Consider the following 110,785-nt stretch of genomic DNA (forward strand, 5'->3'; position numbering starts at 1 on the left):
CACCCACGCAGCGCCCTCGTGACCCACCCGATCACGGCAACGGGCGGGCGGCGGGGAAAAACCCCCACCCCAGCCGCAACCGCGGGGAACGGGCGAACCGGCCGCAGAACGCCCAGCGCAGCGTCACCGCAACGGGCGGGCGGCGGGGAAAACACCTGACGCAAGCCGAGACACGGGACGCACGGGGTACTCAGTACGCCCCGTTGCCCGTCGGGGACCAGACGCTGATCACGCCGTCCACCTCCGCGAGCCGCGTCACGAGATGGTGGATGGATCCCGTGCCCTCGATGGAGAGCTGGACCTCCGTGGTGCCCGTACCCCGTTCCGCCTCCTCGGCGCCCTCGCGCCATGGGGCGTGCTCGACGCGGACGTCCATCACCCGGAAGCCGGCACCCGTGCAGTGCTCAAGGATGCGTGTGAGCACGCCGCGGCCCGCGCGGTACGTGAGCTGCAGATCGGCCTGTTCGGGCGCGGTCACCGCCGGGAAGTGGCGGGTGATCAGCGGATATCCGCGGATGATGAGGAAGTGGCCGGCGGTGACGGCGACGGCGAGCAGGGCCAGGCCGCCGCCGCAGGCCATGCCGATGGCGGCCGTCAGCCAGATGGTCGCGGCGGTGGTGAGCCCCTTCACCGCGTCGCGGCGCACGAAGATCAGGCCGCCGCCGATGAAGCCGATGCCGGTGACGATCTGGGCGGCGACCCGGGAGGGGTCGAGGGCGACATGCTGCATGCCCAGGACGTTGTTGAAGCCGTGCTGCGAGACCTCCATGAACAGCGCCGCACCTACGCCCACCAGCGTGTGGGTGCGCAGGCCCGCGCTCTTCTGCTGGACCGCGCGCTCCAGGCCGATCAGCGTGGAGAGCACCAGGGCAAGACCGAGCTCGGCCAGTTGCCGCAACCCCTGGCCGCCGCTCGGGTTCCACACAGCCGAAGCGATCATATGCACACGGCAACGGTAACGTGAGCGCCGCGCGCAGCGCCGACGGTCACCCGTGACTCGTACGCGTTTCGTACGCCGCGATCGTCACGTTCTCGTCGTCGAGGCATCGGCCCGTCTGCAGGTCGAAACGTTGCTTCAGTAGCGGCGAGGCGACGAAGGGGCGCCCCGAGGCCGAGCCGAGCAGGCCGCGGGAGAGCACGTAGGCGCCGGTGAACGGGTCGCGGTTGGCGATGGCGTGGAGCCCGCCGTTGCGGTCGCGGAAGACGGCGACCTGGCGGCCGTCGGGCAGCAGCGCGGCGACGCCGCGGCCCGGGGTGAGCAGGGACAGGTCGCAGACGCCGACCCACGCACCGTCCACGCGCAGCTCCACGGTGGCGGTCTGTGCGGCGGTCTCTACGGCCTCTACGGTCTCTACGGAGAGCGTGGTCATGCGGACGGTGTCCCTTCGAGCGTGCGGACGGGAAGAGTGGGCCCGGCGAGGATCTCCAGATCCGGTTTGATCTGGTCCCGCTCGGGGACGAAGCGGACGGACGGGTCGGGCGCGTCGGGGGCGTTGACGAAGGAGACGAAGCGGCGCAGCCGGTCCGGGTCGTTCAGCGTCTCCGCCCATTCGTCCCGGTAGTTCGCCACGTGATCGGCCATCAGTGCCTCCAGCTCGTCGCAGATGCCGAGCGAGTCGTGGACAACCACGTCGCGTACGTGGTCCAGTCCGCCGTCGATCCGCTCCAGCCAGGCGCTGGTGCGTTCCAGGCGGTCGGCTGTGCGGATGTAGAACATCAGGAACCGGTCGATGAGGCGGATCAGCTCTGCGTCGCTGAGGTCCTGCGCCAGCAGGTCGGCGTGGCGGGGGTCGGCGCCGCCGTTGCCGCCCACGTACAGGTTCCAGCCATTGGACGTGGCGATGACGCCGAAGTCCTTGCCGCGCGCCTCGGCGCACTCGCGGGCGCAGCCGGAGACGGCCGACTTCAGCTTGTGCGGGGAGCGTAGACCCCGGTAGCGCAGTTCCAGGTCGATGGCCATCCGCACGCTGTCCTGCACGCCGTAGCGGCACCATGTCCGGCCGACGCAGGACTTCACCGTGCGCAGCGCCTTGCCGTAGGCGTGGCCGGATTCGAACCCGGCGTCCACGAGGCGGGCCCAGATCAGCGGGAGTTGGTCGACCCGGGCGCCGAACATATCGATCCGCTGGCCGCCGGTGATCTTCGTGTAAAGGCCGAAGTCGCGGGCGACCTCGCCGATGACGATGAGTTTCTCGGGGGTGATCTCACCGCCGGGGACGCGCGGGACGATCGAGTAGGAGCCGTTCTTCTGCAGGTTGGCGAGGAAGTGGTCGTTGGTGTCCTGCAGCGCGGCCTGTTCGCCGTCGAGGACGTATCCGCCGGCGCCGATCGTCGGCGCGAGCGAGGCGATGATCGAGGCGACGGCGGGCTTGCAGGTCTCGCAGCCCTCACCGCCGCGCGCCTCCTCCCGCCCGTGCTGGTCGAGGAGTTCGGCGTACGAGGCGATGCGCAGCGCGCGCACGATCTCGTACAACTCGGCGCGGGTGTGGACGAAGCAGCCGCACAGCCCCTTGTCGACGGTGATGCCACCGGCTTCGAGCTCCTCGTTGACGAGCGTGGTGAGCATCTTCACGCAGCTGCCGCAGCCGGTGCCGGCCTTGGTGCACTTCTTCACCTCGGGGACGGTGGTGCATTCGTGCTCGGTGACGGCGGCCCGGATGGCGCCCTTGGTGACGCCCAGGCAGTTGCAGATCACCGCGTCGTCGGGGAGCGCGGACGGGCCCAGCGCCGCAGGGGCCCCGGCGCCGGACGGCAGCACCAGCTGTTCGGGCGCCAGCGGCGGTACGGAGCCGGTCAGCGGCCGAAGCATCCCGTATGCGTCGGCGTCCCCGACCAGCACGCCGCCGAGGAGGGTGCCGTCCTCGCCGACGACCAGTTTCTTGTAAATGCCGGCGCGGGAGTCGGAGTAGTGGACGTCGAGGCAGCCAGGGGTGGTGCCGTGCGCGTCGCCGAAGCTGGCGACGTCGACGCCGAGCAGCTTCAGCTTGGTCGAGGTGTCGGCGCCGGTGAACGATCCGCCGGTCTCGCCCGCTATCGCCTTGGCGGCCGTCTCGGCCATGTCGTAGCCGGGGGCGACGAGTCCGTAGACCCGGCCGTCCGCCGCGAGCGCGCACTCGCCGATGGCGTAGACGTGTTCGTCCTCGGGCGTGCGGCACTGTGCGTCGACGACGATGCCGCCGCGCTCGCCCACCGGCAGACCGCACTCGCGGGCCAGCTGGTCGCGCGGGCGCACGCCTGCGGAGAAGACGACGAGATCGGTGTCGAGCACCGAGCCGTCGGAGAGGTTCATCGCGACGACCGAGCCGTTCTCGCCAGTGACGATCTCCTGCGTGCCGACGCCCGTGTGGACCTCGACGCCCATCCCCTCGATGGTGCGGCGCAGCGCCTCGCCGCCGCCCTCGTCGACCTGCACCGGCATCAGCCGGGGTGCGAACTCCACCACGTGGGTGGTCAGTCCCAGTCCTTTGAGCGCACCCGCGGCCTCCAGGCCCAGCAGCCCGCCGCCGACCACGGCGCCGGTCCGCGAGCCCGCCGCGTATTCCTCGATGGCGAGCAGGTCCTCGATGGTGCGGTAGACGAAGCACCCTTCGGCGTCCTTGCCGGGCACGGGCGGGACGAAGGGGTAGGAGCCGGTGGCGAGGACGAGTGTGTCGTAGGTGACGGTGAGGCCGGAGCGCGCGGTGACGGTGCGCGCTGCCCGGTCGATGGCGACGGCCGGGTCGCCGGTGTGCAGTTCGATCCCGTGCCGGGTCATGAACTCCGCCTCTACCAGGGAGAGTTCGTCGGGGGTGCGGCCGGAGAAGTAGGAGGTCAGCTGTACGCGGTCGTACGCGGGACGCGGCTCCTCGCACAGCACCACCACGCGCGCACGGTCGGGGACGCGCCGGTCGGCGAGGGCCTCGAGGAAGCGGTGCCCGACCATCCCGTGGCCGATCTGCACGATCGTGGGCGGGTTCGCGGCAGCGGTCATGACGATGAGCCTCCGTCGTGGGTGAGCAGGTGGAGCGGTGAGGAGTCCGATGCGATCGGCTCGTCGTCCTCCCAGGTGCGGGCGAGTGCGCCGACGGTGGTGAGGTCGCCCAGCAGGATTCCGCCGATGAGCCGGTCGTCGCGGAGCACGACCTTGCGGTAGACGCCGCGGGTGGCGTCGGAGAGCCGCAGTACGTCGTCGCCTGCGACCGGCACGGGGGTGCCGAAGGTGGCGATGTCCAGCGGGGAGTGTGCGGACGGGCCGGGGAGCGTGAGCCGGGTGAGGGCACGCGTTCCGGCGTAGCCGAGCTGCGGTGCGCTCTCCTGGCCGCCGGTGAGCAGCCGCGCCAGCAGGTCCGCCTGGTCGATAGCGGGTCCGGCGAGGCCGTAGACGACGCCCTCGTGCTCGGCGCAGTCGCCGATGGCCCGGATGCGCGGGTCGGAGCTGCGGAGCCGGTCGTCGACGAGGACGCCGCGCTCCACGTCCAGTCCCGCGGCGTGGGCGAGCCCGACGCGCGGCCGCACTCCGCAGGCGAGGACGACGACGTCGGTGTCGAGCCGGTATCCGTCGGCGAGTTCGACGGCGCGCGCCCTGGCCGTGCCGGTCAGGCCGCGCACGCGGCATTCGAGGTGGACCTCGACGCCGAGTGCCTCCAGGTGACTGCGGACCAGTGCTGCGGCCATCGCGTCGAGGTGGTGTTCCATCAGGTGCTCGCCCTGCTGGGCCAGCACCACCTGGGCACCGCGCGCGGCGAGCGCACGCGCCGCCGACACCCCGAGCAGGCCGCCGCCGACCACCACGGCCCGTACCCCCGGGCGGGTGGCGGCGGCGAGCGCCAGGCAGTCGTCCATGGTCCTGAAGGCGTGCACACCGTCGGGCAGCCCGCTCTCACCAGACGCCAACAGGCCGCGCAGCGGCGGCAGCACCGGGTTGGAGCCGGTGGCGAGGACGAGCGTGTCGTAGGGGACGAGCGAGCCGTCGTCGCACACGACGCGGCGCTCGTCCCGGTCGATGCGGACCGCCCGCACCCCGCGCCGCATACCGGGCGCCTCCGGCAGCGACACGACCTCCGGTGCGTACCGTCCGGCGAGCACGTCGGCGAGCAGCACCCGGTTGTAGGGGGCGTGCGCCTCCTCCCCGATCACTGTGACCTCGCAGCCGTCACCGGCGGCCCGCAGCTGGTAGGCCAGCCGGGCGCCGGCGACCCCGCCACCGATGACGGTGACGCGATGGCGCGTGGAGGCGGAGGTTTTCGTCAGCACATGTGAAGACTGCGATAGGGCTGTTACCTGCCCGCATCCCGCCCGTTTCCCCCGCGCAACGGTGACCTCAGCGCGACTCCCGGGCCGTGGTGAGATCGGCCTCCCCCGTTCGTGTGATCGCATGAACGACCGAGTGTCAGGCGGGTGACAAGGCGTGTCACCAGCCGGCGGGCCCGGAAGACTCCAATGTGGGTCTCACGTCCAAGATCTTCTTCATAGCACTGGCGGTCATCGCGACGGCGATGATCGCCGGGACGCTGTGGCTGTGGCCCCGCGCCGCGGGCCAGGGCCCCGCTGCCTGGCTCGGACGGCTGGGAATGCTCGCGGCCACCCAGGTCTCGATCATGGCCCTGCTGCTGGTCGCCGCCAACGACACCTACGGCTTCTACTCCTCCTGGAACGACCTGCTCGGCCAGGCCGAGGGCAAACAGACCCTGGACGAACCCGGTGCCCCGGCCGGCCGGCCGGCCGCCCTCACCGTCACCGGCACCTTCCGGGACGCCCGCCTCAAGGGCGGCAGGGAGCGGGCCGGCCTGGTCGAGGCGGTGACCTTCCACGGCGCCGCCTCCGGGCTGACAACCGACGGCTACGTCTATCTGCCCCCGCAGTACTTCCAGAAGGGACATGAGTACGACCACTTCCCGGTCGTCGTCGCTCTCACCGGCTACCCGGGCGTCGCCAAGAATCTGATCACCGAACTCGACATTCCGCGCACCGTCTCCGACGACATCAGGACGAAGAAGATCCAGCCGGTGATCTACGTGTTGGCGCGCCCGGCCGTCGTGCCCGGCCGCGACACCAACTGCACCGACATCCCCGGCGGCTCGCAGGCGCTGACCTTCTTCAACCAGGACCTTCCCATGGCCGTCGCAGGCCACTACCGCACCACGGGAGCTCCCGGTACCTGGGGCGCCGTCGGCGACTCGACGGGCGGCTACTGCGCGCTGAAGTTCGCCATGACCAACCCGGTCCGCTACGGCGCGGCCGCAGGCCTGTCCGCGGACTACTTCGCCCGCCGCGACGGCCAGACGGGTGATCTCTACGGCGGCAACGCCCAGGTCAGGAGGGAGAACGACCTGACGTGGCGTCTCGAACACATGCCCCCGCCGCCGGTCTCGCTGCTCGTGTCGAGCAGCAGGAAGGGCGAGGAGAACTATGGCCCGACTCTGACGTTCGCCGCGAAGGCGAGGCCACCGACCCGGGTCACCACGCTGATCCGGGACGAGGGCGGCCACAACTTCCAGACGTGGCTGTCGGAGTACCCCGAGGTCGTCCTCTGGATGGACCGCCAGCTCACGCTCGCCGTGCACGACCGGTCCCAGACCGGCTGATGCCGGTGTTCGCACGAAGCCCGTCGCATTGGAGCAGAAATGAAGCCGATCGATATGCCGAGTGACAACCGGACACCTGCGGAGGGGACGCTGCCCGACGGGATGACGCGGCGGGGCTTCGTACGGGCCGCCGCGCTCTCGGGGGCGGGAACGGCGCTCGGCCCGCGGTCCGCGCCCCGGACCCGTCCCCCCTCCGGCAGCCGCACGGTCACCTTCACCGAGGGAACCAACGCCTCGGTGGCCGTCTCGCCGGCCGGGGACCGGTTGATCCTGGAGATCCAGGGAGTCCTGTGGGCGCTGCCGCCCGAAGGCGGCGAGGCGACCGCACTCACCGCCCCCGACCTGGAGCCGACCCGCCCGGTCTGGTCGCCGGACGGTTCCACGGTGGCGTTCTGCGCCTACAAGGGCGGAGGCTTCCACCTGTGGACGATGGCGCCCGACGGCACCGGGCTGCGACAGCTCACCAGCGGGCCGTGGGACGACCGCGGCGTGTCGTGGTCGCCCGACGGCAGGCGGCTCGCCTTCGCCTCGGAGCGCGGCGGCGACGACGTGACGGGCAGCTCGTACAGCATCTGGACCGTCGACGTACGCAGCGGTGAGCTGCACCGCCTCACCGACGGTCCGTTCGAGGACTACGACCCGGCGTGGCACCCGGACGGCCGCACGGTCTGCTTCGTCCGAGCCGAGGTCACGGACGACGTCGAACGCAAGGGCGGGCGGACCATCGCGGCGGTGCCGGCGGCGGGCGGCGCGGTCACGGTGCAGCGCACCGAACAGGACGGCGCGGTCTTCTGCCCGTCCGTCAGCAGCGACGGCCGGATCGCTTACGTCCGCCTCGGTCCCGGCCGTCTGCCCGAGGGCGCGAGCGGCTCGCAGCTGTGCGTGGACGGGACGGCTGTCACCGCGGGGGAGGACGTCTCCCCGACGCCGCCGAGCTGGGGCCCGGCGGGGGAGTTGTATTACGTCGCCGACGGGCGGCTGCGGGTGAGGCACACTCGGCCCTCCCCCGGGCGAGCGGCCGCCGCCGCCGAGGAGATCCCCTTCACGGCCCGGCTCGACGTGCCCCGCCTGCGCTACCGCCGCAAGCGTCAGTCCTTCGACGCCACGGGCCCGATGACCTCGGAGCCGGTGCGCGGCATCCAGCACCCGGCGCTGTCGCCGGACGGTACGACGGTCGCCTTCGTCGCCCTCGACGCGCTGTGGGTGATGAGGATCGGCGGGCGCCCCCGCAAGCTCGTCCAGGCCCCCGCCTCCCGCTACCTGCAGATGCCATCGTGGGCGCCGGACGGCCGTTCCGTTCTCTACGCCTGCGACGACGACCCCCGGGGGCTGTTCGCCGTCCACCGGGTGCGTCTCGACGACGGCGCCGACACGGTCCTGGCCACCGGCGGCAGGCTCAACCCCGCGCTCTCCCGCGACGGCACCGTGCTCGCATGCCAGAACGTCAACGGGACTGTGTTGATCCGTCACCTCGGGGGCGGGGCGGAGCGCGAGCTCGTCTCCCCGCTCGGCGGCGGCGGCCTTCCCGGCCGGCCCAGCTGGTCGCGCGACGGGCAGCACGTGGCCATCTGCGACCGCAACCGCCTCAACCACCGCTTCCGGGAGGGCTACAACCTCATCCGCGTCGTCGACACCCACACCGGAAAGGCCACGGCGTACTTGCCGCTTCCTCACGCCGGGATCTCCGACCGCGGTGACTGCGGGCCCGTGTGGTCCCCGGACGGCGCCTCCATGGCGATCATCATGGAGTCCGCCCTGTGGGTGCTCCCGGTCCACCCCGACGGCACACCGGCCGGTGAGCCGCGCCGACTCACCGACGAACCGGCCGACCACCCCTCCTGGTCCGGAGACTCCCGCAGCCTGCTCTACCTCTCGGGCGGGGAGTTGTGCCTGATCGGCAGGGACGGCCGCGAGCGGCGCACCGTCGCCGTACCGCTGCGCTGGCAGCGCCGGCTGCCGCCGCGCACCCAGATCACCAGGGTGCACGCCGGACGTCTGTGGGACGGCACCGGCGAGACCGTCCAGGAGGACGTGGACATCGTCATCAGCGGCAACCGCATCACGGCCGTGGAGCAGCACCGGCCCGGCGCCCGCCGCGCCGGCGAACGGCAGATCGACGCATCGAAGGCCACCGTGATCCCCGGGCTGTGGGATTCCCACACCCACCCGTGGCAGTACTGCTACGGCGGCCGCCAGAACAGCCTGATGCTCGCCTACGGCATCACCGCCAACGTCTCGATGGGTGGCTTCGCCTACGAGGAGGTGCGGCTGCGCGAGTCCTTGGCGGCGCAGGCCATGACCGGTCCGCGGCTGTTCGCCACGGGAGAGTTGATCGACGGCAGCCGTACCGCGTACAGCCACTGCCGCATTCACTGCACCGAGGACGGTGTGCGGCGCACCCTCGACCGCGCCGTCGCCCTCGACTACGACTTCGTCAAGACGTATGTGCGGGCGCCCAGCTGGATCATGGCGGAGGCGGCGCGCACCGCTCACGAGCGCCTGGGGGTGCTCGCGGGCGGGCACCTGTGCGCGCCCGGCCTCGGGGTCGGCCAGGACCTGACCACCCATCTGCAGGCCACCCAGCGCCTTGAGTTCGGCCACGCGAGCTCTGCCACACGCCGTTCGTACCGGGACATCCTGGAGCTGTACCACGACGGCGAGTTCCAGCTCCTCGTCACCCCGTTCACCGCCTCACCATTGGTCGGCGCCGCCCCGGCCCTCGCCGACGACCCGCGGGTCACGGTCCTGATGCCGCCGTGGGACGCCGCCAAGATCAAGAAGGACGCCGGCCGTGCCCCGACCGGGACCGAGCTGACCGCGCTGCAGCGGGAGATGGGGGTCTACCGGAGGATCATGGACGACGGCGGCATGCTCGTCCTCGGCACGGACACCGCGCTCGTCCCCGTCGGACTGCACCTGCACCTCGCGCTGCGCGCCCTGCACCAGTACGCGGGGCTGACACCCGCACAGGCGCTGCGCACCGCCACGGCGGCCCCGGCCCGGCTCTTCGGCGTCAGCGACGATCTCGGCACCGTCGAGCCGGGCAAGGTCGCCGACCTGACCGTGATCGACGGCAACCCTTTCCACGACTTCTCCGACCTGGTGCGCACCTCCATGGTGTTGCGCGACGGCGTCGTCCACCGTCAGCAGGATCTGGTGAGCGCCTTCGCCACAGGCACAGGCCCGGGTGCCGGCCAGGGTGCGGGCGCGGGGCCGCAGCAGGCGGACGACGCCTTGTGGCTCGCGGTCGGCGACCGGTTGCGCACCGACGCCTGCTGCGGTCCGTAGGCTTGCTGTATGGCGGACGACGATGACGATGATGACGATGAGGAGCAGCTCGTCACCATCGCGCCCTACGAGCCGCCACCGCCGGATCCGCTCTACCGCCCGTGGGTCGGACCCGCGTTCATCATCGGGCTGCCGTCCGGGCTGGCCTTCGTCGTCTTCGTCCTTTTCTTCCTCAAGTAGCCGCCTCGACCCGCACCGCGCAGACCTTGAACTCCGGCATCCGGGAGGTGGGGTCAAGCGCAGGATTGGTCAGCGTGTTGGCGCGGCCCTCGCCGGGCCAGTGGAACGGCATGAAGACCGTGTCGTCACGTATGCCCCGGCTGATCCGGGCCGGGGCGACGGCCCGCCCTCTGCGGCTGGTGACGGCGACCGGGTCCCCGTCGCCGACGCCCAGCTGTGCGGCGAGCCGCGGGTGCAGTTCCACGAACGGGCCGGGCGCGGCCTTGTTGAGCGTCTCCACACGACGCGTCTGGGCGCCCGACTGGTACTGGGCGAGGACCCGGCCCGTGGTCAGGTAGAGCGGATAGTCGGCGTCCGGCTCCTCAGCCGACGGGCGGTGCGAGACCTCCGCGAACCGCGCCCGCCCGTCGGGTGTGGCGAAACCGTCGAGGAAGAGCCGGCGGGTGCCCTCGGACCCCTCGGCGCACGGCCAGAAGACGCCGTCCTCCTCGGCGATACGGCGGTAGGAGATGCCCGAGTAGTCCGCGGGGCCGCCCGCCGAGGCGCGCCGCAGCTCGTCGAAGACCTCCTGCGGGTCGGCCGGGAAACCCTTCTCCCACCCCAGGCGCGTGGCGAGCGCGCCCAGCACCTCCAGATCGGTGCGCACACCCGGCGGCGGTTCGACGGCCTTGCGGCGCAGCAGCACCCGCCCTTCGAGATTGGTCGTCGTCCCCGACTCCTCCGCCCACTGCGCCACCGGAAGCACGACGTCCGCGAGCGCCGCCGTCTCGGAGAGCACGACGTCGGCGACGGCGAGGAAGTCCAGCGCCCGCAGCCGCCGTTCGACGTGGGCCGCGCGCGGGGCGGAGACCACCGGGTTGGAGCCGGAGACCAGCAGCGCCTTGATGTCGCCGCCGAGCGCGTCGAGCAGCTCGTACGCGCTGCGCCCGGGCGCGGGAAGAACGTCCGGATCCACCCCCCACACCTCCGCGACGTGCGCCCGCGCCGCCGGGTCGTCGAGCTTGCGGTAGCCGGGCAACTGGTCGGCCTTCTGGCCGTGTTCGCGTCCGCCCTGCCCGTTGCCCTGGCCGGTCAGGCAGCCGTAACCGGACAGCGGGCGGCCCGCGCGGCCGGTGGCCAGGCACAGATTGATCCACGCGCCGACGGTGTCCGTCCCCTTCGACTGCTGCTCGGGGCCGCGGGCGGTGAGCACCATGGAGGTGGGGGCGTCGCAGAACATGGCGGCCGCGGCCCGCAGCTGGGGCACCGGTACGCCAGTGATCCGCTCCACCAGCTCAGGCCAGTGCGCCATCGCCGCCGCCCGCGCCTGCGGCCAGCCCGTGGTGCGCTCGGCTATGAACGCCTCGTCGGTCCTGCCGTCCGCCACCACCAGGTGCAGGATGCCCAGGGCGAGCGCCAGATCGGTGCCGGGGCGGGGCTGCAGATGCAGATCGGCCTGCTCGGCGGTCCTGGTGCGGCGCGGGTCGATGACGATCAACGTGCCCCCGCGCCTGCGCAGTTCGGTGATGTACCGCAGCGCGGGAGGCATCGTCTCGGCGAGGTTGGAACCGACGAGAACCAGACATCCGGTGGCCGCGACGTCCTCGAGCGGGAACGGCAGGCCGCGGTCGAGGCCGAAGGCGCGCTGGTGGGCGGCGGCCGCGGACGACATGCAGAACCGGCCGTTGTAGTCGATCTGCGAGGTGCCGAGCACGAGCCGGGCGAACTTCCCCAGCGAGTACGCCTTCTCGTTGGTCAGACCGCCGCCGCCGAAGACGGCGACCGCGTCCCGGCCGTGCGCCTGCGCGGCACGCGTGAGGCCTTCGGCGACCGCGTCCAGCGCCTCGTCCCAGCTCGCCGGCTCCAGCCGGCCGCTGTCGCGGTTGCGCACCAGCGGCTCGGTCAGCCGCACCCGCGCGGAGAGCAAGGCCGGCGCGGTGCGGCCCTTCCCGCACAGGGCGCCCTTGTTGACGGGGAAGTCGGGGCGCTCGGTGACGTCGAGCCCGGGGCCGGCGGCCGAGGGGCGCAACGTCATGCCGCACTGCAGCGCGCAGTACGGGCAGTGGGTCGCGGTCCCGGTCGCGGTCCCGCTCGCGAGCGCGTCGGTCATGGGCATGGCCTCCAGCCTGGGCCGGCGGTGTTTCGCGGCCGGACCGGGAATGTTACGCGGGGGCAAAGGGGGGCTCACGGGTGAGTGATGCGCCGTCGTGCGCCGCCCGGTCGGCGATGATGGCGGTATGCGTCCGGCCTGCCTGCCCTTCTTCGTCTACGGCACGTTGCGTCCCGGTGAGCGCAATCACGACCGGGTGCTGAGGGGGCGCGTCGCGTCCGTGGAGGCCGCCGTGCTGCCGGGGACGCTGCTGTTCGACGGGCCCGGCTACCCCTACGCGGTCGACGATCCACGCGGCGCCGGGCGGGTGCACGGCGAGCTGGTCGAGCCGCTGCCGGAGGCCTACGACGAGGTCCTCGCCGACCTCGACCGGCTCGAGGAGTACGTGCCCGGCGCGCCCGGCAACCTCTACGAGCGCGTCGTGCGCGAGGTGCGGTGCGGGGACGGTGCGCGGCGGGCCTGGGTGTACCTCGCCGCAGGTCCGATCCGGCAGGAGCTGCTCGCCTCAGGCCGCCGCGCCGGCGGCGACTGGCGCTCCCGGCGCGGGAAATGCCCGCGGTGATGACTTCGAAACGGGTCGACACCTGAGTGCAACGCGCTCGCAACCACCCGCCGCAACACTTTGTGCATGACGGATTCGATCTCCGCGGTTCCGCCCTCCACGGTCCCCTTCGACAGCACCGGCCGTCTCATGAGCCTGATCACCGCGCAGCTGAACACCCAGCTCACCCGCGTCTCCCCGCCCCGCCGCCGGCCCGCGACGCTGGTGGCCGTGGGCCATGGCAGCCGCGACCCCGAGGCGTCCCGTACCGTGCGGGCGCTGCTGGAGCGGGTACGGGCACTGCGGCCCGGCATCCCCCTGCGCCTCGGTCACATCGAGCTGTCCGAGCCGCTGCTCAGCGACACCCTGGCGTCGCTGCGCGGCGAAGTGGTCCTCGTACCGCTGCTGCTCGGCCGTGGCTATCACGTCAAGCACGACCTGCCTGAGGCGCTGGCCCGCGCCCCGCACCTGACCGGGCGGATCGCGGCCCCGCTCGGCCCGCACCCACTGCTCGCCGAGGCACTGCACTCGCGGCTGGTGGAGGCCGGTTTCCGCAGGAGCCGGCGGGCCGCCGTGGTGCTCGCCGCGGCGGGGTCACGCGATCCGGACTCGGCCGCCGACGCCGCCCGTACCGCCGCGCTGCTCAGCGCGCGCCTCGACGGGCTGCCGGTGGTGCCGGCCGTCGCCTCCGCCGGCGGGCCCACCGTCGCCGATGCGGTCCGCACGCTGGTGGTGAACGGCAGTCACCGGGTGGCCATCGCCTCGTACTTCACGGCTCCCGGACGCTTCGCCGCCCACTGCACCTCCGCCGCGCCGTGGATCGCCGCGGCCCCGCTCGGCGCTCACGACTCGATGGCCCGGCTGGTGCTGCACCGCTACGACGAGGCACTCGCCCGGCGGACGGCGTCCGTGGCAGTGGCTTAGGCCCTGTCCCTGTCCCAGTCCCTGTCCGGGTTGCCCCGGCCTGGCGCACTACGAGCGCGGCTGTCGGCGACTGCGGTTACCGTCGCTGTATGAACGGGAACCACCCGGTGAGCGACGCACGCGAGCAAGCGGAGGGGGTCCCCCCGCATGGCAGGGGAAGACCGGCCGAGGCTCCGGTCGAGGGGCGCACCTCCGGCACGACAGGCCGTCCGCGGAGCGCGGGAGGGGGTCCCCCCGCGGTGCAGGGGGAGGGTCCCCCCGCGGTGCAGGGGGAGGGTCCCCCCGCGGTGCAGGGGGAGAACCAAGACGCTGCCGCAATGGCGATGCCCGCTGCTCCGCACGACGGACCGCATGACGGACGCTACGACGAAGCGGCCATTCAGCGTTGGGTACCCGAGCCCGACAAGCGGCCCGGGCGCACCGCGTTCCAGCGCGACCGCGCCCGCGTGCTGCACTCCGCCGCGCTGCGCCGCCTCGCCGGCAAGACCCAGGTGGTCGACCCGGCCGCCGCCGCGCCCGAGATCAACACCAGCCCGCGCACCCGCCTGACGCACTCGCTCGAATGCGCCCAAGTCGGGAGGGAGTTGGGAGCCGCGCTCGGCTGCGATCCCGACCTCGTCGAGACGGCGTGCCTCGCACACGATCTGGGGCATCCTCCGTTCGGCCACAACGGTGAGAAGGCGCTCGCCGAAGTGGCGTGCAGCTGCGGCGGTTTCGAGGGGAACGCGCAGTCGCTGCGCCTGCTGACGCGGATCGAGCCCAAGCGTTTCGCCGCCGACGAGAACGGCCGCATCGCGAGCGTCGGCCTCAACCTCACCCGCGCGGCACTGGATGCCGCCACCAAGTACCCGTGGCCGCGCGGCGGTCACCCCGTCGACCCGTCCTCCCGCAAGTTCGGGGTGTACGAGGACGACAAACCCGTCTTCGCGTGGCTGCGCAACGGTGCGCCGGACGGCCGCGCCTGCTTCGAGGCCCAGGTGATGGACTGGTCCGACGACGTCGCCTACTCCGTCCACGACGTAGAGGACGGCCTGCACGCCGGCCACCTCGACCCGAATCTGCTGCTCGCCGAGGCCGAGCGCCGCGAGATCTACACCGTCGCCATCGAACGCTACGCGCCCGACGCGGAACCGGCCGAGCTGGCCGACGCCCTCGACCGGCTGCTCGACCAGGAGTGGTGGCCGCACGGCTACGATGGCTCCGCGCTGGCCCAGGCCCGGCTGAAGGACGCCACCTCCCAGCTCATCGGCCGCTTCTGCCTCGCCGCCGAGCGCGCGACACGCGAAGCGTACGGGCCGGGCCGGCTCACCCGGTACGTGGCGCAGCTCGTCGTACCCCGCCCGGTACGCCTGGAATGCGCCGTTCTCAAGGCGGTCGCGGACCGCTACGTCATGCAGCGCGCGGACCAGGAGCGGCGCCGCGCCGAACAGCGCGTCATCATCGCCGAGTTGGCCGAGGCGCTGCTCGCCCGGGTGCCCGACGGGCTCGATCCGCAGTTCCGCGGGTTGTACGACGCGGCGCCGGACGACCGCGCCCGGCTGCGTGTGGTCGTCGACCAGATCGCGTCTCTCACCGACGCGGCGGCGCTCACCCTCCATCAGCGCCTCACGGCGAGACGCACCGCATGACCCGGCGAAATCCATGCGATTGGTCGGTGAACCGCGGGATGTAAGTCCTGCATAAGGCGTGCACGGGGTGCGGTCCGGAGTGACCCGGCCCGTCAGGCGATGCACCATGGAGATCCAACTGGCCTGGGTCCGTCGGTACGGCGCTCTTCACGTGAGCGGCGCCGTGCGGGAGGCTCCTGGGAACGTGAGCGTCGCGCGCGAGCAGGTGAAGAGGGTCCCCCGCGGAGCAGGGGGAGGCCGGCCGAGGGAACGAGGCCGTCGGCGGAGCCTGCGAGCGGGCGGAGGAGCGAACGAACAAATGATCCGCCGGGGGATGCCGCGCGAGGAGGCGCACAGTGGTCGACGCACATGAGACGTTCGTCATCGTGGGAGCCGGGCTGGCCGGAGCCAAGGCCGCCGAGACTCTGCGAGCCGAGGGGTTCACCGGACGAGTGATCCTGATCGGGGACGAACGCGACCACCCGTACGAACGCCCGCCGCTCTCCAAGGGCTATCTCCTCGGCAAGGAGGAGCGCGACTCCGTCTTCGTCCACCAACCCGCCTGGTACGCCGAGCACGACATCGAACTCCACCTCGGCCAGCCCGTCGTCGGCCTCGCCCGCGAAGCGCACACGGTCACCCTCGGCGACGGCACCGTCCTGCGCTACGACAAACTGCTCCTCGCCACCGGCGCGGAACCACGGCGACTGGACATCCCCGGCACCGACCTGGCCGGCGTCCACCACCTGCGCCGCCTCGCCCACGCCGACCGGCTGCGCGGCGTCCTCGCCTCGCTCGGCCGCGACAACGGCCACCTGGTGATCGCGGGAGCCGGGTGGATCGGCCTCGAAGTCGCCGCGGCCGCCCGTACCTACGGGGCCGAGGTCACCATCGTCGAACCCGAGCCCACACCGCTCCACCACGTCCTCGGCCCCGAGATCGGCGGGCTCTTCACCGAGCTGCACAGCGAGCACGGGGTACGGTTCCGCTTCGGCGCCTCGCTCACCGAGATCACCGGCCAGGACGGCATGGTGCTCGCCGTGAGCACCGACGACGGCGACGAGCACCCGGCCCACGACGTGCTCGCCGCCATCGGCGCCGCACCGCGCACCGCGCTCGCCGAGGCCGCCGGTCTGGAGCTCGCGGACCGCAGCGCGGGCGGCGGCATCGCCGTCGACGCCTCGCTGCGCACGTCCGACCCCGACATCTTCGCGGCCGGCGACTGCGCCGGCGCCGAGCACCCGCTGCTGGGGATGCGGCTGCGTGTCGAGCACTGGGCCAACGCGCTCAATGGTGGGCCGGCGGCCGCGCGCGCCATGCTCGGGCAGGACGTCTCGTACGACAGGGTGCCGTACTTCTTCTCGGACCAGTACGACCTCGGCATGGAGTTCTCCGGGTACGCCGCGCCCGGCAGCTATGAGCAGGTGGTCTGCCGTGGCGATGTCGGCAAGCGGGAGTTCATCGCCTTCTGGCTGGGGCAGGGACGCGTACTCGCCGCCATGAACGTCAACATCTGGGACGTGACCGACCAACTGCAGCAGCTCATCCGCTCCCGCCGGCCCGTCGATCCGGAGCGCCTGTCGGACCCGACCGTCCCTCTGGCGTCCTTCACGGAGTGACGGGCGACGCGGGGAGGTGTCGGCGGCGCACCGTAGAATTCCCGCGTGGCGGGAAAAATCAGGGACGAGGATGTGAAGGCGGTTCGGGACGCGGTCCCGATCGACGCCGTCGTCTCGGAGTACCTGCAGCTGCGGCCGGCCGGCGGCGGCAACCTCAAGGGGCTGTGTCCCTTCCATGACGAGAAGACGCCGTCCTTCCAGGTCAGTCCGAGCAAGGGGCTCTTCTACTGCTTCGGCTGCCAGGAGGGCGGCGACACCCTCGACTTCGTGATGAAGGTCGACCACCTCTCCTTCGCCGAGACGGTCGAACGGCTCGCCGCCCAGGCCGGCATCACCCTGCGCTACGACGAGGGCGGTTACGCTCCCGGCCGCCAGCAGGGCGAACGCACCCGGCTCGTCGAGGCGCACAAGATCGCCGCCGAGTTCTACACCGCCCAACTCGACGGCGCCGAGGCGGAGATCGGCCGCAAGTTCCTCGCCGGCCGCGGCTTCGACCAGGCCGCGGCCGCCCACTTCGGCGTGGGCTACGCCCCCGCCGGATGGGACCACCTCGTCCGCTTCTTGCGCGGCAAGGGCTTCACCGACAAGGAGCTGCTCACCTCCGGTCTTGCGAGCGAGGGCCGTCGCGGTCCCATCGACCGCTTCCGGGGCCGCCTGATGTGGCCGATCCGCGACATCACCGGCGAGGTGATCGGTTTCGGTGCCCGCAAGCTCCGTGATGACGACAACGGGCCCAAATACCTCAACACGCCCGAAACCCCCCTGTATAAGAAGTCCCACGTCCTCTACGGCATCGACCTCGCCAAGAAGGACATCGGGAAAACCGGCCGCGCCGTTGTCGTCGAGGGCTACACCGACGTCATGGCCTGCCACCTCGCCGGCGTCACCACCGCCATCGCCACCTGCGGCACCGCCTTCGGCGAGGACCACATCAAGATCCTTCGCCGCATGCTGATGGACAACTCCCGGACCAAGGTGATCTTCACCTTCGACGGCGACGCCGCCGGGCAACGAGCCGCCCTGCGGGCTTTCGAGGACGACCAGAAATTCGCGGCGCACACCAGTATCGCCGTCGGCCCGGGCGGCATGGACCCGTGCGAACTCCGCCTTGCCCAGGGCGACGAGGGCGTACGGCAACTCGTCGAGCGGAGCACACCGCTCTTCGAGTTCGCGATCCGCTCCGTGGTGAGCAAGCACGAGGTCGATTCGCCCGAGGGACAGGCGGCAGCCCTGGAAGAGGCGGCACCGATCGTGGCACAGATCAAGGACGCCTCCGTCCGGCACAAATACGCCGTGATGCTCTCCGGGCTGCTCGGTTACGTCACCGACAACGAGTTCGCCGTCCGCCGGGTCGGCCAGCTCGCACGCTGGCAGCGTGAACGAGGCCACAAGCGTGCACCGGCCCGCACTGCTCCCGCACCACCGCCGCAGGCACCCGCATCCGCCCGGCGCGGCGCACCCTCGGGTCCCCGCCTCGACCTGCGCAGCCCCGCCCATCGCGTCGAGCGCGAACTGCTCAAACTCGCCCTGCAGTACCCGCACCTGGTCGCGCCCGCCTTCGACGCTTACGGGGAGGACGAGTTCACCGGCCGCCCGTACGCCGTCGTACGCCGGGCGATCGCCGACGCCGGGGGAGTGGCCGCCGCCGACGACGGCTACCTCGCCCGCGTCCGTGACGTGGCCCCCGACGACACCGTGCGCGCCCTCGTCACCGAACTCGCCGTCGAACCACCCATCACGCGGCGCGCCGTCGACCCCCTCTATGCGGGCGAGCAGCTGGTCGCGGTGCGGCTGCAGGCCGTCGAGCGCCGCATCGCCGAAGTCCGGGCCGATCTCGCCCGGCTTGGCCCGCGCGCCGACGCCGCCGCTCTCGCCGCGGTGCAGAACGAGCTGTGGGCGCTCCAGCAGTACGGGCAGCGGTTGCGCGAGCAGGGCGTGGGCGCGCTCTGAGCGGCGCGTTCCGTCAAAAAGGCTCACCGCGCCCAAAAACTGGGCGCACACCCCTCGTAACCACGGTGTGGCGTACCGCACACTGGGTTGCGGTGCCTGAGTCCTCGGAGCGCGGAACCCCGGAATGTCCCGGCGGTCCGCTTGCGGTACACCCCCGGACGGACAGCGGCTCGGCCGCGACCGTTCCACCGCCGCACGCCTCCGAATCCGTGACCGTGCTCAGTGTGGAGGCCGTCCCCGTGCAGACCCCTACCACGACACTCGCCCCCGAGATCCCCGAGATCGCCGATCGACTCCCGGCGACCGAAGACCTGTTGGAGCGCGTGCCTGAGCAGGGCCAGGCGCTGCTGCATCCCGAGAAGGTCCCCGTACGCCCCGCCGGGCCGGACGCGGCCCGCACCCCGCTCGACCGGGCCGCGCCCGACCCGGGCCCCGCTGCCGGACCGGAGGGCGACGACGCCGAAGAACGGCCCACACGCGGCGAGGTGACCGGCCCGTCCTCCGACCTCTTCCGCCAGTACCTGCGGGAGATAGGGCGCATACCGCTGCTCACCGCCGCCGAGGAAGTGGAGCTGGCGCGCAGGGTCGAGGCCGGGCTCTTCGCCGAGGAGAAGCTCAACAACTCCACCGACATCGACTCCCGGCTCGGATACGACCTCGACCGCCTCGTCGTCCAGGGCAGGATGGCCAAACGCCGCCTGATCGAGGCCAATCTGCGCCTGGTCGTCTCCGTCGCCAAGCGCTACGTCGGCCGCGGCCTGACCATGCTCGACCTGGTCCAGGAGGGGAATCTCGGCCTGATCAGAGCCGTCGAGAAATTCGACTACGCGCGCGGCTACAAGTTCTCCACGTACGCGACATGGTGGATCCGCCAGGCCATGAGCCGCGCCCTCGCCGACCAGGCACGCACCATCCGCGTCCCCGTCCACGTCGTAGAGCTCATCAACCGCGTCGTGCGCGTCCAGCGTCGCCTGCTGCAGGAACGCGGTGTCGAGCCGGCCGCGGCCGACGTCGCCGCCCACCTCGACCTCACCGAGGAACGGGTCAGCGAGGTGCTCAGGCTCGCCCAGGAGCCCGTCTCGCTGCACGCCCCCGTCGGCGAGGAGGAGGACGTCGCGCTCGGCGACCTCATCGAGGACGGCGACGCCGCCTCACCCGTCGAGTCCGCGTCCTTCCTGCTGCTGCGCGAACACCTGGAGGCCGTGCTCTCCACCCTCGGTGAGCGGGAGCGCAAGGTCGTCCAGCTGCGCTACGGACTCGACGACGGCCGCCCGCGCACCCTGGAGGAGATCGGCCGGATCTTCGGCGTCACACGCGAACGCATCCGCCAGATCGAGTCCAAGACCCTCAACAAGCTGCGCGACCACGCCTTCGCCGACCAACTGCGCGGCTACCTCGACTGATCGGTGCGGCGAAGACGGGGACTCACGTCGCCTGGCCGAACGCTCCCGGGTGAGCCTTCTCACGCACCGAGGCGTACTGCTGGCGCACCGCCGAGCCGGACGGCAGCTCGTCGCCCGGCTCGACCAGCCGGAACGCCGCGGACTGCCAGTGCGGCGGCTGCTGCGCGGACAGGGAGCCGCGCTGCACCCCGAGCGCCCACGCCGCCTGGCGCGCCGCGCCCAGCGCCGCGTAGTCGGCGGGCTGTGGCACGACGACCGGCACCCCGAACACCGACGGCGCGATCGCCTGCACCGAGGGGAGCTCACCCGCGGCCCCGAGCAGGAAGACGCGGCCCACCTGGACGCCCCGCCCGCGCAGCAGGTCGAGCGCGTCCGCGAGGCCGCACAGCATGCCCTCGAAGGCGGCCCGCGCCACGTGCTCCGGCTTCATGCTCTCCCGGCGCAGCCCCGACAACATCCCTGCCGTGTGCGGCAGATGAGGCGTGCGCTCGCCCTCCAGGTACGGCAGCATCACCAGACCGTACGAACCGGGCGTCGAGTGCAGCGCGAGATCCGAGAGTCCGGCGAGATCGGTGCCGAGCATGTCGGCTGCACCGCGCAGCACCCGTACCGCGTTGCGTGTCTGGACGACGGGCAGATGGCGGCCGGTCGCGTCGGCGAAGGCGGTGATCGAACCGGTGGGATCGGTGAGCGCCTCGTGGTGCACGGCGAAGACCGTTCCGGATGCGCCGAGCGCCACGACGGCATCGCCGGGCCCGACCCCGAGCCCGAGCGCCGCCGCCATGTTGTCGCCCGTGCCGGCGGAGATCAGCAGCCCCTCGGGGGTGTGCCCGGCCGGCTCGGCAGGCCCGAGCACCTCGGGCACCCGCACCTGGTGGCCGAGGGCGAGCTGCACCAGGTCGCCTCGGTAGGCGCCGGCCTCAGCCGACCAGTAACCGGTCCCGGAGGCGTCGCCGCGGTCCGTCGTCCGGCGGGCGGGCCGGCCGAGCAGTTGCCAGACCAGCCAGTCGTGGGGGAGCAGCACCTCCGCGGTGCGCTTCGCCGAGGCCGGCTCATTGCGGGCGAGCCAGCGCAGCTTCGCGACGGGATACGGCGCCTGGGGCACGCAGCCGACAGCCTCGGCCCACCCGGCGGGCCCGCCGAGCTCATCGGTGAGGTCGGCCGCGGCCGACTGGGCGCGCTTGTCGTTCCACAGCATGGCTGGACGCACCAGCACCCCGCCTGCGTCCAGCGTCACCAGGCCGTGCTGCTGACCGGAGACGCCGATCGCCTCCACCCCTTCGAGCAGCCCCTCCTTGGCGGCCTCGCCGAGCGAGAGCAGCCAGGCCTGCGGATCGATCTCGGTCCGCTTGCCCGGCTTCACCGTCTCGTCGTCCACGGGATGCGGGGCGTACCCCTGCCTCAGCACGGCACCGGTGTCGGCGTCACAGACGACAACGGTGGTGCCTTCGGTCGAACTGTCCAAACCGGCGACTATCCCCATGCCCCAGATCATGCCGTATGAGCGTGACGCGTGATCTGAGCGGGATGCCGCGGCCGCCCGAGGCAAAGGCCCGGGGGTCAGGTATTGCTGGTGCCCCAGTCGTCGTCGGCGTCCGCGCCGCGCGGCTCCCGCAGAGAGCGCACCTTCTCGTTCAACGGGCCGGGCAGCCTGTCCCCGAACCGCTCGGTGACCGACGCCGCGGCCTTCGCGGCGAATGCCCGGCTCTGCTGGCCCGCCGACTCCACGGTATTGCGGACCGCGGGATTCTGGGCGATGCCCTGGGCTGTCTTGCGCAGCTGCTCATAGCGCTCACGCCCGGCGCGCGCACCGAGTACGTAACCGGCAGCGAACCCGGTGATGAACGTCAGCCGGTAGCGCATGGCTCCACCCTTCACTCCGCAGCGGTCACTATGCTCGGCGCCTACCCGTTGTAGCCGGGCCACAACCGCGGCGATACCGGTTGGCGGAGCACCCCCCCGCTTGCGCTAATGTATGTGTCGCAACGAGCGCGCGCCGTCCGGAGAGCCGGGCGTGGGTGCATTCGAGGCACCCAGAGCATTCCTCCGTAGCTCAATTGGCAGAGCAGCCGGCTGTTAACCGGCAGGTTACTGGTTCGAGTCCAGTCGGGGGAGCTCGGTCCTCCGTAGCTCAATTGGCAGAGCAGCCGGCTGTTAACCGGCAGGTTACTGGTTCGAGTCCAGTCGGGGGAGCCCACGACAAGGACCCCGAAGGGGTCCTTTTTGGCGTGCGCGGGAACCGTTCCTCCCGGGGCGCGGTCCTCGCTTTTGTGCGACCGTGACCCGCGAGGGCAACAGATCGTATGAGCAGCTATGCTGCGGCAGACGATGTGCACGGCACGCCGTACGGGGCGGTAGCTCAGCCGGTTAGAGCAGCGGACTCATAATCCGTCGGTCGTGGGTTCGAGTCCCCCCCGCCCCACCCAAACTTGAGTTCGCACATATGCTCTGACCTGCGGAAACGTCACAGCTAGGGCCGCCACGGACACCGTGGCGGCCCTCGTTTTTCACCCAGACCAAGATCGTGAGACCAAGGTGAGACCAAGGGGCTATGCAGCCTCGAGGTCACCCTTAGGGGGCACCGACTGCAGGGTTGCTCCTGGCTTCGCTCGCGGAACGACGGACACGGTGGACTCGGGCTCGGCGCGCATCATCTGAGGCAGGACGCTGGTGTAGGTGTCCGAGGTGATCTGCCAGGGCGAGTGCCGGAGTCGTTCCTGGACGACCTTGATGTCGTTGCCGGCCAGCAGGGCCAGTGTGGCGGAGCCATGCCGCAGGTCGTGGAGGCGGACCGGTGGCATGCGGTGCAGCTCCACCGGGCGCTTGAAGCGACGGCTGAACCAGTCTGGGTCGTACGGCTCCCCATTCTCCTGGGTGAAGACGCGGCCGGAGTCGACGTAGGCCTTCTGGCCCGACCAGTCTGCCCAGTCTGCTCGCTCGCGTTCCTGCTGCTGCCTCCACTCCCGGAGGACGGCGGCGGTCTCGGTGCTGAGGGAGATGGTGCGTACGCTGTCGGCCTTCGAGGCCGGGCCGCATGACGCCGGCCCGCGCACGGACGGGACCTGGCGGGTTGTTGAGGTCGGCGATGGCCAGGTCAGCGACCTGCCCGCCGGTACCGGCCCGGCAACGCTCCTGGGCCACCTGCTCGACGCGGCATGAGCCTCAAGGCTCAGGGGCGGGGTGCGGCTGCCCTGTAGCAGAGCGACCGGACGGCCGTCCAGACGGTCGTCCGGTCGAGGTGCACCACCTGCTGCCCGCAGCAGTGCAGCACCCGCCCCGTCGGGGCGGTGTCAGTCTCCGTCGGCGGCGAGTCGGCCGACCTCCTGACGCGACATCAATGCCTGGACGCCTGCGAAGTGCGGCGCGGCGTCGGCCGGTTCCAGGACTGCCTCCAGGGCAGGGCGTGCGGGCACCCGGGGCAGGAAAGCGTGCGCTGCACGATCTGGCGGTGATGCGCGATGCACCACTGGGCGCCATGCCGGCTTTCTGTGGCGCCGAGCGCGCAACGCCGACGCAGTGAACGCAGGCGGACCGGCGCTGCAGATGCGGGTGAGTACAGGTGCGCTTACGCTGCAGGTGATGTCCGTCGCCAGACGCCTGGTGATGTACCGCATCGCCCAGGCGACAACCGTTGTGGCGGTCAGCGCGCTGACCGCCAGGAGCGGGGCGCGCCCTGCGCCGGAGGTGAACCGCGGGCCTGCCCAGGGGCCGTCGCTCGGCGGGAAGATCAGGCTGTGGACCGCACCCAGACCCGCGGTTGTGCCCCGCGCCCAGTGGCAGGCTGGTCAGTCGCAGGACCATCTGCCACCCGCCCACTACGCCCCCACGGTCCAGGCCGTGATCGTCCATCAGTCCGAGAGCGGCAACGACTACCGCCAGCGGGACGTCGGTGAAATCATCGTCGGCATCTATACCGATCACGTCGGCAGGCGGGGGTGGGACGACATCGGCTACAACTTCCTCGTCGACAAGGAGGGCACGCTCTATGAGGGGCGCCACGGCGGCATCGACCGGCCAGTGATCGGCGCCCACGCCAACGGCTTCAATATCGGCACCGTCGGCATTGCCGCGATCGGTACGTACCGGGAAGGAGCGGCCATGCCCGAGCCGATGCTGAATGCCATCGCCCGGCTCGCCGCGTGGAAGCTCGGGCTCTACGGGATCGACCCCCGCGCGAGGGTGAGCCTCACCTCCACAAGTACCAGTGACGACAGCCGATACCGCAGGGGCGAGTGCGTGACCGTCGACGCCGTCTTGGGCCACTGCGACATCGACCACACCGACTGCCCTGGCGCGGGGCTCTACGCCATGCTCCCGCTCATCCGCGCAACGGCGGCCCGCCTCCAGGGCCGCACTGTCACATCGGCGTCGTAAGCCGGCATCCGTCGCACCTGCCAGTCGCAGCAGGATGTTCTGCCGTGCTGCTTCGACTGCCGTACCTCGCGTTGAGCGGTGAGCTGTACGTTCTTGCGTTGCTGCGTATTGACCGATGTGCAACTCAGGACATTACCGCGGCCCCGGAAGCACGGTTCCGGGGCCGCAGGGTGTCCCCACCTCGACCAAGGGCCTGCCGCTCAGCCGATCAGTTCGAGTAGACGCAGCGCCTGGCGCTCCGCGGTGCCGCGCGGATTTCGTGGCTGTTGAAGAAGTAAGGCCCTCCGCGAACTGCCCGCGCTACGCTGCCGCGGACCTACGCCGGGACGCGGTGCGCCTGCGGCGGCCGCGTGACGAAGCCGCGCCCCCTCCGGTGGGCTCGGTGACCGGCGCGCTGATCGTGACGGGGACGCCGGAAGGTGTCCGGGCGCCGGTGATGCGGGTGAGTTCGGCTTCACCGGACCGGACCTGGACCGTATTCGGGGTGATACCGGCGTTGCTCATCAGCTTGCTCATCTCCCGGCGCTGGTCAGGCAGTACCAGCGTGACGACCTTGCCGGACTCGCCGGCCCGGGCAGTACGGCCGCCACGGTGCAAGTAGTCCTTGTGGTCGGTCGGCGGGTCCACATTGACGACCAGGTCGAGGTTGTCAACGTGGATGCCGCGGGCGGCGACGTTGGTCGCCACCAGCACGGTCACGTGACCGCTCTTGAACTGCTCCAGCGTGCGGCTGCGCTGCGGCTGGGACTTGCCACCGTGCAGAGCGGCGGCCCGAACGCCGCTGGCCAGCAAATTCCGGGTCAGCCGGTCCACAGCGTGCTTGGTGTCCAGGAACATGATCACCCGGCCGTCCCGGGCCGCGATCTCGACGGTCGTGGCGTGCTTGTCGGCATCATGGATGTGCAGCACATGGTGCTCCATGGTGGTGACCGCCCCCGCCGAGGGGTCGACGGAGTGGACGACCGGGTCGGACAGGAACCGACGCACCAACTTGTCGACGTTACGGTCCAAGGTCGCGGAGAAAAGCATCCGCTGACCGTCGGGCCGTACCTGGTCGAGCAATGCGGTGACCTGGGGCATGAACCCCATATCGGCCATCTGGTCGGCCTCGTCGAGGACGGTGACGCTCACCTGGTCCAGGTGGCAGTCACGACGCTGGATCAGGTCCGCCAGCCGCCCCGGAGTGGCCACGACCACCTCGGCGCCGCTGCGCAGCACGCCGGCCTGCCGGCCGATGGACATGCCACCGACGACCGTGGTCATCCGCAGGCGCAGTGCCTGGGCATAGGGGGTGAGTGCATCGGTGACCTGCTGGGCCAATTCCCGGGTGGGGACGAGTACCAGGGCCAGCGGCCGGCGGGCCTCGGCGCGCCGGCCGCGCCCGGCGGTACGGGCCAGCAGCGCCAGCCCGAAGGCGAGGGTCTTGCCGGAGCCGGTGCGACCGCGCCCGAGCACGTCCCGGCCGGCCAGGGAGTTCGGCAGAGTCGCCGCCTGGATGGGGAACGGCTCGGTCACACCCTGGGCGGTGAGCGTGGTCAGCAGGGCCGTCGGCATGTCCAGGTCGGCGAAGGAGGCGACCGGGGGCAGAGCGGGGGTGGTGCTGACGGGCAGCGCGAACTCACCCTGCGGTGCGGCGGCCGGACGGCGGCCGCGACCCGCGCCGCCGGAGCGGTTCGGGTTCTGGGAGCGGCCTCGGCCACCGCTGCCGGTCCCGGAGCTCTTGCCGCGGCTGGACGCGGACTTCTTGCCGAAGCCGGAGTTGTCCGGGCGGGAGCGGGAGGCGTAGTAGTCGTTGGAGCGAGCGGTGCGGTTCATGCGGAACCTTCCTCGATACGGCGCGTGTCGAGGGAAGACCCGGCGGCACATCAGCCGCACAGAGAATCGCAAGAACGAGCCGGTGGAACAGAGATGACGAAGCCGGACGGGAATATCGTTTCGTATATTCATGTCAGGGCTTCAGGACGGTCGGCGCCTGCCGGGAGGGTGGCGGTCGAAATGCCGGACCGAGCGGGAGCCGACCGGCTTCGATTGCTGTGCGGTCGGCTCGTGAGCGAGTGGCCACCACCCGCCTTTCAGCGAAGCGCGGGGCCCGCACCCTTGTCGGTGCGGGCCCCGGCTGTGTGTGGTGTCGCGGCGATCAGGCCGGGACGATGTTCTCCGCCTGCGGGCCCTTCTGGCCCTGTGTGACGTCGAAGCTGACCTTCTGGCCCTCCTGCAGTTCGCGGAACCCCTGGGTCGCGATGTTCGAGTAGTGGGCGAAGACGTCAGGCCCGCCGCCGTCCTGCTCAATAAAACCGAAACCCTTTTCCGAGTTGAACCACTTCACGGTGCCAGTAGCCAATTCAATCTCCTCAGTAGAACCAGTGCCCGCAAAAAAATGCGCCGGAGGCGATAATCCCCGTCAGGCGCACTTCATTTTCTACGGGTATCAAAATTTTAAGCTCGTCACAGTAGCACGGATCCCGCCGCGGTGGGAAGGCAGGGCACTCAGCCCGCTGCGCCCCTACTGTCACAGAGCGTAACCCCTCCTGTCGTCGGCCGCCCGGACCTTAAGTCAACCGATACCGCCGGGGTCATCGATGAGATCGGCAGTGTCGACGACGGCACCACCCAGACCGACACCCTGGCGCTGCAGCGCCGGCGCGGTATCACCACGCGTCGATGTGGGCGGTTCGGCCCTATCGGCGTCGGCTGTCCGAGGTGAAGCCTTGATTACATAGTCGGGGGCGAGAGGAGGCGAGGACCGATGCGCGTTCGTCTCGCGACGGCGGCAGTAGCCGTAGCTGCGATGTCGGCTCTGCTCGGGGGCGCAGTGGCCGCGAATGCTGCTGCCGCTCCGCAGCACGCGGCGACGGTTCACAGCGGGCCGATATGTCCCCTGAACAACCGAGGCCGGTGCCCGCCCATCCCCCGGCTCGGGCCGTGCTACGTAGTGCCTGGCCACTGGGCGAAGGCGATCAACTGGTCCGGCCGCCCGTGGGTCTGGATCCCGCCGCACAAGGTGTGCACGTAGAACGCCTCCGTGACCTCCTGGGGCGTCACCTGAACCCGCAACGCTGGACAGCGAGGCGCGTGCCTTTCTCCAGCGTGGGATGGCTCTGGCGATGGAGTGGGCGACGCAGGGACTTGTGGTCCCGCACGTCAGCCAGACCGTCAACAGCACCGTTGAGGCGATCAATGCGGGACTGCAGTCGCTCAAGGCGGGCCGTGGCACACTAGGCAAGGTGGCGGTGATCGTGGATCGCGACCTGGCCGCGGGGAAGTGACGGGCGGTCGCCTGTTTTCCCACGGTGATGCGCGCAGGCGAGCGCCACGACGTCGTCGGACGGCCGAGCACACCGCGCAGGCCCGTTCGGTGCTGGGCGAACAGCCCTTGCTCGCACCCGAGTTGAAGGTCGTGCTCGACAGCGACCCGGAGCGCGCCCGCGGCGGCGTGGGTCACATTCGGTGGAGCGGTGTCCGTGCCACAACCGTGGGACGGGGCGCGACTCGGCCGACTCGGCCGGATCTGCGCTTTGGGACGTCAGGCGGTCTGCAGACGGCGGATCAGATCGTGCGGGAGGGAGTCGCGGTTCGCCGGTGTCAGGTGCACGAGTTCGACATCGGTGCGCCCCTTGAGGGCGTCGGTGAACGGATCGCGGTGTACGTGGACGGTGGCGACGACATCGACGTCGGCCTGGAACAATGCGCTGACGGTGTCCCGGAATGCGGCGCAGGCCAGCTCCATGCGTCCGAGCTCGTCGATGATCACCAGGAGTCCGGGGCCAGGAGCGGCCGAGTGTGCCGTCGCGACCCGCAGCGGCGGCAGCGCGAGCCGTTCCATCACGCCCAGGTCGACGCCGTACCGTCCGATTCGTGGCGGCCCCGGGAAGCCGGTGTGCGCGAGCACCTCGCGCCGGCCGGTCAGTGTCTCCAGCGCGAATCCGACTCGTGTCCCGCCGTCCCGGATCTCCTCCGTGGTGAAACCGGTGATCTCACGGTCGTGAAGCATCGCCGCCAGCCGGCGGACAGCGGTGGTCTTACCCGCGCCGGGACGCCCTTCGAGCAGGATCCTCGTCGGCATCTTGTCCTCCTCCCGTGGGCGGGCCCACCGCCGCTCGCTCCCCGCGGTGGACGCCGGGCCAGTCGAGCAGCAGCTGCCGGGCGTGTGGCAGGCCGGCAACGACCAGGTCGTAGGAGTCTTCGATCATCTCGTGGACGAGGCGGTCGGGGACGGAGCCATCCAGCAGCACGGTGTTCCAGTGGCGCTTGTTGAGGTGCCAGCCACCCGTGATCGCCGGGTACCGCTCGCGCAGTTCCAGCGCGAGATCGGGGTCGCACTTCAGGCTCACCGACAGCGGGACGGCGTCCAGCGCGCTGAGCGCGAACATCTTGCCGCCGACCTTGAAGACCGAGGTCCCGGCGTTGAAGGGGAAGGTCTCGGCTGCCCCGTTGAGCTCCAGACAGGCTGCTTTGAGTGACTCGGGTGTCATGGGACGAACTCACGCCTTCCTTGAGGCGGCGAGGATCTTCTCGGCGGTGTGGAAGAACCGTCCCGTGGCGTACACCCCGAAGGTCTTCTCGATCACCGGGTTCGGGTTGGCGCCGGGGCGGCCGTTGAGCCGCCGCCAGATCACGTAGGCGGTCCTTTCGCTGGCGCCGAGGATTTCCCAGTCGCCCTTGGCCGAACGCATCGGGAACTCCCCACCGGCCAGTGAACCCGACGTGAAGACCATGGAGAAACGCTCGTCCTCGGCAGGCTCCCTGCCCACGAATGGTGAGGCGGCCAGCTCCGCTTCGAGTTCCGGCACCGTGCGCAGGATGGTCGGTATCGCGAAACCGAAGGAGTCGGCCAGTGCGTGCTCGATGCGCTCCACGAGGGCGGTGCGGTCGGTCTCCGCGCTGGTGAAGAACGCGTTGCCGCTGGCGATGTAGGTGCGCACGGAGCCGAGACCGAGCCCGGCCAGGACCTCGCGCAGGCGCGCCATCTCGACCTTGCGTCCGCCGACGTTGACGGCGCGCAGGAAGGCGATGTGGGTCTGGTCGGCGCTCATGGCGACGATGCTAGAGCCATCGGGCGGCGTTTGAGCCCCGACCCGGAGTCCGGCCCGTCCCTGTGGTCCCGCCCCGCCCCCGGCCGAGTTCGCGGTTCGGGGTGCGCATCGCGGCCGCCCGTCGCAGTCTGGGGCTATGGAGCATCCACCGGTGGTGGTGTACCCGCCGCAGGACGGTGCGCGGCGGGTGACCGTTCGTGGAGAGCCCGTGGGCACGGCCTACGGGTTGGTGGACCTGGAGGAGTTCCTGCGCCTTGCCGGGCTGGACCCCGACGACGTCGCTCTCGACGATCCCGCACTGATCGAGTGGCGTGGGGGCGGGCCCGAGGTGTGGGAATAGCCCGGCGGCGGAGGGTTTCGCCGTGCGAGGCATGATGTGTTGATGCGAACACGACCAGTTCTGGTGTACGACGGCGACTGCGGCTTCTGCACCACCTCGGTGACCTTCGCCGAGCGCCGCATACGTCCCCAGTGCGAGGTCACCGCGTGGCAGTTTGCGCAGTTGAGCGAGCTGGGGACCACGCAGCAGCGCGCGGAGCGCGAAGTGCTGTGGATCCTGCCGGACGGCACGGTGCACGGTGGTGCCCAGGCCGTCGCCCGGCTTCTGCTCAGCGCGGGCAGCGGTTGGGCCGTCCTGGGGGCGCTGCTGCGACTGCCGCCGTTGCGATGGGCGGCCGCCGGTGTCTACCGGCTCGTCGCGAACAACCGGGAGCGCATGCCCGGCGGCACGCCTGCGTGTGCACTGCCGCGGCCCAGCGGCCGTTGACGCATGCCGGACCATTGACGCGCGATGGCGCCCGGATCATGATGCCGTGCCCAGAAGGGCGTCGAGCAGCATCTCCACCGCTTGCGCGGAGCGTTGCCGCGGACGGGGTGCGGGTGCCACCGGATCCCGCTGTCGCGTCGAAGAGGATGCAGTCGCACGGACCGCATCCGGATATTCCGCCACGCCCGGCGGCCGTTGAATTCGGATTCCTCGCGGATGCACCCGTCCGGCGGCATTCCGGCGCCGGAATCGGAGTAATTCCGAATGATGCGCACGGAGCGAACAGGATTCCGGACGGAATGGCGAATGAGATCTGAATCACACTGTGCGGTCATCCGGGGGCATGCCGGGTAGCGTGCCGCGAAAGCCACAATCTGTCCGGACTTTTCGATCTTTCTCACTTCGCTGGTTCCGACCGTTCCCGAAGGGCCGGCCGACGAGGAGGTGCGATGTCCCACCCCGTCCACCACGACCACCCTCACCATGCCGAGGCAGCCCGGCGGCGGGACCGCGGACTGCGGCGCGTCGGACGCACGACCCGCCGGGTTGCCCTCCTCTCCGTCGCCGGAGCCATGGCGCTCGGCGCCGGGTACGCGCACGCGCTGCCGAAGCTGCCGAACATGAGCACCGTCTGGTCGGTGTTCTCGCTCCAGAGCGACTGGCACCCGGTGCCCCCCGCCGTCCACGCGCAGACCGCCCCCGCGCAGCACACGGCCTCCCTGTCGCCCACCGCCACGCGATCCTCATGACCGTCACCGCACTCCCACCCGCTGCGGTCTCCTTCTCCGCGCTCGGCACCACCGCCGTGCTGCGCCTTACGGATCCGGCCGGCCTCGAAGCGGCCCGCCGCGTCCTCGAGGAGGAACTGGCCGCCATCGACGCCGTCTGCAGTCGCATCCGGCCCGACTCCGAGCTCTCGCGGGCCAACGCTGCCGCGGCCTCTGCCCGCGCGGCGGTCCACGTCAGCCCGCTCCTCGCCGAAGTGCTGGACGTGGCGCAACGCGCCGCCGAAGCCACCGGCGGCGCCGCCGACCCCACCGTTCCGGCCGCGTCCACGCCGTCCGGCTCCTCGCCCGGGTCGGCGTACGGCCGACCGGTGTGGCCGATGCGGCCCGCACGGCCCGCAACGGGCTGGCGTTCCGTGCGCTGGCACCGCGCGGCCCGCTGGCTCTGCCTGCCCGCGGGCGTGAGCCTCGACCTGGATTCGACCGCACGGGCTCTGGCCGCCGACCGCACGGCCCACCGCGCGGCTGCGGCCGCGGGCTGCGGCGTTCTGGTCACCGTCGGCGGTCACCACCGCGCGGCCGGCGAGGCGCCGCCGGGCGGCTGGCGGATCGCCGTCGCCGGTGACCCCCAGGTACGGATCGCCGCCGGCGCCCTGGTCACCCAGGCCACCGCGGTGCCGCTCCAGCGCGGCGAGCGCAGGACACGAGGGCACGGCGACGCCGGGCCGGCGGTCTGGCGGACGGTCAGCGTCTGCGCGATGGACTGCGTCGACGCCGACACGGCCGCCACCGCCGCCGCCAGGCTCGGCGAGCGCGCGGCCGGCTGGCTGCGCCGCGTCGGCCTGCCCGCCCGGCTGACCAGGATCGATGGCACCGTCGTGCGCGTCTGCGGCTGGCCGGAGGAGGCCACGGGAGGTCTCCGATGACCTCAGTGGTCCGGCTGGGAGCCGCGTCGCTGCCCGTTGCCGCCCACCGTCCGCTGTGGTTCGCCACGCGGGCGAGTGGCAGCATCACCCTGCTTCTGCTCACGGCAGCCGTTGCACTGGGCGTCCTGGTGAGCGGACGGTACGCGCCGAAACGGTTCACCCGCTTCGAGATCAGCGCGCTGCACCGCAACGTCTCGGTGCTCAGCCTCGCCTTCCTGGCGGTGCACATCGTGACGACGGTCGTCGATCCGCTCGTCCCCGTCGGCTGGGTGCCGGCGCTGGTGCCGTTCATCTCCGCCTACCGGGCGCCGTGGCTGGGCCTGGCCACCCTCGCCTCCGACCTGATGCTCGCCGTCGCGATCACCAGCGCCGTACGGCTGCGGATGGGCCGCCGTCCGTGGAAGGCGGTGCACTGGCTGGCCTACGCGGCCTGGCCGGTCGCGCTCTTCCACGCGGCGGCGGGCACCGACACCCATCTCGACCTGCAGCGCGGGCTGTACGCGGCGTGCGTCGCCGCGGTGCTCGCCGCGGTGTGGTGGCGGCTGTACCGGGCCGGTCCCGGCATGCTTGCCGGCCGCCTGTCGGCGGGCGTCGTCGCCGCGTTGGTCCCGGCCGCGCTCGGGGCCTTCCTCGCCTCCGGACCGCAGGGGGTCTTCCTGTGACCGAGACGCAATCATCTTCTCCGCCTTCCGCGGCCTGCGTGCTGGACGGCCCGACGGGCCCGTACGGCTCCCGCCTGCTGTACGGCTGGCTTCGCACCGGCAGCCCCGCCGACCTCGACGAACACCTCGACCGGTACGGCCCGCCGCCGCTGCCGCGCACCGCGCGCCGCCCGACGGCCGGACCGCTGGTACGGGCCGTGGAGGAGGCGGGACTCACCGGCCGCGGTGGCGCCGCTTTCCCCACGGGCCGCAAGCTGCGCACCGTCGCCGAGACCCCCGGCCCGGCTGTCGTCATCGCCAACGGCATGGAGAGCGAACCGGTCAGCCGCAAGGACAAGATCCTGCTCAGCCTCGCCCCGCACCTGGTGCTGGACGGCGCGTCGCTCGCGGCCGCCGCGGTTGGCGCCGAAGCCGTCCACCTGTGCCTGCCGCGCACCCGGGCCGGGCTGGTCCGGCATCTGGCCGGTGCCGTTGACGAGCGGCGGCTGCGCGGCATCGACCGGGTGCCCATCCACGTCCATGGGCTGCCCCACCGCTACGTCTCCAGCGAGGCGACGTCGCTGGTGCGGTGGGTGAACGGCGGAGACGCCCGTCCCGCATCGACACCGCCGCGCCCCTTCGAACAGGGTGTGGGCGGGCTCCCGACGCTGGTCGACAACGTCGAGACCCTCGCCCATCTGGCGCTGATCGCCCGGTACGGCGCCGACTGGTTCCGTACCGCGGGACGTCCCGGCGCGCCCGGTACGACGCTGGTCACGCTCGCCGGCGCGGTCCGCGCGCCCGGTGTCTACGAGACGCCGATGGGCACCCCGATCGGCGAGCTCGTGGACCGTGCCGAGGGCCCCAGCGAGGAGATCGGCGCGCTGCTGCTCGGCGGCTTCTTCGGCAGCTGGGTTCCGGCGGAGACGGCGATGGGGCTGTCCTTCGCCAAGAACGACCTCGCGGCCGTCGGCGCGGGTCCGGGGGCCGGGGTGATCGCGGCGCTGCCGCGGCGCGCCTGCGGCCTCGCCGAGACCGCCCGCGTGCTGGCGTACCTCGCGGCGCACAGCGCCAGGCAGTGCGGCCCGTGCACGATGGGACTGCCCACGGTCGCCGAGGACTTCGCCGCGGTGGCACGGGGCGACGCCGACACCCGCCTGCTCGACCGGCTCGCCGGCAGGATCGGCCTGCTGTCCGGGCGCGGCGCCTGCCGCCACCCGGACGGGGCGTCGCGGCTCGCCGCCACGGCGCTGCGGGTCTTTGCCGACGACCTGCGCCAGCACATCCGGCGGGGGCCGTGTGCGGCTGCCTCGCGCAAACCGGTGCTGTCCGTGCCCGATCCCGCGGCGGCCGATGCACAGGGATGGCGGTGAACGGCATGTCCGATGCACAGACCGCGTCCGGTGTGCACACCCTGCTGATCGACCGCATTGCGTGCGACGGCCACGGCGCCTGCGCCGAGCTGCTCCCCGAACTCATCGGGCTCGACGAGTGGGGCTATCCCATCGTCAGGTCCACCGACGTTCCCGGAGAGCTGCTCGATCATGCGCGGCGCGCCGTCGCCGAGTGCCCTGTGCTGGCGCTCCGCGTCGAGCAGAAGCACCGCTAGGCGCCTGGCGTCAGGCGACGGCCACGCCGCTCGGCTCGCTCGACAGGCCCAGCGGCGCACTGCCCACCACCTGCAGCGTCTTGACGTCGATCGCATCCACCGTGCTCGCCGCGTTCGCCGACACCCACACGGTGTCGTCGGTTGCGGTGATCCCGGTCGGCACGTGGTGCACCCGCACCCGGGCGACGACGGTGCCGCTCGCGGCGTCGACCACCGTGACGGTGTCGTCCCCCGCACTGGTGACGTAGACGCGTGCACCGTCCGGGGCGACCGCGACCTGCCAGGGCCTCCTGCCCACGGGGATCCGCGCGACGACGAGGTGGTCGCGCGTGTCGATCACCGACAGCGTTTCCTCCCAGGCGTTGGCGACGTACACGCGGGTGCCGTCCGGGTGCACGGCGACGCCGTTGGAACGCGCCTGGCCGATCAGGAGCCGGCGCTGTTCGCCGTCGCCGGTGTCCACCACCGACAGTCCGTCGAAGCAGGTGACGTACAGCGTTCCGCCGTCGGGGCTCGGCGCGACGGAGTGCGGCGCGAGACCCGTCTGCCACGTGGCGCACACCTTGTCACAGCCGGTCTCGATCACCGAGACGGTCTGCGAGCCGCCGGGGCCGGTGTCCGGGCCGGTGTTGGCGACGTAGACGTGGCGGCCGTCCGGCGAGGACGCCACACCGTGCGGGAGGAGACCCACGGTGACACTCGAGACGATCCTGCCCTGCGTGGTGTCGTACACCGAAACGTCGCTCGCTCCGGAGTTGCTGATGTACAGCTTGTGGCCGCCGGCGGGCGCGGTGATGCCGTAGGGGTTGGTCCCGGCGTCGATGCTCGCCACCAGCCGGTGGGTCGATGTGTCGACCACGGCGATCGAGTAGCTGACCATGCCGGCCGCGTAGGTGTGCACGCCGCTGGTCGGGCCGGTCTTGGGCACGGAGTCCTGCGTGCCGGGGAAGTTGGTGCCCGCGGTGCCGTCCGGGAAGTCACCGCTGTGCGAGGTGGCATTCTCCACGGAACGGCTCGTGGAGTACCGCCGCGCACCGCTCAGTTCGCCCGTCCCGCCCGGCGCGGAGCTCGCGGACGGCACCGCTTGAAGACCCGGGCCGGTCTCCTGGTGCGGGGGCCTCTGGTCGGCGCCGGGGACGGGCGGCGGCGGCAGGGTGGCCACCTCGTGCTCGGCGGTCCACAACTGCCGCTTGGTCGGTGGCAGCGCCGGGAACGGCCGGGTGTGCGGGAATCCGAGCGCCGAGGTGAGGTCGCCGAACGTCTGCCGCCGCCAGTCGCTGATGTTCGGCTCGCGCACGCCGGTGATCTGCTCCAGGAAGCGCAGCACGGAGGTGTGGTCGAAGGGCTCGCTCGACACGTAACCGCCTTGCGTCCACGGCGAGACGATGATGCACGGCACGCGGATGCCCGCGCCGATCGGCAGCCCCTGGACGAACTCGTCTGCTGTCCCCTCGGGCGGCGTCGGCGGGACGACGTGGTCGAACAGGCCGTCGTTCTCGTCGTAGTTGACGATGAACACGGTCTTGCGCCACACGTCGGGGTTGGCGGCCACCGCATCCAGCTGTCGGGCGAGGAAGTCGGCGCCGGACGCCGGGAGGTAGTCGGGATGCTCCGACTGCGGTGACGTCGGGATGATCCATGAGACGGTCGGCAGCCGGTCGTGGAGCGCGTCGCGCGCGAACTGGTCGGCCGGGCCGATGGTCAGCCCGTGCTCGTAGAGCGGGTCGCCCGGCTCGGCGTCCTGGTAGGCCTTGAAGAACTCCAGCGGATTGCAGCCGTAGTCGTCCTCCTCCTGGTAGACGTGCCAGGAGATGCCGGCCTCGGTCAGCCGCTCGGGATAGGTGGTCCAGCGGAACGGCTGCGGGATCACGTTGCTGATGACCGGTCCGCCGTGCGCGCCACCGGGGTCGATGGTGCCGCTCCAGTGGTAGAGGCGGTTGGGCCAGGTCGGGCCGAGGACGGAGCTGTGGTAGGCGTCGCAGAGGGTGAAGGACTCGGCGAGCGCGAAGTGGAAGGGGATGTCGGCCCGCTCGTAATAGCCCATGGTGTAGGGGCCGTTGGCGTTGCCGTCGGCGGCGCGGTGGGCCGGGACCCAGTTGTCCATCGCGCCGCCGTTCCACGCCTGGTGCTGCGTCGTCCACGCGTGGCTGGTCGACGGGATCGCCTGTGCGCTCGTGCTCCTGGTGTCCAGGTGGAACGGGAGCAGATAGCCGTCGGGGTTGTCCGGATCCGGCTGGTAGAAGATCGAGCGCCCGTTCGGCAGCGTGGCGGCATCCGGGTCGTCGAATCCGCGCACTCCGCGCAGCGTGCCGAAGTAGTGGTCGAACGACCGGTTCTCCAGCATCAGGATGACGACGTGCTCGATCTCCTCCAGCGAGCCGGGACGACGGACCGGGTCGGCCATGACGCGCTGCAGATTCGGCGGGAGCACGGATGCCGCGGCGGCGAGACCGCTGATGCCCAGTGCTGACCTGAGTAGCCGTCGACGGGAGACGCCTGCCATGACCACCTCGCTGCCGGAGACCGGGGACCTGTTCACCACACACCAGTGCGCCGTGCGACACAAGGGACAGGCGGTGAACCCCCCTCAACTTCGCATTGACCGGGCTGCGGGACACCGGCGCATCTCGGCCATTCGGGTGATCGGCCGGACTCGCCGGGGCATGTGTGAGGTGCCCGTCAGCGGGCAGGTACGACGGCGACCGACAACGAACGGGGTGAGGTACATGCACGACGGGGGCGGATTCAGCGGTGGCCACGGCGGGGGCGGCTTCGGCGGCCATCACGGCGGGGGCAGCGGCCTGCAACACCATCACCACACCGGGAATCACCACCATCACAACGGGAACGCGCAGGACGCGGGTTCCGGCGCGCTCTTCGCCACGGCCTCCGGCAGCCGCCGGCACCCCGGCCGTCGTTCCGCGTCTCGCTCCGGCGTTGCCACGGTGATGGTCGCGATCTTCCTGGTCGTCGCTTTCGTCCTGGTGGCCACGGCCATTCAGACGCATCACTAGCGGCCAAGCAGGCCGCGAGGCGTTAATGTCTGGGCTGCAGAAACAACAAGGCTGCAGTTCCGGAACGACGAGGGGGGCGGCCGTCCATGACGCGGGACGAGGCCGTGATCGGCTGTACGGGGGTGCTCGTCATCGGCACCCGCGGGCCCGCTGGTCCCGGCGAGGTCCTGGTACGGGTCAGGGGCGGTTCCGAGACCTTCCTCGCCTGGTCCGCCGAGCCCCTGGCCAAGGGGGCGCCCGTGCTCGTCGTCGAATCCCGTGGCGCTCGCCAGGTCGATGTCATCGAGTGGGCTGATTCGTTGGATGCGTCGGCCGGCGGTACCGGCGACGCCGGTTGAGGAGACGAAAGATGTTCGGTTACCGGGTTCCCGCCCCCGACGAGGCGATGCTGATCTCGGGTGGCAGGCGTGGGCAGGGGGGTGCGCCGTTCCGCGTGGTGACCGGCCACGGCAAGTTCGTGCTCCCCGTCTTCCGTAAGGTCCGCTTCCTGACGCTCGCGATGTGCGAGGCCGAGGTCGCGGAGACGTGCGTGACCAAGCAGGGCATCGCCCTGACGGTGCGTGCCGTGATCGCCTTCAAGGTGGGCAACGACACCGAGTCCATCGTCAACGCCGGGCAGCGGTTCCTCTCCGACCAGGACCAGATGTCGGTGCTGACGGGGCGGATCTTCGCCGGGCATCTGCGCGCGATCATAGGCTCGATGACGGTCGAGGAGATCGTCACCGAGCGGCAGAAGCTGGCCACCGAGGTGCTCGACACCTCGAAGGCGGAGATGGCGAAGATCGGTCTGATCGTCGACTCACTGCAGATCCAGTCGATCGACGATGGCGACACCGGCTATATCGACGCGATGTCCGCCCCGTACAAGGCGGCCATCCAGCGGCAGGCCCAGATCGCCCAGGCGCAGGCCACCCAGGCCTCGGTCGAGGCGCAGCAGGAGGCCGCACGGAACCAGGCCGAGTACGCCCGGCAGACCGCCATCGTCCAGGCCCAGTACAACGCCGAGGTGGACCGCGCCCAGGCCCAGGCGGCGCAGGCCGGACCGCTGGCACAGGCGCACGCGCAGCAGGAAGTGCTGGCGGCGCAGACCGAGTTGGCCGAGCGCGCGGCCCAGCTGCGCCAGCAGCAACTGGTGGCCGAGGTGGTCAAGCCCGCCGAGGCGGAGGCCGAGCGGATCAGGGTCCTCGCCCTCGCCGAGGCGGAGCGGATGAAGATCCAGGCCGAGGCGGCGGCATCGCACGACCGGGTGGCACTGGACCGCATGCTGATCGAACAGCTCCCGCAGATCGTCAAGGAGGCCGCGGCCGGTCTCTCCGGCGCCAGCGTCAACGTCCTCAACGGCGCCGACGGGCTCGGTGAGATCGCGGCGGGCCTGGTCGGGCAGGGCCTGACGATCCTGGAGTCGGTGCGCAAGAACCTGGGCACGTCCGAGGGCGACGGCGGGACGCGGAAGTTCGAGGTGCAGCGGTATCTGGGGTCGTCCGGCAAGGACAGCGGCTCGATCGACATCCAGTAGCCCGCATACGGCTCCGCCGGGGGAGCCGCAGAGAGGAGGCCGTCGGGTGGCCGGCGATGGTGCAGTTGCTCATGGCGGCCGGCCCGGGCGGCCGCGCAAGATCCCGCTGAGCAATCCGGAGCGGCGCCGGGAGGTCTTCGACGCCGTGCGGGCCCTGCTCGCCGAGGTGGGGTACGAGCGATGCACCATGGACCTGGTCGCCCAGCGGGCCCGGGCCAGCAAGGCAACGCTCTACCAGCGCTGGCCGTCCAAGGCCCAGCTGGTGGTCGACGCGCTGCAGGAGCACCAGCCCGCACTGGCGGGGGCGGACACCGGGTCGTTCCGTGACGATCTGCGGCATCTGCTGATCTCGTGGCTGTCGGGCCTGACGGAGGAGGATCGCGGGCTCGTGATCGCCCTGCTCGAAGGCAGCAGAAGGGACGCCGAACTCGCCAGGCTGCGCCGTGAGCGGCTCAGCCGGCCGTTGCAGCAGGCGGCGGAGACCGTCCTGGCGAGGGCTCAGCAGCGGGGTGAGATCCCGCCGGGCGTCGATGAGGAACTGCTGGTCGAGTTGCCCTTCGCGCTGGTGCTGATGCACGTGCTGGTCCTCGACGAGGAGCCGGGCCGTGAGCTGGTCGACCGGATCGTCGACGGGGTGCTGGGGCCCCTGCTCGGCGCGCCGGAACCACCTCGGCCCGGCTGAGCGTGCCGGCTGATCGGATCCGGCCGGATCCGATCTATGCACAGCAGTCCCAGGCACATAGAACGGATCCGTACTACCCTGAAATGGAAGATCCAGTTCTTCGCCTGGGAGGTTTGATCCCATGCGCGTGACCGAGCCCTCCCCCTGCTCCACGGGGGGACCCCCGCCGACCACCCTGCCGACCCACCGCAGCTGCCCGTTCGATCCGCCTGAAGAGTACGACCGGCTGCGCGAGCAGGATCCGGTCAGCAGGCTGGCGTTCCCCGACGGCAAGACCGGCTGGCTGCTCACCCGCCACCAGGACGTACGCGCGCTCCTGGCGGACGACCGCTTCAGCTCCGACCGCAGGCGCGCCTCCTCGCCGCTGCGTACCTTCCCCCTGCGCCCCGATGATCTTCAGTCGCGCGCCGGCATGCTCATCACCATGGACCCGCCCGAGCACACGCGGTACCGGCGGATGCTCACCCGCTATTTCACGGTGCGGCGGATGCGTGCCCTGGCGCCGCGGGTCGAGCAGATCGTCGCCGAGCATCTCGACGCGATGGAACGCAGCGGGCCGCCCGTGGACCTCGTCCGCGCCTTCGCCCTGCCGATCCCCTCGCTCGTCATATGCGAGCTGCTCGGCGTGCCGTACGACGACCGTGCGAAGTTCCAGCAGTGGACGTCGACCCTGCTCAGGCTCGACACCGACGAAGAGACCGCGCTGGCGGCGCGCGACGCGCTACGCGACTACATGCTCGGCCTGGTGGCCGTCAAGCGCTTCCACCCCGACGACGCCCTGCTCTCCCACCTGATCGCCACGCAGGACATGCAGGAGACGCCCCAGGACGCCGAGCTCACCGACGAGGAACTGGCCGGCGTCGGACGCCTCCTGCTCGTCGCGGGCCATGAGACCACGGCGAACATGCTGGCGCTCGGCACCTACACCCTGCTGTCGAACCCCGGCCAGCTCCGCGCCATGCTCGACCAGCCCGAATCCGTGGAGCGCGCCGTCGAGGAGCTCCTGCGCTACCTGACCATCGTGCAGTTCGGCACGATCCGCGTCGCCCGCGAGGACGTCGAGATCGACGGCCGTCACATCCGCGCCGGTGAAACGGTGGTCGCCTCGCTCGCCGCCGCCAACCGGGACCCGGAGCACTTTCGGCACCCCGAGGAGCTCGACCTGGGGCGCGAGCCCTCCCAGCACGTCGCCTTCGGGCACGGCATCCACCAGTGCCTCGGCCAGCAACTGGCCCGCGTGGAGATGGAGGTGGCGTTCCCGGCTCTCTTCCGCCGCTTCCCGGGCCTCCGCCTCGCTGTAACGCCGGAGCAGGTCCCGATGCGCGATGACATGCTCATCTACGGAGTGCACGCACTTCCGCTCACCTGGGACGGGTGATCCCGCCATGAAGATCCGGATCGATCACGAGCGGTGCCGCGGCGCCGGGCAGTGCGCCCTCCACGCTCCCGAGCTGTTCGACCAGTCCGACGACGACGGCACCGTCGTCCTGCTCGACGCGGAGCCCCCGCCCGAGCTCGAGGACTCCGCGCGCCTCGCCGCGGCCCTGTGTCCCAACTCGGTCATCACCATCATCGAGTCCTGAGCGGTCCCTGCCGAGGTGCGGGGGACACGGCCCGGTCGGCTCACGGCCCACGGGACCGTGCGCCGACCTCGGACCGGCTCAGCCCTTGCGGCCGGCCCGGCGCCTGATGACGAAGCCGGTGGCCAGTGCACCGGCCATCAGCGCGGTACCGAAGGCGACTTCACCGCCGTCGGGGTGGGTGATGCCGCCGCCGAGGCCCGTGCGGGCACTGCCGCGCGGCGCGGCGGGCTTGGTCGTCGGCATGGGCATGGCCGACGCGCTCGCGCTCGGGCCGGGGCTGCTGCCGCTGCGCATGACGGTCAGGGTGGCCGTCGCGCTCACGCCCGAATTGACGTCGCACGCCACATTGACCTTGTACGTGCCCGGCTTGACGCTGGAGAAGACGGTGCCGGTGCCGGTGACGGCGCCGGGTGTCCCGCCCTTGTACGCCTGGAGGCTGATGGTGGGGAAGGCGTTGGAGTACGCCCGGGAAACGGCGGTGCTGCTGGTGGTGCTGCTGGTGGTGATGCAACCGGTCGCGGTGATCCGCACCGCCTGACCGGGACGCGCGTTGCTCGGGGAGACGATGACCTGCCCGCCCTCGACAGCCGATGCCGGCGGGGTCGTGATCACCAGGGCCGCCCCGGTGACGGCGGCCATCGCGCCGACGCGGGCTATGCCTGCTGTACGCATGTGGATCCCTTGCCTTTCCGAATCGTATGCGCCGCAGCCGTCCTGTCACACTTTCGGATGGTGACCGGACGGCTGAGTCGTACCGCGGCGTCCGACCTCAGCCAAGGGGAGATCGCACGTCCAGGCCCACCGCTGATCGCCCAGACGGGTGGCCGCGTTGCGTCGTTCGGGGGCCGTTACGGCAAGGGAGGTTTCACGGAGGCGCGCAACACGACAGCGACGCGACGCCATACGGCTCACGCCGTACGGGCGAGCGGCCGGGCGCCGAAGCCGTCATCGCGCCCCCGGCGAGCGAGCGCCTCGACGACATGTGCCGCCTCCCGCTCCGGCGGCAGCAGCGGCAGGTACACGCGCCCGCGGCCGGCCTGCGCCTCCAGCGCGTCGGCAAGGCCCGCGGGAGTTTGCGGCCACGGTGCGATGCCGGCGGCCGCCAGCGTCGCCGCGTTCGCCCGGCCGTGCCCGGAGAGCACCTCGTAGCTGACCGCCGGCAGCCCCGCGACGAGCGCCTCGGTGAGCGAAAGGCCGCCCGCGTTGTGGACCAGCACATCGGCGGCGGCCATCAGCCTCGGCACGTCGTCGCGCCAGCCGAGCGCCACCACACCGGGCAGCGCCTCGATCCGGCGCCGCAGCCGGTCGTTCCTGCCGCACAGCACGACGGGCACGGTGCGTCGTGCCGCCCGCATCGCACGGACGCTGCCCATGACGTCGCCGAGGCCCAGGGAACCGGTCATCATCAACGCGATCCGCTGGTCCGCCGCGACTCCCAGCTCCGCACGCACCGCCTGCCGCACCCCCTCCCGCGCGGACTCGTCGGCCGCCTGCCGGAAGGCGTCGTGCGCCAGCGGCCCCGCGGGCGCCATGGGCACCCCGTACCGCTCCATCCCCTCGACAGCCGTCGCCTCCGTGCACGTGAGGTGGGCGTCGTTGTGCGGATGCACCCACAGGCGGTGCGGTGCCGGGTCGGTGAGATAGCAGACCGTCGGCGCGATGAGAGCGCCATCCCGCTTGAGCATCCCGAGGGTCTGGGCCGCGAACGGGAAGGTGGTGACCACCACGTCGTACCCTCGGCCCCCAGGACCCGCCTCCGGGGCCGCCCGGTGCGCCCAGTCGGCCACGTCCCGGCGCGCCGACCGGCACACGTGCATGGTCAGCCGGCGCACCCCGGAGTCCCGTTCCCCGCAGCGGAACAGCCAGTCGAACACCGCGGGGGCGTGGCTGGCGCTGAACGCGTACCCGTCCCGCAGCACCCGCTGGTACGGGCGCGGCAGCGCATCGAGGAAGTCGCGGCAGGTGGCCTCCATGCCCCGCGCCCGCAGCCTGCGCGCCAGCTCGGCGGCCGCACCGTCGTGGCCCGCCCCCACGCTGCCGGAGATCACCAGAGCGCGCAGCGGCCCCTCGTCCCGGCCGGTATGCCCACACCCAGGGGCCGCTCCCCGCCCCTCCGACGCCGACCTCCGGCTCAGGGCAACAGTGCGCAGGCGCATCGAGACGGATCCTCCAGTGCGTGATGGGACTCGGGGGCCGGCCGGCCACCGACACGGGCACGAAGACCTTGTCCGCCGAGGGGCCCCGGCCGGTGTCCTGTGCCCTACGAATCCGGTAACACTGCGCGAACGGCTCAGTCCGTGAACGGCTCGGCCTTCGGCCGCTCAGTGCTGGAAGAGCCTGAGGCCGGTGCGTACCAGAGTGATGCCGTGTTCGCGGCAGGTCTGCTCGACTTCGCCGGACCTGATCGACCCGCCCGGCTCGGCGATCCGCTCGACGCCGTGGCGGCGGCCGTGGTCGACGTTGTCGCGGAACGGCAGCGCGCCCTCGGAGACGGAGGCGACGTTGGAGAGCCTGCCCCGCCACTGCGCCCGCTGAACGGGCGTCAGCGGCCTGTCCGGGATGCGGGCGGGCCAGGGGCGGGACGACGATGTGAGAGGGACCAATGGTCCCGGCACGGGCCCGGCCGTCCCTATGCCGGCCGTCCCGGTCGGGGCACCGTGGGAGCCGAGCGCTCGTGAGCGTCCCGCAGTCGTGAAGGGACTGGATCATGCATCACCGGACAGTCGCAGACCTCATGACGCACATGGTGGTGCGCGTGCACCGCACGACCCCGTTCAAGGAGATCGCCGAGTTGCTCGACGAGCACGACATCACGGCCGTCCCCGTCGTGGACGCCGGCGACCAGCCGGTGGGCATCGTCTCCGAGGCCGATCTGCTGCGAAAGGAAACCGGCAGGCCCGACCCCTCCGGTCGCATCAGTCCGACGCCCCAACAGCCGCATGAGCGCGCCACGTTCGAGGCGACGACGGCCGAGGGCCTGATGTCGAGCCCGGTGGTGTGCGCGCGCCCCGAGTGGAACGTGGTCGAGGCCGCCCGCGTGATGCAGGACCGCGGTGTCAAACGGCTTCCCGTGGTGGACGAGATGGGACGTCTGGTGGGCATCGTCAGCCGCAGTGACCTGATGCGGGTCTTCCTGCGCCGGGACAGCGCGATCCGCGACGAGATCACCGAGGACGTCGTGGTGCGCACGCTGCGCGAATCGCCCTCGGCGGTCCATGTCGAGGTGAAGAACGGCCAGGTCACGCTCGGCGGCAGCGTGGCGCGCCGCAGCCTGGTCCCGGTCCTGGTGCGGCTGTGCCAGAGCGTGGACGGCGTCGTACGCGTCGAGGAGCACCTGGGGTACGAGCGCGACGACCTCGGCGAGACCGAGGACGTGACGGGCGATGCACACCACCCGGGGTGACAGCGGGGACGGGCGGACTCCTGCGGCTTGGCCGGGCGTTGGAGACCACTGTCTGCGAACTCCTCGTCGGGGCGCCGCTGGAAGGAGGGCTGGTGGCCATGGCACACTGCACGGTCGACGAGGTGATGACGCGTTCGCCGGTGACCGTCACTCCCGATGCGCCGGTCAAGTCCGTCGTCGCCGCGCTCACCAAGCACGGTGTCACTGCGGTACCCGTAGTCGGCGCGGACGGACGGCCGCTGGGGATCGTCTCCGAGGCCGACCTGATGGTCAAGGAGTCGCTGCGGTCCGGCCCCGGAGGGGAGACCGCCGCGCAGGTCATGTCGACCCCGGTGTTCACGGCCAGGCCCGAGATGGCGGTGCCGGAGGCGGCCCGGGTGATGGAGCGCCATCACGTCAAGCGGCTGCCCGTGGTGGACGAGGAGGGCCGCCTGGTGGGCATCGTCAGCCGTACCGATCTGCTGAGCGTCTTCCTGCGGGACGACGAGGCCATCGGGGCCGAGATCCTGCATGACGACGTCTTCTTCGGCATCCTGTGGGCCGACTCCACGGCCCTGCATGTGGATGTGGACGACGGCGTGGTCACCCTCACCGGCACTCTGCAACGGCGCAGCACCATCCCGGTCGCCGTGCAGCTGTGCGAGGCGGTCGACGGTGTGGTCGCCGTCCATGAGCGGCTGGCATGGGTGCAGGACGACACCGCGTTGCGGGAGCCGGCGGGACCCGTCGACGGCACCCGCGCGTGACGTGCGTTGGTTTTGCCACCTGCATCCGCACCGTCAGTCGTACCCGCAGCCGACGCCCGCGGGAGGCTCCCGCAGCACACTCCACGCGACCGGCCCGAGCAGATCGGCCATTCGCTGGAAGAGGTCCATCAGCACGTCGTCGAGGGAGAGCACGCCGACGAGCCGGCTGCCGTCGAGCACCGGCAGCCGGCGGATCGCGGCCCTGCGGAAGCGGCGGTAGGCGGCGTCGATGCCCTCGTTCACGTCGAGCGTGGTCACGGGCGCCGACATCACCTCGCGCACCGCCGTCCTCTCCGGATCACGGCCGTGAGCGATCACGCGGACCGCCAGGTCGCGGTCGGTGACGATTCCCCGCAGTGCGCCGTCATCGGCGACGAGGACCGCGCCGACGCCGTTCACGTCCATCCGGACCGCGGCCTCCCGCGCCGACGTCCCCGAAGCGACCACGACCGGCGGTGAGTTCATCAGCTCGGAGATCTTCACGCCTCCGCCCTCCGTTTCCCGGCGAGCGGAACGGTGATGACCGGGCACCGCGCGTGGTGCAGTACGCCCTGGCTGACGGAGCCGAGCAGCATCCCCGTGAAACCGCCGAGCCCCCGGGTGCCGACGACGATGCCGAGTGCGCGCGCCGACTCCTCGCCCAGCACGTGCACGGGGTGGCCGAGCACGACCTCGTGGCCCGCCTTCACAGCCGGGTAGGCGGCCTCGCGCTCCGACACCAACTGCGTCAGCTCCGCTTCGAGCATCGCCTCGTGCCCCGCCCGCTCGTCGCGGTTGCGCAGGAACGCCGGATGCCAGACGGAGACCGCCCGCAGCGAGGCGCCGCGCAGCGCCGCCTCCGCGAAGGCGAAGTCGAGCGCACCCGCCGCTTCGGCGCTGCCGTCGACGCCCACCACGAAGTGCGGTGGCTCTCCCGCCGTGTGCTCGGGCTCGCGGACCACCACCACGGGGCAGGGCGCGTGGGCGATCACCGGCAGGGCGACCGACGCGGAGGTGAACAGCTCGCGCCCGGTGGACAGGCGGCGCGAGCCGAGGACGATCAGCGACGCCTCGGGCGCCTGTTCGCGCAGTACCCAGCTCGGCTCGCCCTCCGCGAGCTCCACCGTCACCATCAGCTGCGGATGGCGGTCCTCGACGTAGGCGACCGCGTCGCCCAGCGCCAGCTCGCCGGCCTCGTGCAGCGAGCGGTTCCACTGCTCCCAGGAGGGGAGCAGATCGGCCTGGGTGACCCGGACGGTCGGCAGGCCCTGCGCGTAGACGATGCGCAGCGGCAGGCCGCGCCGGTCGGCCTCGTCGGCCGCCCAGTCCAGCGCCCACCGGTGGGAGGGGTTCGGGTCGAGCCCGACCACGACCGGGCGCGGGCCTTCGCGGGCGCGGCCGGGACGGGGGATCCAGGCGGTGGTCCGCGGTGCGGTCTCAGGGACCTGCGGGGCCTGCGGGCTTGTCATGGGTCGAGTCCCTCGACGTCCTCCGCGGCCGTGCGGATGAGCTGGCGGCCGAGGTCCGCGAGGGCGCGGCCGGCGGCCAGTTCGTCACCGATCTCGGGAACCTGCAGGTCGTGCGGGCTGATCCGGGCGGTGCCGTGACCGGCGAGATGAGAGGTATTGGTGTCCAGGGTCACCCTGGCCTTGGTGACGTCATCCTCCTCGAAGAGAAACACGTTCGCCTTCCACTCGGCGACGTGTGTCATCGCTGCCACCTCCTGTGTCACCCCCGTACATCGCTTCTCACCACTCACTGTGCCGCAGGTGCAGCGGCGGGCGCCGTGGGCCGAACGTCCCCCGCGGTGTCCGGACGGCCCCCAAAGGCCTGGTGCATCAGTGCGCCGTGTGCGGGTCGTGGTGGTGGTGCTCCGCGTCGTGGTCGCCGCCCGCCCGCACCGCTTCGGTGGCGATGACGGCGGCCTGGATGCGGCGTTCGACGCCGAGTTTGGACAACAGCCGGGAGATGTGGTTCTTGATCGTCTTCTCGGAGAGATACAGCCGCTTGCCGATCTGCCGATTGGTCAGCCCCTCGCCGATCAGGACGAGGATCTCCCGCTCGCGCGCGGTCAGCCCGGCAAGCATCGTGTCCTCCTGCTCCTCGTGGCCGTCCTCGCGCAGGCTGTTCATCAGCCTGGCCGTCGTCGCCGGGTCGAGCATCGACTGCCCCGAGGCGACCGTGCGTACCGCGGAGACCAGGTCGGAGCCCTTGATCTGCTTGAGCACATAGCCGGCGGCACCGGCCATGATCGCGTCGAGCAGGGCGTCGTCGTCGTCGAACGAAGTGAGCATCAGGCACGCGAGTTCCGGCATGCGGGAGCGCAGCTCACGGCAGACGGTGATGCCGTCCCCGTCCGGCAGCCGCACGTCGAGGACGGCCACATCGGGCCGCAGCGCGGGGCCGCGTGCCAGGGCGTGATCCATCGTCCCGGCCTCACCGACGACCTCGATGTCGGGCTCGGCGTCCAACAGATCGTGCACACCTCGCCGTACGACCTCGTGATCGTCGACCAGGAAGACCCGGATCGGCGTCCCCGATGAGAAACCGTGCGCTTCCGCCATGACGGCCCCTAGATCCTCGGTCCCTCCACAAGGGTCCTCTACTCGAAGCCTCCCCCTTGCCGTTGCCCGGTACATGGGCCGAACGGGCCATTGCGCCGCGGGCGCGACCGCCGGTCAGCGCGCCACGGGGAATCCGTTCGTGGACGGGCCCACGGGACCGTGATCCGCCAGCGCCTGGACGAGGGCGGCCCGCGTGACGACGCCCACCACCGTGCCGTGCTCTCCGATGACGGGGAGCGCGTCCACGTCGTGCGTGGTCAGCAGCTGTGCGATGGTGGTGATCCGGGTGCCCGGCATCAGCATGGGACGGTCCAGACCGGTGACTTCCTTGACGTAGCGCCGCTGGAGGGCCTTCTCGTCGACCGGGGAGGTGGCGACCAGATGACGGTCCGACAGCAGCCCGCGGTAGTGGCGCTGATCGTCGACGACGACGAGATGGCGGGTGTGATGCGTCAGCAGCCGTATCACCGCCTCCCACAGTGTCGCTTCCTGCGTGATGTTCGCTCCGGCCGGGCCGAACGGGTTCACCGTGCCGATCAGGTCCTTCGCGGTCAGCCCGGCGAGCGCCTCGGGCCGATGGGCGTAGGGAACCCGCACACGGCGGGGGTTCGCGGTCGTGGCCATGGCAGATGCCTCCTGTGTCGGTCCGTGGCACTCCCATCACCGTTGCTCCGCCGCGAAGCGGGACGAATGGGCTCAAGGGGCAGGCTCGGGGCCATCCGGCCCTATCCGCCCTGGCCTGTCGGTCCCGCGGCGGGACCTGTGGCCCGCGCGCCGTTCCTGGTGGAGCGCCAGGCTGGAATCCAGCGGAACACCCCGCGTGGAGCGATTGCCGCGTACGAGCTGATGCCAGCTGTACGACCTGCGCGAGCTGTGCGACCTGGAGGTGCGTACCGATGGACCGTCCTGTCACCGCCGGCCTGAACGGTTCACCCGAGAGCGTCGCCGCCGCCCACTGGGCGGCCCGTGAAGCCGAGCTGCGCGGCCTGCCGTTGCGCCTGGTCTACGCCTGGGAGTGGCTGCCCAAGCGCCTGCCGCCGACACCATCCGAGCCCGTCTTCGAGCGGCCCTGGCCCGACCGCATGATGGGCGAGGTCGTCAAGGACATCGGATCGCACCATCCGCAGCTGAAGGTCATGGTCGAGCAGATCGAGAACCTGCCGGCCCCGGCGCTGCTCGACGCCGCCCAGGAGTCCGAGCTGCTCGCGCTGGGATCGCGCGGTCTCGGCACCATCGCCGGGTTCCTCGCTGGCTCGGTTTCGCTGGCCGTCGTGGCGCGGGCCGAGCGTCCCGTCGTCCTGGTGCGTGCCGACGGCGACCGTGAGGCGTCGCAGGCGGTGCGTGAGATCGTCGTCGGGGTCGACCTGGGCCACCCGTGCGAACCGGTGCTCGAATTCGCCTTCGACATCGCCACCGTCCACAAGGCGACGGTGCGCGCCGTGCACGCCTGGCACTCCCCGCCCAGCTACGGCTACGTCGCCGGCGGTGTGGACGTGGACGCGTACACCCTGATCGAGAACGACGAACGCAACTCGCTCGCGGCGGCGCTCAAGCCCTGGCGTGAGAAGCACCCCTCTCTCGCGGTGCACGAGCAGCTGGTCGCCGACCGGCCCGCACAGCACCTCGTCGAGGCGGCCTCCGGCGCCGTGCTGCTGGTCGTGGGACGCCGTGCGGCGCGGCCGCCGATGGGCACACGGCTGGGCGCGGCGGCGCACTCGGTGCTGCACCATGCGCCGTGCCCCGTCGTCATCGTCCCGCACGACTGAAGCACGACGACGGAACACGACGGAACGGAAACGACGGAACCGGGAGGCGGTGCGCATGCCGCGGACATCATCCGGCCGGGCACTGCAAGCGGATCAGCGGGAGCCTGCGGACAACCGCCACGTCACGGTCGAGCACGCCGCCGGCGATCTGTACCGGATCGCTGTCCGGGGCCACGAGCTGTGGGCCGACCACCCGGGGGTCTCCGGCGGCGATGGCGATCTCGCCCCGACGCCGACCGAGCTGTTCGTCGCTTCGCTCGCCTCATGCACGGCCTTCTACGCGGGCCGCTACCTCACGCGGCACGGCCTGGACCGCGCCGGGCTGCGCGTCGACGCCGAGTTCACGATGGCCGGCGACCGCCCGGCGCGTGTCCGGGGCGTGATGCTGCGCGTCACCGTCCCGCGAGAACTGAACCCCATGCAGCAGCGCGCCCTGGCAGCGGTCGTCGACCATTGCACGGTCCACAACACGCTGCGGCACCCGCCTCAGGTCGGCATCACCATCGCCGCCGCCAGGCCCCTGCGCAGGTAGCCGGTCGTTACAGCCAGTCGTAAGGGTCACAGCGACGGTTGTCGCCGTGTGGCGGTGAGCCGGCATTCGACGTCGACGACGCCTTCCACGGCGCGGGTGAGCCGGGCGGCGATGGGGATGAGCGAGGCGTCCGGGATAAGGCCGCGCAGGGTGACCGCACCCTCGTCCACCGTCACCTCCACGGGTGGCGAGGCGTTCGGGAAGAGCAGCCCGATCACGTCGCGGCGCACCTCGTCCCCGATGTCCTGGTCGGTGCGGAGGAAGACCTTCAGCAGGTCGCTGCGGCTGACGACGCCCGCCAGGTGCCCCTCGGCGTCGATCACCGGCAGCCGCTTGACGCGGCCGTGGGCCATGATGCGCGCGGCCTGGGCGAGGGTGGCGTCCGCGTGCACGGTGAGCGCAGGGGTGGACATCAGCTCCTCGGCGGTGGTCGCCCCGGCCTTGGCGAGGTCGGCGAGGCGGCTCAGCTGTTCGATGCGAGAGGGGTCGCTGTCGCGGAACTCCTCCTTCGGCAGCAGGTCGGCCCCGGAGACGACGCCGATGACACGGCCCTCGCCTGCGAGCACGGGCAGGGCGCTGACCTTCCACTGCTCCATCGTCCGGACGATCTCCTTGAACGAGGCGCTGCGGCCCACGGCGACGACGGTGTGCGTCATGACGTCGGAGACGATGTGCGGGCTGTGCGGGATCATGTGCCTCATCTCATGGGCGCTGTCCCGCGAGATCATGCGAGATCATGGGGTGAGTTGGGCGCCGGAGCGGGTTCCGGACGCTCCCTGGAGTCGTCGAACCGGAAGGTGAGCCGGTCGACGACCGCGATGACCCCATCCACCCGAGCCGAAAGGCGCAGCGCGATGGCGGCCTCGCTGGCGCGTTCGACACGACCCTCCAGCGTCACCGCGCCGTCGTGGACGGTGACATGGACGGCGGCCGGCGTGAGCCCCAGCGTCCGTTCCAGCACCCCTCGGATCACCTCGGTGCGGATCTCGTGGTCGGTGCGGAGGAAGATCTGCAGCAGGTCGCGGCGGGTGACGATGCCGACGAGACGGTTGTCGTCGTCCACCACCGGCAGCCGTTCGATGCCGTGGCGCACCATGGTGCGGGCCGCCTCCGCCAGGCCGGCCTGCGGGTGCACGGTGATCGCCGGCGCGGACATCAGCCTCTCCGCCGTACGGGCGCGTTGCTTGGCTGCGCGGACCGCTCCGGCGCGGCCCCGTACCAGGCTGCGCAGCGCCCTGCGGGCGCGGCGCAGGGCAGGGCCGTGCCCGGCCTCGTCCGCCTCGGAGAGCCGTGCCTGGTACGTCATCAGGTCGGTCTCGGAGATCACACCGGCCACTCGGTCGTCGGGGCCGACGACCGGGACCCCGCTGATCCGGTACTCGGCGAGCAGGGAGGCGATGTCCTTGAACGGGGTCGCGAAGCCCACGCGCACCACCTCGGATGTCATGACCTCGGCGACCGTGCGGCGCTCCATCGTCCTCAACTCCTGGTGGCCCTCCTGGTGGCCCTCCTGGTGGCCAGAGACTGAGGCCCTTCCTGAGGTGGCTTTTCGTGAGGTGGCTTTTCGTGAGGTGGCCCTTCGTGAGGTGGCCCTTCGTGAGGTCCCTCCGCCCTTCCAGCCTCCGCCACCCGCGGGCATGCGGCCAGGGCCGACGGGTGCCGGGCGCCAGGCCGTCCGGCCCATGCCCGGCACCCCTCGTCGCGCGGCACTCTTGAGGTGAGGGAATGGGGACGAAGGAGACAAGAAGGGAGTACCGCGATGGCTGAGAAGAGGAACCCGAAGGGTGCCCTCATGGAGCGGCGTCACGGATGGCCGTTCGCGATTCCGGACGTCTTCGACTGGTTCGAGTCCGGTGTGCCCGGACTGCTGGGGACACCGGGCCTGCACGGCATCCGCATCGAGGAGGACATGACCGACGGCGCATACGTCCTGCGGGCCGAACTTCCGGGCATCGACCCGGACAAGGACGTGGAGCTCACGGTGCACGGCGGTGTCCTCACCCTGCGGGCCGAGCGTTCGGAACGCGAAGAGGGCGCCAAGCACTCCGAGTTCCGCTACGGCTCGTTCGCGCGGGCGCTGCGCCTGCCCGAGGGGGCACGCGCGGAGGACGCGACCGCCGACTACAAGGACGGCATCCTGACGGTCACCGTCCCTTGCGCCGAGGCGGAAAAGGGCGCCAAGACGATCACCATCAAGCACAAGGCGGACTGACCGGCACGGACTGCCGCACGCGTCGTACGCCATAGGAGCGCCCGGGCCGGCTGCCCGGGCCCTCCGGCTCGCCCGCGGACGTATCGTCGTGCCATGGGACGCGTCGCTGCGGCACTTGTGGACATCGACGGCGTGCTCACCGTCTCCTGGAAGCCGTTGCCGGGCGCGGTCGAGGCCATGGCCCAGCTGCGCGAGCGTGGTCTTCCGGTGGCGCTCGTGACCAACACGACCTCGCGCACGCGCGCCTCCATCGCCCGCACCTTGTCGGAGGCGGGATTGCCGGTCCGTCTCGACGACGTCCTCACCGCACCCGCCGTCACCGCCGCGTATCTCGCCGAGCACTACCCGGGCGCGCGGTGCCTGCTGGTCAACAGCGGTGAGATCGGGGAGGACCTGCCAGGGGTGACGCTGATCGGTGCGGGGCAGGGCAGTGATGCGAATGACGACGCCGATGTCGTGGTGATCGGCGGCGCCGGGCCGGAGTTCGACTATGCGGCGCTCAACCGCGCCTTCGCGCACGTTCAGCGCGGCGCGCGGCTCGTCGCCATGCTCCGCAGCCTGTACTGGCGGACGGACCAGGGGCTCCAGCTGGACACCGGAGCCTTCCTGCTCGGTCTCGAACGGGCCTCGGGCGTCGAGGCCGAGGTGGTGGGCAAGCCCGCGGAGGCATTCTTCGCCACCGCGCTCGACCACCTCGGCGTCACGGCGTCCCAGGCGCTGATGATCGGCGACGACATCGAGACCGACGTCCTGGCCGCCCAGCGCTCGGGAATGACCGGGGTGCTCGTGCGGACGGGCAAGTACCGGCCGGAGGCGGTCGAGAACGCCGACGGCACGCCCGACCACGTCCTCGACTCCTTCGCCGACCTCCCTGCGCTGCTGGAGCGCCTGTCCGGTCAGGCGTGATTCTCCGCCTGGAACATCCAGCTGTGCTTCTCCAGCTCGCGGGTGAGCCCGAGGAAGATGTCCTGGGTCACGAGGTCGGTCTTCTCGGTGGCGTCGATGCGCTCACGCATCCGCCGGATCACCTTGTCGAGCGACTCGACGATGAGCTTGACGACGTCCGTGTCCCGCATCCAGCCGTCCGGCGCGTGCGGCAGGCCGCTGGTCTTCGCGATCACCTCGGCCCGGCCGTCCGGGGTGACGCCGATCGCTGCTGCGCGCTCGGCGACGATGTCCGCGTACGAGCGTGCCGTTGCCACGACCTCGTCGAGCTGGAGATGGATACTGCGGAACCTGGGTCCCATGATGTTCCAGTGGGCCTGCTTGGCGACCAGTGACAGATCGAGCAGGTCTACCAGAGCACCCTGCAGGGTGTCCCCGGTGATCCGCCGCGTCTCCTCGGGCAGCGCGCTCTTGACGACACTCATGCCTCCTCCTTCCGTCGCCTTCCGCTTTCCGTTTTTCTTCGCCTTCCCACCACAGGCGGCCGCAACCGGCTCAAGGCAGAACACGGACGCTGTCGTCCTCACGCGTGCGGCGCGGCCGCCCGCTCCTCGCGGATGTGCTGCTCCACGTCGTGGGTCAGCTTCGTCAATGCCGCGGAGTCGGTCGCGACGGGTGCCACGGGATCGTGGATCCGCTTCGCCTCCTCGGGGAGCGCCACAAGGTCGGCGGTGAAGCGCATATGGGCGGCGGACAGCGCCTCCTGGACCGAATCCGGCCCGGTCCTGCGGCCGCCGAGCATCATCGGCCGCAGCAGCGGAACGCCGCCGTCGGCGGGGCACGGTTCATCGCGCAGCGCGATGACATCGGCGTACCCCGGCCGCCGGTACACCTGCTTGGCACCCGGCGCCGTCATCTTCGCCGACGACAGCTTCATCACCGGACGCCCCTCGTACGCCACCAGCTTGTAGGCGGTGTCCAGCGACGGGGCGTCGGCGCAGACCCCGACCTTCGTCCCCACGGCGAAGACGTCGATGGGCGCCCCGGCGCCGAGCAATGCGTCGATCGCGTACTCGTCGAGCCCGCCGCTCGCCACGATCCGCACATCGGGAAGTCCCGCCGCGTCCAGGATCCGCCGGGCCCGCACCGACAGATCGGCGAGATCGCCGCTGTCGAGGCGCACCGCGCACTGCTGCCGTGCCTGCTGCCCCTCGGCCTCCCGCAGCTCGAGCAGGACGCGGGCGGCCGCCGCGACCCCCGCCTCCGTGTCGTAGGTGTCGACGAGGAACGTGACCGCGCCGGGCCAGGCCCGCGCGAAGGCGCGGAACGCCTCCTCCTCGCTGCGGAAGGCCTCCACGTAGGAGTGGGCCATCGTGCCGGTGGCGGGCACGCCGTACGCGGCCGCCGCGCCCATGTGGCTCGTCGCCGCGAACCCCGTCATCGCGCCGAGCCGGGCCGCCTGTTCCCCCGCGGACAAACCGTGCGTGCGGCGGAGCGAGAAGTCCACCACCGGCCGCCCCCGCGCCGCCAGCACACAGCGCGCCGCCTTCGACGCCACCGCCGTCTGATGGCTCACCTGGTTGAGCAGCAGCGTCTCGACCAGCTGCGCCTGCGGCAGCGGCGCGGTCACCTCGACGAGCGGCTCGCCGGCGAGCACCACGCTCCCCTCGGGGACGGCCCACACGTCGCCCTCGAACCGCATCCCGAGCAGCGCGCGCAGGTCGGACTCCGGCCGGTGCAGCAGCCCGGCGATCACCGTCAGCTCCTCGGGCCCGATCCGGTAGTCGCCGAGGAGGCCCAGCGCGGGTTCGATCCCCGCTGCGACGAGAAACCCGCGCTGCGGCGGCATCGCCCGTGCGAAGAGGCTGAAGGTGGCGGAGCCCGTCATCCCTTCGCGCAGGTACGAGCAGGCCATGGTGACCTCGTACAGGTCGCAGACGAGCGCGCTCGACGCCGCCGCTCCCACTGGACGCGCACCACCCCCCTGGCGATCGCCCCGCCGGCGATCGAAGGGCGCGGCAAACAGGGCGCGGCTCACAGCCAGAGCCGGGACGGCTCGCTGTCCCGGGGTTCCAGCTCCTCGTTCTCCTCGACTTCCTGGGATGCCTCGCTGATGAGCTTCCGCGACAGGTCCGCGAGCGCACGCCCCGCGGCCAGCTCGTCACCGATCTCGTGCACCTGCGGATCCCGCGGATTTCTGCGGGCCGTTCCGTACCCGGTGAACGTCGCCGTCGTGGTGTCCACGCTGGCCTCCGCCTTGGTGAGGTCGCCTTCCTCGGAGACCACGACCCGCGTCCTCCACTCCGTGGTGTGCGTCATCGCTCCGTCCTCCTGACTTCCCCCTGCCGACAGGCGGGATGCGAACCGCCTCCCTTCCTCGATCATTCCCCCAGGCGAAGCGCTAGGGAAGGCCCTTTTGCTCCGCAAATGCGCCTCCTGCGCCTCCGCCGCTCAGCCAACGCAGCGCGGTGGATCCGTACAGGGCGGCGAGGGCGAGCGCGATGCCGAGGGAGGCGGTGACCAGGTCGTCGAGGGCCGGGCCGTGGCCGTCCGGGAGTACCGAGAAGACGAGGACGACGACCAGCGTCTTCTGCCACGCCCCGGAGAGCCGGTGCCACGCCGTGGCGGCCAGGGGCAGCAGTCCCCACAGCGCGTACCACGGCTGGACGGCAGGGGAGAGCACCACCAGCGTCAGCAGCGACAGGCCGAGCGCGTACTCGGGTCCGACGGCGGGTGCGCGCCGCGCCCACAGGACGATCGCGACCAACGCCGCCAGCAGGCAGACGACGCGCACGGCCGTGATCGTGTCGGGTCTGCTCCAGGCGCTCTCGGTGCCCGCGGTGTGCGACACCGAGGCGGCCCAGGCCAGCAGACGCCCGACATCCGTACTCGCCGACCACACCGACTCGACGGAGACAGGGGTGCGCAGGGCGGCGATCCAGCCGAGTCCTCTGCCCGTCACGACGCTTACCGTCGCGGTCACCGCAGTGGCCACGCTCGCCCCCGCAAGCACCCGCCACACGCCGGGCCATATTCGCCCCCGCCATCGAGGCGACAGCGGAACGAGGAACAGCAACGCCGTCCCCGCAGGTGCCTTGACGATCGTGGCCAGCGAGACCGCGACCACGGCCCACAGCAACCGCCCGCGCCGCGCGAGCACCAGCCCCGTCATCATCAACGCCAGCATCAGCGCGTCGTTGTGCGCTCCGGCCACCAGATGGCAGATCACCAACGGGTTGAGCGCGGCCGCCCACAACGCCCCGCCCTCGCTCACCCCGGTCGCCCTCGCCAGAGCCCGCACCGCCCACACGATCACCGCCAGCGAGGCGAGGCAGACCGCCCGCATGCCGAGGACGGCGGGCACCACCGCCGAGCCGGTGAGCCGCACCACCGCCTGTGCCATGCCCACGAAGGCCGGCCCGTAGGGGGCGGGGGTGTGCTGCCACATCGCCGGGATGCTGTGGACGAGCGGGCCGCCGAGCGCGGCCGGGCCGAGCTGGTAGACGTCGAGTCCCCGTACGGACATCAACCCCTGGGCTACGTAGCTGTACACATCGCTGCTGAACAGCGGCGGGCCGATGACGAGCGGCGCCGACCACCACACCAGCACCCGGACCAGCTCACCGGCGCCGAGCGACCCGGCGATCCGTCCGAGCCGCCACCATGCGCACACCAGCAGCACGAGGCCGAGGTAGGTGAGCACCGTCCCCACATCCGCCGCTTCGGCTCCGCGCTCCCGCCACAGCCCGGAGGCGTCGTAGGCGGGCAGCGACCCCGCGGTCCATCCACCCAGGGCGAGCAGAACGGACCCGGAGGTTCCGATCCGACGGCACAGTGTGAGGGCGGCAGGCGTCGTGGTCGTCGCGGTCACTCGCGACAGCGTAAGGGGATGGTCAGTCGTTGTCCGCAGCAGGGGTCTTCCTCGGCTCGCCGCGATAGGTGCCGAACGCCCAACGATTGCCCTCCGGATCGCGGGCCGTGAAGTCGCGTCCCGGCGTCTCCACAGGGCAGTATGGCGAAGGACGGCGGACGCGCCCGGGGTCGCGCGGTTGCGCGGCCCCGGGCGCTCGGGCGGACGGTCTCAGGCGATGCTGATGTCGTCCGCGTAGTAGGTGCCGGTGCCGTACCAGCCGTGGGTGTAGACGGTGACGCTGGTGGTGCTCGGCCCGGTGGTGAAGGAAGCCGCGAGTTTCTGCCAGCTTCCGTTGGTCGTGGCCCAGTTCGAGCCGTCGGTGCCGCCCGACCCGCTGACACCGATATAGGCGTTGCTGCCGTCCACCCAGCCGGTGAGCGTGTAGCTGGTGCTGGGCTTGACGGTTACGGTCTCGGTGCACTGTGCGTCGTCGCTGCTGGTCGGCGTGGCTTCGAGAGCGTAGGAGCCGGAGTGCACCGTGGTGCTCTGCACCGTGCCCGAGTTGTTGGTGCAGCTCCACGGCGACAGGCTGCCGGACTCGAAGTCACCGTTGACGGCCGCTGCGCCACCGGTCGGGGTGGGTGTGGGCGTCGGTGTGGGCGTCGGGGTCGGTGTGGGCGTCGGTGTCGGAGTGGGCGTGGGGCTCGGGGGAGCCGAGCAGCTGGACGCCGAGCCGTTGGTGTCGTTGACGGCGTCGTTGAACAGCGTCGCCGCCTGGTCGAGGTCGTAGAGCGAGAACATCATCGTACCGCCGAGGCCGTTGCAGTGCAGATAGTCGGCCTTGGCCTGGATGGACTGGGCATCCTCGCCGGTCCAGAAGTTGTTGCCGTCGTAGAAGTACGCGGCCTGGGCCGCCGGATCCCAGAAGGTGTCGTTGGGATTGTCGATGACCCCGGTGAGCTCCTTGTACATCTGGATGCCGGGCACGTTGCCGGAGTCGGCCGCCCCGGGAGCGGGCCCGGTCGCGGTCTGGAAGAGCCCGTGGTCGTTGCCGGCCGGTACGCCCGTCCAGCCCCGGTAGTAGAACGGCACGCCCATGTTCAGCTTGTTGGCGGGGAAGCCGCCGGGTATGCCGTACTGCGAGTCTCCGGCCGTATAGGCCTTGATCGCCTCGTCGGACGAGTACTTCTCGTTGCCGGGTGCGATCGGCTGGCTCGGGTCGTTGGGGTTGTCATAGATGGGCGTCGCATGGTTGGTCGGCCCGGTGGTCTCGAAGCCGCCGTGCATGTCGTACGTCATCACGTCGCCGAAGTTCAGGTACTGACCGATGTTGTTGGTCTCGATGTTCGAGATCTTGTCCTGGCCGGACGGGAGCGCGGCGGTCAGGCTGTAGGTCTTGCCGTCGGCCTGTCCCTGCGCGTCCAGCTCGGAGCGGAACTCGGCGAGGAGAGCGGTGTAGTTCTGCTTGTCCGACGGGCTGGAGTGGTTGCCGAGGTGGCCGCCGCCGCCCGGGTACTCCCAGTCGATGTCGAAGCCGTCGAAGATGCCTTTCGCCGTGCCGGCGCCGCCGAATCCGTTCTGCACGGGCAGATTGCCCTTGATGAACATGTCGATGCACGAGGAGACGAACTTCTTGCGGGACGCGTCGGTGGCGGCAACGTCGGAGAAGTACTTGGAGTACGTCCAACCGCCGATCGACAGCAGCACCTTCAGGTGCGGGTACTTCGCCTTCAGCTCCTGCAACTGGTGGAAGTTGCCTGCGATCGGCTGGTTGTAGACGTCGGAGGTGCCGTCGACGCTGATGTCGGAGGTGAACTCCTTCTGGTAGTCGGCGAAGGAGTCCTCCGCGCCGTCACCGGCGTTGGGGTCGCTCTCGCCGCCGGGGTCGGGGTCGGTGGCCTTGGTGGCCTCGAAGCATGTCAGGTTGGTCGGGTCGATGTTCTCGAAGTCGTAGATGAGGTAGTCGAGTTTGCCCGCCATCCCTTCGGTGTCGACGTTCTTGAGGTAGAAGGCGTTCTGGTAGATCGACCACTGGTCGTAGTACGCCACCTTGATCCCGCCGCTGGTGGCAGGCGCACCGGTGGTGTTGGCGGCGGAGGCGGCGTGCGCGGCGCCGAGCATGGACGCCGCGAGGCCGAGCAGCGCGGCGGCCGCCGACACGGCGGCGGTGAGGTTCAGGCGTCTGCGGCTGGTTCTGGGACTTCGGGTATCTCTGGAACTTCGCATCGCGTATCACTCCAGGGAGTGAGTGGGGGAAGGGCTGCGTCATGTGCGCGCGGCTATGGCGAGGACATGACATATGCAGGGCGCGCAGCTGTGCGGAATGCGGTCCGGCGAGCGGGGGTTGTCGGAAATGCAGGGCGCGGGGCGGCAGAGCGGTGGCGGAGCAGGCACGGCACGTCGAGCGCTTCCCCCTAAGTTGGACTAGACCAAAGCTCGCGTCAAGACCTGTCGCCGGTCGTGACTGTCAGTGGCGGCGGATACGTTGGCTGGTGAAGGCGCGACGTACGATTGCTCGAAGGGACCTCTCATGGAGTACGTGAAGCTCGGCTCTACCGGACTTGATGTCTCGCGGATCTGCCTCGGCTGCATGAGCTACGGCGTGCCGGGTCGCGGCCCCCATCCGTGGACGCTCGACGAGGAGGACAGCCGGCCGTTCATCCGACAGGCGGTCGAAGCCGGCGTCAATTTCTTCGACACCGCCAACGTCTACTCGGACGGCACCAGCGAGGAGATCGTCGGCCGCGCGCTCGCCGATTACGCGCGCCGTGACGAGATCGTGCTCGCCACCAAGGTCTGCGGCCAGATGCGCCCCGGCCCCAACGGCAGTGGGCTGTCCCGCAAGGCGATCATGGCGGAGATCGACAACAGCCTGCGTCGCCTCGGCACCGATTACGTCGATCTCTACCAGATCCACCGCTGGGACCGGGACACGCCGATCGAGGAGACCCTCGAGGCGCTCCACGACGTCGTCAAGGCGGGCAAGGCCCGCTACATAGGCGCGAGTTCTATGCACGCCTGGCAGTTTTCCAAGGCGCTCTACACCTCGCAGCTGCACGGCTGGACTCGCTTCGCCACCATGCAGAACCACTACAACCTCCTGTACCGAGAGGAGGAGCGCGAGATGCTCCCGCTCTGCGCCGACCAGGGCATCGGCGTCATCCCGTGGAGCCCGCTCGCCCGCGGCCGCCTCACCCGCGACTGGGGCGCGACCACCGCGCGCGTGGAGACCGACGAGTTCGGCAAGACGCTCTACCAGGAGGAGGACCGGCAGATCGTCGAGGCCGTGACACGGATCGCCGAGGCCCGGGGGATATCGCGTGCCCAGGTCGCCCTCGCCTGGGTGGCCCAGCAGCCCGGGGTCACGGCGCCCATCGTGGGAGCCACCAAGCCGCACCACCTCGACGACGCCGTCGCCGCCGTGGGGATACGCCTCACCGAGGAGGAGACCAAGCAGCTCGAAGCGCCGTACACGCCCCGCGCGATATCCGGCTTCGTCGCGTAGGTGTCGCACGGGCATCAGGAGCGTCACCCAGGCCGGCCGGGCGGCCGGCGGAACGCTCTACAGTCGTGACATGCCGCCGCAGTCCCGACCAGAGCCTTCAGCGCCCCCGTACCCGGGCAGCGCTCCTGATGCCCGCCTGCTCACCGAGGCTGTCACTCGCCTGCGCCGCGCCCTGCGCGCCTCGATCCGTACCGAGTACCCATGGGAGACCCTGCCCATGGCCCAGGTCGAGCTGTTGCAGGTGCTCGCCGAGCACTCACCGGCGCGCATCGGCGACCTCGCCGCTCGGCAACGCCTCGCCACGAGCACGGTCAGCGGATTGATCGGACAGATGATCACCAGCGGGCTCGTCGCGCGCGCTGTCGACCCCGCCGACCGGCGCGCCTCCGCGGTCACCCTCACCGAAGCGGGGCAGGCGCAGCTCGACGCATGGGCGCGAGCCCATGAACACCGTCTCGACACCGCGCTCGGCGCCCTCGACGAGGCCGACCGCTCGGCTGTGCACGACGCCCTGCCGGCGCTCTTCCGGCTCGCCGAACAACTCGACGACACCATGACTCAGGCCTGACGGCCCGGGGAGGGCAGCGGTGGCGACGCTCCGCGCAGCCGTGGCGCCATGACGAAACCCTCGGCCGTGGCATCGGCGATGGCGATGCGCGGGAGCTCCGTCCTGCGCTCGTAGAGCATGAAGCGCGGCTCCCAGCGGGGCAGGAACGCGGCGTTGGCGCGGTGCAGCGCCTCCAGATGCTGACGGCGCGAGACCACCCGCAGGATCCCCCGGTACAGCCGGAACACCGGACCGGTGCCCGGCCTGCCGCCCGCCGTGCCCTCGGTGTCTGCCGCGCGGAATGTGGCGAGGTTGAGCGAGACTCGCTCGATCCCCGCCAGGGTCCCGGCGTCGTCCCGCGCCCGCAGCAGTACCTCGGTGATGAGGTAGGCGGTGAGCTCGCCGGCGGATTCCCGGTCGCGCCGCATGAGGTCGAGGGTGAGCCCGGTACGCCCCCACGGCACCAGGCTCATCAACGCGCAGGTACGGTCCTGCGCGTCCCGGCACTCGGCCATCACACACGCCCCGTCGGCCGGGTCGCCCAGCCGCCCCAGCGCCATCGTCAGCCCGCGATCGGCCGTCCCGTGGCGCCACGCGTTGGCGAGGTGGGCGAGGCGGGCCATCTCGGCCTCGGGGATGTCCCGGTGGCGGCGCACCACCACCGTGTACCCGGCGGCCCGGGCCCTGCGGCGGACCCCGAGCAGTCCGCGCATCGGCTCGCCTTCGAGGCCGAAGGAGGCGACGTCGACCACCGCCTCGTCACCGTAGGCCAGCACCTTCAGACCGGCGCGCCCGTACTCCTGCGCCGCGGACTGGCTCGCGCTCACCACCGCGGGCACCCAGGCGTGGGTGCGAGCCGTCTGCAGCCACGCCGCGATCGCCCCGGCACGTTCCTCGGGGTCGCCGACGGGGTCGCCGGAGGCGAGCGCGACACCGTTGGCCACCCGGTAGAGCACGGCGGCGTTCTGCGACGGCGACCAACTCACCGCCTTGTCGCGGCGCAGCTCGAAGTACCCGAGCGAGTCGGTCTGCCCGTATGCCTCCAGCAGGGCGCGCAGCCGCATCTCGTCCCCGGGCTGCAGCCGGGCGCGGCCGCGCGGCGAGCGGAAGAAGGCACGCAGAACCTGCAGGAACAGTGCGAGGCTGAGCACATTGATCACGAAGTCGGTCCAGGCGGGCACCGTGACCTCGGGCAGGCCGAGGAGGCTGGAGAGCGTGAAGATCCGCAGCACGGCATAGCGCAGGCACGTGCTCCAGCTCGCGGGCGCGGTGGTGTCCGTCTGGTGGACGAGCACGGTGCCGAGTCCCGCCGCCACCACGCCGCCGACGACGAAGTAGACGAGGCCGAGCGCGATGTTGCCGCGCTCACCGCGCACCCGGCATACGGGCGCGGCGATCAGCAGGGCGACGAGGACGGCCGTGGTGATGCCGGTGGACGCCCAGTTGAGCGGGTGGATCCGCATCTCCGGCAGGAAGATCATCGCCAGCCAGTAGAGCACCGCGTTCCCGCCCGCGAGCAGCGTGGTGATGATCCATGCCGCAAGCTTGCGCCTGCGCAGCATCACGGCGAGCAGGAACGCGAGCAGCGCGGCGGTGAACCCGGCCGTCACCAGGAATGGCGTGAAGTAGTCGCCGCTGTTGGCCAGATGGACCCGCTCCCTGAACGGTGCGATCAGGCCGGTGACGACGTCCAGCGTGGCCGCCGCCCGCAGGTACCAGACGACTGCGGCCGCGCTCGCCGCGCTGAGCGGCCGCAGCAGCAGTTCGGTCCGGGACGGCACCAGACCCGCAGGCAGCGGCCGCGCCCGGCCCGGGGCCCGCTCCCGGCCCCGCTTTCTTACCTGGCCGGCGGCCCGTGCGGCGGCCGCCTCCACCGTCTCCAGGTGGGGGGCGCCCGCGAGCGCGTTGTACACGCTGGTGCGCACCGCCATCAGCCGGCGGTGGACGCGCTGGTCACGGCGCTCGGCGCGGGCGAGCCGGCGTGGTCGGGAGTAGTAGCGCCAGCGTGCCCACGGGCTCGCGGGCCGGGCGAGGCGGACGGCGCCGACGACGGCGATGACGGGGATCATCACCCCGAGCAGTCCCGTCCACACCTTCCCCTTGAGCAGTGAGATCACCACGCAGCCCACGTTGAACGCCCCGTACACGATCTGAGCTGCCGTCAGCGGTCCGGTGAACCCGCCCAACGGCGCGTTGCCGAGGAGCAGCAGGGCGATCCACGCGATCGCGAGGATCACGGCGTCCACGGACTTGCGGCCCTGCTCGCTCCAGTAGACGTCCTCCAGATGCAGCACGAGCGCGAACTCGTCGAGCACGAGCCCGCATCCGATCCCGAAGATCACGGCGAGCACGTCGCGTGCCACCGGAGCGTTGCCGCGCAGCGTGAACGAGCCGATGCCGCCGATCAGCATCATCGCCTGGCCGAAGACCACGTGGTGGATGTGGAGCCCGCCGGGCGAGACGTTCCCAGGCCACCAGCGCACCCCGCGCCGGATCATCCGCACGCTGAAGCGGATGAAGAGGAACGACAGAATCAGCCCGACGAGCAGCAGGAACAGCGGTTCGCGCCCGGAGTCCGCGATCCGGGAGCGGTAGGTCTCCACGAGCCAGTGCCACATCGGTCCGCGTCACCTCCCGCCGCTTGTCGGCCACCCGCCGGCCGGCCCCCGTCCATCGGAGGGCAAGCGGGTCTGTCCGGTCAACGACAGCAGGGCGCCGGGGCAATGTGGTGACGCTTGTTCGGTCCTATTGCTTCCGGCCCGGCTTGGTCCCGCTCGGGCTCTGGCCCTGCTTGGTCCCGGTGAGGCGTGCGTAGACGACGACGTTGCCGAGGTAGCCGGTCTTCTTGGTGAACCCGCCGCCGCAGGTGATCAGACGCAGCTCGGCGCCCGGCGTATCGGCGTAGACCTTGTCGGTCGGGAAGTCGGTCTTTCGGTAGACGTCGATGCCGTAGATGGTGAAGACGGCGGTGCTGCCGTCCTTGCGGTGGACCTCGATGGTGTTGCCCTTGTGGAGGGAGCCGAGGTTGTAGAAGACCGCCGGGCCCTTCATCGTGTCGACGTGACCGGCGATCACGGACGCGCCGCCCTCGCCCGGGGCCGGACCGCCGTTGTACCAGCCGGCCAGGTCGCGATCGGTGTCCGGAGGCACCTGGAGATTGCCGTTGGAATCGAGCCCGAGCTGGGTGAGCGGTGCGCTCACGTAGATGGCGGGGATGTGGATCCGGTCGGGGACCGAGTACGGCAACGGGGGGACGGCGGGGGCGTCGGACGGCTTCGCGCTGGGACCGGCGGAGGCGAGAGCGTCGGCGGAGTTGGGGGCGGGCGGGTTCTTGGTCCGGCTGCCGTCGTGCATCAGCCAGGCGCCGGTCGCCAGCGCCATCGTTGCCGCCACTACGGCCGCTTTGGAGGGCCTGCGGGGTGCGTCCGGCTGCGGTTGCCCGGAGTCTTCGGCGGGCTCGGGGGGGTACGGATCGGGACCGGCAGAGCCGGGGTGTGGGGCACGCGGCATTGGTGACCTCCAGCGGGTGGCGTCTGCTACGTCTTATGCCACATTTCTGACATCACATCATGAAATGGTCGGATGCCCTGCGCGAGCGGAGGACGGGATTGTGGAGCCATCCGGAGTGCCTCCCGTGCGCCGGTCCCGAGCGAGTGTTCCGCGGTCCGCCGGCTCCGCCGCATAGCCGCCCCCGGCGGCGGGCAAGCCCTGGTCAGGGAACCGCCGGCACCTGACGCCGCGTCTGTACGGGTGCGGTTGCACCGCGAGCGGGCGGCTCGGAAACGAACAGAAAAGGACAGCACTGTGGGCATTATCGGCTGGATCATCCTGGGCTTGCTCGCCGGAGGCATAGCCAAGTTCCTGCTGCCCGGACGCGACCCCGGCGGCCTCATCGGGACCACGCTCATCGGCATCGCCGGATCGTTCGTCGGCGGGTGGCTGTCCTCGCACTTCCTCCACCGGCCCGTTCAGCACCAGTTCTACGACACCGCCACCTGGGTTTCGGCGATCGCCGGATCCCTCGTCCTCCTGATCGTCTACCGGATCCTCTTCGGCAATTCGCGCGAGCGGCGCTGACCTGCGGCGACTTCAGTCACAGGCGGGCTGACCAGTACAGACTGGTCAGCCCGCCGGCATGTCCAGCATCCGGCGCAGCAGGTCGCGCAGTGCCCGGCGTTCCTGAGCCGAGAGCCCGGCGAGCGGTTCGCGGGCGAAGGTGAGGCCGGAGCGCAAGCGGTCCGCGGTCTGCGCGCCCGCCTCGGTGGCGGCCGCGACCTTGACCCGCCGGTCGGCCGGGTCCGGCCGCCGCTCCACGAGGCCGCGCGCTTCGAGACGGTCCACGATCCCGGTGACGTTCGACGGCTCGCACTTGAGCTGCTCGGCGATCCGGCGCATGGGCAGCGGCTCACGCGCCAGCAGCGCCAGCACCCGCGCCTGCGCCCCGGTGAGCCCGTACTGGGCGGCGGCGGCCTCGTACTCCTCGTGGTAGCGGGAGACGATGGAGGCGATGAGGTCGACCACCTCGCGGGTGAGGGCGGCGTCCGCGGCCTCGGTGGCATGAGCGGTGTCGGTACGTGCAGCCATGCCGACAGGTTACCCATTTGCTTGACAACATGAAACATTCAGAGGCATGGTTTATTCAGTTCATGAAACTTTGCCATGGTGAAGCTGTGGTGGAAGGAGATAAGTATGTCTGCCCTGCCGACGACCGGCCGTGAGTGGCATCTGACCGCGCGGCCCAAGGGCTGGCCGACTCCGGACGGCTTCGCCCTGCGTGAGACCGAGATCCCAGCCCCGGGCCCGGGCGAGGTGCTCGTACGCAACCTCCACCTCTCCGTCGACCCCTACATGCGCGGGCGCATGAACGACGTGAAGTCCTACGTGCCGCCGTTCCAGCTCGACCAGCCGATGGACGGCGGGGCGGTCGGCGTCGTCATCGCCTCCGAGGCTGAGGGGCTCGCGGTCGGTGACCATGTGCTGCACGGGCTCGGCTGGCGCGAGTACGCCGTCGTCAAGGCCGAACACGCCGCCAGGGTCGACCCCGGCGTGGCACCGCTCTCTGCTTACCTCGGTGTCCTCGGCATGCCCGGTCTGACCGCGTACGCGGGGCTGCTGCGGGTCGCCGGGATCAAGGAGGGCGACGTCGTCTTCGTCTCCGGTGCGGCGGGCGCGGTCGGCAGCCTCGTCGGGCAGATTGCCAAGCTCAAGGGCGCCTCCCGCGTGATCGGCTCGGCCGGTTCCGACGAGAAGGTCAAGACGCTCGTCGAGGAGTACGGCTTCGACTCGGCCTTCAACTACAAGAGCGGCCCCGTCGCCGAACAGCTCAAGGCTGCGGCCCCCGACGGCATCGACGTCTACTTCGACAACGTCGGTGGCGACCATCTCGAAGCCGCGATCGGCTCGCTGAACGTGCACGGCCGCGCCGCGATCTGCGGCATGATCGCGCAGTACAACGCCACCGAGCCGCCCGCGGCCCCCCGCAACCTCGCTCTGGTCATCGGCAAGCGGCTGCGTCTCGAAGGGCTTCTCGTCCGCGACCACTTCGACCTGCAGGAGCAGTTCGTCACGGAGGTCGGCGGCTGGCTGCGCGAGGGCAAGCTGCACTACCGCGAGACTGCCGTGGAGGGCATCGAGAACGCGCTGGACGCGTTCCTCGGACTGCTGCGCGGCCAGAACTCCGGAAAGATGATCGTCAGCCTCGCTCACTGACCGGTCGCCGCCATGGCTTAGGCTCTCAAGCGGCCGGTGTGGTCGTGGGCGCGAGCCATGACGGCGGCACGAAAGTGCACATAACAGGAGGATTTTCTATGTCCATCCAGCCTATCGACGTCCTTTACACCGCGGTCGCCACCGCCGAGAACGGCCGCGACGGCCGGGTCGCATCCGACGACGGAAAGCTCGACGTCGTGGTCAACCCGCCGAAGGAGATGGGCGGCAGCGGCGCGGGCACCAACCCCGAGCAGCTTTTCGCGGCCGGCTACAGCGCGTGCTTCCAGGGCGCCCTCGGCGTCGTCGCCCGCCAGGAGAAGGCGGACATCTCCGGTTCCACGGTGACCGCCAAGGTCGGCCTCGGCAAGAACCCGGCCGGCGGCTTCGGCCTGAAGGTCGAGATCTCGGCCTCCATTCCCAACGTCGACGCCGCGACCGCCCAGGCGCTGGTGGAGAAGGCCCACCAGGTGTGCCCGTACTCCAACGCGACCCGCGGCAACATCGAGGTGTCCGTCAGCGCAGCCTGACGCCGACCGCCGCTTGGGATCTGAGGGCCGCGCTCGCCCCGAGCGCGGCCCTCAGCCGTGTCCGCACCCGTGTCCGCACCCGTGTCCGCACCCGTGTCCGCGTCCGGTGCGCATGGCGGAAATCGGAGGCGGCGCTCGGTGACATCGACGGCTACTGGCCCGGACCGACCCGTCCGTGGCAGCCACAACAGGCCGTCAAGAACCGCGTCCACGCCGGGCTGCGCTGACCGCGCCCATACCAGAATCGGGGCCGTGATGGGGCCCAAGCGGTGAATCGGGTGGGGCGAGGACGCTCGCACATGGGTCGTCACCCTCGGATGTCCGGGTGATTCCTCGCACCGCTCGACGGTACGTCACTCGCGCAGGGAGAACGCAGGGTAGCTTTGGCCCTGGTGACTCGGAGCCCCGGGGCATCCCGTGAGATGAGAAGTGGGTGGTTGAACGGAATTCGGCGCCTGTTGATCGGAACTTGTCCCGTTTGCATGGAATAGTGCAGAATATTCGCTGTCGTTCCGGAACGAGAGGAACGGGCCCGAGGCCGCTGGGGAAGGCGAACCTCGTCCCACACTGGAGGTCCCGGTGACGACACGTGGAGTTCTTTACGTGCACTCCGCACCACGCGCGCTGTGCCCGCACGTCGAATGGGCCGTCGCGGGTGTGCTCGGTGTGCGCGTCAGCCTTGACTGGATCCGCCAGCCGGCCTCGCCAGGGACTTGGCGTGCCGAGTTCTCCTGGCACGGCGATCCTGGCACGGCGTCAAAGCTGGCGTCCGCGCTGCGCGGTTGGCACCTGTTGCGTTTCGAGGTGACGGCGGAGCCGTGCGCCACCGCCGAGGGCGAGCGCTACAGCAGCACCCCCGAGCTCGGCATCTTCCACGCCGTCACCGGGATGCACGGCGACATCCTCATCCCGGAGGACCGGCTGCGCGCCGCGCTCGCCAGGGCGGGCCGGGGCGAGGCCGATCTGGAGGCCGAGATCGCCAAGCTGCTCGGCAAACCGTGGGACGACGAGCTGGAGCCCTTCCGTTACGCCGGTGAGGGTGCCCCCGTCCGCTGGTTGCACCAGGTGGTCTGAGCAAGATCCCGGAGCTGCGGGTAGCGTGGCGTTCATGGCTGACCGTATTTCAGTTGCCGTGCTCGGCACCGGAACCATGGGCGCGCCGATCGCCCGCAACCTCGCCAGGGCCGGACACGATGTCCGTGCATGGAACCGCACCCGTTCGCGAGCCGAACCGCTCGCCGCCGACGGTGTGCGCATCGCGGACGACCCGGCGGAGGCGGTGCGCGGCGCCGACGCCGTCGTGACCATGCTGTTCGACGCGGAGTCGGTTCTGCGGGCCGTCAGGGCCGCGGCCGACGGGCTGCGCGAGGGGATGGTGTGGGCCCAGACCAGTACCGTCGGGCCCGAGGCGCTGCCGCGGCTCGCCGATGTCGCCGCCGAGCACGGCCTGCTCTTCATCGACGCACCCGTCCTGGGCACCAAGGCGCCCGCGGAAAACGCCCAGCTGCAGATTCTCGCGGCCGGGCCGCAGGACGCCCGCCCGGTGGCGGACCAGGTCTTCGACGCCATCGGCAGCCGCACCGTCTGGCTGGGCGAGGACGGAGCCGCAGGCGCGGCCAGCAGGCTCAAGCTGGTCTTCAACAGCTGGGTGCTCACGGTGATCAACGGCACCACCGAGGCGCTGGCGCTCGCCCATGGCCTCGGCGTCGATCCCCAGCACTTCCTCACCGCGCTGGAAGGCACCGCCCTCGACTCCGCGTATCTGCGCATGAAGGCCGATGCCGTCCTCACCGGGAACTACGACGTCAACTTCACCGTCGCCGGAGGGCTGAAGGACGCCCGGCTGATCTCCGAGGCCGCCGAGCAGGCCGGCGTCCACCTGGACCTCGTACCCGCCGGTGCCGAACGCCTCGCCCGCGCCGAGTCCATGGGTTACGGCGACAAGGACGCAGCGGCCTCCTACTTCGCCAGCTTCGACAAGCCGTAGAGCGAGCAGCGGACAGGCCGAACGCGTGGGGCCCCTGTCCGGCGGACAGGGGCCCCACAGGATTGCTGCCAGCGCGCGTCAGACGCTGCGGAACGCCAGCACGACGTTGTGGCCGCCGAAGCCGAACGAGTTGTTCAGCGCGGCGATCGTGCCCTCCGGCAGTGCGCGCGCCTCGCCGCGCACCACGTCGGCCTCCACCTCGGGGTCGAAGTTCTCGATGTTGATCGTCGGCGGGGCGATCCGGTTGTGCAGCGCGAGGACGGTCGCGACCGTCTCCACACCGCCGGCGCCGCCCAGCAGGTGACCGGTCATCGACTTGGTGGCGGAGACCGCCATGTGGTCGACGTCGTCGCCGAACACGCCGCGCAGCGCCTTGATCTCGGCGACATCCCCCTGCGGGGTGGAGGTCGCGTGGGCGTTGACGTGCGCGATCTCGGCCGGCTTGAGGTCCGAGCCCTCCATGAGATTGGTGAGCGCGCTGGAGATGCCGCGGCCGTTCGGCTCCGGCTGCGCGATGTGATGCGCGTCGGCGGAGACGCCCTGGCCGACCGCCTCGCAGTACACGCGGGCGCCGCGCCTGGCGGCGTGCTCCGCGGACTCCAGCACGACGATGCCCGCGCCCTCGCCGAGCACGAAGCCGTCCCGCGCGACGTCGTACGGGCGCGAAGCGCCCTGCGGGTCGTCGTTGTTCTTCGACATCGCCATCATGTTGCCGAAGGCGACGATCGGCAGCGGATGGATCGCCGCCTCCGTGCCGCCCGCCACCACGATGTCGGCGCGCCCGGTACGGATCATCTGGATGGCGTAGCCGATCGCCTCGGCGCCGGAGGCGCAGGCGCTGACCGGGGTGTGCACACCGGCCCGCGCGTTCAGCTCGATGCCCACGTTCGCGGCCGGGCTGTTCGGCATCAGCATCGGCACGGTGTGCGGGGAGACCCGCCGCACGCCCTGTTCCTTGAGCACGTCGTACTGGCCGAGCAGCGTCGTCACACCGCCGATGCCGGAGGCGACGACGGCACCCAGCCGGTCGGGGTCCACAGCCGCGCCGTCACCCGGCTCGCCCGCCCTGCCGGTGAGCCCCGCGTCCGCCCACGCCTCGCGCGCCGCGATCAGCGCGAACTGCGCGGAACGGTCGAGCCTGCGGGCCTGCGGACGCGGAATCACCTCGGTCGGTTCGACGGCGATCTCCGCCGCGATCCGCACGGGCAGTTCGGCGGCCCAGTCCTGCTGTAGGAGGTGGACGCCGGACCGTCCGGCGACCAGGCCCTCCCAGGTCGAAGCGCTGTCGCCACCCAGCGGTGTGGTTGCGCCGATACCGGTGACGACCACGGTGCGATTGGTCGCGTTCACAGGAATTCTTGTCTCCACGTCTCGAGGGTGAAGGCGGCGCGGGTGCACTCGCCCCTGAGGGGGCGGCGACAGACGCGTCGACCCGGTACTGCCGATGAGGACCCTGAAGTCCTCAGGCCTGGTGCTTGAGGATGTAGTCGGTGGCGTCGCCGACGGTCTTGAGGTTCTTGACGTCGTCGTCCGGGATCTTCACGCCGAAGCGCTCCTCGGCGGCGACGACGACCTCGACCATGGAGAGCGAGTCGACGTCCAGGTCGTCGGTGAACGACTTGTCGAGCTGCACGTCCTCGGTCGGGATCCCGGCGATCTCGTTGACGATGTCGGCGAGACCTTCGAGGATCTCTTCCTGCGTGGCGGCCATTGCGGCGCTCCTTCGGTGTTGTGTCGCTGTTTTGCGGTGGTGGTCGTGCGGCTCGCGGGAGTGCGGGCCGCCGCGGGGATCTTGCTTAGGGGAGGGTAACGACAGCGGCTGCGAAGACGAGACCCGCCCCGAAGCCGATGACGAGCGCGGTGTCGCCGCTCTTCGCCTGGCCCGTCGCCAGCAGCCGTTCCATGGCGAGCGGGATGGAGGCGGCGGAGGTGTTGCCGGTGGTCTCGATGTCGCGGGCGACGGCCACGTGCTCGGGCAGCTTGAGCGCCTTGATCATCGCGTCGATGATCCGCATGTTGGCCTGGTGCGGGATGAACACGTCCAGCTCGTCCGCGGTCACCCCGGCGGCGTCCAGAGCCTCCTGGGCCACCTTGGCCATCTCGTAGACCGCCCAGCGGAAGACCGTCTGGCCCTCCTGGCGCAGCGCCGGGAACTTCAGCCGCCCGTCCTCGCCGAGCGGGAGCTGGTCGAGGTCGCCGATCTTGAAACGGTCCCACGGCACGGTCTGAGAGATCACATCGGCCTTGTCGCCCTCGGAACCCCAGATCGTCGGGCCGATCTCGGGCACGTCGGACGGGCCGAGCACCACGGCGCCTGCGCCGTCGCCGAAGAGGAACGCGGTCGAACGGTCGGTCAGATCGGTCATGTCCGAGAGCCGCTCGACGCCGATGACGAGGGCGTACTCCGCGCTGCCCTCGACGATCAGGCCCTTGCCGATGGTCAGCCCGTAGACGAAGCCCGCGCAGGCGGCCGAGATGTCGAACGCCGCCGGCCTGCCCGCGCCCAGCCGGTGGGCGATCTCGGTGGCGATGGAGGGTGTCTGCTTGAAGTGCGAGACCGTCGAGATGATGACCGCGCCGATCTGGTCGGCGTTGATGCCGGCGTCGGCGATGGCCTTGCCGGCCGCGGCCAGGGACATCTCGGCGACGGTCTCCTCAGGACCGGCCCAGTGCCGGGTGGCGATGCCGGAGCGGCTGCGGATCCACTCGTCGGAGGAGTCGATGTGCTGGAGGATCTCCTCGTTCGGAACCACGCGGGAGGGACGGTACCCACCGACGCCGAGGATCCGGGCGTAGGGCGCGCCCTTGCTCGGCTTGATCTTCGCGGTCATGCTCTGGGGCTCCTCGTTGTAGGCCGCTCGTTGTCTGCCGCTCGCTGTTTGGCCGTTGTGTCGAGTATGTCGCCTCTGTCGCCGTTTGCCGCCATGGCGGGCTATGCGGCCGCGTGCTCGGCGACGATCGCGCGGGCCGCGGCGATGTCGTCCGGCGTCTTCAGCGCCACCGTACGCACGCCCGGCAGCGCCCGCTTGGCGAGGCCCACCAGGGTGCCCGCCGGGGCCACCTCGATGAGCGCGGTGACGCCGAGCTCCTTGAACGTCTCCATGCACAGGTCCCAACGGATGGAGTTGGACACCTGGTTGACCAGGCGCTGCACGATCTCCGCACCGGACCCGACCACCTTGCCGTCGGCATTGGAGACGTACGGGGTCCGCGGGTCGCGCACCGTCATGCCCGGCACCAGCGCCTCGAGGGTGGCGACCGCCGGGGCCATGTGGTGCGTGTGGAACGCGCCTGCCACCTTCAGCGGGATCACCCGGGCCTTCTCCGGCTTGTCGGCGGCGAGTGCGTCCAACTGCTCCTTGGTCCCGGCCGCCACGATCTGGCCCGCGCCGTTCATGTTCGCCGGCGTCAGGCCCAGCGACTGCAGCTTGGCGACCACGTCCTGCGGATCCCCGCCGAGCACTGCCGACATGCCGGTCTCGGTGACGGCGGCGGCCTGCGCCATCGCCTCACCGCGCTTGCGGACCAGGGCCATCGCCGTCTCCGGGCTGAGCACACCGGCCCAGGCGGCCGCAGCGAGTTCACCGACGCTGTGCCCGGCGACGGCGCCAACGGCGCTGTGTGCCTCCTCGGGCCGCTCGAAGAGCGAGGACGCGGTGACGAGGGCGGACGCCACCAGCAGTGGCTGGGCGACGGCGGTGTCGCGGATCTCCTCCGCGCCGGCCTTCGTTCCGTAGTGGACGAGGTCGAGGCCGGCCACGGCGGACCACCACGTCAACCGGTCGGCGACGCCGGGCAGATCAAGCCACGGGTTGAGGAAGCCAGGCGTTTGGGCACCCTGGCCGGGAGCGACGAGTACGAGCACCTTCCAACTCTCTCTCGCGTCGGGTGATCCCCGCGGGTGAGGACAGGGACCAAGAACTGTCAGGCGATTTGTTGGTGTCCCACAAAGACGTACTGCTACTGATCCGTTGCCGACAGTCGGCCGAGGATCAGCGCAATGCGCAGCGTAAAGGCGGAGCGGACATCGGACGGCGACCAACCGGTGACGTCCGTCACACGTCGGAGCCGGTAGCGGACGGTATTGGGGTGAACGAACAACATCCGGGCGGCCCCTTCGAGTGAGGAGGCCTGCTCCAGGTAGACGCTCAGCGTCTCCAGCAGTGCGGAGCCCGCCTCCTCCAGCGGTCTGTAGATCTCCTCCACCAACTGCTCACGCGCCGCAGGATCGCCCGCCATCGCGCGCTCCGGCAGGAGATCGTCTGCGAGCACCGGTCTGGGCGCGTCCGGCCAGGCCGCGCAGGCCTTCAGACCGGCGGCCGCCGCCTGCGCCGAGCGGGACGCGGCGAGCAGGTCGCCGACGACGGGACCGGCGACGACGGGACCCGGGGCGAACGGCCCGATGAGGTCCTTCGCGGTGCGGATCGGGTCGAGCGCCTCCCTGTGACTGCCGGCCACCACGACCAGCCGGTCGCCGAAGACGCCGGTGAGCACCTGGAGCTTGGCGTGGCGCGCGGCCCGCCGGATCGCCTCGACCGTCAGCTCGCTGTCCCCGTCCGGTGCGGTGCCGAGAACGACGACCACCCGGTCGGGAGAGTTCCAGCCGAGCGCCGCCGCCCGGGAGAGCACGCCCTCGTCCGCCTCGCCGGAGAGCACGGCGTTGACCACCAGCGACTCCAGCCGGGCGTCCCACGCACCGCGCGCCTCCGCGGCCTGCGCGTACACCTGGGCGGTGGCGAAGGCGATCTCCCGCGCGTAGACGAGCAGCGCCTCGCGCAGGATCGCCTCGTCACCGGGGGCCGCGACCTCGTCGATCGCCGACTCCACGACCTCGATCGTGGTGCGCACCATCTCGACGGTCTGCCGCAACGAGATCGCCCGGGTGAGCTCGCGCGGCGCCGTGCCGAAGACGTCCGTGCTGATCGCCTGCGGCGCCTCGGGGTGCCGGAACCACTCGGTGAACGCCGCGATGCCCGCCTGGGCGACCAGCCCGATCCACGAGCGATTCTCCGGAGGCATGGCGCGATACCACGGCAACTGCTCGTCCATGCGCGCGATGGCCGCCGCCGAGAGCCGTCCTGAGGCCTTCTCCAGGCGGCGCAGAGTCGCGCTGTGCGGATGATCGCTGCGCTTGGGTTGTGAGTGATGCGTCGGCTCGGGCACGGGACAAGCCTGCCTCATCCGCCCCCGTCGGCGGCTACGGGGTGTGGGTGTCGGTACTGCCTTCTATCGTGGTCCCATGGTGAGGGCATGATCGATGTACGGCGGGCCGGGGAACGCTACCGCGGCGGAGAGCCGTCGGCGGGGATCGAGACGTGGCATGCGTTCTCCTTCGGCGCGCACTATGACCCGGCCAATGTGGGGTTCGGGCTGCTGAGCGCCTGCAACGAGGAACACCTCGCGCCCGGCGCGGGCTTCGCCGAGCATCCGCACCGCGACGTCGAGATCGTCACCTGGGTCGTCGAGGGCGTGCTCGAACACCGGGACTCGGCCGGGCATTCGGGGCTCGTGCGCTCCGGGCAGGCGCAGCGGCTCAGCGCCGGCTCCGGGGTGCGGCACACCGAGCGCAACGCGGGGGAGGGGCCGCTGCGCTTCGTCCAGACGTGGCTGCACCCGCAGGCACCCGGCGGGGAGCCCCGGTACGAGACGGTTCCCGAGCCCGTGTCCGTAGCCCCCCTGGGGCAGCCGGAGGCGACGCTGCACATCGGGCACTCGGCGATGCGGCTGCCTGAGGCGGAGTACGTGTATGTGCACGTGGTGCGCGGCGGCGTACGGCTGGGCGGCGAGACGCTGAGGGTGGGGGACGCCGTGCGGATCCGGGGCGAGCAGCGGCTGGTCGCTGAGCCGGCCGAGGGCAGTGGGCCCGTCGAATACCTGGTGTGGGAGATGCGCGGCGCGCCCGCCTACGGCTAGCGCACTCGGCCGGCTGTACTCGGTCAGGCGCGGAGCTCGGCGAGTACGGCGTCGGTGAACTGCGGCCACAGCGGCAGTGCCCACTCGCCGAAGTCCCGGTCGGTGAGCGCGACGCAGGCCGCCCGCGCCTCCGGGTCGACCCACAGGAAGGTGCCCGACTGCCCGAAGTGGCCGAAGGTGCGCGGCGAGGACGAACTGCCCGTCCAGTGCGGCGACTTGGCGTCACGGATCTCGAATCCGAGCCCCCAGTCGTTGGGGTTCTGCAGACCGTAGCCGGGAAGGACGCCCTTCAGGCCCGGGAAGGCGACGGACGTGGCCTCGGCGTGCGTCTGAGGAGCGAGCAGCCGGGGAGCGAGCAGTTCGGTGGCGAAGCGCAGAAGGTCGTCGACGGTTGAGACACCGTCCGCTGCCGGCGAGCCGTCGAGCGTGGTCGCGGACATGCCAAGCGGCTCGAGCACGGCCTCGCGCAGATACTCGGCGAAGGGAATCTCGGTCGCCTTGGCGACGTGGTCGGCGAGCGCCTCGAAGCCGGCGTTGGAATACAGCCGCCGACTGCCCGGCGCGGCCTGCACACGCGGTTCGTCGAAGGCCAGGCCCGAGGCGTGGGCGAGCAGATGCCGCACCGTCGAGCCGGAGGGGCCCGCCGGCTCGTCCAGCTCCACCGCGCCCTCCTCGACGGCGACGAGCACCGCGTAGGCGGCGAGCGGTTTGGTGACGGAGGCGAGCGGGAATCGCTGCCCGGTCGGGCCGTACGATCCGGCGAGCGTGCCATCCGCCCGCACCACGCCCGCCGCGGCCGTCGGCACCGGCCAGTTCTCGATCAACCGCACAGACTCCATGCCAGTGAGCCTAACGTGCGGCGAATACGCTGGTGGCTGCGCTTGCTTGGAGTGCACTCCAACTCTCTAGCGTTGAAGACACCGCGAGGACATCGGCGAGGGATCGGCCGGGAAGGCACTGTGAGCGACGCACGCGCGGCCACCGGGCCGCAGAGGATGACGAAAGCCGCACCTTCGCCGCGCGGGCGGAGAAGCGAACGAAAAGGGGACCCGTCATGACCGTGACGCAGGAGTCGAGCACCTTGCACGCGATCGGGCCCATGTGCGCGGACGGCACCCCATTCCCCCGGCCCGACGGCCAGGACAGGTACACCATCAGCGAGGTCGTCGCCCACACCGGGCTCAGCGCGCACACCTTGCGCTGGTACGAGCGCATCGGTCTGATGCCGCACATCGACCGCTCCCACACCGGCCAGCGCCGCTACTCCAACAAGGACCTGAGCTGGCTGGACCTCGTCAGCAAACTGCGTCTGACGGGCATGCCGGTCGCCGACATGGTGCGCTATGCCGAGCTGGTCAACGAGGGAGAGCACACCTACCCGGAACGGCTTGAGCTGCTCGTGGCGCACCGCGAGGACGTGCGCAAGCGCATCGCCGAGCTGCAGGACACCCTTGCGGTCCTCGATTACAAGATCGACGTGTACGCGGGCGCCCACCGGGCGCCGGAGAGGCACTGACACAGCATGAGCAAGCAGAGCACGGAGAAGATCAGCAAGGTTGCCCTGGGCACCGGAGGCCCGCAGGTGGGCGTGCAGGGCCTGGGCTGCATGGGCATGAGCGAGTTCTACGGGGAGACCGACGAGGCGCAGGCCAGGGACGCACTGGACGCGGCGCTCGAAGCGGGTGTCACCCTCTTCGACACCGCGGACGTCTACGGACGCGGCGCCAACGAGGAGTTCCTCGCCCCGTTCGTCGCCGCCCACCGCGACGAGATCACTCTGGCGACGAAGTTCGCCATCGTGCGGAGCGACGACCCGCACTACCGCGGCATCCGCAACGACCGCGCCTACATCCGCGAGGCGGTCGAGGCCAGCCTGCGCCGCCTCGGTGTGGACGTGATCGACCTGTACTACATGCACCGCCGCGACCCCGAGGTGCCGCTGGCCGAGTCGGTGGGCGCGATGGCAGAGCTGGTGGCCGAGGGCAAGGTCAAGCACCTGGGCTTGTCCGAGGTGACCGGCGCCGAGCTCCGTGAGGCGCACGCCGTCCACCCGATCGCCGCCCTGCAGTCGGAGTGGTCGGTCTTCAGCCGGGATGTGGAGAACACCGCGGTGCCCGCGGCCGCCGAGCTCGGCGTGGCATTCGTGCCGTACTCGCCGCTCGGCCGCGGCTTCCTCACGGGCGCGTTCACCAACGCCACCAAGGAGCTGTCGAGCAACGACTTCCGGCAGTTCATGCCGCGCTTCACCGGGGAGAACGCCGAGCGCAACGCGGCCCTACTCGACCCGATCCACAAGGTCGCGTCCGCGCACGGCGCCTCGCTCGGCCAGATCGCCCTCGCCTGGGTGCACCAGCAGGCGGAGGTCCACGGGCTCACCGTGGTGCCGATCCCCGGCACCCGCAAGCGCAGCCGGGTCCTGGAGAACACCGCGGCCAGCCGGATCCGCCTCAGCGAGGAGGAGCTGGCGCTGCTGGAGCCCATCGCGTCGCAGGTCGTGGGCCCGCGCTACGCGGACATGACGTTCACCTCGGCCGGCCGCGAGTAGCCGGCACTACGGCGGGTGCGGCGCCGTCTCAGGCCGTCGCGCCCGCCGTGCAGTCGGGGCTGTCCGTCGCGCAGCGCACTGATCCGTACTCGCCCAGCGCTATCCGCGTGAAGTTCTTCAGGCTCTCGGTGCCCTCGGCGAAGTAGCCGGTGTGGTCCTGGGCCCCGGCGGCGGAGACGACCCGTGCGCCGAATGACGGCGAGACCGGGTCCGTGCCGTGTCCCAGGCCGCCGACCTCCACATACGGCACGTCCTGGATCCAATCGGTCTCGTCCCGCGCCGCCCATACCCGGGCGTGGGTGCGCAGCGCGGCGACGTTGGAGGCGCGCATGCCCGGGCTGCCGGCGACGGTGATATCGGTGACCTTCTGCTGCGGCAGCCGCGCCGCGCCCACGCCGCACAGCACGGAGCCATAGCTGTGGCAGAACAGCTGCACCTGGGTCTGCTGGGGCAGTGCCCGCACCATCTCGTTGAGCCGCACAGCGCCCGCCTCGGCGAGTTCGCCGGTCGAGGCGTCGAGCCCGACGCCCTGCGGGGTCGTGTAGTCGGCCCAGGCGATGACTGCGGTCTTCGCGCCGGGGTCCGCGGCGCGCTCCGAGTTGTAGAGGTCCTCGGCCATCCCCTCCGGCGCGGAGTACGGCTTGTCGGACTTCTCGTAGGTGAGGATGTCGGTGTCCACGCCGGGGACGACCACGGCGGTGCGCCGGGCGGTCATCAGGTTGCCGAAGACCTCGGCGACCAGGCCGCGGCCGCTGGGGTCGAAGGCGAGGATCTGCCGCCCTGGTGCGCTCAGTGAGGCGTAGCGGTTGGCAAGCTGCTCCGAGAGCTGCTGACCGTCGGCGGTGAGGTCGGCTGCGTGGCTGTCCTTCTCTGCCTGCGCCTCGGCCCGGCCGAGCGCGATCCGGTTGGCCTCGTAGCGCAGCGGGATCGGGGCGCCGTTGAGGTTGCCCACCACGAGCGGGTACCGGTCGGCGAGGTGCTGGCGCTGGGCGTTGCTCAGCGAGGAGAAGAAGTGCGAGATGGCGGCCGCCCCCGCGTCCGGGTTGGGCAGCCGGTGTCCGGCGATCGAGCCGTGCAGCCACGCGGAGACCGCCGCGGCGCTCGGGTCCTCGGCGGCCTTCTGATGCCGCATGGCGCTCCAGCCACTGGTGGCCAGCAGGACGAAGACGACCATGACGGCCAGGGCGGCTCTGCCCGGTGAGGTCAGGTCCTGCGCGATGACACGCAGCCAGTACCAACCGAGGGACCGCGGGGAGGAGGGGGCGCCGATGCGCTCGTCGAAGACATTCACCGCGGGCCACCATAGGAGAATTTGGCGACTCCCCGTGAATGCCGTGACGCAGATCACGTCTGAATCGGCCGAAATCGCATTACTTTTGGTCAGAGCTGTCACTGACCGTACGTATGCGTGGTACTACGTGTGGTACTAGCCGCCGGCGTGAACGCCTCGGCCCCCGCCCCCGGCGAGGGGAACGGGGGCCGAGTAGCGCTCAGCGGTCGCTTACGCGTCGCCGCCCGCCGCACCCGGGTCGGCGGCTGCGACGTCGAGCAACTGATAGCGGTCGATCGCCTGCTTGAGCACCGAGCGGTCGATCTTGCCCTCCCTGGCGAGCTCGGTGAGCACTCCGAGGACGACCGACTGCGCGTCGATGTGGAAGAAGCGGCGGGCCGCACCGCGCGTGTCGGCGAAGCCGAAGCCGTCCGCGCCCAGCGACTGCCAGGTGCCCGGCACCCAGCGGGCGATCTGGTCCGGAACCGACCGCATCCAGTCGGAGACGGCCACGAACGGGCCCTCCGCACCGGACAGCTTGCGCGTGACGTACGGTACGCGCTGCTCCTCCTCCGGGTGGAGCAGGTTGTGCTCCTCGGCGGCGACCGCATCGCGGCGCAGCTCGTTCCAGGAGGTGGCCGACCAGACGTCGGCGCGCACGTTCCACTCCTCGGCGAGGATCCGCTGGGCCTGGACCGCCCACGGCACGGCGACGCCCGAGGCGAGGATCTGCGCGGGGATCGCGCCGGCCTCGCCCCCCTTGAGCTTGTACAGGCCCTTGAGGATGCCCTCGACGTCCACGTTCTCCGGCTCGGCCGGGTGTTGGATCGGCTCGTTGTAGACCGTGAGGTAGTAGAAGACGTCCTCGCTGTCCGGGCCGTACATCCGGCGCAGACCGTCCTTGACGATGTGCGCGATCTCGTAGCCGTACGCCGGGTCGTAGGCGACGCAGGCCGGGTTGGTCGAGGCGAGCAGCAGCGAGTGCCCGTCGGCGTGCTGCAGACCCTCACCGGTCAGCGTCGTGCGGCCCGCGGTCGCGCCCAGCACGAAGCCGCGCGCCAGCTGGTCGCCCATCTGCCAGAACTGGTCACCGGTGCGCTGGAACCCGAACATCGAGTAGAAGACGTAGACCGGGATCAGCGGCTCGCCGTGCGTGGCGTACGCAGAGCCCGCGGCGATCAAGGAGGCGGTGCAGCCGGCCTCGGTGATGCCGTCGTGCAGCATCTGGCCGGTCGGCGACTCCTTGTAGGCGAGCAGCAGCTCGCGGTCGACCGACTCGTAGATCTGCCCCTGCGGGTTGTAGATCTTGGCCGAGGGGAACAGCGAGTCCATGCCGAAGGTGCGGTACTCGTCGGGTGCGATCGGCACGAAGCGCTTGCCGATCTCCTTGTCCCGCATCAGGTCCTTCAGCAGCCGGACGAACGCCATCGTGGTGGCGATCTGCTGCTGCCCCGAGCCCTTCTTGACGCCTGCGTACGCCTTGTCGTCCGGCAGGTTCAGCGGCTCGGCGCGCACCACTCGGGTCGGCACGTAGCCGCCGCACTCCTTGCGGCGGTCGTGCATGTACTGGATCTCCTCGGAGGTCCGGCCCGGGTGGTAGTACGGCGGGACGCCGTCCTCCAGCTCCTTGTCGGAGATCGGCAGGTGCAGGCGGTCACGGAAACGCTTGAGGTCCTCGACCGTCAGCTTCTTCATCTGGTGGGTCGCGTTGCGGCCCTCGAAGTTCGGGCCGAGCGTCCAGCCCTTGACGGTCTGGGCGAGGATGACGGTCGGCTGGCCCTTGTGCTCCTTGGCCGCCTTGTAGGCCGCGAAGATCTTCTTGTGGTCGTGGCCGCCGCGGCCCAGGTGCAGGATCTGGTCGTCGGTCATCCCCTCGACCATCTTGCGCAGCCGCAGATCGCTGCCGAAGAAGTGCTCGCGGATGTACGCGCCGCTCTCGGTGGCGTACGTCTGGAACTGGCCGTCGGGGGTGGTGTTCAGCTTGTTGACCAACACGCCGTCGCGGTCCTGTGCGAGCAGCGGGTCCCAGCTGCGGTCCCAGATCAGCTTGATCACGTTCCAGCCGGCGCCGCGGAAGACGGACTCCAGCTCCTGGATGATCTTTCCGTTGCCGCGCACCGGGCCGTCCAGCCGCTGCAGGTTGCAGTTGACGACGAAGGTGAGGTTGTCCAGTCCCTCGCGCGCCGCCAGCGTCAGCTGGCCCAGCGACTCCGGCTCGTCCATCTCGCCGTCGCCGAGGAAGGCCCATACGTGCGAATTCGAGGTGTCGCAGATGCCGCGCGCCTGCATGTAGCGGTTCATCCGCGCTTGGTAGATCGCGCCGAGCGGGCCGAGTCCCATGGAGACCGTCGGGAACTCCCAGAAGTCCGGCATCAGTCGCGGGTGCGGGTAGCTGGACAGTCCGTTGGGAGCCTTGGACTTCTCCTGGCGGAAGCCGTCGAGCTGCTGCTCGGTGAGGCGGTCGAGGAGGTAGGCACGTGCGTAGATGCCGGGCGATGCGTGGCCCTGGAAGAAGATCTGGTCGCCGCCGGTGCCGTCGTCCTTGCCCCGGAAGAAGTGGTTGAAGCCCACGTCATAGAGGGAGGCCGAGGAGGCGAAGGTGGCGATGTGGCCGCCGACGCCGATCCCGGGCCGCTGGGCGCGTGCCACCATCACGGCCGCGTTCCACCGGGTCGCGTTGAGGATTTTGCGTTCCAGTTCCTCGTTGCCGGGGAAGAACGGCTCGTCCTTGGTGGCGATGGTGTTGACGTAGTCCGTGCTGCGCATCTCGGGCACGGCGACGCGCTTCTCGCGGGCACGCTCGATGAGGCGGAGCATCAGGTAGCGGGCGCGCTCACGACCGCGTTCGTCGATAGCGGCATCGAGCGAGTCGAGCCATTCCGCCGTCTCCTCGGGATCAAAGTCCGGGACCTGGCTGGGAAGGCCGCCAATGATGATCGGGTTGCGATCGGATCCGGAAGCCACGCTGTTCCTTCGCTACTAGTTATTGCTCTCTGGGGTCGCGCCGCCTCCATCGTGTACCGCGGCCGGAGATCCGTCATCTCTACTGCGCGGTAACTGCCATTCCGTGAGACGGTGCGAGCTCCACTGGGCCAGAGGGGCCAAATCACAACCCTACGCCCAGGTAGGGCCACGACGGACGAGCCCCTCCGTTCGCTTCTGCGCCCCCTCGCAGGCTCCGCGGACGGGCCTGTCGCGCCGGAGGCGCGCCCTTCGATCGCAGCCTCGGCCGCCCTCCCCCTGCTTCGCGGGGGGACCGCCTTCACCTGCTCGTGTGCGACGCTCGCGCGTCCCGGCGATGCACTTCCGTTCGGCGTAGCGTGGGGACATGGGCACGTCGGTAGAGGCAAGAGAGCCACAAATCCGGCATAACGTTGTGACCCCGGTCACAGACAGGGAGCGACCCGAAGCGGCGGCGCGGCCCGATAGACCCAATAGGTCCGATGGTCCCCGTTTCGGCGATCTCCGCAGCCGGGTACTTGCGCGATCCGCCCCGTCCGTGTGGACTACGGCCAACGCCTCGCGTACGCGCGAGGCCGCAGACATCCCCAAGACAGGAGGCAATCCGTGAGCGCGACCGCGGACCACGCGGAGGAGCGGGCCAACCCGGCGAGCCGGTTGGGATTCCAGCCCGGACAGGTGGTCCAGGAGCTCGGTTACGACGACGACAGCGACCAGGAGCTGCGTGAGGCCATCGAGGCGCTCACCGGCACCGAGCTTGTCGACGAGGATTACGACGACGTGGCCGACGCCGTGGTGCTGTGGTTCCGTGAGGACGACGGCGATCTGGCGGACGCGCTGGTGGACGCCACGACGATGATCGACGCCGGTGCCCCGATCTGGCTGATGACGCCGAAGACCGGCCGGGACGGCTACGTCGAGCCGAGTGAGATCGGCGAGGCCGCGAGCACCGCGGGCCTGGCGCAGACCAGCAGTGTCAACGCGTGCAAGGACTGGTCGGGCAGCCGGCTGATCACCCCGAAGACGGCACGCGCCGGGAAGCGCTGACCGCTTCCGGAGTCGTACGTCACCAACCCGTATACGTCTCCCGAGCCCCCGACGGCATCCGCCGCCGGGGGCTCGGCGCATGCCGTGGTCCCGCGGGTGAAAGACTGTCGGCGACGCAACCGCGCTACCCGAAGGGATGTGCCCCCATGGCGATCGAGGCCGGCTCCAAGGCCCCGGATTTCGAGCTGAAGAACCAGCACGGCGAGCTGGTTCGGCTCTCGGACTTCCGCGGAGAGAAGAACGTCGTCCTGCTCTTCTACCCGTTCGCCTTCACCGGTGTGTGCACCGGTGAGTTGTGCGCGCTCCGCGACGAGCTGCCCAAGTTCGTCAACGACGACGTGCAGCTGCTCGCCGTCTCCAACGACTCCCCCTTCACCCTGCGCGTCTTTGCCGACCAGGAGGGGCTCGAGTACCCCCTGCTGTCCGACTTCTGGCCGCACGGCGAGACCAGCCGCGCCTACGGCGTCTTCGACGAGGAGAAGGGCTGCGCGGTGCGTGGCACCTTCGTCATCGACAAGGAGGGCGTGGTGCGCTGGACGGTCGTCAACGCCCTGTCCGACGCCCGTGACCTGAACGAGTACGTCAAGGCGCTCGGGCAGCTGTGACGGAGGGGAACCCCTCACTAGGATCGGCTCGTTGATCGGAACGGCGGGGGCGCTGGACCTGGCGGTCCCCTCGGAATGACTGGGAGGACCTCATGGGAGTCAGCCTCAGCAAGGGCGGCAACGTCTCGCTCAGCAAGGCCGCGCCGAACCTGACGTCGGTCCGCGTCGGCCTCGGCTGGGACGCGCGCACCACCACCGGCAGCGACTTCGACCTCGACGCGAGCGCGCTGCTCACCACGGCCGACGGCAAGGTCCTCAGCGACCAGTACTTCGTCTTCTACAACAACCTCAAGAGTCCGGACGGCTCCGTCGAGCACACCGGTGACAACCTCACCGGTGACGGCGAGGGCGACGACGAAGTCATCAATGTCGACCTCGGGTCCGTGGCCGCCGAGGTGGCGAAGATCGTCTTTCCGGTGTCCATCTACGAGGCGGACAGCCGCTCGCAGACCTTCGGCCAGGTCCGTAACGCGTACATCCGCGTGGTCAACCAGGCGGACAACAGCGAACTGGCGCGTTACGACCTGTCCGAGGACGCCTCGACGGAGACCGCCATGGTCTTCGGCGAGCTGTACCGCAACGGCGCGGAGTGGAAGTTCCGCGCCATCGGGCAGGGTTACGCCTCCGGCCTGCGCGGGATCGCGCAGGACTACGGGGTGCACGTCTGAACGACGGGGGAAGGAACAAGTCGTGGGTGTCACGCTCGCCAAGGGCGGCAACGTCTCGCTCAGCAAGGCCGCGCCGAACCTGACGCACGTCATGATCGGCCTCGGTTGGGAGGCCCGGATCACGACGGGCGCCGATTTCGACCTGGACGCCAGCGCACTGCTGTGCGCGGGCGGACGGGTGCTCGGCAACGAGTACTTCGTTTTCTACAACAACCTCAAGAGCCCCGAGGGCGCCGTTGAGCACACCGGTGACGAGCTCGTCGGCGGTACCGGCGGGGACGACGAGACGATCCTGGTCGACCTGACCAGGGTTCCCGAACGTGTCGACAAAATCGTCTTCCCCGTCTCCATCTACGAGGCGGACAGCCGCTCGCAGACCTTCGGCCAGGTGCGCAACGCCTACATCCGCGTGGTCAACCAGGCGGACAACAGCGAACTGGCGCGCTACCACCTGTCCGAGGACGCCTCGACCGAGACGGCGATGATATTCGGTGAGCTCTACCGCTACGGCGGCGAGTGGAAGTTCCGAGCGGTGGGGCAGGGGTACGCCTCGGGCCTGCGTGGCATCGCTCTGGACTTTGGAGTCAATGTTTCGTAAGGAACGTGCGGCTGCCGCGCGTTGGAGCTGCGAGGATTGGATCGCCTGTGCTCGTCAAGACCTTCGGCTGGCCGATGACCGTCACCGTGGCCGGGCTGGCCTTGGCAGGCCTCCTGTGGGGGTGGCAGGGCCTTGCCGTCGTCGCGATCCTGTCCGTCCTTGAGATCTCGCTCTCCTTCGACAACGCGGTCATCAACGCCGGCATCCTGCGCAGACTGAACGCCTTCTGGCAGAAGGTCTTCCTCACCGTCGGCGTGCTGATCGCCGTCTTCGGCATGCGTCTGGTCTTCCCGCTCGCCATCGTCGCCGTCACCGCAAAGATCGGCCCGGTCGAAGCGGTGAACGTGGCGGTGCACGACCCGGACCGGTACCAGAGCCTGGTCATCGCGGCTCATCCGGCGATCGCTGCGTTCGGCGGGGTCTTCCTGCTGATGATCTTCCTCGACTTCGTCCTGGAGGACCGCGACATCGCCTGGCTGGGCTGGCTCGAACGCCCGCTCGCCAGACTCGGCAAGCTCGAAACCCTGTCTGTGGTCGTCGCTCTCGTCGCCCTCGTCGTGGCCGCCACGACGGTCGGGACCTTCGTGCACAAGACGACGACCGTGCTGCTCGCCGGAGTCGCCGGACTGATCACGTATCTCGTCGTGGGCGGTGTCTCCGGCTACTTCGAGGGCACTTTGGAGGAGTCGGAAGAAGCGCAGGAGGCTGCTGCGGAAGCCGAGGGAGCGGAGGCGGCCCAGGCGGCCGAGGCGGCCGAGGGAGCTGCAGGCCGGCGCGGCGAGGCCTCGGCGATCGGCCTCGCAGGCAAGGCAGCGCTGTTCCTGTTCCTCTACCTGGAGGTCATCGACGCCTCCTTCTCCTTCGACGGCGTCATCGGCGCCTTCGCCATCACCAACCAGATCTTCATGATGGCGCTCGGCCTCGGCATCGGCGCGGTGTACATCCGCTCGCTCACCGTCTTCCTCGTCCGCAAGGGCACCCTGGACGACTACGTCTACCTGGAGCACGGTGCGCACTACGCCATCGGCGCCCTCGCGCTCATCCTGCTCGCCACCATCAAGTACGAGATCAACGAGCTCATCACCGGCCTCGTCGGCGTCGTCCTGATCCTCGCGGCGTTCTGGTCGTCGGTGATACGCAACCGCCGGCTCGGGGAAGGATGCGAGCAGGTGGAGAACGAGGCAGAGATTCCGTCCGGAGTCTGAGCCGGACGAGTCCCAGCAGGGGGGAGGCTGCAATGTGGGACCTGTTCCGCGGCAGCGGGGTGTCCCAGTTCGACATGATGGGCACCTCGCACACCATCACGCTCACCAAGCGGCGCCCGATGGTGTCGCTCAACCAGCAGGGCTCCGCGAACGGAAACCTGCGGGTCAACCTCACCTGGCAGATGCGCACCTCCGACATAGGTGGCGTCGGCGGACGCACCAGTGAGAGCGGCCGCGTCCGTGACATGCTGCGGCGCCAGTTCAACCTGTTCAACCCCGAGCTCGTCCAGGCGCAGGGCCCCGCCATGGTCAACGTCGACCTTGATCTCGCCTGCATGTACGAACTCGCCGACGGCACCAAGGGCGTGGTGCAACCGCTCGGCAACTTCCTCGGCAGTTTCAACGACCCGCCGTACATCCAGCTCAGCGGTGACGACCGCTTCGGCTCGCCGTCCGGCGAGACCATCTACATCAACCTCGACCACAAGGACCAGTTCCGGCGGCTGCTGGTCTTCGTCTACATCTATGACGGCACGCCGGCCTTCGACCGCACCCACGGCGTCGTGACCCTCTTTCCCAGCAGTGGCCCGCGCATCGAAATCCCCCTCACCGAGCGTGCCCCGCAGGCCCGTTCCTGCGCCGTCGTGCTGATGGAGAACCGCAAGGGCGAGCTGACGGTGCGCCGCGAAGTGCGGTACGTCTACGGCTTCCAGTCCGAGCTCGATCGGCTCTACGGCTGGGGTCTGCAGTGGGGCCGCGGCTACAAGTCGAAGGTATGAGGGCCGCGGGTCACCGCCTCCGCAGGAACTGCGGTCCCTGCGGAGGCAGGGTGAACGCCGGCTGCGTCGGCGCCGGAGGCACCGAAGCGGGCTGCGGCCATGCCTGCTGAGCGTAGCCGTACGCCGGATGCGGCGGATAGCCGTAACCGCCCGGCTGGGCGGCCGCCGCAGCGGGCGGCGGACCGGCACGGTGCGCATCGGCTGCCGCCGTCTGCGGCACCGCCGGGGGCTCGCCCGCGTCGTCGACCGTGATCCCGAACTCCGTGGCGAGCCCGGCGAGTCCGCTCGCGTACCCCTGGCCCACGGCCCGGAACCGCCAGCCGTCGCCCCTGCGGTACAGCTCCCCGCAGATCAATGCCGTCACCGCGCCCGTGTCCGGCGTGATCACGAACATCGCGACGGGCTCTGAGTCCTGGCCGGCCGGTGAGGCGTCGTGCAACAGCAGCTTCAGGTCCGGCACGCGCCCGAAAGGACCGCCGTCGGTCGAGGCGGCGATCACCACCCGGTCCACCGATGGTTCGAGCGCCGCCAGCCCGACCTCGACGCTGTCGGTGAGCGTGCGTCCGTCGCGGCGCTTGGGGCGGTGCACGACCAGGCCTGAAGGGTGGCGAGGCTGATTGTAGAAGACGAAGTCGTCGTCCGAGCGCACCCGTCCGTCCGCCGTGAGCAGCAGCGCCGAAACGTCCACGTCGGGCACGCCCGTTCCCGGGCTCCAGCTGAGCACAGCGCGTACCGACTCCGCCTCCACGGGGAGGTTCGCGCCCTTCACCATCGCGTGCGTCATATCAGCCATCCTGCCTTCCCATTGTCGCCCTCGGCCATGCAGGGGTTACGTGACCTTCACATCGGCGTGCGTACGATGAGGTTCGGGCGATCTTTGTGCGAAGGAGGAGTGAAGGGTGGTGAGCGCCGGATGAGCGGCGAGAGCCGCGGCAGCGTCGCCGGCGTCCCCACGCTGGTGGCGAGCGACCTCGACCGCACCCTCATCTACTCCTCCGCCGCCCTCGCCCTCGCCATGCCGGACGACCAGGCGCCGCGCCTGACCTGTGTTGAGGTGCGCGGCGGCAGACCGCTCAGCTACGCCACCGAGCGGGCCGCGCGGCTGCTCGAAGAGATCGCCGCCGAGGCCGAATTCGTGCCCGTCACCACGCGCACCCGCGAGGAGTACCGCCGCGTCCACCTGCCGGGCCCGCAGCCGCGGTACGCGATATGCGCCAACGGGGGCCACATACTCGTCGGCGGCAGGACCGACCGGGAGTGGCACCACCACGTGCGCGCCGGCCTCGCCGATTCCTGCGCCCCGCTCGCCGAAGTGCTCGACCATCTCGTGCAGGCCGCCGATACCGCCTGGCTGCACAAGGCCCGGGTCGCCGAGGACCTGTACGCGTATCTCGTGGTCGATGCCGCACTGCTGCCTGACGGCTGGGTCAAGGAGCTCGAGGAGTGGGCGGACGCCCGCGGCTGGACGGTCTCACGCCAGGGCCGCAGGATCTACGCCGTGCCGAAACCGCTCACCAAGAGCGCCGCACTCGCCGAGGTGGCGCGACGCACCGGTGCCGCGCGAGTCCTTGCGGCGGGCGACTCCCTGCTCGACGCGGAACTGCTCCTCGCCGCCGACAAGGGCTGGCGGCCGGGCCACGGCGAACTGGCCGAGGCCGGATGGGATGCACCGCACGTCACCGCGCTCGACACAGTCGGGGTCGCCGCGGGCGAGGAGATCCTGCGCCGCATGCTGGAGCGGGTCAGGACCCCGTCAGCCTGAGGAGCGCAGCAGGCTCACCACCCGGGAGCAGCCGCAGCGGGACCGTTCCACGCGCTGGGCATTCGGCCGCTCGCTCGCCTCGATGAACGCCAGCGCCTCCGCCTCGGTCCGCCCGCCCCGCACATGCCGATGCAGCAACCGCTCCTCCCGTACCTCCCGCGGCGCGTCTACATACCACAGCGCGTCCAGCAGATCACGTATTGCACACCAGCCCGCCGCGTCGTCGGCGAGATAGTTGCCCTCGGTCACCACCAGCCGGGCGCCCGGCGGGACGACCAGGCCGGCGGCGACCGGTTCGTCCAGCCTCCGGTCGAAGTCGGGCGCGTAGACCGGACGTTCGTGCGCTGCACGCAACCGACGCAACAGATGCACATATCCGTCGACATCGAACGTATCGGGTGCCCCCTTGCGGCCGCGCCGCCCGAGGCGGTCCAACTGCGCATTGGAGAGATGGAACCCGTCCATCGGCACATATGCGGCGGTGCCCGTCCCCAGCCGGTCGTCGACCGCGAGCGTGAGCCGCCTGGCGAGCGTCGATTTGCCTGCGGCCGGTGCCCCGGCGAGTCCCAGCAGCGCCCGCCGCCCTGGCATGCTGGGCACCATGGCGATCACATCGTCGATCAGGCTCGTCATCGGCATGGCCGCCACACTAAGCCGCCACCAGCCGCAGGAGGCAACGGTGCCCCAGACCAAGAACCCGCCGCTCACCGATGAGCTCTACGCCTACGTCCTGGAGCACAATCCGCCGCTCGACCCGGTCCAGCGCGAGCTGGTCGAGGTCACGCACAGCCGCTTCCCCGACGCCGCCGGGCTGCAGACCGCCGAGGAACACGGGCCGCTGCTCGCCTTCCTCGTGCGGCTGACCGGCGCCCGCCGCATAGTCGAGGTCGGTACCTTCACCGGCTTCTCGACGCTCTCCATGGCCCAGGCGCTCCCCGAGGGCGGCACGCTGATCGCGTGCGACGTCTCCGAGGAGTGGACCGCTATCGGCCGCGAGGCATGGACCAAGGCGGGCGTCGCCGACCGCATCGACCTGCGCATCGCGCCCGCGCTGGACACCTTGCGCGCGCTGCCCGACGACGACCCGTGGATCGACATGTCGTTCCTCGACGCCGACAAGGGCAACTACACGGCGTACTGGGAGGAGTTGGTACGCCGTACGCGGCCCGGCGGGCTGATCGTGGTCGACAACACCCTCTTCCACGGCCAGGTGACCGACCCGTCGGCGGGCGGCGGGGCCGCAGCCATCCGTGCGTTCAACGACCTCGTCAGTGCCGACGCCCGCGTCGAGGCGGTGCTGCTCACCGTGGCGGACGGGCTCACCCTGGCCCGACGGCTGGCGGACTGACCGTCGGCGGCGTCCTGCGGCGGTCGCCGCCCCCGGCGCCCGCGTCACCCTTTTCCTGCCCGGACGAGGCATGGTCGGGGTGGCGCCGGCGCCAGTACGGATTGTCGGGCGGCAGATGGCTGTGCACGCGCCCGTACATCCCGAAGGTCATCAGCACCAGGCCGAAGACGAAGCTGAACAAAACGTTGGGGATGCGGAACGCCAGGTAGTTGGCGCTGCTGTCCAAAATGGCGAGGTTGATGAAGCCGCTCAGGACGAACAGCACGCCGAACACCATGTTCAGCGACGAGGCGAAGTTGCCGCCGATCACCATGCCCGCGAAGAGCAGAATGCCGACGACGATGGAGAGCACGCTGAGCGCGCCGTTGGAGCTGAGCCCGGCGACGTTGTGGCCGTGGGTGGAGAAGAACCCCACCTTGTTGAGGAGCCCCAGGATGCCGAAGGCCAGCAACACCAGTCCCATCAGACCGGCGCCGACGCGGTAGACGCTGCTGAGCCGGTGGTCGACGGGGAGGTGCTCGTCGAACTTCACCCTGGCTTCTTTCAGGCGGCCGAATGGCATGTGGGCCGACCTCCTTCGGACCGGAGAGACGGTTAGCCGACCTCCTTCGGACCGGAGAGACGGTTACCTGTTTCCTGTTCCCGTTTCTGTTCCCAGGTTCCTGCTCCAGGATCCGTCCTCGGCCGCGTTACGGCCAGTGGGAGGCCCGTTCCCCTCGAATGGTCTGGACTACATCGTCGGCCGTGGTGCGGATCGCTTCCGTCTCGGTGAGGAACGCCCAGTAGTCGGGGTGCCTGCCGGTCAGGGCGCCGACCGCGCGATCGAGCCGTGCCGCGGCCTCGTCGAGCGGGCGGGCGTGCCGGGGATCGGGGGTGGACCGGTCCTGCATGGCCAGCCGCTGGGCGTCACGCAGTGCGAAGCGCGTCTTTTCGATCTCGGCCTGCGGATCCCGGCTCACCTCATCCAGCCCGCGCAGCCGGTCACCGGCGGCGGCGACGTCCGCCTCCGCCTCGGCGAGCAGCTCCCGGACCTCGGCCAGCCCCGCCGAGGCCTCCTGCCAGCGCTCCGCGTCACGCGCCGCGCGTGCCGCACCCAGCCGGTGCCCGGCGCGCTCGGCGGCGTCGACGGCCCGGTCGGGAACCTCCTGCAGGTCCTGCCAGCAGCGGGCGGAGAACCGGCGGCGCAGCTCGCTGAGGACCGGCCCCACCTGCTCGGCGCGGGTGGCCAGCGCCTCGGCACGGGTACGCAACGACACCAACCGCTTGTCGATCTCGGCGGCCTGCTGCGGCAGCCGCTCCGTCTCGGCACGGATCTCCTCCGCCGCGCGGCGTACGTCATCGGCGCGGCGGATCGTCTCCGGTACGCCGTGCGCGACTGCGCCCTGGCCCGGCCGGGGCAGCTCGGGTCCGAGCGCCGCGAGCCGGGCCGCGTGTCCGTCCGCCGCGAATCCGGCCGTGCGCACCGCGTCCACTGCCGCCGCCGCCTCCCGCAGCGACGCGCGGGCCCGCTCGACGGCCGGCGCCAGCCGCGCCAGCTCCGTCTCCGCCCGCGCCAGCACCCCTGCGATGCTCCGCGCGAACCGGTCGAGCTCGGCCGAGACCCGGAGGATCTCGTCCCGGGCCAGCGTGAACCGATTGCGGGCGTGCGTGGCGGCGGTCAGATCGAGGTCGACGGAGTCCAGATCCTGCTCGTCGACGGCCGCGATGTAGGCGGCGCTGACCTCGTCGATCCGCCGCTCCAGCCGCTGGAGGTCCGCACCCGCCCTGCGCCCTGCGGGTGAGGCGTCGACCGCGGTGATCGTCTCGACGGAGATCCGCACCTCGCGCTGTGCGGTGTCGAGCTCGTAGAAGGCCTGGGCGGCGGCGTCCTTGGCGGCCTGGGCGGCGGCACGATGATCCTGCCCGCGATGCTGCCCTCGCCGCCGCCACGGACGCGCCGTCGTCACATTTCCTCCCCGCTCCGGGCCCGCGCAGCGCGCTGCCGTCGGCTACGTCGTCGCGCCCATCTTCCCACCTGCCGCGGCGTGGTAGGCGGGTGTGAATTTGTCGGCGCAGGGCATGGTGGGGGTAATCTGTCCTCTCCCGCGCCGCCATGGCGCGAGGGCGCATAGCTCAGCGGTAGAGCGCTGCCCTTACAAGGCAGATGTCGGCGGTTCGAATCCGTCTGTGCCCACAAAAGGGACAGTCAGCAGGTAGGAGGCCCGGCCCCCGCACACGGGAGGCCGGGCCGAACGCTGTTGTGGATCTTGGGAGTCCACGAAGAGTCCAGCCGGAACGATCACGAGCGCATGTGGACTCGAATGCCGTGTGAGCACTCTGCATGAGCACTCCGCAAAGGCTGTGCGCGAGGGGTTGGCTGCACACCGGATGGGCGGGAAAGTCGATCTCCGGAGGGAGGGGGATCACTCCATCCGCAGTGGAAGTAACGATCCCCTTCGCTCCTGGACCTGACTCGCTGTAACCAAGGGTGCTGACAAGCCTCCGGGAATTTCCGCACGCCGGAGATCTGCCGCGGGTGGGTGCCGGCGCGGTTGATCCCGATGACCATAAGAAACGGGCCGAGCAGCCGCGTCTTTCACGCGTCGGCGTCGTTGCGCTGGATCAGGCCGGGCTCACCGTTGTCGCGGTGCCACTCCACCAGCAGCTCGTCCTTGGTGCCGAAGCGCACGAGGTGGCGGCCGACGACGTCCTCCAGGCGTTCGAGGCGGGCGGCGTCCCCTTCCACCGTCAGCAGGAGTGCACCGGGCTCGGCGGTCATCGTTCCCGTGCCGAACGGGAAGTCCAGGCGGCCGGCGCCGGTCTCCTCGGACCACTCGGTCTGGATGCGTCGTCCCAAGTGGGATGCGAGCTGCTTGGCGTAGCGGTGGGGCCGGTCGGTGACGACGCGGGCTTGTGAGCGGGGCACGGTTTCTCCTGGGGTGCGCTCGTGGGAGATCAGCCGGAGACCGGAGATCAAGCGTCAGGCTCACATTAATTGCCGGCCGCCCGCACGACGCCGGGACGTCGCCCACACCGGGGAGCATGGGCGTAGGGGTGCGACGAGGACATGAGGGCACGTGGACACGAGGAAGGGGCGACCTGCGACCATGGCCATACCCCGCGGTGTCTGTCTGCGCCGGTTGCCGCTGCGTCAGATCGCCTGCATGGTCCCGGTCGTGGTGGTCGGAGTCTGGGCGGCGCAGCACGGGTCGATCATCGCCGCGGGCGGAAGTGAGCTTCTCTCGGCCAACTGCTGGTGGCTGCTGGCGGCGGCCGTCGTCACGTCGCTCGGCTGGGTCGCTGTGTCCTGTGCACGTCAGGGGGCGGTCGTCGAGCGCCTGCCTGCCGGGCGCCTGGTCGCAACGCAGCTCGCGGCGTTCACCGCCAACGCCGTCCTTCCGGTGGGGGTCGGGGCGACCGCGGTCAATTTGCGGTTTCTCCGGCGCTGCGGGCTCTCGCTCGACCGGTCCTCCGCCGCGCTCGGGCTCTACCTGACCATGGAGGCCACCGGGCGCGTCGTCCTGCTGGCCGTGCTGCTTGCGGCCTTCCCCGAGGCGCTGCGGGGGCCGGCGTCGCACGTGCTGCATCAGTCCGGCCTTTCGCTCGCATGGGTGGCCGCCGGGGCGGTCTGTGCGGTGGTCCTCGCGACGGTCGCCGTGCGACCGCTGCGGCGGACCGTACGGTCCTTCCTGACCACCGCGCTCGCCGATGTCCGTACCCTGCACACCATGCCTGCCCGGGCGGTGGCGCTGTGGACAGGCTCCTTCGCCTTCCCCGCGCTGCAGTCCGCCGGTCTTGTCGCCGTCGCGGCGGCCCTCGGCCTCTCCCTGCCCCCTGCCTTCATCGCCATCGCCTATCTCGGCGCAAGCATCCTGGCCGCCGCCGTACCGGCACCCGGTGGCCTCGGTTCGGTCGACGCGTCGCTCGTCCTCGCGCTCGTCACGGTCGGCGCCCCGGTCGCCGTCGCCACATCGGTCGTGCTCGGCTACCGGATCATCACGGTGTGGCTGCCGCTGATCCCCGGGGCTCTGGTGCTCGGTGCCCTGGTGCGCTGGAAGATCATCTGACCCTGCCTCCGCGAGCCGTCACGGACATGGCGCGTTCGAGCGCGCGCCCCTGCAGCCGATGTCGATACCGTGGGAAGCGGCGAGAAGAGGGGTAACGGATGAAAAAGGGAGTGGCCCGATGACGTCTGAGCCGACGGATCCAGGGCCTGAACTCGCATCCGTCGTGATCTTCGTTCAGGATCTCGACGAGTCGGCCCGGTTCTACTGCGGGCTGCTCGGGCTGGAGATCACCACCCGGGAGAGCACCGCCTTGATGCTCGCGGGTGAGGGGCAGCCGATGATCGTCCTGCGTGCGATCGGCCCGCACGGCGAGCACCCGATGGGGGGTATCGGCATCCAGTACGCGGTGTGGGCCGCCCACGACGCCGACGATCTGCGTCGGTGCGAACGCTTCCTGAAGGACCGGTCCGCCCACATCGCGACCAACGTCAGCGACGGCCGCACGATCGTCGAGGGGCGCGACCCGAACGGTCTGCCCGTGATGGTGGTGCATCCGGGGCCGGACCGCACCGCATCGCCCAAGATCATGACCCGCGTTTACGCCTGGTGATACGTCGCGGAGAATGGGCCTCACTCACGTCACGCACGCTTCACTCACACAGGAGATCACGCACGTGGCGACCGAGCGGGAAGCCCCCTCCGCCGACCGGGAACGTCTCGGCCTGCAGGCCGACTGTGCCGGCTGCTTCGGGCTGTGCTGTGTCGCACTGCCCTTCGCCGCCTCGGCCGACTTCGCCGTCGACAAGGACGCAGGGACGCCGTGTGCCAACCTGCAGGCCGACTTCCGCTGCGGAATCCATGCCGGCCTGCGCGAGCGGGGCTTCGCCGGCTGCACGGTCTTCGACTGCTTCGGCGCCGGGCAGAAGGTCTCCCAGGTCACCTTCGGCGGGCAGAACTGGCGGCAGGCGCCGCACACCGCGCGGCGGATGTTCGAGGTGTTCCCCGTCATGCGGCAGCTCCACGAGCTGCTCTGGTACGTGACCGAAGCGCTGGCGCTGCCGTCGGCCCGGCCGGTCCGCGGTGATCTTCGCCGCGCGCTGGAAGAGGTCGAGCGCCTCACCCGCGGCAGCGCGGAGTCCCTCGCCGAGCTGGACGTCGCGGCGCTCCGGAACGACGTCAACGCCCTGCTGCTGCGCGCTAGCGAACTGGCCCGCGCCGGCGTCACGGGCCGGAAGAGGAACCACCGGGGCGCCGACCTCGTCGGGGCGAGGCTCAAGGGCGCGAATCTGCGGGGTGCCAACCTCCGCGGGGCCTGCCTGATAGCCGCCGATCTCACCGACGCCGACCTGAGGGCCGCCGACCTGACCGGGGCGGACCTCAGGAACGCCGACCTGAGCGGCGCCGACCTGACCGGGGCCCTCTTCCTCACCCAGCCCCAGCTCGATGCAGCCAAGGGGGACGCCAGGACCAAGCTGCGGCGGGCGCTCACACGCCCCGCGCACTGGCGTCCCCCGGCCACGGCCCCGAGCGGAGCCGCCGGCTAGATCTCGTCGGCCTTGAACGGGTCGTGCTCTGCGAGCATCTTCTCCAGCCGCGCCTGGTCGACCCGGCTGATGACCTGCCCCTCCTCCTGCCGGTCCCGCACGCACTTGGCGAGGGTGAACGCGGAGGTGACGAGATAGAGCATCCCCAGTGCCAGGAACGCACGCACCCACGCAGTGACCGGCAGGTAGGCGATGCCGACCGCCACGGCGAAGAGGGCAAGACCGAAGGAGATCGCGGCCTGCGCGAAGTAGGCCGCCGTCGTGTGGTGCCGGATGGGATTCGTCATGCGACGGAGTGTCAGCCCTTGTGCCCGTTCAGGGCATGAGTACGGATACTCAGCCCATGTCACGGATCGGCAGCTGTCAGCTGTCAGCTGTCAGCTGCCCGGCCTGGCCAGCAGCAGTTCCGTGTTGTGGTCGGCCGCGGTACCGGTCTTCTGTGCCGGGGTGGCGTACGGGTCGTTGTACGACAGCTCGCGGTAAAGGGAGGCGAGTCCGGCGTCCGAGGTGTCGTGGAAGTCGGTGGTGTACTGGGCTGCCGACTCGATGAGCGTGGTGAACAGCGACAGCGTGCCGTCGCCGTTGTCGGTGATCTCGATGATCCGGGCGTGCTGCGGATAGTCGACGTGCGAGGCGGTGTTGACCTCCCAGAATGCGCGCTCGGGCACCGCGTGCGCATGCGCGATGATCTGGTTGGTGTGGGTGTGACCGTTCACCCAGGCGACGACGTTCGGGTAGCGCTGCAACAGCGTGACGAGGGTGTTGCCGTCGTGCCGTTGCTCGAACGGGTGGTACGGGTCGGGCAGCAGATTGCCCATGGTGCCGCTGGTGTGGTGGCTGAAGAGCACGATCAGCTGGTTGCCGTGGCCGCCGCGCACCACGTGCCCGTCGGTGTCGTACCAGTGGCTGCTGTGCGACTGCAGGACGTTCTCCAGCCAGTCCAGCTGCGCCGTACCGATCGAACCGTCCGCCCAGCCCGCCCGGTTGGTCGTGTCCAGGCTGACGCCCAGCACCCCGTCCGAGATGGGGAAGGTGTAGTAGAGCCGTCCGCTGCTCACCGCATCGGAGGTGAAACCGTGGCCCGTCGGCCCGGCACCGGTGTACGCGGGGTCGAGGTGGGCCTGCGCGAACTCGGTGGGCGTGAACGGCTGCCGCCGTGGGTCGGGCGTGACCTGGCGCACCACCCCGCCGCCCGCCAGCAGTTCGGTGAGCAGCACCGCCGCGGCCGCCGGGTCGTGGCGCAGGGCGTCGGCGAGCTTCGCCGCGTCCGCGTCGTCGCACCCCTCCACCTTGCGGTCGCCGGTGTAGAGCGAGCCCAGTAGGCCGAGATCGGGGAGCGTGCCCTCGATGCTGTCGTCGTGGTTGCCGATGGTGCTGTACCACGGAACACGCAGGCCGGGAGCGGTGAACGGGCGTCCGGCATCGGTGAGGAAGCCGGGCACCTCGGGGAAGCCCTTCGCCTTGTAGGCGTCCTGGAAGGAGGTCTCGGGGTTCCAGTAGGCGGCGTCCCCGGAGTTCTGCACGCCCTCGTAGCGCGTCGGATCGCCGCTGTTCGGCGTCACCGTGCCGCCGCTCATCACCGTCAGATACCAGTCGAGTTCGATGTGCTCGTGGTTGTCGGCGATGTCGCCCGTGTTGACCACCATGGAGAACGGGCGTCCCGTGTACGGGCCTCCCGGCAGGGAGTTGACCCGTTCGACCAGCGACGCGGCGCCGCGCACCGTCAGCGTCTCGTGCGGCCGGTGGGCGCTGTCGAGGTAGCGGGCCAGGTACTCGAACCGCACCGGGGACTCGGAGTCGACCAGGTGCATGTCGGTGAACTGGACGAAGCAGGCGAGGCCGGTGCGCCGGTCGTCACGCCCTGTCCGCGCGCCCGCCAGGTCACTGCGCACGACGAGCGGCCAGCCGGGTCCGGCGGCGAGACGCTTGTACGCGCCGGTGCCGGTCGCCGTGGCGACCTGCTCCAGCGTGGTCCCCTCGGTCCGCACCGCACGCGCGGCGGTGACGGCGATCGCGCGGTCGCGCGCGGCCGCGGACGCGAACCGCCCGCCGGCCAGTGACAGTGCCGCCCCCGCGGCGGTCGCGGACATCCCCGTGATGAGCCTGCGTCGGCTGATCTCGCTCACTGCGGCCCCCTCCTGACGTTAGGTCAGTCAAAGCGCGGCGTTTTTCTCCGGCACGGCCGCGCATGTGGTCGGGCCGTACCTTACCGACGGGTAGCCGATCGTCCACCCCTTGTGCGGATAACGGGAGAGGAAAGGCGCGTTACAACTGCTGCCCGGGGTGCGGGCGACGCCGGGCGAGGCGGGCGATATGGGGCGGTACGGGGACGGGCTCGTCCAGTGCGGGGTCCGGTTCGGGCTTGCCCCATCCCGTATGCAGGGGGAGGACCCCCGCCCACAGGCCCAGTCCGGCGTCGGGGCCGTCGCCGTCGTCCGGCGGGCCGGTGCGCACCTTGACGGACGCCTCGTCGAGCGGGAGCGCGAGCAGTGCGGTGGCCGCGAGCTCCTTGCGGCTGGGCAGGCGTGCGTAGCCCCACTGGCCCGCGGCGATGTGCTCGGTGAGGCATCGCAGGCCGTAGAGCTTCTCCTCGTGATCGGTCACGGCGCGCGGTACGCCGTAGATCATCGCGCTGCGGTAGTTGAGCCCGTGCTCGAACACCGAGCGCGCCAGGACCAGGCCGTCGACGTGTGTCACCGTGAGGCACACCGTCGTCTGCGGTGCGGCGAGCAGGCTCCTGCCGGCCACCGAGCCGTGGAAGTAGACCGTGTTCCCGTCCGTCCCGTACACGGTCGGCACGACCATCGGGGCGGAGTCGACGACGACGCCGAGGTGGCAGACGAACCCGTCGCTCAGGATGGCGTCGAGGTCCGCCCGGCTGCGGCTGCCCTGCTCGCGCAGGCGGCGGTGGCGGGTGCGCTCCGTGACGGGCAGCAGGGTGTCCGGTGTCTCGTCGGTCATGACGCCTGACCGTATCGCTTTCCATAGTGATGAGCTAGAGATTCCACTATATCCGCCTTTGTGACCGCTGTTCACGACGGATATAGTCGTCTCGCGCATCGAGTCGACCAGGCGTGTCCGTCCCCGTCCGCGTACTGCGGACGGGGTATGCGCATCCACCTCGGGGTGCACGCGAGGGGTGCCGCAGTTCCGTCCTGCGGGGCTCGTTCCGGACAGCGGCGCCGCCTAGCGTTGGGACGGCCGGGATCATCGACGTGACGGTCCCGCACTCCGCTGTCAGCCGACGAGGAAGCACCTCATGATCGAAGCCACCGCACTCACCAAGCGCTACGGGCCCAAGACGGCCGTCGAGGACCTCAGCTTCACCGTGAAGCCAGGCGTGGTCACCGGCTTCCTCGGGCCGAACGGCGCCGGGAAGTCGACCACCATGCGCATGCTGCTCGGCCTGGACGCCCCCACCTCGGGCCGCGCCGTGGTCAACGGCCGCTCCTACGCCGACCATCCCGCGCCGCTGCACGAGGTCGGCGCGATGCTGGAGGCCCGCGCCATCCACACCGGGCGCACCGCCTTCAACCACCTGCTGGCGCTCGCCGCCACCACCGGCATCCCGCGCTCGCGCGTGGAGGAGGTCATCGAACTGGTCGGCCTGCGCGAGGTGGCGAAGAAGCGGGCCGGCGGCTTCTCGCTTGGCATGGGACAGCGGCTCGGCATCGCCAGCGCGCTGCTCGGCGACCCGGCGACGCTCATTCTCGACGAGCCGGTCAACGGCCTCGACCCCGAGGGCATCCGCTGGATACGCGACCTGCTCAAGTCCCTGGCCGCCGAAGGCCGCACCGTCTTCGTCTCGTCCCACTTGATGAGCGAAATGGCGCTGACCGCGGAGCACCTGATCATCGTCGGGCGAGGCCGGCTCATTGCGGACACCTCGGTGGAGGAGTTCATCCGCGAGGCCTCGAACAACACCGTGCGGGTGCGGACCCCCGACGCCGGGAAGCTGCGCGAGCAGATCGCCGGTCCCGACGTGACGATCACGAGCGACGAGGCGGGTGTGCTCACCGTCACCGGGCTCAGCAGCGAGCAGATCGGCCGGACCGCGCACGAGCACGGCGTCGCGCTCTACGAACTTGCCAACCAGCAGGCCTCCTTGGAGGAGGCGTTCATGGAACTCACCCGTGACGTGGTCGAGTACCAGGCGGTCCCGTCCGCCAGCCGCCCGAACGTGACCGAAGGAAACGCCGCATGAGCACCACGACAGCCCCCGCCCCCGTCTCCGCCGCGGCCACCGCGCCGCGAGGCAAGGTCACCCAGCCGCGGGTGCTGAAGTCGGAGTGGATCAAGTTCCGCTCGCTGCGGTCGACCTATCTGAGCCTGCTCATCGGCATGGTGGTCATGATCGGCATTGCGGCGCTGGCCTGCTGGGCCGTGGCCAACCGCTGGCCGAGCATGCCAGCGATGGAGAAGGCGGGCTTCGACCCGGCGGGCCGCAGCATCGACGGCTTCTTCTTCGCGCAGCTCGCGGTCGGCGTGCTCGGCGTGATGGTGGTCACGGGCGAGTACTCGACCGGGATGATCCGGGCCACGCTCTCGGCCGTCCCGCGCCGGCTGCCGGTGCTGTGGGCGAAGACCGCCGTGTTCGGCGGGGTGACCTTCGTCGTCACCTCGGTCACCGCGCTGATCTCCTTCTTCGTCGGCCAGGCGATGCTCTCCTCCCAGCACATCCAGACCTCGCTGTCCGCCTCCGGTGTGCCGCGTGTGGTCTTCGGCACGGCGATCTACCTCACGCTGGTCGGCCTGTTCGGCGTGGGTCTCGGCACGGTGGTCCGTTCCACCCCGGGCGGGATCTCCAGCCTCTTCGGCGCGCTGCTGGTGCTGCCGCTGATCCTGCACGCGCTGCCGACCTCCTGGGCCAACGACATCGGCCCGTACCTGCCCAGCAACGCCGGTCAGGCGCTCACCACGCTGCACCCGGACCCCCACACGCTCGCTCCGTGGACCGGCTGCGGCGTCTTCGCCCTCTACGTGGTGGCGTCGATCATCGGCGGTGCGATCGTGCTCAAGCGGCGGGACGCGTAGGACGCGTGACGCAGGCGACACCCGAAGGGCAGGGCCCCGGTGCGCAGTCCGTGCGCCGGGGCCCAGGGCGTGCCCGGCACCTGCACGCGTTCACCTACCGTCACCCGACTCCGCAGGACGCGCTGCTGGCGCTCTTTCTCATCGCGGTGACCACCGGGCCGTTCCACTTCTTCTTCCTCAAGGTGCCCGGCCTGCTCGTCTTCCAGCTCGCGCTGCTGGTGCCGCTCGCCTGGCGGCGCTGCGCCCCCTACGCGGTCTTCGCGGTCCTCGCCGCCGTCGCGTTCGGGCAGTGGCTGGCCACCTCCACGGTGCTCCCCGGCGATGTGGGCCTGTTGATCGCCCTCTACACGGTGGCCGCGCACTGCCCGTTGCGCAGGACCTGGACCGCAGGTGCCGTGCTCGCCCTGGGCAATCTGCTGGTGGCGGTGCGCATCGGCTCGGCCGAGCGGGGCGCGAAGGCGTTCATCGCGCTCTGCGGCCTCGCCATCGCGGCCGCGATGATCGGCGCCAACGTGCGTGGCCGCCGCGCCTACCTCATGGCGCTCGAAGACCGGGCCGCCCGTCTGGAGCGCGAGCGCGACCAGCGGGCCCAGCTGGCGGTGGCGACCGAACGGGCCCGGATCGCCCGCGAGATGCACGACATCGTCACCCACACTCTGTCGGTGATGGTGGCTCTCGCCGACGGTGCGGCGTTCGCGGCGGGCCGCTCGCCCGAGAAGGCAGCGGCCGCCATGGAGCAGGTCTCGGGCACCGGCCGCCAGGCCCTCACCGACATGCGCCGCTTCCTCGGCGTGCTGCGCGCGGACGAACCCGACGCCCTGCGCCATCCGCAGCCCGGCATCTCCCAGCTCGACGGCCTCGCTGTACAGGTGCGGGCCGCGGGCCTTCCAGTGCGGCTGCGGATCGAGGGCGAGTTCACCGATGTGCCCGCTGCCGCCCAGCTGACCGTCTACCGGCTGGTGCAGGAGGCGCTCACCAACACGCTCAAACACGCAGCGCCCGGCGCCCATGCGGTGGTGCGCGTAAGCTGCCCGGGCGGCTGTGTGGACGTCGACATCCGCGACGACGGAGTCCCGGTGCGTCCGCCCGGTTCGGGAACGCCGGGGCACGGCATCGACGGCATGCGCGACCGCGTCGCGGCGTACGGCGGAACGCTCGAGGCCGGTCCGCTGCCCGGTGGCGGCTGGCGGGTCGCCACCCGGCTGCACCTCGGCGACCCGCGCGCGCAGTCAGGGGAGGGAACGTGACCGACGTGACGGACGACTCGGACGGCGGCACCATCGGCGTGCTGCTCGTCGACGATCAGCCGCTGATGCGCGTCGCGTTCAATCTCGTCCTGGAATCCCAGCCCGACATGAGCGTGGTCGGCGAGGCCGGCGACGGCGCGGAGGCGGTCCGTCTGGCCGACCGGCTACGGCCGCAGGTGGTGCTGATGGACGTGCGCATGCCCGGCGTCGACGGCATCGAGGCGACCAGCAAGATCGTCGCGTCGTGCCCGGAGACCCGGGTGCTCATCCTGACCACCTTCGACCTGGACGAGTACGCCTTCGCAGGGCTGCGGGCCGGCGCCTCCGGGTTCCTGATCAAGAACGCGCTGCCCGAGGAGCTCCTCGCCGCGATCCGTACGGTGGCGGCCGGCGACGCGGTGGTCTCGCCCCGGGTGACGCGGCGGCTGCTGGAGACCTGCGCCCACCAACTGCCCGCCTCCGAAGGCCCGCAGGACGAGCGGCTCGCGAGGCTGACCGCCCGCGAACGCGAGATCCTCACCGAGGTGGCACGGGGCAAGTCCAACGCCGAGATAGCCGCCGAACTGCACCTCGCCGAGGCCACGGTGAAGACCCATCTCAGCCGGGTGCTGGTCAAGCTCGGACTGCGCGACCGGGTCCAGGCGGTGGTCCTCGCCTATGAGACGCGGCTGATCAGCCCGTCCTGAATTCCCGGCACGTCCTCCCCATCGGCCTCCGCCTCCATGGCGGCCCGGCGCCCGCGCTTGAAGACGACCGCGGCGAGGAACCCCGCGCCGAAGAGGGCGATCAGAGAGGCGGCCGTGGCGAGCCAGGTCGCGCCGAACCACTGCCCGCCGACGTAGCCGAGCCCGACGCCGTAGGCCGCCCACACCAGCCCGGCCAGCGCCGACCAGGGCAGGAACTCGATGGGCCTGCGGTGCGCGGCGCCCGCGCCCAGGCTCACCACGGAACGCCCGGCGGGGGCGAAGCGCGCAATGAGGACGAGCGCGCCGCCACCGTCGGTCATCACGCGGCCGAGACGTTCCTGTGCCGCCGCCAGCCGCCGGGACCGCGCCATGCGCCGGTCGAGCCAGTCGCCGCCGTGCCAGGCGAGGCGGTAGGCGGCGAGATCGCCGAGACAGGAGGCGACGGCCGCGCACAGCACCAGTTCGATGATGTCGACGACATCACGCGTGCCATTGGACCCGGCGGTGCCCGCGGTCGCGGCGGAGATCAGCAGCACGCCGCTCGGCAGCACCGGAAGAAAGACGTCGAGCAGCACGGAGAGCGCCACAAAGGCGAGAATCCATGGCGAATCCACCAGTGAACTCAACTTCCCGAGCACCCCATGTCTGCTGACGGCTGGACGCGGAGGGTCTCCGCGTCCAGCCGTTCAGAGTACGCCGGGTATCCAGGGGGTGATCAGGCGGGTTGGCGTGATGTTCCCCTCATCACGGCTCCGCCGCGGCGCAGGGCCAGTGCGCCCGGCCCGGTCGTGGCGAGCAGCAGGAAGGCCCAGGCGTAGAGGGCGGCCGGCTCGCCGCCGTTCTGCAGCGGCCACAGCGCCGTCGTCAGGTGCACGGTGAAGTACGCGTAGGCCATCGAGCCCGAGCAGATCAGCGCGGCGGTTCGGGTGCCGAGGCCGAGGACGACCAGCGCGCCGCCGACGAGCTGGATGACCGCCGCGTACCAGTACGGCCAGGCGCCGGTGGGGACGGTCCCGCCGTGCGAGCCGGGAGCGCCGCCGAGGATGCCGAAGACAGATGCCGCGCCGTGCGAGGCGAAGAGCAGGCCGGTCACGATGCGGAAGAACGCAAGCGCATACGGCCTGGCCTTCTCGGCGAGGTCGGTCGAGGGCATGAGGGGTCTCCTTCGGTCTGTCGGGTGGGGGTGTGTGCCTGACGGCACGACGTCGTTGACCGATCTGGAGGCGAGGTTAAAGGTGTGCAGCTAAATTCTGCAACTTTCAAGCAGTCGCGGGCGCGGCGTGCTACTGAACACGGCGTGATACGGGCGCGCGCTAGCGATCCAGCGCGCCGGCAGCCGCGATGCGCAGCACCAGTCCGCCGTCGCCGCCGTCGGCGGGCTCGACCCGTACCCGTTCGAGGGTGTCGACATGCGCGGTCGGCGCATGCGCGGCTGCCCGCGGGCCGACTCCGACGACACGCATCCCGGCGGCGAACCCGGCCTCGATGCCGGCCTGGGAGTCCTCGAACACGATGCACTCCGAGGGCGAGAAGCCCAGCTCCGCGGCGCCCTTCAGGAATCCCTCGGGGTCGGGTTTGCTGGCGCTGACGCACTCCGCCGTGATCCGGACCGGCGGCATGGGAAGACCGGCGGCGGACATCCGCGCCTTTGACAGTCCCCGGTCGGCGGAGGTGACCAGCGCGTGCGGCAGTCCGCCGAGTGAGGCGAGGAACGCGGGCGCGCCGGGAACGGGCACGATGCCGTCGGTGTCCGCGGTCTCCTGGGCCAGCATGCGCGCGTTGTCGGCGTGGTTCTCGGCCATCGGGCGGTCCGGGAGCAGCAGGGCCATCGTCGCGTAGCCCTGCCGGCCGTGCACGATGCCGAGCACCTCGTCGGCCTCGAGCCCGTGCTGCGCCGCCCACTGCCGCCAGCAGCGCTCGACGACGGCGTCGGAATTGACGAGTGTGCCGTCCATGTCGAGGAGCAGGGCGCGTGCGGTCAGGTCGGTGGCCGTCATGCTGCGGCTCCTCGGGTGGCTTCCGGAACTGCGTCGGACAACGAACAGCGGCCTCGCCCGCCGGTCAGGGGGAGCGGGCGGGGCCACTTTGTTCCTCAACGATACAAACCAGTGCCGCGATGCGCCACCCTCCCTGTTCAGACCCGGCGAGCCGAGCCGACCGGGCTCAGCCGACCGGGCTCAGTCGGCCGGGCTCAGTCGGCCGGCTCGTCGACGTACTGGAGCAGCCCGTACGTGAAGTGCGCGATGAGACGGTCCCCTGTCGAGGGGTCGGTGAAGGCGAGCCGCCAGCGGGTCGGGGCATCGCCTTCGAGCGGGGTCGCGGGCGGAAAGGCCCGCGCCACCTCGTCCACCGTGCACGACCACGGCTGAAGGTCCTCCCGGCCGCGCAGTACGGGAGCGGGCGCCCCCGGGGCGCGTACCAGCCAGTCGTTCCAGACCCGGCCGCCGGGCCCGAGCAGTGCCTCGAACCGCAGATCGGGCCAGAGCGGCAACGTCCACGACAGCGCCTCGCAGTCGATGTCGCCGATCCGCCGTGCGGTGGCCGAATCGGGCGGGCCGAGCACCGCCCGGTAGCGGCCCTCGCCCTGCGGGAACGTGCGCGACCGGATCATCGCCTGCCAGCGGCGGTTGGCCTCGCGCATGTCGGCGCGTGACACCCCGAGAGTGCGCAGCGCCCGCTCGACCAGTTCCGGGCGGTGATCGGCCATCCGGCGCAGCAGTACGAGCTGGAACTGCGCGGCCCCGAAACCCGTGGCCATCACGCCTTCCTCCTCACGACGACAGGTCATACCGCACCTAACAGTGTGACCATGGTGCTTACCAGCGCTTACCGGCGTTCACCGGACCAGCTGGGAGGAGCCGTCGATGGCGCAGGACGACACGACCCTTCCCCCGACCCCCGCCGACACCGCAGGGACCACCGTCCCCGGCGAGGGCCGGCCACGCCGCACCGTACTCGTGGCGATGAGCGCACTGCTGCTCGGGCTGCTGATCGCGGCACTCGATCAGACCATCGTCTCCACGGCCCTGCCCACCATCGTGAGCGATCTCGGCGGCATGCAGCACCTGTCCTGGGTGGTCACCGCGTATCTGCTCGCCTCCACTGCGGCGACGCCGCTGTGGGGCAAGCTCGGCGACCAGTACGGCCGCAAGAAGCTCTTCCAGACCGCGATCGTGATCTTCCTCGTCGGCTCGGCGCTGTGCGGACTCAGCCAGAACATGGGCGAGCTGATCGGCTTCCGTGCGCTGCAGGGGCTCGGCGGCGGCGGATTGATCGTGCTGTCGATGGCGATCGTCGGCGACATCGTGCCACCCCGCGACCGAGGCCGCTACCAGGGGCTCTTCGGCGCGGTCTTCGGAGCCAGCAGCGTGCTCGGGCCGTTGCTCGGCGGGCTGTTCGTGGACAATCTCTCCTGGCGCTGGGTCTTCTACATCAATCTGCCGATCGGGCTGGTCGCGCTCGCCGTCATCGCCGCCGTGCTGCGGATTCCCGTCCACCGCAACCGCCACACCATCGACTACGCGGGCACAGCCGTCATCGCGGGCGTGGCCACCTGTCTGGTGCTCGTCGCCTCGCTCGGCGGCACGACATGGGCCTGGGGCTCATGGCAGATCATCGGGCTCGCCGCGCTCGGGGTCGTGCTGCTCGCCGTCTTCATCGCCATCGAGCGCACGGCTGCGGAACCCGTTCTGCCGCTGGGGCTGTTCCGCATCCGCAGCTTCTGGCTCTGCTCGGTCATCGGCTTCGTCGTCGGCTTCGCGATGTTCGGCGGGATGACCTATCTACCGACCTTCCTGCAGGTGGTGCACGGGGTGACGCCGACGCTCTCCGGCGTTCACATGCTGCCGATGGTCGTCGGCATGCTGATCGCCTCCACCGGTTCCGGCCAGCTCGTCAGCCGCACCGGCCACTACAAGATCTTCCCGGTTCTCGGCACCGCCGTCATCATCTGCGGTCTGCTCCTGCTGCACACGCTCACCGAGTTCAGCAGCACGCTCACGATGAGCCTGGTCTTCTTCGTCTTCGGCTTCGGGCTCGGCCTCGTGCTGCAGGTGCTGGTGCTCATCGTGCAGAACTCGGTCGGCTACGAGGACCTCGGCGTCGCCACCTCGGGCGTGACCTTCTTCCGTTCTATCGGCGCGTCGTTCGGCGTCGCCATCTTCGGCACCATCTTCGCCAACCGCCTGGCCGGCGAGCTGAAGACGGCACTGGCCGGCATGGCGCTGCCGCCCGGCTTCGATCCGGCCGTGCTGCGGTCCGATCCGCACACCATCGCGACGCTGCCCGCCAGCGCCAGGGCGGCCGTGCTGCACGCGTACTCGGTGTCCATCACGGCGGTGTTCCTGTACGCGGTGCCGGTCGCCGCGGTGGCGTTCGTGCTGGCCTGGCTCCTCAAGGAGCAGCCGCTGCGCGGCTCGGTGACCGCGCCCGACGCCAGCGAGACCCTCGCCACCAACCCCGTCGAGCGAACCTCTCGGGAGGAGGTGGCACGTGCCCTGACGTGTCTGGGCACGCGCGAGGGGCGGCGCGACCTGTACCTGCGGATCACCGAACGGGCCGGGCTCGACCTGCACCCGGCCTCCAGCTGGCTGCTGTTGCGCATCAACCGCTACGGTTCGACCTCACCGCAGCTGCTCACCGACCGCACCGACGTCCCGGCGGACGTCATCGCCCACGCGGCGGAGGAGCTGGAGGTGCGACGCCTCACCGACCGCGAGGGCACTGTGCTGCTGCTGAGCGATGCGGGACGGCGGACGGCGGAACGGCTTGTCGAGGCGCGCGCGTCGGTCCTCGCCGACATGCTCGGCGACTGGTGGGACCCGTCCCGCGAGGACGCCGATCTCGGCCGTCTGCTCAAGCAGTTGAGCGCTCACCTGTGCGGTGACGACCGCGACCGGCCCGCGCGGCCGGAGTCCCTCACACGTACCTCACCTGCAACTCCTTGATGCCGTTGAGCCATGCCGACCGCAGGCGCCGCGGCGCGCCGGCGAGGCTGATGCCGGGGATGGCGTCGGCGATCGCATTGAAGATCAGGTCGATCTCCAGGCGGGCGAGGTTGGCGCCGAGGCAGAAGTGCGGGCCACCACCGCCGAAACCCAGGTGCGGGTTGGGGTCGCGGGTGATGTCGAAGACGTCGGGGCGGTCGAAGACGTCCGGGTCGTTGTTGGCGGAGGCGTAGAAGATGCCGACGCGCTGGCCCTCGCGTATGTGCTGCCCGCCGAGTCCGGTGTCGCAGGTCGCGGTGCGCTGGAAGGAGACCACCGGGGTCGCCCAGCGCACGATCTCGTCGGCGGCGGTGGCCGGGCGCTCGCGTTTGTACAGCTCCCACTGGTCGGGGTGGGTGAGGAAGGCGTGCATGCCGTGGGTGATCGCATTGCGCGTCGTCTCGTTGCCGGCGACGGCGAGGAGCAGGACGAAGAAGCCGAACTCGTCCGAGCCGAGGTTGCCTTCGTCCTCGGCGGCGACGAGCGAGCTGACGATGTCCCTGGCGGGGCACTCCTTGCGCGCCGCGGCGAGGTTCATCGCGTACGAGATGAGCTCCATCGCCGAATCGGTGCCGATCTCCTCGGTGATGGCGAGCTCCGGGTCGTCGTACCCGACCATCTTGTTGGACCAGTCGAAGATCTTGGCCCGGTCGCCCTGCGGTATGCCGATCAGCTCTGCGATGGCCTGCAGCGGCAGCTCGACGGCGACCTCGGAGACGAAGTCGCCGCTTCCGGCCTCCTTGGCGGTGGCCACGATGCGCCGGGCGCGCTCACGCAGGGCGTCCTCCAGCTTGCGTATGGAGCGCGGCGTGAAACCGCGCTGGACGATCTGGCGGACGCGGGTGTGCTCGGGAGGGTCCATGTTGAGCATGATCAGCCGCTGCACGTCGATCTGATCCCGCGTCATCGACTCGTTGAAGCGGATGATCGCCGTGTTGAGGTAGGAGGAGAAGATCTCCGGCTTGGTGGAGACCTCCTTGACGTCCTCGTGGCGGGTGACGACCCAGTAGCCGTCGTCGTCGAACCCGGCGATGCCCCGGGGCTGGGCGTTCCACCACACGGGGGCGGTCTGCCGCAGCTGCGCCAGTTCCGGCAGCGGAACGCGCTGGTGGTAGAGGTCGGGATCGGTGAAGTCGAAGCCATCGGGCAGCGCTGGGCAGGACATCGGCGACTCCATAGCTGACAGCCCATCAGATGTCGCTTGAAGGTAGTAACGAGTTCTACAAGTGGCAAGGGGCGTGACACGGCTTGCGGGAGCGCATACGCCGAGACGTGCGACGCACAACCCTTGCGCGACCGTACCCGGGGTAATACAACTGCGGGAAGAACTAGAACGCGTACTAGTTCTGCCGGGGTCACCGGGACGCCCCGGCCGAGGAGAGGACGAGCTTCATGGCCGCTGAACCCGTCATCGTCGAAGCAGTACGCACCCCCATCGGCAAGCGCGGAGGCGCGCTCGCCAACCTGCACCCCGCCTACCTCCTGGGTGAGACCTACCGCGAACTGCTCGCCCGTACCGGCATTCGCCCGGACTGCGTCGAGCAGATCGTCGGCGGCACCGTCACCCACGCCGGCGAGCAGTCGATGAACCCGGCGCGCAACGCCTGGCTCGCGATGGGCCTGCCGTACGAGACCGCGGCGACGACCGTGGACTGCCAGTGCGGCTCGTCGCAGCAGGCCAACCACATGGTGGCCAACCTGGTCGCCGCGGGCGTCATCGACATCGGCATCGCCTGCGGGGTCGAGGCGATGTCACGGGTGCCGCTCGGCAGCGCGTCCAAGCACGGGCCGGGCAAACCCTTCCCCGACGAGTGGAACGTGGACCTGCCCAACCAGTTCCAGGCGGCGGAACGCATCGCCAGGCGCCGCGGGCTGACCCGTGAGCGTGTCGACGCCCTCGGCCTGGTCTCCCAGGAACGGGCCGCGCAGGCCTGGGCCGAGGAGCGCTTCAAGCGCGAGACGTACCCGGTGCAGGTGCCGACCACCGAGGAGGAGCAGCACGCGGGACAGGGCATGTGGCGCCTGGTCGACCGCGACGAGGGGCTGCGCGACACCAGCGCTGAGGCGCTCGCGGGCCTGAAGCCGATCATGCCGACCGCGGTGCACACCGCCGGCAACTCCTCGCAGATCTCGGACGGCGCGGCCGCCGTCATGTGGGCCTCGAAGCGGATGGCCCGTGCACTGAAGCTCAAACCCCGCGCGCGGATCGTCGCCCAGGCGCTGGTCGGCTCCGACCCCCACTACCACCTCGACGGCCCGATCGACGCGACGCGCGCCGTGCTCGGCAAGGCGGGGATGTCGCTGCGGGACATGGACCTCGTCGAGATCAATGAGGCCTTCGCCTCCGTGGTGCTCTCCTGGGCCCAGGTCTTCGACGCCGACATGGACAAGGTCAACGTCAACGGCGGCGCGATCGCGCTGGGCCACCCCGTGGGCGCCACCGGTGCGCGGCTGATCACCACCGCGCTCCACGAACTGGAGCGCGCGGACAAGGAGTTCGCCCTGATCACCATGTGCGCGGGTGGGGCACTCGCGACGGGGACGATCATCCAGCGGTTGTAGAGGCGGTGCGGGGCGTACGGGTGCGCGACACAGCACTCCGCGCACCCATGCGCCCTCATCTGCCAGCGATCACGGTGTGGCGTGCCCGCACGGATGAAGAAGACGCCCCGCGCCCCTGCAGTGATGACCTGGCGGCCGAGCCCGGTAGTCCTTTGAAGTAGGCAGCATGTCAAGCGGAGTTGCTAACTACTTCAGGTGAATCGTGCTGGCGCGTCGAACGCCGCGCGGCGGGTGGCGCGGCGCAGGGCAGCGAGGACCGGGGCGCCCAGGGCGAAGGTCAGCACCGCGGTGAGGGCGGCACGCGGGAGGTCCCACCCCAGCGACGTGGTCAGGCAGTAGGCGGCGAACCGGGCGAGATTCTCCGGCAGCGGTGCGCCCGGTACGTAGGAGACGCCGGACGCCATGCCCGCAACGTACGGCCAGCCCTGGAGGTTCATCACCGTGCCGTAGAGGACGGACGAGACGACGCCGTACCCCGCCACCAGGGCCAGCTCGCGGCGGCCGCGGAGAGCATCAGGACCGGGCAGCAGCCCGGCACCCATGGACACCCAGCCCATGCTGAGCATCTGGAACGGCATCCAGGGGCCGACGCCGCCGGTCAGCAGGGCGGAGGCGAACATCGACACCGCACCGAGCACGAAGCCGAAACCCGGGCCGAGCACCCTTCCCGCCAGCACCATCAGGAAGAACATCGGCTCGATCCCGGCCGTGCCCGCACCGAGCGGCCGCAGCGCCGCACCCGTGGCCGCCAGCACCCCCAGCATCGCGACGGACTTGGCGTCGAGGCCGGTG

Annotated in this window: 113 protein-coding genes, 4 tRNA genes and 2 pseudogenes (1 of these 119 cut by a window edge); 63 read left to right on the forward strand and 56 right to left on the reverse strand. The window is 70.7% G+C overall.

Annotated features, from left to right (window positions below):
* Positions 1-190 precede the first annotated feature (190 nt).
* The 4 genes from NGB36_RS15775 to NGB36_RS15790 are packed head-to-tail and all read right to left on the reverse strand — an operon-like array spanning position 191 to position 5,232.
* Entirely contained in the window at positions 191-940 is a 750-nt protein-coding gene (locus NGB36_RS15775) for an MgtC/SapB family protein (RefSeq protein ID WP_255921090.1), read from the reverse strand.
* Between the two features lie 46 nt (positions 941-986).
* A complete protein-coding gene (gene nirD / locus NGB36_RS15780) occupies positions 987-1,370 on the reverse strand; it encodes a nitrite reductase small subunit NirD (RefSeq protein WP_255920921.1) in 384 nt (127 codons plus the stop codon).
* Positions 1,367-3,970 (reverse strand): nitrite reductase large subunit NirB, encoded by a 2,604-nt coding sequence (gene nirB / locus NGB36_RS15785; RefSeq protein ID WP_255920922.1) that lies wholly within the window; start codon positions 3,968-3,970, stop codon positions 1,367-1,369. Before nirB ends, nirD begins: the two co-directional genes overlap by 4 nt.
* Positions 3,967-5,232: an NAD(P)/FAD-dependent oxidoreductase gene (locus NGB36_RS15790; RefSeq protein WP_255920923.1), complete on the reverse strand. Its 1,266-nt coding sequence runs from the start codon at positions 5,230-5,232 to the stop codon at positions 3,967-3,969. The genes nirB and NGB36_RS15790 overlap by 4 nt, the downstream gene beginning before the upstream one ends.
* Before the next feature lie 188 nt (positions 5,233-5,420).
* On the opposite strand from NGB36_RS15790, the gene NGB36_RS15795 reads away from it, so the two are divergent.
* Genes NGB36_RS15795 through NGB36_RS15805 form a run of 3 tightly spaced genes read left to right on the forward strand, consistent with a single transcriptional unit; the run spans position 5,421 to position 10,031 of the window.
* On the forward strand, positions 5,421-6,563 hold the full coding sequence (locus tag NGB36_RS15795; RefSeq protein WP_255920924.1) for an alpha/beta hydrolase: 1,143 nt from the start codon (positions 5,421-5,423) through the stop codon (positions 6,561-6,563).
* Positions 6,564-6,602: 39 nt separating this feature from the next.
* Positions 6,603-9,851 (forward strand): LpqB family beta-propeller domain-containing protein, encoded by a 3,249-nt coding sequence (locus NGB36_RS15800; RefSeq protein WP_255920925.1) that lies wholly within the window; start codon positions 6,603-6,605, stop codon positions 9,849-9,851.
* Positions 9,852-9,860: 9 nt separating this feature from the next.
* Positions 9,861-10,031, forward strand: a complete 171-nt coding sequence (locus tag NGB36_RS15805) for a hypothetical protein (RefSeq protein ID WP_255920926.1) — start codon at positions 9,861-9,863, stop codon at positions 10,029-10,031.
* Here NGB36_RS15805 and NGB36_RS15810 read toward each other — a convergent pair.
* Entirely contained in the window at positions 10,024-12,126 is a 2,103-nt protein-coding gene (locus tag NGB36_RS15810) for a molybdopterin oxidoreductase family protein (RefSeq protein WP_255920927.1), read from the reverse strand. The two genes, NGB36_RS15805 and NGB36_RS15810, sit on opposite strands and share 8 nt — an antisense overlap.
* Positions 12,127-12,247: 121 nt before the next feature.
* On the opposite strand from NGB36_RS15810, the gene NGB36_RS15815 reads away from it, so the two are divergent.
* The 6 genes from NGB36_RS15815 to NGB36_RS15840 all read left to right on the forward strand — a co-directional run bounded on the left by NGB36_RS15815 (position 12,248) and on the right by NGB36_RS15840 (position 20,164).
* On the forward strand, positions 12,248-12,682 hold the full coding sequence (locus tag NGB36_RS15815) for a gamma-glutamylcyclotransferase family protein (RefSeq protein ID WP_255920928.1): 435 nt from the start codon (positions 12,248-12,250) through the stop codon (positions 12,680-12,682).
* Positions 12,683-12,748: 66 nt separating this feature from the next.
* Entirely contained in the window at positions 12,749-13,585 is an 837-nt protein-coding gene (locus NGB36_RS15820; protein WP_255920929.1) for a sirohydrochlorin chelatase, read from the forward strand.
* A gap of 317 nt (positions 13,586-13,902) precedes the next feature.
* Complete coding sequence (locus NGB36_RS15825; protein ID WP_372509454.1) at positions 13,903-15,213, forward strand: deoxyguanosinetriphosphate triphosphohydrolase; 1,311 nt, start codon at positions 13,903-13,905, stop codon at positions 15,211-15,213.
* 335 nt (positions 15,214-15,548) lie between these two features.
* Complete coding sequence (locus tag NGB36_RS15830) at positions 15,549-16,811, forward strand: NAD(P)/FAD-dependent oxidoreductase (RefSeq protein WP_255920930.1); 1,263 nt, start codon at positions 15,549-15,551, stop codon at positions 16,809-16,811.
* 45 nt (positions 16,812-16,856) lie between these two features.
* A complete protein-coding gene (gene dnaG, locus NGB36_RS15835) occupies positions 16,857-18,761 on the forward strand; it encodes a DNA primase (protein WP_255920931.1) in 1,905 nt (634 codons plus the stop codon).
* 92 nt (positions 18,762-18,853) lie between these two features.
* The gene (locus NGB36_RS15840; protein ID WP_372509455.1) at positions 18,854-20,164 is read left to right on the forward strand and encodes an RNA polymerase sigma factor; all 1,311 of its coding nucleotides are present in this window, start codon (positions 18,854-18,856) and stop codon (positions 20,162-20,164) included.
* Positions 20,165-20,186: 22 nt separating this feature from the next.
* Here the strand turns inward: NGB36_RS15840 and NGB36_RS15845 are convergent, their stop codons facing one another.
* Positions 20,187-21,647, reverse strand: a complete 1,461-nt coding sequence (locus NGB36_RS15845; protein WP_255920933.1) for an FGGY family carbohydrate kinase — start codon at positions 21,645-21,647, stop codon at positions 20,187-20,189.
* Positions 21,648-21,724: 77 nt separating this feature from the next.
* Positions 21,725-22,027: a YtxH domain-containing protein gene (locus NGB36_RS15850; protein ID WP_255920934.1), complete on the reverse strand. Its 303-nt coding sequence runs from the start codon at positions 22,025-22,027 to the stop codon at positions 21,725-21,727.
* Positions 22,028-22,206: 179 nt separating this feature from the next.
* Here NGB36_RS15850 and NGB36_RS15855 point away from each other — a divergent pair.
* The 3 genes from NGB36_RS15855 (at position 22,207) to NGB36_RS15865 (ending at position 22,586) form a co-directional block, all read left to right on the forward strand.
* Positions 22,207-22,279, forward strand: a tRNA-Asn gene (locus NGB36_RS15855).
* A gap of 5 nt (positions 22,280-22,284) precedes the next feature.
* Positions 22,285-22,357 (forward strand) — tRNA-Asn (locus NGB36_RS15860).
* 155 nt (positions 22,358-22,512) lie between these two features.
* Positions 22,513-22,586: transfer RNA gene (locus NGB36_RS15865), tRNA-Ile, on the forward strand.
* A gap of 127 nt (positions 22,587-22,713) precedes the next feature.
* On the opposite strand, the gene NGB36_RS15870 is transcribed toward NGB36_RS15865, so the two are convergent.
* The gene (locus NGB36_RS15870; protein WP_255920935.1) at positions 22,714-23,217 is read right to left on the reverse strand and encodes a tyrosine-type recombinase/integrase; all 504 of its coding nucleotides are present in this window, start codon (positions 23,215-23,217) and stop codon (positions 22,714-22,716) included.
* Between NGB36_RS15870 and NGB36_RS15875 the strand changes: the two genes are divergently transcribed.
* A complete protein-coding gene (locus NGB36_RS15875; protein ID WP_255920936.1) occupies positions 23,162-23,323 on the forward strand; it encodes an ATP-grasp domain-containing protein in 162 nt (53 codons plus the stop codon). The genes NGB36_RS15870 and NGB36_RS15875 overlap by 56 nt on opposite strands.
* A gap of 131 nt (positions 23,324-23,454) precedes the next feature.
* Here the strand turns inward: NGB36_RS15875 and NGB36_RS15880 are convergent, their stop codons facing one another.
* Complete coding sequence (locus NGB36_RS15880; RefSeq protein WP_255920937.1) at positions 23,455-23,577, reverse strand: hypothetical protein; 123 nt, start codon at positions 23,575-23,577, stop codon at positions 23,455-23,457.
* 166 nt (positions 23,578-23,743) lie between these two features.
* On the opposite strand from NGB36_RS15880, the gene NGB36_RS15885 reads away from it, so the two are divergent.
* Positions 23,744-24,538 carry a peptidoglycan recognition protein family protein gene (locus NGB36_RS15885; protein WP_255920938.1) on the forward strand — a complete coding sequence of 265 codons (795 nt, stop codon included), beginning with the start codon at positions 23,744-23,746 and terminating at the stop codon, positions 24,536-24,538.
* 300 nt (positions 24,539-24,838) lie between these two features.
* Here NGB36_RS15885 and NGB36_RS15890 read toward each other — a convergent pair whose 3' ends face one another.
* Positions 24,839-26,353, reverse strand: coding sequence for a DEAD/DEAH box helicase (locus NGB36_RS15890; RefSeq protein WP_255920939.1), 1,515 nt, complete (start codon positions 26,351-26,353; stop codon positions 24,839-24,841).
* A gap of 322 nt (positions 26,354-26,675) precedes the next feature.
* Positions 26,676-26,879, reverse strand: coding sequence for a cold-shock protein (locus NGB36_RS15895; RefSeq protein ID WP_255920940.1), 204 nt, complete (start codon positions 26,877-26,879; stop codon positions 26,676-26,678).
* A gap of 763 nt (positions 26,880-27,642) precedes the next feature.
* Between NGB36_RS15895 and NGB36_RS15900 the strand changes: the two genes are divergently transcribed.
* Positions 27,643-27,804, forward strand: a complete 162-nt coding sequence (locus NGB36_RS15900) for a hypothetical protein (RefSeq protein WP_255920941.1) — start codon at positions 27,643-27,645, stop codon at positions 27,802-27,804.
* 59 nt (positions 27,805-27,863) lie between these two features.
* Positions 27,864-27,965 (forward strand): annotated as a pseudogene (locus NGB36_RS15905) (LLM class F420-dependent oxidoreductase); the annotation flags it as partial.
* Positions 27,966-28,061: 96 nt separating this feature from the next.
* Here the strand turns inward: NGB36_RS15905 and NGB36_RS15910 are convergent.
* From NGB36_RS15910 to NGB36_RS15920, 3 genes are read right to left on the reverse strand one after another with little or no spacing between them, the layout of a single operon-like run.
* Complete coding sequence (locus tag NGB36_RS15910) at positions 28,062-28,601, reverse strand: nucleoside-triphosphatase (RefSeq protein ID WP_255920942.1); 540 nt, start codon at positions 28,599-28,601, stop codon at positions 28,062-28,064.
* The gene (locus NGB36_RS15915) at positions 28,558-29,010 is read right to left on the reverse strand and encodes an MmcQ/YjbR family DNA-binding protein (RefSeq protein ID WP_372509456.1); all 453 of its coding nucleotides are present in this window, start codon (positions 29,008-29,010) and stop codon (positions 28,558-28,560) included. Before NGB36_RS15915 ends, NGB36_RS15910 begins: the two co-directional genes overlap by 44 nt.
* A 9-nt stretch (positions 29,011-29,019) precedes the next feature.
* On the reverse strand, positions 29,020-29,571 hold the full coding sequence (locus tag NGB36_RS15920; RefSeq protein ID WP_255920943.1) for a DUF1697 domain-containing protein: 552 nt from the start codon (positions 29,569-29,571) through the stop codon (positions 29,020-29,022).
* A gap of 136 nt (positions 29,572-29,707) precedes the next feature.
* Between NGB36_RS15920 and NGB36_RS15925 the strand changes: the two genes are divergently transcribed.
* The 7 genes from NGB36_RS15925 (at position 29,708) to NGB36_RS15955 (ending at position 34,238) form a co-directional block, all read left to right on the forward strand.
* Positions 29,708-29,911: a hypothetical protein gene (locus tag NGB36_RS15925; protein ID WP_255920944.1), complete on the forward strand. Its 204-nt coding sequence runs from the start codon at positions 29,708-29,710 to the stop codon at positions 29,909-29,911.
* 42 nt (positions 29,912-29,953) lie between these two features.
* On the forward strand, positions 29,954-30,337 hold the full coding sequence (locus tag NGB36_RS15930) for a thiol-disulfide oxidoreductase DCC family protein (RefSeq protein ID WP_255920945.1): 384 nt from the start codon (positions 29,954-29,956) through the stop codon (positions 30,335-30,337).
* Between the two features lie 449 nt (positions 30,338-30,786).
* Positions 30,787-31,086, forward strand: a complete 300-nt coding sequence (locus tag NGB36_RS15935; protein WP_255920946.1) for a hypothetical protein — start codon at positions 30,787-30,789, stop codon at positions 31,084-31,086.
* Positions 31,083-31,988 (forward strand): FAD:protein FMN transferase, encoded by a 906-nt coding sequence (locus NGB36_RS15940; RefSeq protein ID WP_255920947.1) that lies wholly within the window; start codon positions 31,083-31,085, stop codon positions 31,986-31,988. The genes NGB36_RS15935 and NGB36_RS15940 overlap by 4 nt, the downstream gene beginning before the upstream one ends.
* Positions 31,985-32,650, forward strand: a complete 666-nt coding sequence (locus NGB36_RS15945; RefSeq protein WP_255920948.1) for a ferric reductase-like transmembrane domain-containing protein — start codon at positions 31,985-31,987, stop codon at positions 32,648-32,650. Before NGB36_RS15940 ends, NGB36_RS15945 begins: the two co-directional genes overlap by 4 nt.
* Positions 32,647-34,002 carry an NADH-ubiquinone oxidoreductase-F iron-sulfur binding region domain-containing protein gene (locus NGB36_RS15950; RefSeq protein WP_255920949.1) on the forward strand — a complete coding sequence of 452 codons (1,356 nt, stop codon included), beginning with the start codon at positions 32,647-32,649 and terminating at the stop codon, positions 34,000-34,002. Before NGB36_RS15945 ends, NGB36_RS15950 begins: the two co-directional genes overlap by 4 nt.
* A gap of 5 nt (positions 34,003-34,007) precedes the next feature.
* On the forward strand, positions 34,008-34,238 hold the full coding sequence (locus NGB36_RS15955) for a ferredoxin (RefSeq protein WP_255920950.1): 231 nt from the start codon (positions 34,008-34,010) through the stop codon (positions 34,236-34,238).
* Positions 34,239-34,248: 10 nt separating this feature from the next.
* Here NGB36_RS15955 and NGB36_RS15960 read toward each other — a convergent pair whose 3' ends face one another.
* Complete coding sequence (locus tag NGB36_RS15960; protein WP_255921092.1) at positions 34,249-35,118, reverse strand: YVTN family beta-propeller repeat protein; 870 nt, start codon at positions 35,116-35,118, stop codon at positions 34,249-34,251.
* Between the two features lie 216 nt (positions 35,119-35,334).
* Positions 35,335-36,741: pseudogene (locus NGB36_RS15965) on the reverse strand (alkaline phosphatase family protein); the annotation flags it as partial.
* A 223-nt stretch (positions 36,742-36,964) separates the two neighbouring features.
* Here NGB36_RS15965 and NGB36_RS15970 point away from each other — a divergent pair.
* The 6 genes from NGB36_RS15970 to NGB36_RS15995 all read left to right on the forward strand — a co-directional run bounded on the left by NGB36_RS15970 (position 36,965) and on the right by NGB36_RS15995 (position 41,033).
* Positions 36,965-37,252, forward strand: a complete 288-nt coding sequence (locus tag NGB36_RS15970; RefSeq protein WP_255920951.1) for a hypothetical protein — start codon at positions 36,965-36,967, stop codon at positions 37,250-37,252.
* A gap of 86 nt (positions 37,253-37,338) precedes the next feature.
* A complete protein-coding gene (locus tag NGB36_RS15975) occupies positions 37,339-37,590 on the forward strand; it encodes an NfeD C-terminal domain-containing protein (protein ID WP_255920952.1) in 252 nt (83 codons plus the stop codon).
* 11 nt (positions 37,591-37,601) lie between these two features.
* The gene (locus tag NGB36_RS15980; protein ID WP_255920953.1) at positions 37,602-38,768 is read left to right on the forward strand and encodes an SPFH domain-containing protein; all 1,167 of its coding nucleotides are present in this window, start codon (positions 37,602-37,604) and stop codon (positions 38,766-38,768) included.
* A gap of 46 nt (positions 38,769-38,814) precedes the next feature.
* A complete protein-coding gene (locus tag NGB36_RS15985) occupies positions 38,815-39,450 on the forward strand; it encodes a TetR/AcrR family transcriptional regulator (RefSeq protein WP_255920954.1) in 636 nt (211 codons plus the stop codon).
* A gap of 121 nt (positions 39,451-39,571) precedes the next feature.
* Positions 39,572-40,828, forward strand: coding sequence for a cytochrome P450 (locus NGB36_RS15990; protein ID WP_255920955.1), 1,257 nt, complete (start codon positions 39,572-39,574; stop codon positions 40,826-40,828).
* A gap of 7 nt (positions 40,829-40,835) precedes the next feature.
* On the forward strand, positions 40,836-41,033 hold the full coding sequence (locus tag NGB36_RS15995; RefSeq protein WP_255920956.1) for a ferredoxin: 198 nt from the start codon (positions 40,836-40,838) through the stop codon (positions 41,031-41,033).
* 78 nt (positions 41,034-41,111) lie between these two features.
* Here the strand turns inward: NGB36_RS15995 and NGB36_RS16000 are convergent, their stop codons facing one another.
* From NGB36_RS16000 to NGB36_RS16010, 3 genes are all read right to left on the reverse strand, one after another.
* The gene (locus NGB36_RS16000) at positions 41,112-41,705 is read right to left on the reverse strand and encodes a hypothetical protein (protein WP_255920957.1); all 594 of its coding nucleotides are present in this window, start codon (positions 41,703-41,705) and stop codon (positions 41,112-41,114) included.
* A gap of 236 nt (positions 41,706-41,941) precedes the next feature.
* Complete coding sequence (locus NGB36_RS16005) at positions 41,942-43,189, reverse strand: glycosyltransferase (RefSeq protein WP_255920958.1); 1,248 nt, start codon at positions 43,187-43,189, stop codon at positions 41,942-41,944.
* 165 nt (positions 43,190-43,354) lie between these two features.
* Complete coding sequence (locus tag NGB36_RS16010; protein ID WP_255920959.1) at positions 43,355-43,648, reverse strand: hypothetical protein; 294 nt, start codon at positions 43,646-43,648, stop codon at positions 43,355-43,357.
* A gap of 92 nt (positions 43,649-43,740) precedes the next feature.
* Here NGB36_RS16010 and NGB36_RS16015 point away from each other — a divergent pair, with 92 nt between their 5' ends.
* Together NGB36_RS16015 and NGB36_RS16020 are read left to right on the forward strand one after the other, a co-directional pair.
* Entirely contained in the window at positions 43,741-44,436 is a 696-nt protein-coding gene (locus NGB36_RS16015) for a CBS domain-containing protein (RefSeq protein WP_255920960.1), read from the forward strand.
* Positions 44,433-45,182 (forward strand): CBS domain-containing protein, encoded by a 750-nt coding sequence (locus NGB36_RS16020; RefSeq protein ID WP_255920961.1) that lies wholly within the window; start codon positions 44,433-44,435, stop codon positions 45,180-45,182. The genes NGB36_RS16015 and NGB36_RS16020 overlap by 4 nt, the downstream gene beginning before the upstream one ends.
* A 33-nt stretch (positions 45,183-45,215) precedes the next feature.
* On the opposite strand, the gene NGB36_RS16025 is transcribed toward NGB36_RS16020, so the two are convergent.
* The 5 genes from NGB36_RS16025 to NGB36_RS16045 form a co-directional block, all read right to left on the reverse strand.
* Complete coding sequence (locus tag NGB36_RS16025) at positions 45,216-45,665, reverse strand: CBS domain-containing protein (RefSeq protein ID WP_255920962.1); 450 nt, start codon at positions 45,663-45,665, stop codon at positions 45,216-45,218.
* Positions 45,662-46,630 carry a universal stress protein gene (locus NGB36_RS16030; protein WP_269470221.1) on the reverse strand — a complete coding sequence of 323 codons (969 nt, stop codon included), beginning with the start codon at positions 46,628-46,630 and terminating at the stop codon, positions 45,662-45,664. The genes NGB36_RS16025 and NGB36_RS16030 overlap by 4 nt, the downstream gene beginning before the upstream one ends.
* A complete protein-coding gene (locus NGB36_RS16035; RefSeq protein ID WP_255920963.1) occupies positions 46,627-46,872 on the reverse strand; it encodes a dsRBD fold-containing protein in 246 nt (81 codons plus the stop codon). Before NGB36_RS16035 ends, NGB36_RS16030 begins: the two co-directional genes overlap by 4 nt.
* A gap of 127 nt (positions 46,873-46,999) precedes the next feature.
* The gene (locus NGB36_RS16040; RefSeq protein ID WP_255920964.1) at positions 47,000-47,725 is read right to left on the reverse strand and encodes a response regulator; all 726 of its coding nucleotides are present in this window, start codon (positions 47,723-47,725) and stop codon (positions 47,000-47,002) included.
* Positions 47,726-47,839: 114 nt separating this feature from the next.
* Positions 47,840-48,349, reverse strand: a complete 510-nt coding sequence (locus NGB36_RS16045) for a CBS domain-containing protein (RefSeq protein WP_255920965.1) — start codon at positions 48,347-48,349, stop codon at positions 47,840-47,842.
* Positions 48,350-48,621: 272 nt separating this feature from the next.
* On the opposite strand from NGB36_RS16045, the gene NGB36_RS16050 reads away from it, so the two are divergent.
* Both NGB36_RS16050 and NGB36_RS16055 read left to right on the forward strand, forming a co-directional pair.
* Positions 48,622-49,491, forward strand: coding sequence for a universal stress protein (locus NGB36_RS16050; protein ID WP_255920966.1), 870 nt, complete (start codon positions 48,622-48,624; stop codon positions 49,489-49,491).
* Between the two features lie 55 nt (positions 49,492-49,546).
* The gene (locus NGB36_RS16055) at positions 49,547-50,023 is read left to right on the forward strand and encodes an OsmC family protein (RefSeq protein WP_255920967.1); all 477 of its coding nucleotides are present in this window, start codon (positions 49,547-49,549) and stop codon (positions 50,021-50,023) included.
* Between the two features lie 26 nt (positions 50,024-50,049).
* Here the strand turns inward: NGB36_RS16055 and NGB36_RS16060 are convergent, their stop codons facing one another.
* Positions 50,050-50,712: a CBS domain-containing protein gene (locus tag NGB36_RS16060; RefSeq protein WP_255921094.1), complete on the reverse strand. Its 663-nt coding sequence runs from the start codon at positions 50,710-50,712 to the stop codon at positions 50,050-50,052.
* A 35-nt stretch (positions 50,713-50,747) separates the two neighbouring features.
* On the reverse strand, positions 50,748-51,497 hold the full coding sequence (locus tag NGB36_RS16065) for a CBS domain-containing protein (protein ID WP_255920968.1): 750 nt from the start codon (positions 51,495-51,497) through the stop codon (positions 50,748-50,750).
* A gap of 285 nt (positions 51,498-51,782) precedes the next feature.
* On the opposite strand from NGB36_RS16065, the gene NGB36_RS16070 reads away from it, so the two are divergent.
* Together NGB36_RS16070 and NGB36_RS16075 are read left to right on the forward strand one after the other, a co-directional pair.
* Positions 51,783-52,235, forward strand: coding sequence for an Hsp20/alpha crystallin family protein (locus NGB36_RS16070; protein ID WP_308288861.1), 453 nt, complete (start codon positions 51,783-51,785; stop codon positions 52,233-52,235).
* A gap of 93 nt (positions 52,236-52,328) precedes the next feature.
* The gene (locus tag NGB36_RS16075) at positions 52,329-53,141 is read left to right on the forward strand and encodes an HAD-IIA family hydrolase (RefSeq protein ID WP_255920969.1); all 813 of its coding nucleotides are present in this window, start codon (positions 52,329-52,331) and stop codon (positions 53,139-53,141) included.
* Here NGB36_RS16075 and NGB36_RS16080 read toward each other — a convergent pair.
* From NGB36_RS16080 to NGB36_RS16100, 5 genes are all read right to left on the reverse strand, one after another.
* Entirely contained in the window at positions 53,132-53,605 is a 474-nt protein-coding gene (locus NGB36_RS16080) for a Dps family protein (protein ID WP_255920970.1), read from the reverse strand. The genes NGB36_RS16075 and NGB36_RS16080 overlap by 10 nt on opposite strands.
* A gap of 98 nt (positions 53,606-53,703) precedes the next feature.
* Positions 53,704-55,086, reverse strand: coding sequence for a nicotinate phosphoribosyltransferase (locus NGB36_RS16085; RefSeq protein WP_255920971.1), 1,383 nt, complete (start codon positions 55,084-55,086; stop codon positions 53,704-53,706).
* A 68-nt stretch (positions 55,087-55,154) separates the two neighbouring features.
* A complete protein-coding gene (locus NGB36_RS16090) occupies positions 55,155-55,439 on the reverse strand; it encodes a dsRBD fold-containing protein (protein WP_255920972.1) in 285 nt (94 codons plus the stop codon).
* 82 nt (positions 55,440-55,521) lie between these two features.
* Positions 55,522-56,991: a polyprenol phosphomannose-dependent alpha 1,6 mannosyltransferase MptB gene (mptB, locus tag NGB36_RS16095; protein WP_255920973.1), complete on the reverse strand. Its 1,470-nt coding sequence runs from the start codon at positions 56,989-56,991 to the stop codon at positions 55,522-55,524.
* A gap of 210 nt (positions 56,992-57,201) precedes the next feature.
* Positions 57,202-59,133, reverse strand: coding sequence for a glycosyl hydrolase family 18 protein (locus NGB36_RS16100; protein ID WP_255920974.1), 1,932 nt, complete (start codon positions 59,131-59,133; stop codon positions 57,202-57,204).
* 370 nt (positions 59,134-59,503) lie between these two features.
* Between NGB36_RS16100 and NGB36_RS16105 the strand changes: the two genes are divergently transcribed.
* Both NGB36_RS16105 and NGB36_RS16110 read left to right on the forward strand, forming a co-directional pair.
* Positions 59,504-60,478, forward strand: coding sequence for an aldo/keto reductase (locus NGB36_RS16105; RefSeq protein ID WP_255920975.1), 975 nt, complete (start codon positions 59,504-59,506; stop codon positions 60,476-60,478).
* A gap of 70 nt (positions 60,479-60,548) precedes the next feature.
* On the forward strand, positions 60,549-61,046 hold the full coding sequence (locus tag NGB36_RS16110; RefSeq protein WP_255920976.1) for a MarR family winged helix-turn-helix transcriptional regulator: 498 nt from the start codon (positions 60,549-60,551) through the stop codon (positions 61,044-61,046).
* Here NGB36_RS16110 and NGB36_RS16115 read toward each other — a convergent pair.
* Positions 61,037-63,643: a phosphatidylglycerol lysyltransferase domain-containing protein gene (locus tag NGB36_RS16115; RefSeq protein WP_255920977.1), complete on the reverse strand. Its 2,607-nt coding sequence runs from the start codon at positions 63,641-63,643 to the stop codon at positions 61,037-61,039. The genes NGB36_RS16110 and NGB36_RS16115 overlap by 10 nt on opposite strands.
* A gap of 127 nt (positions 63,644-63,770) precedes the next feature.
* Complete coding sequence (locus NGB36_RS16120) at positions 63,771-64,406, reverse strand: class F sortase (protein ID WP_255920978.1); 636 nt, start codon at positions 64,404-64,406, stop codon at positions 63,771-63,773.
* Between the two features lie 423 nt (positions 64,407-64,829).
* On the opposite strand from NGB36_RS16120, the gene NGB36_RS16125 reads away from it, so the two are divergent.
* Positions 64,830-65,102: a GlsB/YeaQ/YmgE family stress response membrane protein gene (locus tag NGB36_RS16125; protein WP_255920979.1), complete on the forward strand. Its 273-nt coding sequence runs from the start codon at positions 64,830-64,832 to the stop codon at positions 65,100-65,102.
* 45 nt (positions 65,103-65,147) lie between these two features.
* On the opposite strand, the gene NGB36_RS16130 is transcribed toward NGB36_RS16125, so the two are convergent.
* Entirely contained in the window at positions 65,148-65,609 is a 462-nt protein-coding gene (locus NGB36_RS16130; RefSeq protein ID WP_255920980.1) for a MarR family winged helix-turn-helix transcriptional regulator, read from the reverse strand.
* A 105-nt stretch (positions 65,610-65,714) separates the two neighbouring features.
* Between NGB36_RS16130 and NGB36_RS16135 the strand changes: the two genes are divergently transcribed.
* The 4 genes from NGB36_RS16135 (at position 65,715) to NGB36_RS16150 (ending at position 69,248) form a co-directional block, all read left to right on the forward strand.
* Positions 65,715-66,734 (forward strand): NADP-dependent oxidoreductase, encoded by a 1,020-nt coding sequence (locus NGB36_RS16135; protein ID WP_255920981.1) that lies wholly within the window; start codon positions 65,715-65,717, stop codon positions 66,732-66,734.
* A gap of 98 nt (positions 66,735-66,832) precedes the next feature.
* Complete coding sequence (locus tag NGB36_RS16140) at positions 66,833-67,261, forward strand: organic hydroperoxide resistance protein (RefSeq protein ID WP_255920982.1); 429 nt, start codon at positions 66,833-66,835, stop codon at positions 67,259-67,261.
* 579 nt (positions 67,262-67,840) lie between these two features.
* A complete protein-coding gene (locus tag NGB36_RS16145; RefSeq protein WP_255920983.1) occupies positions 67,841-68,335 on the forward strand; it encodes a DUF3145 domain-containing protein in 495 nt (164 codons plus the stop codon).
* A 34-nt stretch (positions 68,336-68,369) separates the two neighbouring features.
* Positions 68,370-69,248 carry an NAD(P)-dependent oxidoreductase gene (locus NGB36_RS16150; protein ID WP_255920984.1) on the forward strand — a complete coding sequence of 293 codons (879 nt, stop codon included), beginning with the start codon at positions 68,370-68,372 and terminating at the stop codon, positions 69,246-69,248.
* A gap of 78 nt (positions 69,249-69,326) precedes the next feature.
* On the opposite strand, the gene fabF is transcribed toward NGB36_RS16150, so the two are convergent.
* The 5 genes from fabF to NGB36_RS16175 all read right to left on the reverse strand — a co-directional run bounded on the left by fabF (position 69,327) and on the right by NGB36_RS16175 (position 74,429).
* Positions 69,327-70,598: a beta-ketoacyl-ACP synthase II gene (gene fabF, locus NGB36_RS16155; protein ID WP_255920985.1), complete on the reverse strand. Its 1,272-nt coding sequence runs from the start codon at positions 70,596-70,598 to the stop codon at positions 69,327-69,329.
* 112 nt (positions 70,599-70,710) lie between these two features.
* Entirely contained in the window at positions 70,711-70,959 is a 249-nt protein-coding gene (locus NGB36_RS16160; protein ID WP_255920986.1) for an acyl carrier protein, read from the reverse strand.
* A gap of 85 nt (positions 70,960-71,044) precedes the next feature.
* Complete coding sequence (locus NGB36_RS16165; protein ID WP_255920987.1) at positions 71,045-72,079, reverse strand: ketoacyl-ACP synthase III; 1,035 nt, start codon at positions 72,077-72,079, stop codon at positions 71,045-71,047.
* Positions 72,080-72,180: 101 nt separating this feature from the next.
* Positions 72,181-73,113, reverse strand: coding sequence for an ACP S-malonyltransferase (locus NGB36_RS16170; protein WP_255920988.1), 933 nt, complete (start codon positions 73,111-73,113; stop codon positions 72,181-72,183).
* Positions 73,114-73,208: 95 nt separating this feature from the next.
* Positions 73,209-74,429, reverse strand: coding sequence for a PucR family transcriptional regulator (locus tag NGB36_RS16175; protein ID WP_372509457.1), 1,221 nt, complete (start codon positions 74,427-74,429; stop codon positions 73,209-73,211).
* Positions 74,430-74,498: 69 nt separating this feature from the next.
* Here NGB36_RS16175 and NGB36_RS16180 point away from each other — a divergent pair, with 69 nt between their 5' ends.
* Complete coding sequence (locus tag NGB36_RS16180; protein WP_255920990.1) at positions 74,499-75,161, forward strand: pirin family protein; 663 nt, start codon at positions 74,499-74,501, stop codon at positions 75,159-75,161.
* A 23-nt stretch (positions 75,162-75,184) separates the two neighbouring features.
* Here NGB36_RS16180 and NGB36_RS16185 read toward each other — a convergent pair whose 3' ends face one another.
* On the reverse strand, positions 75,185-76,000 hold the full coding sequence (locus tag NGB36_RS16185) for a serine hydrolase domain-containing protein (protein ID WP_255920991.1): 816 nt from the start codon (positions 75,998-76,000) through the stop codon (positions 75,185-75,187).
* 215 nt (positions 76,001-76,215) lie between these two features.
* Here NGB36_RS16185 and NGB36_RS16190 point away from each other — a divergent pair, with 215 nt between their 5' ends.
* Together NGB36_RS16190 and NGB36_RS16195 are read left to right on the forward strand one after the other, a co-directional pair.
* Entirely contained in the window at positions 76,216-76,677 is a 462-nt protein-coding gene (locus NGB36_RS16190) for a MerR family transcriptional regulator (RefSeq protein WP_372509458.1), read from the forward strand.
* Positions 76,678-76,683: 6 nt separating this feature from the next.
* Complete coding sequence (locus NGB36_RS16195; RefSeq protein ID WP_255920992.1) at positions 76,684-77,706, forward strand: aldo/keto reductase; 1,023 nt, start codon at positions 76,684-76,686, stop codon at positions 77,704-77,706.
* 28 nt (positions 77,707-77,734) lie between these two features.
* Here NGB36_RS16195 and NGB36_RS16200 read toward each other — a convergent pair whose 3' ends face one another.
* Entirely contained in the window at positions 77,735-78,997 is a 1,263-nt protein-coding gene (locus tag NGB36_RS16200) for an alpha/beta hydrolase (protein ID WP_255920993.1), read from the reverse strand.
* Positions 78,998-79,207: 210 nt separating this feature from the next.
* On the reverse strand, positions 79,208-81,940 hold the full coding sequence (gene aceE, locus NGB36_RS16205) for a pyruvate dehydrogenase (acetyl-transferring), homodimeric type (protein ID WP_255920994.1): 2,733 nt from the start codon (positions 81,938-81,940) through the stop codon (positions 79,208-79,210).
* A gap of 603 nt (positions 81,941-82,543) precedes the next feature.
* Between aceE and NGB36_RS16210 the strand changes: the two genes are divergently transcribed.
* The 6 genes from NGB36_RS16210 (at position 82,544) to NGB36_RS16235 (ending at position 86,839) form a co-directional block, all read left to right on the forward strand.
* On the forward strand, positions 82,544-82,984 hold the full coding sequence (locus NGB36_RS16210) for a DUF3052 domain-containing protein (protein ID WP_255920995.1): 441 nt from the start codon (positions 82,544-82,546) through the stop codon (positions 82,982-82,984).
* 146 nt (positions 82,985-83,130) lie between these two features.
* Positions 83,131-83,589: a peroxiredoxin gene (locus NGB36_RS16215; RefSeq protein ID WP_255920996.1), complete on the forward strand. Its 459-nt coding sequence runs from the start codon at positions 83,131-83,133 to the stop codon at positions 83,587-83,589.
* A 92-nt stretch (positions 83,590-83,681) separates the two neighbouring features.
* The gene (locus NGB36_RS16220; protein WP_255920997.1) at positions 83,682-84,257 is read left to right on the forward strand and encodes a TerD family protein; all 576 of its coding nucleotides are present in this window, start codon (positions 83,682-83,684) and stop codon (positions 84,255-84,257) included.
* A 22-nt stretch (positions 84,258-84,279) separates the two neighbouring features.
* Complete coding sequence (locus NGB36_RS16225; RefSeq protein ID WP_255920998.1) at positions 84,280-84,855, forward strand: TerD family protein; 576 nt, start codon at positions 84,280-84,282, stop codon at positions 84,853-84,855.
* A gap of 47 nt (positions 84,856-84,902) precedes the next feature.
* On the forward strand, positions 84,903-86,060 hold the full coding sequence (locus NGB36_RS16230; protein WP_255920999.1) for a DUF475 domain-containing protein: 1,158 nt from the start codon (positions 84,903-84,905) through the stop codon (positions 86,058-86,060).
* A 32-nt stretch (positions 86,061-86,092) separates the two neighbouring features.
* Positions 86,093-86,839, forward strand: coding sequence for a TerD family protein (locus NGB36_RS16235; protein ID WP_255921000.1), 747 nt, complete (start codon positions 86,093-86,095; stop codon positions 86,837-86,839).
* 10 nt (positions 86,840-86,849) lie between these two features.
* Here NGB36_RS16235 and NGB36_RS16240 read toward each other — a convergent pair whose 3' ends face one another.
* Positions 86,850-87,623: a TerD family protein gene (locus tag NGB36_RS16240; protein ID WP_505016742.1), complete on the reverse strand. Its 774-nt coding sequence runs from the start codon at positions 87,621-87,623 to the stop codon at positions 86,850-86,852.
* A gap of 129 nt (positions 87,624-87,752) precedes the next feature.
* On the opposite strand from NGB36_RS16240, the gene NGB36_RS16245 reads away from it, so the two are divergent.
* Positions 87,753-88,601 (forward strand): HAD family hydrolase, encoded by an 849-nt coding sequence (locus NGB36_RS16245; protein ID WP_255921002.1) that lies wholly within the window; start codon positions 87,753-87,755, stop codon positions 88,599-88,601.
* Here the strand turns inward: NGB36_RS16245 and NGB36_RS16250 are convergent.
* The gene (locus NGB36_RS16250; protein WP_255921003.1) at positions 88,593-89,240 is read right to left on the reverse strand and encodes a nucleoside/nucleotide kinase family protein; all 648 of its coding nucleotides are present in this window, start codon (positions 89,238-89,240) and stop codon (positions 88,593-88,595) included. The two genes, NGB36_RS16245 and NGB36_RS16250, sit on opposite strands and share 9 nt — an antisense overlap.
* On the opposite strand from NGB36_RS16250, the gene NGB36_RS16255 reads away from it, so the two are divergent.
* Positions 89,239-89,949, forward strand: coding sequence for an O-methyltransferase (locus NGB36_RS16255; protein WP_269470242.1), 711 nt, complete (start codon positions 89,239-89,241; stop codon positions 89,947-89,949). The two genes, NGB36_RS16250 and NGB36_RS16255, sit on opposite strands and share 2 nt — an antisense overlap.
* On the opposite strand, the gene NGB36_RS16260 is transcribed toward NGB36_RS16255, so the two are convergent.
* Entirely contained in the window at positions 89,921-90,511 is a 591-nt protein-coding gene (locus NGB36_RS16260) for a DUF4383 domain-containing protein (protein ID WP_255921004.1), read from the reverse strand. The genes NGB36_RS16255 and NGB36_RS16260 overlap by 29 nt on opposite strands.
* 127 nt (positions 90,512-90,638) lie before the next feature.
* Positions 90,639-91,895, reverse strand: a complete 1,257-nt coding sequence (locus NGB36_RS16265) for a hypothetical protein (protein ID WP_255921005.1) — start codon at positions 91,893-91,895, stop codon at positions 90,639-90,641.
* 155 nt (positions 91,896-92,050) lie between these two features.
* Here NGB36_RS16265 and NGB36_RS16270 point away from each other — a divergent pair.
* Positions 92,051-92,122, forward strand: a tRNA-Val gene (locus NGB36_RS16270).
* A 402-nt stretch (positions 92,123-92,524) separates the two neighbouring features.
* Here the strand turns inward: NGB36_RS16270 and NGB36_RS16275 are convergent.
* Positions 92,525-92,854: a DUF2218 domain-containing protein gene (locus tag NGB36_RS16275; protein ID WP_255921006.1), complete on the reverse strand. Its 330-nt coding sequence runs from the start codon at positions 92,852-92,854 to the stop codon at positions 92,525-92,527.
* A gap of 181 nt (positions 92,855-93,035) precedes the next feature.
* Between NGB36_RS16275 and NGB36_RS16280 the strand changes: the two genes are divergently transcribed.
* From NGB36_RS16280 to NGB36_RS16290, 3 genes are all read left to right on the forward strand, one after another.
* Positions 93,036-93,995, forward strand: a complete 960-nt coding sequence (locus tag NGB36_RS16280) for a lysylphosphatidylglycerol synthase transmembrane domain-containing protein (protein ID WP_255921007.1) — start codon at positions 93,036-93,038, stop codon at positions 93,993-93,995.
* A 118-nt stretch (positions 93,996-94,113) separates the two neighbouring features.
* Positions 94,114-94,545 (forward strand): VOC family protein, encoded by a 432-nt coding sequence (locus NGB36_RS16285; RefSeq protein ID WP_255921008.1) that lies wholly within the window; start codon positions 94,114-94,116, stop codon positions 94,543-94,545.
* Positions 94,546-94,609: 64 nt separating this feature from the next.
* Positions 94,610-95,479 carry a pentapeptide repeat-containing protein gene (locus NGB36_RS16290; protein WP_255921009.1) on the forward strand — a complete coding sequence of 290 codons (870 nt, stop codon included), beginning with the start codon at positions 94,610-94,612 and terminating at the stop codon, positions 95,477-95,479.
* Here the strand turns inward: NGB36_RS16290 and NGB36_RS16295 are convergent.
* The 3 genes from NGB36_RS16295 to NGB36_RS16305 all read right to left on the reverse strand — a co-directional run bounded on the left by NGB36_RS16295 (position 95,476) and on the right by NGB36_RS16305 (position 98,440).
* Complete coding sequence (locus NGB36_RS16295; protein ID WP_255921010.1) at positions 95,476-95,766, reverse strand: YiaA/YiaB family inner membrane protein; 291 nt, start codon at positions 95,764-95,766, stop codon at positions 95,476-95,478. The two genes, NGB36_RS16290 and NGB36_RS16295, sit on opposite strands and share 4 nt — an antisense overlap.
* A 90-nt stretch (positions 95,767-95,856) precedes the next feature.
* Positions 95,857-97,569 carry a TIGR03767 family metallophosphoesterase gene (locus tag NGB36_RS16300; RefSeq protein WP_269470244.1) on the reverse strand — a complete coding sequence of 571 codons (1,713 nt, stop codon included), beginning with the start codon at positions 97,567-97,569 and terminating at the stop codon, positions 95,857-95,859.
* Positions 97,570-97,744: 175 nt separating this feature from the next.
* Positions 97,745-98,440, reverse strand: coding sequence for a pyridoxamine 5'-phosphate oxidase family protein (locus NGB36_RS16305; RefSeq protein WP_255921012.1), 696 nt, complete (start codon positions 98,438-98,440; stop codon positions 97,745-97,747).
* Between the two features lie 298 nt (positions 98,441-98,738).
* On the opposite strand from NGB36_RS16305, the gene NGB36_RS16310 reads away from it, so the two are divergent.
* The 4 genes from NGB36_RS16310 to NGB36_RS16325 are packed head-to-tail and all read left to right on the forward strand — an operon-like array spanning position 98,739 to position 102,446.
* Complete coding sequence (locus NGB36_RS16310) at positions 98,739-99,683, forward strand: ABC transporter ATP-binding protein (RefSeq protein ID WP_255921013.1); 945 nt, start codon at positions 98,739-98,741, stop codon at positions 99,681-99,683.
* Entirely contained in the window at positions 99,680-100,513 is an 834-nt protein-coding gene (locus tag NGB36_RS16315; RefSeq protein ID WP_255921014.1) for an ABC transporter permease, read from the forward strand. Before NGB36_RS16310 ends, NGB36_RS16315 begins: the two co-directional genes overlap by 4 nt.
* A 5-nt stretch (positions 100,514-100,518) precedes the next feature.
* A complete protein-coding gene (locus NGB36_RS16320; RefSeq protein ID WP_255921015.1) occupies positions 100,519-101,760 on the forward strand; it encodes a sensor histidine kinase in 1,242 nt (413 codons plus the stop codon).
* Positions 101,757-102,446 (forward strand): response regulator, encoded by a 690-nt coding sequence (locus tag NGB36_RS16325; protein ID WP_255921016.1) that lies wholly within the window; start codon positions 101,757-101,759, stop codon positions 102,444-102,446. Before NGB36_RS16320 ends, NGB36_RS16325 begins: the two co-directional genes overlap by 4 nt.
* Here NGB36_RS16325 and NGB36_RS16330 read toward each other — a convergent pair.
* The 4 genes from NGB36_RS16330 to NGB36_RS16345 all read right to left on the reverse strand — a co-directional run bounded on the left by NGB36_RS16330 (position 102,416) and on the right by NGB36_RS16345 (position 105,204).
* Entirely contained in the window at positions 102,416-103,084 is a 669-nt protein-coding gene (locus NGB36_RS16330) for a DedA family protein (protein WP_255921017.1), read from the reverse strand. The genes NGB36_RS16325 and NGB36_RS16330 overlap by 31 nt on opposite strands.
* Before the next feature lie 77 nt (positions 103,085-103,161).
* On the reverse strand, positions 103,162-103,599 hold the full coding sequence (locus tag NGB36_RS16335) for a DoxX family protein (RefSeq protein ID WP_255921018.1): 438 nt from the start codon (positions 103,597-103,599) through the stop codon (positions 103,162-103,164).
* A 160-nt stretch (positions 103,600-103,759) separates the two neighbouring features.
* Positions 103,760-104,443, reverse strand: coding sequence for an HAD-IA family hydrolase (locus NGB36_RS16340; RefSeq protein WP_255921019.1), 684 nt, complete (start codon positions 104,441-104,443; stop codon positions 103,760-103,762).
* 194 nt (positions 104,444-104,637) lie between these two features.
* A complete protein-coding gene (locus tag NGB36_RS16345) occupies positions 104,638-105,204 on the reverse strand; it encodes a hypothetical protein (protein WP_255921020.1) in 567 nt (188 codons plus the stop codon).
* 106 nt (positions 105,205-105,310) lie between these two features.
* Here NGB36_RS16345 and NGB36_RS16350 point away from each other — a divergent pair, with 106 nt between their 5' ends.
* Positions 105,311-107,392 (forward strand): MDR family MFS transporter, encoded by a 2,082-nt coding sequence (locus tag NGB36_RS16350; protein WP_255921021.1) that lies wholly within the window; start codon positions 105,311-105,313, stop codon positions 107,390-107,392.
* Here NGB36_RS16350 and NGB36_RS16355 read toward each other — a convergent pair.
* Complete coding sequence (locus NGB36_RS16355) at positions 107,364-108,596, reverse strand: cytochrome P450 (protein WP_255921022.1); 1,233 nt, start codon at positions 108,594-108,596, stop codon at positions 107,364-107,366. The genes NGB36_RS16350 and NGB36_RS16355 overlap by 29 nt on opposite strands.
* A 227-nt stretch (positions 108,597-108,823) precedes the next feature.
* On the opposite strand from NGB36_RS16355, the gene NGB36_RS16360 reads away from it, so the two are divergent.
* Positions 108,824-109,993 carry a steroid 3-ketoacyl-CoA thiolase gene (locus NGB36_RS16360; RefSeq protein WP_255921023.1) on the forward strand — a complete coding sequence of 390 codons (1,170 nt, stop codon included), beginning with the start codon at positions 108,824-108,826 and terminating at the stop codon, positions 109,991-109,993.
* 191 nt (positions 109,994-110,184) lie between these two features.
* Here the strand turns inward: NGB36_RS16360 and NGB36_RS16365 are convergent, their stop codons facing one another.
* Positions 110,185-110,785, reverse strand: partial view of an ECF transporter S component gene (locus NGB36_RS16365; RefSeq protein WP_255921024.1) — the 3' portion only. It continues 203 nt past the right edge of the window; 601 of the gene's 804 nt are visible here — the last part of the coding sequence; its start codon lies off the right edge, out of view; it ends in the stop codon at positions 110,185-110,187.

The organism is Streptomyces humicola (assembly GCF_024436035.1).
Lineage (GTDB): Bacteria > Actinomycetota > Actinomycetes > Streptomycetales > Streptomycetaceae > Streptantibioticus_B > Streptantibioticus_B humicola.

Coding starts and splice junctions, on each gene's coding strand:
- NGB36_RS15995 (WP_255920956.1), top strand. CDS start 40,836: ATGAAGATCCGGATCGATCACGAGCGGTGCCGCGGCGCCGGGCAGTGC.
- NGB36_RS15970 (WP_255920951.1), top strand. CDS start 36,965: ATGCACGACGGGGGCGGATTCAGCGGTGGCCACGGCGGGGGCGGCTTC.
- NGB36_RS16345 (WP_255921020.1), bottom strand. CDS start 105,204: ATGGCCACGGGTTTCGGGGCCGCGCAGTTCCAGCTCGTACTGCTGCGC.
- NGB36_RS15925 (WP_255920944.1), top strand. CDS start 29,708: ATGGAGCATCCACCGGTGGTGGTGTACCCGCCGCAGGACGGTGCGCGG.
- NGB36_RS15810 (WP_255920927.1), bottom strand. CDS start 12,126: ATGCCCATGACCGACGCGCTCGCGAGCGGGACCGCGACCGGGACCGCG.
- NGB36_RS16185 (WP_255920991.1), bottom strand. CDS start 76,000: ATGGAGTCTGTGCGGTTGATCGAGAACTGGCCGGTGCCGACGGCCGCG.
- NGB36_RS16235 (WP_255921000.1), top strand. CDS start 86,093: ATGTGGGACCTGTTCCGCGGCAGCGGGGTGTCCCAGTTCGACATGATG.
- NGB36_RS16045 (WP_255920965.1), bottom strand. CDS start 48,349: ATGGCCACGACCGCGAACCCCCGCCGTGTGCGGGTTCCCTACGCCCAT.
- NGB36_RS16135 (WP_255920981.1), top strand. CDS start 65,715: ATGTCTGCCCTGCCGACGACCGGCCGTGAGTGGCATCTGACCGCGCGG.
- NGB36_RS16065 (WP_255920968.1), bottom strand. CDS start 51,497: ATGGAGCGCCGCACGGTCGCCGAGGTCATGACATCCGAGGTGGTGCGC.
- NGB36_RS15820 (WP_255920929.1), top strand. CDS start 12,749: ATGACGGATTCGATCTCCGCGGTTCCGCCCTCCACGGTCCCCTTCGAC.
- NGB36_RS16240 (WP_505016742.1), bottom strand. CDS start 87,623: ATGACGCACGCGATGGTGAAGGGCGCGAACCTCCCCGTGGAGGCGGAG.
- NGB36_RS16105 (WP_255920975.1), top strand. CDS start 59,504: ATGGAGTACGTGAAGCTCGGCTCTACCGGACTTGATGTCTCGCGGATC.
- NGB36_RS15980 (WP_255920953.1), top strand. CDS start 37,602: ATGTTCGGTTACCGGGTTCCCGCCCCCGACGAGGCGATGCTGATCTCG.
- NGB36_RS16080 (WP_255920970.1), bottom strand. CDS start 53,605: ATGAGTGTCGTCAAGAGCGCGCTGCCCGAGGAGACGCGGCGGATCACC.
- NGB36_RS16220 (WP_255920997.1), top strand. CDS start 83,682: ATGGGAGTCAGCCTCAGCAAGGGCGGCAACGTCTCGCTCAGCAAGGCC.
- NGB36_RS16070 (WP_308288861.1), top strand. CDS start 51,783: ATGGCTGAGAAGAGGAACCCGAAGGGTGCCCTCATGGAGCGGCGTCAC.
- NGB36_RS16175 (WP_372509457.1), bottom strand. CDS start 74,429: ATGAGGCAGGCTTGTCCCGTGCCCGAGCCGACGCATCACTCACAACCC.
- NGB36_RS16255 (WP_269470242.1), top strand. CDS start 89,239: ATGGCCGCCACACTAAGCCGCCACCAGCCGCAGGAGGCAACGGTGCCC.
- NGB36_RS16140 (WP_255920982.1), top strand. CDS start 66,833: ATGTCCATCCAGCCTATCGACGTCCTTTACACCGCGGTCGCCACCGCC.
- NGB36_RS16305 (WP_255921012.1), bottom strand. CDS start 98,440: ATGACCGACGAGACACCGGACACCCTGCTGCCCGTCACGGAGCGCACC.
- nirD (WP_255920921.1), bottom strand. CDS start 1,370: ATGACCACGCTCTCCGTAGAGACCGTAGAGGCCGTAGAGACCGCCGCA.
- NGB36_RS16050 (WP_255920966.1), top strand. CDS start 48,622: ATGGACCGTCCTGTCACCGCCGGCCTGAACGGTTCACCCGAGAGCGTC.
- NGB36_RS16040 (WP_255920964.1), bottom strand. CDS start 47,725: ATGGCGGAAGCGCACGGTTTCTCATCGGGGACGCCGATCCGGGTCTTC.
- NGB36_RS16285 (WP_255921008.1), top strand. CDS start 94,114: ATGACGTCTGAGCCGACGGATCCAGGGCCTGAACTCGCATCCGTCGTG.
- NGB36_RS15910 (WP_255920942.1), bottom strand. CDS start 28,601: ATGCCGACGAGGATCCTGCTCGAAGGGCGTCCCGGCGCGGGTAAGACC.
- nirB (WP_255920922.1), bottom strand. CDS start 3,970: ATGACCGCTGCCGCGAACCCGCCCACGATCGTGCAGATCGGCCACGGG.
- NGB36_RS15960 (WP_255921092.1), bottom strand. CDS start 35,118: ATGGTCAGCTACTCGATCGCCGTGGTCGACACATCGACCCACCGGCTG.
- NGB36_RS16195 (WP_255920992.1), top strand. CDS start 76,684: ATGAGCAAGCAGAGCACGGAGAAGATCAGCAAGGTTGCCCTGGGCACC.
- NGB36_RS16250 (WP_255921003.1), bottom strand. CDS start 89,240: ATGCCGATGACGAGCCTGATCGACGATGTGATCGCCATGGTGCCCAGC.
- NGB36_RS15800 (WP_255920925.1), top strand. CDS start 6,603: ATGAAGCCGATCGATATGCCGAGTGACAACCGGACACCTGCGGAGGGG.
- NGB36_RS16245 (WP_255921002.1), top strand. CDS start 87,753: ATGAGCGGCGAGAGCCGCGGCAGCGTCGCCGGCGTCCCCACGCTGGTG.
- NGB36_RS16015 (WP_255920960.1), top strand. CDS start 43,741: ATGCATCACCGGACAGTCGCAGACCTCATGACGCACATGGTGGTGCGC.
- NGB36_RS16150 (WP_255920984.1), top strand. CDS start 68,370: ATGGCTGACCGTATTTCAGTTGCCGTGCTCGGCACCGGAACCATGGGC.
- NGB36_RS15815 (WP_255920928.1), top strand. CDS start 12,248: ATGCGTCCGGCCTGCCTGCCCTTCTTCGTCTACGGCACGTTGCGTCCC.
- NGB36_RS16340 (WP_255921019.1), bottom strand. CDS start 104,443: ATGACGGCCACCGACCTGACCGCACGCGCCCTGCTCCTCGACATGGAC.
- NGB36_RS16005 (WP_255920958.1), bottom strand. CDS start 43,189: ATGCGCCTGCGCACTGTTGCCCTGAGCCGGAGGTCGGCGTCGGAGGGG.
- NGB36_RS16055 (WP_255920967.1), top strand. CDS start 49,547: ATGCCGCGGACATCATCCGGCCGGGCACTGCAAGCGGATCAGCGGGAG.
- NGB36_RS15975 (WP_255920952.1), top strand. CDS start 37,339: ATGACGCGGGACGAGGCCGTGATCGGCTGTACGGGGGTGCTCGTCATC.
- NGB36_RS15845 (WP_255920933.1), bottom strand. CDS start 21,647: ATGGGGATAGTCGCCGGTTTGGACAGTTCGACCGAAGGCACCACCGTT.
- NGB36_RS16075 (WP_255920969.1), top strand. CDS start 52,329: ATGGGACGCGTCGCTGCGGCACTTGTGGACATCGACGGCGTGCTCACC.
- NGB36_RS16315 (WP_255921014.1), top strand. CDS start 99,680: ATGAGCACCACGACAGCCCCCGCCCCCGTCTCCGCCGCGGCCACCGCG.
- NGB36_RS15825 (WP_372509454.1), top strand. CDS start 13,903: ATGGCGATGCCCGCTGCTCCGCACGACGGACCGCATGACGGACGCTAC.
- NGB36_RS15900 (WP_255920941.1), top strand. CDS start 27,643: ATGGAGTGGGCGACGCAGGGACTTGTGGTCCCGCACGTCAGCCAGACC.
- NGB36_RS16035 (WP_255920963.1), bottom strand. CDS start 46,872: ATGACACACGTCGCCGAGTGGAAGGCGAACGTGTTTCTCTTCGAGGAG.
- NGB36_RS16120 (WP_255920978.1), bottom strand. CDS start 64,406: ATGGCGCTGGCGACCGGCGCCTGGCTGATGCACGACGGCAGCCGGACC.
- NGB36_RS15935 (WP_255920946.1), top strand. CDS start 30,787: ATGTCCCACCCCGTCCACCACGACCACCCTCACCATGCCGAGGCAGCC.
- NGB36_RS16355 (WP_255921022.1), bottom strand. CDS start 108,596: ATGTCCTGCCCAGCGCTGCCCGATGGCTTCGACTTCACCGATCCCGAC.
- NGB36_RS16000 (WP_255920957.1), bottom strand. CDS start 41,705: ATGCGTACAGCAGGCATAGCCCGCGTCGGCGCGATGGCCGCCGTCACC.
- NGB36_RS16295 (WP_255921010.1), bottom strand. CDS start 95,766: ATGACGAATCCCATCCGGCACCACACGACGGCGGCCTACTTCGCGCAG.
- NGB36_RS16310 (WP_255921013.1), top strand. CDS start 98,739: ATGATCGAAGCCACCGCACTCACCAAGCGCTACGGGCCCAAGACGGCC.
- NGB36_RS16260 (WP_255921004.1), bottom strand. CDS start 90,511: ATGCCATTCGGCCGCCTGAAAGAAGCCAGGGTGAAGTTCGACGAGCAC.
- NGB36_RS16300 (WP_269470244.1), bottom strand. CDS start 97,569: ATGTCCGCGACCGCCGCGGGGGCGGCACTGTCACTGGCCGGCGGGCGG.
- NGB36_RS15990 (WP_255920955.1), top strand. CDS start 39,572: ATGCGCGTGACCGAGCCCTCCCCCTGCTCCACGGGGGGACCCCCGCCG.
- NGB36_RS15940 (WP_255920947.1), top strand. CDS start 31,083: ATGACCGTCACCGCACTCCCACCCGCTGCGGTCTCCTTCTCCGCGCTC.
- NGB36_RS16110 (WP_255920976.1), top strand. CDS start 60,549: ATGCCGCCGCAGTCCCGACCAGAGCCTTCAGCGCCCCCGTACCCGGGC.
- NGB36_RS15920 (WP_255920943.1), bottom strand. CDS start 29,571: ATGAGCGCCGACCAGACCCACATCGCCTTCCTGCGCGCCGTCAACGTC.
- NGB36_RS15945 (WP_255920948.1), top strand. CDS start 31,985: ATGACCTCAGTGGTCCGGCTGGGAGCCGCGTCGCTGCCCGTTGCCGCC.
- NGB36_RS16350 (WP_255921021.1), top strand. CDS start 105,311: ATGGCGCAGGACGACACGACCCTTCCCCCGACCCCCGCCGACACCGCA.
- NGB36_RS16090 (WP_255920972.1), bottom strand. CDS start 55,439: ATGACGCACACCACGGAGTGGAGGACGCGGGTCGTGGTCTCCGAGGAA.
- NGB36_RS15955 (WP_255920950.1), top strand. CDS start 34,008: ATGTCCGATGCACAGACCGCGTCCGGTGTGCACACCCTGCTGATCGAC.
- NGB36_RS15805 (WP_255920926.1), top strand. CDS start 9,861: ATGGCGGACGACGATGACGATGATGACGATGAGGAGCAGCTCGTCACC.
- NGB36_RS15850 (WP_255920934.1), bottom strand. CDS start 22,027: ATGCGCTACCGGCTGACGTTCATCACCGGGTTCGCTGCCGGTTACGTA.
- NGB36_RS16115 (WP_255920977.1), bottom strand. CDS start 63,643: ATGTGGCACTGGCTCGTGGAGACCTACCGCTCCCGGATCGCGGACTCC.
- NGB36_RS16280 (WP_255921007.1), top strand. CDS start 93,036: ATGGCCATACCCCGCGGTGTCTGTCTGCGCCGGTTGCCGCTGCGTCAG.
- NGB36_RS15875 (WP_255920936.1), top strand. CDS start 23,162: ATGGTGCGTACGCTGTCGGCCTTCGAGGCCGGGCCGCATGACGCCGGC.
- NGB36_RS15930 (WP_255920945.1), top strand. CDS start 29,954: ATGCGAACACGACCAGTTCTGGTGTACGACGGCGACTGCGGCTTCTGC.
- NGB36_RS15890 (WP_255920939.1), bottom strand. CDS start 26,353: ATGAACCGCACCGCTCGCTCCAACGACTACTACGCCTCCCGCTCCCGC.
- NGB36_RS16190 (WP_372509458.1), top strand. CDS start 76,216: ATGACCGTGACGCAGGAGTCGAGCACCTTGCACGCGATCGGGCCCATG.
- NGB36_RS16335 (WP_255921018.1), bottom strand. CDS start 103,599: ATGCCCTCGACCGACCTCGCCGAGAAGGCCAGGCCGTATGCGCTTGCG.
- NGB36_RS15885 (WP_255920938.1), top strand. CDS start 23,744: ATGTCCGTCGCCAGACGCCTGGTGATGTACCGCATCGCCCAGGCGACA.
- NGB36_RS16165 (WP_255920987.1), bottom strand. CDS start 72,079: ATGACCGCGAAGATCAAGCCGAGCAAGGGCGCGCCCTACGCCCGGATC.
- NGB36_RS15915 (WP_372509456.1), bottom strand. CDS start 29,010: ATGACACCCGAGTCACTCAAAGCAGCCTGTCTGGAGCTCAACGGGGCA.
- NGB36_RS16360 (WP_255921023.1), top strand. CDS start 108,824: ATGGCCGCTGAACCCGTCATCGTCGAAGCAGTACGCACCCCCATCGGC.
- NGB36_RS16215 (WP_255920996.1), top strand. CDS start 83,131: ATGGCGATCGAGGCCGGCTCCAAGGCCCCGGATTTCGAGCTGAAGAAC.
- NGB36_RS15775 (WP_255921090.1), bottom strand. CDS start 940: ATGATCGCTTCGGCTGTGTGGAACCCGAGCGGCGGCCAGGGGTTGCGG.
- NGB36_RS16160 (WP_255920986.1), bottom strand. CDS start 70,959: ATGGCCGCCACGCAGGAAGAGATCCTCGAAGGTCTCGCCGACATCGTC.
- NGB36_RS16130 (WP_255920980.1), bottom strand. CDS start 65,609: ATGGCTGCACGTACCGACACCGCTCATGCCACCGAGGCCGCGGACGCC.
- NGB36_RS16180 (WP_255920990.1), top strand. CDS start 74,499: ATGATCGATGTACGGCGGGCCGGGGAACGCTACCGCGGCGGAGAGCCG.
- NGB36_RS16030 (WP_269470221.1), bottom strand. CDS start 46,630: ATGACAAGCCCGCAGGCCCCGCAGGTCCCTGAGACCGCACCGCGGACC.